Source organism: Ferrovibrio terrae, assembly GCF_007197755.1.
GTDB classification, from domain to species: Bacteria; Pseudomonadota; Alphaproteobacteria; order Ferrovibrionales; family Ferrovibrionaceae; genus Ferrovibrio; species Ferrovibrio terrae.
On sequence record NZ_CP041636.1, the window covers coordinates 511,629 to 625,473 of the forward strand.

Annotated in this window: 108 protein-coding genes and 1 riboswitch (2 of these 109 only partly in view); of the genes, 38 read left to right on the forward strand and 70 right to left on the reverse strand. The window is 63.1% G+C overall.

The window, feature by feature from the left end; genetic code table 11:
• The 5 genes from addB to FNB15_RS02460 all read left to right on the forward strand — a co-directional run.
• Positions 1-2,170 carry the 3' portion of a double-strand break repair protein AddB gene (gene addB / locus FNB15_RS02440; protein WP_144067189.1) on the forward strand. It extends 806 nt beyond the left edge of the window, so the window shows 2,170 of its 2,976 coding nt (coding positions 807-2,976); its start codon lies off the left edge, out of view; the stop codon is at positions 2,168-2,170.
• Complete coding sequence (addA, locus tag FNB15_RS02445; RefSeq protein ID WP_144067190.1) at positions 2,167-5,664, forward strand: double-strand break repair helicase AddA; 3,498 nt, start codon at positions 2,167-2,169, stop codon at positions 5,662-5,664. The genes addB and addA overlap by 4 nt, the downstream gene beginning before the upstream one ends.
• Before the next feature lie 103 nt (positions 5,665-5,767).
• The gene (locus FNB15_RS02450; RefSeq protein WP_185973681.1) at positions 5,768-6,490 is read left to right on the forward strand and encodes a DUF1223 domain-containing protein; all 723 of its coding nucleotides are present in this window, start codon (positions 5,768-5,770) and stop codon (positions 6,488-6,490) included.
• A 126-nt stretch (positions 6,491-6,616) separates the two neighbouring features.
• Positions 6,617-7,054: a GNAT family N-acetyltransferase gene (locus FNB15_RS02455; RefSeq protein WP_185973682.1), complete on the forward strand. Its 438-nt coding sequence runs from the start codon at positions 6,617-6,619 to the stop codon at positions 7,052-7,054.
• 30 nt (positions 7,055-7,084) lie between these two features.
• The gene (locus tag FNB15_RS02460; protein ID WP_144067193.1) at positions 7,085-7,882 is read left to right on the forward strand and encodes an NUDIX hydrolase; all 798 of its coding nucleotides are present in this window, start codon (positions 7,085-7,087) and stop codon (positions 7,880-7,882) included.
• 23 nt (positions 7,883-7,905) lie between these two features.
• On the opposite strand, the gene htpG is transcribed toward FNB15_RS02460, so the two are convergent.
• The 5 genes from htpG to FNB15_RS02485 are packed head-to-tail and all read right to left on the reverse strand — an operon-like array spanning position 7,906 to position 14,376.
• Positions 7,906-9,768: a molecular chaperone HtpG gene (gene htpG, locus FNB15_RS02465; protein WP_144067194.1), complete on the reverse strand. Its 1,863-nt coding sequence runs from the start codon at positions 9,766-9,768 to the stop codon at positions 7,906-7,908.
• Between the two features lie 17 nt (positions 9,769-9,785).
• The gene (locus FNB15_RS02470) at positions 9,786-10,931 is read right to left on the reverse strand and encodes a DUF4340 domain-containing protein (RefSeq protein WP_144067195.1); all 1,146 of its coding nucleotides are present in this window, start codon (positions 10,929-10,931) and stop codon (positions 9,786-9,788) included.
• Positions 10,932-10,955: 24 nt separating this feature from the next.
• Positions 10,956-12,881, reverse strand: coding sequence for a GldG family protein (locus tag FNB15_RS02475; protein WP_144067196.1), 1,926 nt, complete (start codon positions 12,879-12,881; stop codon positions 10,956-10,958).
• A gap of 3 nt (positions 12,882-12,884) precedes the next feature.
• Positions 12,885-13,619: an ABC transporter permease subunit gene (locus tag FNB15_RS02480; protein WP_144067197.1), complete on the reverse strand. Its 735-nt coding sequence runs from the start codon at positions 13,617-13,619 to the stop codon at positions 12,885-12,887.
• Between the two features lie 16 nt (positions 13,620-13,635).
• On the reverse strand, positions 13,636-14,376 hold the full coding sequence (locus tag FNB15_RS02485; RefSeq protein ID WP_144067198.1) for an ABC transporter ATP-binding protein: 741 nt from the start codon (positions 14,374-14,376) through the stop codon (positions 13,636-13,638).
• Positions 14,377-14,514: 138 nt separating this feature from the next.
• Here FNB15_RS02485 and FNB15_RS02490 point away from each other — a divergent pair, with 138 nt between their 5' ends.
• Genes FNB15_RS02490 through FNB15_RS02510 form a run of 5 tightly spaced genes read left to right on the forward strand, consistent with a single transcriptional unit; the run spans position 14,515 to position 18,529 of the window.
• Positions 14,515-14,745 (forward strand): DUF1289 domain-containing protein, encoded by a 231-nt coding sequence (locus tag FNB15_RS02490; protein WP_221932728.1) that lies wholly within the window; start codon positions 14,515-14,517, stop codon positions 14,743-14,745.
• Positions 14,745-15,695, forward strand: coding sequence for an ABC transporter permease (locus FNB15_RS02495; RefSeq protein WP_144067199.1), 951 nt, complete (start codon positions 14,745-14,747; stop codon positions 15,693-15,695). Before FNB15_RS02490 ends, FNB15_RS02495 begins: the two co-directional genes overlap by 1 nt.
• Positions 15,685-16,524: an ABC transporter permease gene (locus FNB15_RS02500; RefSeq protein ID WP_144067200.1), complete on the forward strand. Its 840-nt coding sequence runs from the start codon at positions 15,685-15,687 to the stop codon at positions 16,522-16,524. Before FNB15_RS02495 ends, FNB15_RS02500 begins: the two co-directional genes overlap by 11 nt.
• Complete coding sequence (locus FNB15_RS02505) at positions 16,524-17,531, forward strand: ABC transporter ATP-binding protein (protein WP_144067201.1); 1,008 nt, start codon at positions 16,524-16,526, stop codon at positions 17,529-17,531. The genes FNB15_RS02500 and FNB15_RS02505 overlap by 1 nt, the downstream gene beginning before the upstream one ends.
• On the forward strand, positions 17,528-18,529 hold the full coding sequence (locus tag FNB15_RS02510) for an ABC transporter ATP-binding protein (protein ID WP_144067202.1): 1,002 nt from the start codon (positions 17,528-17,530) through the stop codon (positions 18,527-18,529). The genes FNB15_RS02505 and FNB15_RS02510 overlap by 4 nt, the downstream gene beginning before the upstream one ends.
• Here FNB15_RS02510 and FNB15_RS02515 read toward each other — a convergent pair.
• The 5 genes from FNB15_RS02515 to FNB15_RS02535 all read right to left on the reverse strand — a co-directional run bounded on the left by FNB15_RS02515 (position 18,518) and on the right by FNB15_RS02535 (position 20,849).
• Entirely contained in the window at positions 18,518-18,868 is a 351-nt protein-coding gene (locus FNB15_RS02515) for a hypothetical protein (RefSeq protein ID WP_144067203.1), read from the reverse strand. The two genes, FNB15_RS02510 and FNB15_RS02515, sit on opposite strands and share 12 nt — an antisense overlap.
• Positions 18,865-19,209 carry a hypothetical protein gene (locus FNB15_RS02520; protein WP_144067204.1) on the reverse strand — a complete coding sequence of 115 codons (345 nt, stop codon included), beginning with the start codon at positions 19,207-19,209 and terminating at the stop codon, positions 18,865-18,867. Before FNB15_RS02520 ends, FNB15_RS02515 begins: the two co-directional genes overlap by 4 nt.
• Complete coding sequence (locus FNB15_RS02525) at positions 19,206-19,589, reverse strand: hypothetical protein (protein WP_144067205.1); 384 nt, start codon at positions 19,587-19,589, stop codon at positions 19,206-19,208. The genes FNB15_RS02520 and FNB15_RS02525 overlap by 4 nt, the downstream gene beginning before the upstream one ends.
• Before the next feature lie 124 nt (positions 19,590-19,713).
• A complete protein-coding gene (locus tag FNB15_RS02530; RefSeq protein ID WP_144067206.1) occupies positions 19,714-20,088 on the reverse strand; it encodes a Rap1a/Tai family immunity protein in 375 nt (124 codons plus the stop codon).
• Entirely contained in the window at positions 20,088-20,849 is a 762-nt protein-coding gene (locus FNB15_RS02535; protein WP_144067207.1) for a competence/damage-inducible protein A, read from the reverse strand. Before FNB15_RS02535 ends, FNB15_RS02530 begins: the two co-directional genes overlap by 1 nt.
• Before the next feature lie 26 nt (positions 20,850-20,875).
• Between FNB15_RS02535 and sfsA the strand changes: the two genes are divergently transcribed.
• From sfsA to radC, 3 genes are all read left to right on the forward strand, one after another.
• Positions 20,876-21,601, forward strand: a complete 726-nt coding sequence (gene sfsA / locus FNB15_RS02540) for a DNA/RNA nuclease SfsA (protein WP_342777570.1) — start codon at positions 20,876-20,878, stop codon at positions 21,599-21,601.
• 125 nt (positions 21,602-21,726) lie between these two features.
• The gene (map, locus tag FNB15_RS02545) at positions 21,727-22,467 is read left to right on the forward strand and encodes a type I methionyl aminopeptidase (protein WP_144258599.1); all 741 of its coding nucleotides are present in this window, start codon (positions 21,727-21,729) and stop codon (positions 22,465-22,467) included.
• 21 nt (positions 22,468-22,488) lie between these two features.
• Positions 22,489-23,187, forward strand: coding sequence for a RadC family protein (gene radC, locus FNB15_RS02550; RefSeq protein ID WP_221932729.1), 699 nt, complete (start codon positions 22,489-22,491; stop codon positions 23,185-23,187).
• A gap of 64 nt (positions 23,188-23,251) precedes the next feature.
• On the opposite strand, the gene FNB15_RS02555 is transcribed toward radC, so the two are convergent.
• Complete coding sequence (locus FNB15_RS02555; RefSeq protein ID WP_144067208.1) at positions 23,252-23,995, reverse strand: hypothetical protein; 744 nt, start codon at positions 23,993-23,995, stop codon at positions 23,252-23,254.
• A 131-nt stretch (positions 23,996-24,126) separates the two neighbouring features.
• Complete coding sequence (locus tag FNB15_RS02560; protein ID WP_221932730.1) at positions 24,127-25,674, reverse strand: MFS transporter; 1,548 nt, start codon at positions 25,672-25,674, stop codon at positions 24,127-24,129.
• A 106-nt stretch (positions 25,675-25,780) separates the two neighbouring features.
• Positions 25,781-25,907: riboswitch (TPP riboswitch) on the forward strand.
• Between the two features lie 84 nt (positions 25,908-25,991).
• Here FNB15_RS02560 and thiC point away from each other — a divergent pair.
• The 3 genes from thiC to bluB all read left to right on the forward strand — a co-directional run bounded on the left by thiC (position 25,992) and on the right by bluB (position 29,559).
• Positions 25,992-27,791 (forward strand): phosphomethylpyrimidine synthase ThiC, encoded by a 1,800-nt coding sequence (gene thiC, locus FNB15_RS02565; protein WP_144067209.1) that lies wholly within the window; start codon positions 25,992-25,994, stop codon positions 27,789-27,791.
• A gap of 129 nt (positions 27,792-27,920) precedes the next feature.
• Entirely contained in the window at positions 27,921-28,916 is a 996-nt protein-coding gene (locus FNB15_RS02570) for a TIM44-like domain-containing protein (protein ID WP_144067210.1), read from the forward strand.
• 1 nt (position 28,917) lies between these two features.
• Positions 28,918-29,559: a 5,6-dimethylbenzimidazole synthase gene (bluB, locus tag FNB15_RS02575; RefSeq protein ID WP_144067211.1), complete on the forward strand. Its 642-nt coding sequence runs from the start codon at positions 28,918-28,920 to the stop codon at positions 29,557-29,559.
• A gap of 282 nt (positions 29,560-29,841) precedes the next feature.
• On the opposite strand, the gene FNB15_RS02580 is transcribed toward bluB, so the two are convergent.
• From FNB15_RS02580 to FNB15_RS02785, 42 genes are all read right to left on the reverse strand, one after another.
• Complete coding sequence (locus FNB15_RS02580; protein WP_144067212.1) at positions 29,842-30,243, reverse strand: F0F1 ATP synthase subunit epsilon; 402 nt, start codon at positions 30,241-30,243, stop codon at positions 29,842-29,844.
• A gap of 24 nt (positions 30,244-30,267) precedes the next feature.
• A complete protein-coding gene (gene atpD, locus FNB15_RS02585) occupies positions 30,268-31,692 on the reverse strand; it encodes a F0F1 ATP synthase subunit beta (RefSeq protein ID WP_144067213.1) in 1,425 nt (474 codons plus the stop codon).
• Positions 31,693-31,737: 45 nt separating this feature from the next.
• Positions 31,738-32,625, reverse strand: coding sequence for a F0F1 ATP synthase subunit gamma (locus tag FNB15_RS02590; RefSeq protein WP_144067214.1), 888 nt, complete (start codon positions 32,623-32,625; stop codon positions 31,738-31,740).
• 26 nt (positions 32,626-32,651) lie between these two features.
• Positions 32,652-34,178, reverse strand: coding sequence for a F0F1 ATP synthase subunit alpha (gene atpA, locus FNB15_RS02595; protein ID WP_144067215.1), 1,527 nt, complete (start codon positions 34,176-34,178; stop codon positions 32,652-32,654).
• On the reverse strand, positions 34,178-34,738 hold the full coding sequence (locus FNB15_RS02600) for a F0F1 ATP synthase subunit delta (protein WP_144067216.1): 561 nt from the start codon (positions 34,736-34,738) through the stop codon (positions 34,178-34,180). The genes atpA and FNB15_RS02600 overlap by 1 nt, the downstream gene beginning before the upstream one ends.
• 361 nt (positions 34,739-35,099) lie before the next feature.
• Positions 35,100-35,651, reverse strand: coding sequence for a hypothetical protein (locus FNB15_RS02605; RefSeq protein WP_144067217.1), 552 nt, complete (start codon positions 35,649-35,651; stop codon positions 35,100-35,102).
• A 195-nt stretch (positions 35,652-35,846) separates the two neighbouring features.
• Positions 35,847-37,331 carry a glycerol kinase GlpK gene (glpK, locus tag FNB15_RS02610; RefSeq protein ID WP_144067218.1) on the reverse strand — a complete coding sequence of 495 codons (1,485 nt, stop codon included), beginning with the start codon at positions 37,329-37,331 and terminating at the stop codon, positions 35,847-35,849.
• Positions 37,332-37,341: 10 nt separating this feature from the next.
• Positions 37,342-37,593: a DUF1272 domain-containing protein gene (locus FNB15_RS02615; protein ID WP_144067219.1), complete on the reverse strand. Its 252-nt coding sequence runs from the start codon at positions 37,591-37,593 to the stop codon at positions 37,342-37,344.
• A gap of 2 nt (positions 37,594-37,595) precedes the next feature.
• Positions 37,596-38,264 (reverse strand): bifunctional 4-hydroxy-2-oxoglutarate aldolase/2-dehydro-3-deoxy-phosphogluconate aldolase, encoded by a 669-nt coding sequence (locus FNB15_RS02620; RefSeq protein ID WP_144067220.1) that lies wholly within the window; start codon positions 38,262-38,264, stop codon positions 37,596-37,598.
• Between the two features lie 64 nt (positions 38,265-38,328).
• On the reverse strand, positions 38,329-38,781 hold the full coding sequence (locus FNB15_RS02625; RefSeq protein WP_144067221.1) for a nuclear transport factor 2 family protein: 453 nt from the start codon (positions 38,779-38,781) through the stop codon (positions 38,329-38,331).
• A gap of 75 nt (positions 38,782-38,856) precedes the next feature.
• Entirely contained in the window at positions 38,857-39,702 is an 846-nt protein-coding gene (locus FNB15_RS02630) for a helix-turn-helix domain-containing protein (protein ID WP_144067222.1), read from the reverse strand.
• 64 nt (positions 39,703-39,766) lie between these two features.
• The gene (locus tag FNB15_RS02635; protein ID WP_144067223.1) at positions 39,767-40,228 is read right to left on the reverse strand and encodes a DUF805 domain-containing protein; all 462 of its coding nucleotides are present in this window, start codon (positions 40,226-40,228) and stop codon (positions 39,767-39,769) included.
• Between the two features lie 4 nt (positions 40,229-40,232).
• Positions 40,233-40,847: an urease accessory protein UreG gene (ureG, locus tag FNB15_RS02640; protein ID WP_144067224.1), complete on the reverse strand. Its 615-nt coding sequence runs from the start codon at positions 40,845-40,847 to the stop codon at positions 40,233-40,235.
• Positions 40,844-41,551, reverse strand: a complete 708-nt coding sequence (locus FNB15_RS02645) for an urease accessory protein UreF (RefSeq protein ID WP_246068770.1) — start codon at positions 41,549-41,551, stop codon at positions 40,844-40,846. Before FNB15_RS02645 ends, ureG begins: the two co-directional genes overlap by 4 nt.
• Entirely contained in the window at positions 41,511-42,092 is a 582-nt protein-coding gene (locus FNB15_RS02650) for an urease accessory protein UreE (RefSeq protein WP_144067225.1), read from the reverse strand. Before FNB15_RS02650 ends, FNB15_RS02645 begins: the two co-directional genes overlap by 41 nt.
• A gap of 137 nt (positions 42,093-42,229) precedes the next feature.
• Complete coding sequence (gene ureC, locus FNB15_RS02655) at positions 42,230-43,993, reverse strand: urease subunit alpha (protein ID WP_144067226.1); 1,764 nt, start codon at positions 43,991-43,993, stop codon at positions 42,230-42,232.
• A gap of 14 nt (positions 43,994-44,007) precedes the next feature.
• Positions 44,008-44,313 carry an urease subunit beta gene (locus tag FNB15_RS02660; RefSeq protein ID WP_144067227.1) on the reverse strand — a complete coding sequence of 102 codons (306 nt, stop codon included), beginning with the start codon at positions 44,311-44,313 and terminating at the stop codon, positions 44,008-44,010.
• A gap of 14 nt (positions 44,314-44,327) precedes the next feature.
• On the reverse strand, positions 44,328-44,630 hold the full coding sequence (locus tag FNB15_RS02665; protein WP_144067228.1) for an urease subunit gamma: 303 nt from the start codon (positions 44,628-44,630) through the stop codon (positions 44,328-44,330).
• Between the two features lie 34 nt (positions 44,631-44,664).
• A complete protein-coding gene (urtE, locus tag FNB15_RS02670) occupies positions 44,665-45,360 on the reverse strand; it encodes an urea ABC transporter ATP-binding subunit UrtE (protein WP_144067229.1) in 696 nt (231 codons plus the stop codon).
• 2 nt (positions 45,361-45,362) lie between these two features.
• Positions 45,363-46,190, reverse strand: a complete 828-nt coding sequence (gene urtD / locus FNB15_RS02675; protein ID WP_246068771.1) for an urea ABC transporter ATP-binding protein UrtD — start codon at positions 46,188-46,190, stop codon at positions 45,363-45,365.
• On the reverse strand, positions 46,190-47,356 hold the full coding sequence (urtC, locus tag FNB15_RS02680; protein WP_144067230.1) for an urea ABC transporter permease subunit UrtC: 1,167 nt from the start codon (positions 47,354-47,356) through the stop codon (positions 46,190-46,192). The genes urtD and urtC overlap by 1 nt, the downstream gene beginning before the upstream one ends.
• Complete coding sequence (gene urtB / locus FNB15_RS02685) at positions 47,349-49,280, reverse strand: urea ABC transporter permease subunit UrtB (protein ID WP_246068772.1); 1,932 nt, start codon at positions 49,278-49,280, stop codon at positions 47,349-47,351. The genes urtC and urtB overlap by 8 nt, the downstream gene beginning before the upstream one ends.
• Positions 49,281-49,404: 124 nt before the next feature.
• Positions 49,405-50,658 carry an urea ABC transporter substrate-binding protein gene (gene urtA, locus FNB15_RS02690; protein WP_425460314.1) on the reverse strand — a complete coding sequence of 418 codons (1,254 nt, stop codon included), beginning with the start codon at positions 50,656-50,658 and terminating at the stop codon, positions 49,405-49,407.
• Between the two features lie 344 nt (positions 50,659-51,002).
• Complete coding sequence (locus tag FNB15_RS02695; protein ID WP_144067232.1) at positions 51,003-51,866, reverse strand: urease accessory protein UreD; 864 nt, start codon at positions 51,864-51,866, stop codon at positions 51,003-51,005.
• Positions 51,867-51,948: 82 nt separating this feature from the next.
• Entirely contained in the window at positions 51,949-52,785 is an 837-nt protein-coding gene (locus tag FNB15_RS02700) for a sugar phosphate isomerase/epimerase family protein (RefSeq protein ID WP_144067233.1), read from the reverse strand.
• Positions 52,782-53,945: a dihydrodipicolinate synthase family protein gene (locus FNB15_RS02705; protein ID WP_144067234.1), complete on the reverse strand. Its 1,164-nt coding sequence runs from the start codon at positions 53,943-53,945 to the stop codon at positions 52,782-52,784. The genes FNB15_RS02700 and FNB15_RS02705 overlap by 4 nt, the downstream gene beginning before the upstream one ends.
• A 4-nt stretch (positions 53,946-53,949) precedes the next feature.
• On the reverse strand, positions 53,950-55,104 hold the full coding sequence (locus tag FNB15_RS02710; protein ID WP_185973683.1) for a Gfo/Idh/MocA family protein: 1,155 nt from the start codon (positions 55,102-55,104) through the stop codon (positions 53,950-53,952).
• A gap of 16 nt (positions 55,105-55,120) precedes the next feature.
• Complete coding sequence (locus FNB15_RS02715; protein ID WP_144067235.1) at positions 55,121-56,563, reverse strand: enolase C-terminal domain-like protein; 1,443 nt, start codon at positions 56,561-56,563, stop codon at positions 55,121-55,123.
• Positions 56,560-57,387: a sugar phosphate isomerase/epimerase family protein gene (locus tag FNB15_RS02720; protein WP_144067236.1), complete on the reverse strand. Its 828-nt coding sequence runs from the start codon at positions 57,385-57,387 to the stop codon at positions 56,560-56,562. The genes FNB15_RS02715 and FNB15_RS02720 overlap by 4 nt, the downstream gene beginning before the upstream one ends.
• Positions 57,388-57,464: 77 nt before the next feature.
• Positions 57,465-58,985: a tripartite tricarboxylate transporter permease gene (locus FNB15_RS02725; protein WP_144067237.1), complete on the reverse strand. Its 1,521-nt coding sequence runs from the start codon at positions 58,983-58,985 to the stop codon at positions 57,465-57,467.
• 18 nt (positions 58,986-59,003) lie between these two features.
• Positions 59,004-59,537: a tripartite tricarboxylate transporter TctB family protein gene (locus FNB15_RS02730; RefSeq protein ID WP_144067238.1), complete on the reverse strand. Its 534-nt coding sequence runs from the start codon at positions 59,535-59,537 to the stop codon at positions 59,004-59,006.
• A 72-nt stretch (positions 59,538-59,609) separates the two neighbouring features.
• Positions 59,610-60,629 carry a Bug family tripartite tricarboxylate transporter substrate binding protein gene (locus FNB15_RS02735; protein ID WP_144067239.1) on the reverse strand — a complete coding sequence of 340 codons (1,020 nt, stop codon included), beginning with the start codon at positions 60,627-60,629 and terminating at the stop codon, positions 59,610-59,612.
• Between the two features lie 138 nt (positions 60,630-60,767).
• Entirely contained in the window at positions 60,768-61,433 is a 666-nt protein-coding gene (locus FNB15_RS02740; RefSeq protein WP_144067240.1) for a TetR/AcrR family transcriptional regulator, read from the reverse strand.
• A 66-nt stretch (positions 61,434-61,499) separates the two neighbouring features.
• Complete coding sequence (locus tag FNB15_RS02745; RefSeq protein WP_144067241.1) at positions 61,500-62,270, reverse strand: LamB/YcsF family protein; 771 nt, start codon at positions 62,268-62,270, stop codon at positions 61,500-61,502.
• A gap of 18 nt (positions 62,271-62,288) precedes the next feature.
• Entirely contained in the window at positions 62,289-63,332 is a 1,044-nt protein-coding gene (locus tag FNB15_RS02750) for a 5-oxoprolinase subunit C family protein (protein WP_246068773.1), read from the reverse strand.
• Entirely contained in the window at positions 63,329-64,057 is a 729-nt protein-coding gene (gene pxpB / locus FNB15_RS02755) for a 5-oxoprolinase subunit PxpB (RefSeq protein ID WP_144067242.1), read from the reverse strand. Before pxpB ends, FNB15_RS02750 begins: the two co-directional genes overlap by 4 nt.
• 24 nt (positions 64,058-64,081) lie before the next feature.
• Complete coding sequence (locus FNB15_RS02760) at positions 64,082-64,762, reverse strand: DUF2848 domain-containing protein (protein ID WP_144067243.1); 681 nt, start codon at positions 64,760-64,762, stop codon at positions 64,082-64,084.
• A 36-nt stretch (positions 64,763-64,798) separates the two neighbouring features.
• Positions 64,799-66,082: a TRAP transporter large permease gene (locus FNB15_RS02765; RefSeq protein ID WP_144067244.1), complete on the reverse strand. Its 1,284-nt coding sequence runs from the start codon at positions 66,080-66,082 to the stop codon at positions 64,799-64,801.
• A gap of 4 nt (positions 66,083-66,086) precedes the next feature.
• The gene (locus FNB15_RS02770) at positions 66,087-66,686 is read right to left on the reverse strand and encodes a TRAP transporter small permease subunit (RefSeq protein WP_144067245.1); all 600 of its coding nucleotides are present in this window, start codon (positions 66,684-66,686) and stop codon (positions 66,087-66,089) included.
• Positions 66,687-66,755: 69 nt separating this feature from the next.
• Positions 66,756-67,814, reverse strand: coding sequence for a TRAP transporter substrate-binding protein (locus tag FNB15_RS02775; protein WP_144067246.1), 1,059 nt, complete (start codon positions 67,812-67,814; stop codon positions 66,756-66,758).
• A 28-nt stretch (positions 67,815-67,842) separates the two neighbouring features.
• A complete protein-coding gene (locus FNB15_RS02780) occupies positions 67,843-68,646 on the reverse strand; it encodes a putative hydro-lyase (RefSeq protein ID WP_221932731.1) in 804 nt (267 codons plus the stop codon).
• A gap of 114 nt (positions 68,647-68,760) precedes the next feature.
• Positions 68,761-69,672 carry a LysR family transcriptional regulator gene (locus FNB15_RS02785; protein ID WP_144067247.1) on the reverse strand — a complete coding sequence of 304 codons (912 nt, stop codon included), beginning with the start codon at positions 69,670-69,672 and terminating at the stop codon, positions 68,761-68,763.
• 194 nt (positions 69,673-69,866) lie between these two features.
• Between FNB15_RS02785 and FNB15_RS02790 the strand changes: the two genes are divergently transcribed.
• From FNB15_RS02790 to FNB15_RS02800, 3 genes are read left to right on the forward strand one after another with little or no spacing between them, the layout of a single operon-like run.
• Complete coding sequence (locus tag FNB15_RS02790; protein WP_221932732.1) at positions 69,867-70,754, forward strand: MurR/RpiR family transcriptional regulator; 888 nt, start codon at positions 69,867-69,869, stop codon at positions 70,752-70,754.
• Positions 70,751-72,085 (forward strand): aspartate aminotransferase family protein, encoded by a 1,335-nt coding sequence (locus FNB15_RS02795; RefSeq protein ID WP_144067248.1) that lies wholly within the window; start codon positions 70,751-70,753, stop codon positions 72,083-72,085. Before FNB15_RS02790 ends, FNB15_RS02795 begins: the two co-directional genes overlap by 4 nt.
• Positions 72,085-72,909 carry a beta-keto acid cleavage family enzyme gene (locus FNB15_RS02800; protein WP_144067249.1) on the forward strand — a complete coding sequence of 275 codons (825 nt, stop codon included), beginning with the start codon at positions 72,085-72,087 and terminating at the stop codon, positions 72,907-72,909. The genes FNB15_RS02795 and FNB15_RS02800 overlap by 1 nt, the downstream gene beginning before the upstream one ends.
• Before the next feature lie 10 nt (positions 72,910-72,919).
• Here the strand turns inward: FNB15_RS02800 and FNB15_RS02805 are convergent, their stop codons facing one another.
• Complete coding sequence (locus tag FNB15_RS02805; RefSeq protein ID WP_144067250.1) at positions 72,920-74,179, reverse strand: D-amino acid dehydrogenase; 1,260 nt, start codon at positions 74,177-74,179, stop codon at positions 72,920-72,922.
• Between the two features lie 171 nt (positions 74,180-74,350).
• On the opposite strand from FNB15_RS02805, the gene FNB15_RS02810 reads away from it, so the two are divergent.
• From FNB15_RS02810 to queC, 4 genes are all read left to right on the forward strand, one after another.
• A complete protein-coding gene (locus tag FNB15_RS02810) occupies positions 74,351-75,274 on the forward strand; it encodes a LysR family transcriptional regulator (RefSeq protein WP_185973684.1) in 924 nt (307 codons plus the stop codon).
• 299 nt (positions 75,275-75,573) lie between these two features.
• Positions 75,574-76,551, forward strand: coding sequence for a TAXI family TRAP transporter solute-binding subunit (locus FNB15_RS02815; RefSeq protein ID WP_144067252.1), 978 nt, complete (start codon positions 75,574-75,576; stop codon positions 76,549-76,551).
• A gap of 92 nt (positions 76,552-76,643) precedes the next feature.
• Positions 76,644-79,232, forward strand: coding sequence for a TRAP transporter permease (locus FNB15_RS02820; RefSeq protein ID WP_144067253.1), 2,589 nt, complete (start codon positions 76,644-76,646; stop codon positions 79,230-79,232).
• Complete coding sequence (gene queC, locus FNB15_RS02825) at positions 79,229-79,945, forward strand: 7-cyano-7-deazaguanine synthase QueC (RefSeq protein ID WP_144067254.1); 717 nt, start codon at positions 79,229-79,231, stop codon at positions 79,943-79,945. Before FNB15_RS02820 ends, queC begins: the two co-directional genes overlap by 4 nt.
• 15 nt (positions 79,946-79,960) lie before the next feature.
• Here queC and FNB15_RS02830 read toward each other — a convergent pair whose 3' ends face one another.
• The 3 genes from FNB15_RS02830 to FNB15_RS02840 form a co-directional block, all read right to left on the reverse strand.
• Positions 79,961-80,518 carry a VUT family protein gene (locus FNB15_RS02830; RefSeq protein WP_144067255.1) on the reverse strand — a complete coding sequence of 186 codons (558 nt, stop codon included), beginning with the start codon at positions 80,516-80,518 and terminating at the stop codon, positions 79,961-79,963.
• A gap of 82 nt (positions 80,519-80,600) precedes the next feature.
• Positions 80,601-82,145 carry a gamma-glutamyltransferase family protein gene (locus FNB15_RS02835; protein WP_144067256.1) on the reverse strand — a complete coding sequence of 515 codons (1,545 nt, stop codon included), beginning with the start codon at positions 82,143-82,145 and terminating at the stop codon, positions 80,601-80,603.
• A 21-nt stretch (positions 82,146-82,166) separates the two neighbouring features.
• A complete protein-coding gene (locus tag FNB15_RS02840) occupies positions 82,167-83,633 on the reverse strand; it encodes a M81 family metallopeptidase (RefSeq protein WP_144067257.1) in 1,467 nt (488 codons plus the stop codon).
• Between the two features lie 218 nt (positions 83,634-83,851).
• On the opposite strand from FNB15_RS02840, the gene FNB15_RS02845 reads away from it, so the two are divergent.
• The 7 genes from FNB15_RS02845 to FNB15_RS02875 are packed head-to-tail and all read left to right on the forward strand — an operon-like array spanning position 83,852 to position 92,551.
• A complete protein-coding gene (locus FNB15_RS02845) occupies positions 83,852-85,456 on the forward strand; it encodes an ABC transporter substrate-binding protein (RefSeq protein ID WP_144067258.1) in 1,605 nt (534 codons plus the stop codon).
• 44 nt (positions 85,457-85,500) lie between these two features.
• Complete coding sequence (locus FNB15_RS02850) at positions 85,501-86,442, forward strand: ABC transporter permease (RefSeq protein WP_144067259.1); 942 nt, start codon at positions 85,501-85,503, stop codon at positions 86,440-86,442.
• 1 nt (position 86,443) lies between these two features.
• The gene (locus tag FNB15_RS02855; RefSeq protein ID WP_144067260.1) at positions 86,444-87,286 is read left to right on the forward strand and encodes an ABC transporter permease; all 843 of its coding nucleotides are present in this window, start codon (positions 86,444-86,446) and stop codon (positions 87,284-87,286) included.
• A 4-nt stretch (positions 87,287-87,290) separates the two neighbouring features.
• Positions 87,291-88,898 (forward strand): ABC transporter ATP-binding protein, encoded by a 1,608-nt coding sequence (locus FNB15_RS02860; protein WP_144067261.1) that lies wholly within the window; start codon positions 87,291-87,293, stop codon positions 88,896-88,898.
• Positions 88,899-88,930: 32 nt separating this feature from the next.
• Positions 88,931-90,217, forward strand: coding sequence for a M20 family metallopeptidase (locus tag FNB15_RS02865; protein ID WP_144067262.1), 1,287 nt, complete (start codon positions 88,931-88,933; stop codon positions 90,215-90,217).
• Between the two features lie 32 nt (positions 90,218-90,249).
• Positions 90,250-91,638: an amidase gene (locus tag FNB15_RS02870; protein ID WP_144067263.1), complete on the forward strand. Its 1,389-nt coding sequence runs from the start codon at positions 90,250-90,252 to the stop codon at positions 91,636-91,638.
• A 40-nt stretch (positions 91,639-91,678) separates the two neighbouring features.
• Positions 91,679-92,551 (forward strand): NAD-dependent epimerase/dehydratase family protein, encoded by an 873-nt coding sequence (locus FNB15_RS02875; RefSeq protein WP_144067264.1) that lies wholly within the window; start codon positions 91,679-91,681, stop codon positions 92,549-92,551.
• A gap of 9 nt (positions 92,552-92,560) precedes the next feature.
• Here the strand turns inward: FNB15_RS02875 and FNB15_RS02880 are convergent, their stop codons facing one another.
• The 6 genes from FNB15_RS02880 to FNB15_RS02905 are packed head-to-tail and all read right to left on the reverse strand — an operon-like array spanning position 92,561 to position 97,605.
• Positions 92,561-93,136 (reverse strand): CatB-related O-acetyltransferase, encoded by a 576-nt coding sequence (locus FNB15_RS02880; RefSeq protein WP_221932734.1) that lies wholly within the window; start codon positions 93,134-93,136, stop codon positions 92,561-92,563.
• The gene (locus FNB15_RS02885; RefSeq protein ID WP_144067265.1) at positions 93,133-93,672 is read right to left on the reverse strand and encodes a dTDP-4-dehydrorhamnose 3,5-epimerase family protein; all 540 of its coding nucleotides are present in this window, start codon (positions 93,670-93,672) and stop codon (positions 93,133-93,135) included. The genes FNB15_RS02880 and FNB15_RS02885 overlap by 4 nt, the downstream gene beginning before the upstream one ends.
• Before the next feature lie 2 nt (positions 93,673-93,674).
• On the reverse strand, positions 93,675-94,898 hold the full coding sequence (locus FNB15_RS02890) for a class I SAM-dependent methyltransferase (RefSeq protein ID WP_144067266.1): 1,224 nt from the start codon (positions 94,896-94,898) through the stop codon (positions 93,675-93,677).
• Positions 94,895-95,947, reverse strand: a complete 1,053-nt coding sequence (gene rfbG / locus FNB15_RS02895; RefSeq protein ID WP_144067267.1) for a CDP-glucose 4,6-dehydratase — start codon at positions 95,945-95,947, stop codon at positions 94,895-94,897. The genes FNB15_RS02890 and rfbG overlap by 4 nt, the downstream gene beginning before the upstream one ends.
• 3 nt (positions 95,948-95,950) lie before the next feature.
• Positions 95,951-96,724 (reverse strand): glucose-1-phosphate cytidylyltransferase, encoded by a 774-nt coding sequence (gene rfbF / locus FNB15_RS02900; protein WP_144067268.1) that lies wholly within the window; start codon positions 96,722-96,724, stop codon positions 95,951-95,953.
• Positions 96,721-97,605 (reverse strand): glycosyltransferase family 2 protein, encoded by an 885-nt coding sequence (locus FNB15_RS02905; protein ID WP_144067269.1) that lies wholly within the window; start codon positions 97,603-97,605, stop codon positions 96,721-96,723. The genes rfbF and FNB15_RS02905 overlap by 4 nt, the downstream gene beginning before the upstream one ends.
• 155 nt (positions 97,606-97,760) lie before the next feature.
• On the opposite strand from FNB15_RS02905, the gene hutC reads away from it, so the two are divergent.
• The 4 genes from hutC to FNB15_RS02925 all read left to right on the forward strand — a co-directional run bounded on the left by hutC (position 97,761) and on the right by FNB15_RS02925 (position 102,277).
• Positions 97,761-98,525, forward strand: a complete 765-nt coding sequence (gene hutC / locus FNB15_RS02910) for a histidine utilization transcriptional repressor HutC (RefSeq protein WP_144067270.1) — start codon at positions 97,761-97,763, stop codon at positions 98,523-98,525.
• 12 nt (positions 98,526-98,537) lie between these two features.
• A complete protein-coding gene (hutU, locus tag FNB15_RS02915) occupies positions 98,538-100,211 on the forward strand; it encodes a urocanate hydratase (protein WP_144067271.1) in 1,674 nt (557 codons plus the stop codon).
• Between the two features lie 9 nt (positions 100,212-100,220).
• A complete protein-coding gene (locus tag FNB15_RS02920) occupies positions 100,221-101,732 on the forward strand; it encodes an HAL/PAL/TAL family ammonia-lyase (protein WP_144067272.1) in 1,512 nt (503 codons plus the stop codon).
• Between the two features lie 158 nt (positions 101,733-101,890).
• Entirely contained in the window at positions 101,891-102,277 is a 387-nt protein-coding gene (locus FNB15_RS02925; protein ID WP_144067273.1) for a hypothetical protein, read from the forward strand.
• On the opposite strand, the gene FNB15_RS02930 is transcribed toward FNB15_RS02925, so the two are convergent.
• Positions 102,274-103,437 carry a glycosyltransferase gene (locus FNB15_RS02930; protein ID WP_144067274.1) on the reverse strand — a complete coding sequence of 388 codons (1,164 nt, stop codon included), beginning with the start codon at positions 103,435-103,437 and terminating at the stop codon, positions 102,274-102,276. The genes FNB15_RS02925 and FNB15_RS02930 overlap by 4 nt on opposite strands.
• Before the next feature lie 84 nt (positions 103,438-103,521).
• Complete coding sequence (locus FNB15_RS02935; protein WP_144258610.1) at positions 103,522-105,276, reverse strand: glucan ABC transporter ATP-binding protein/ permease; 1,755 nt, start codon at positions 105,274-105,276, stop codon at positions 103,522-103,524.
• A 92-nt stretch (positions 105,277-105,368) separates the two neighbouring features.
• Here FNB15_RS02935 and FNB15_RS02940 point away from each other — a divergent pair, with 92 nt between their 5' ends.
• The 4 genes from FNB15_RS02940 (at position 105,369) to rimO (ending at position 109,289) form a co-directional block, all read left to right on the forward strand.
• The gene (locus FNB15_RS02940) at positions 105,369-106,679 is read left to right on the forward strand and encodes an amidase (RefSeq protein ID WP_144067275.1); all 1,311 of its coding nucleotides are present in this window, start codon (positions 105,369-105,371) and stop codon (positions 106,677-106,679) included.
• A 66-nt stretch (positions 106,680-106,745) separates the two neighbouring features.
• Positions 106,746-107,405, forward strand: coding sequence for a helix-turn-helix domain-containing protein (locus FNB15_RS02945; protein WP_185973685.1), 660 nt, complete (start codon positions 106,746-106,748; stop codon positions 107,403-107,405).
• A complete protein-coding gene (gene nusG / locus FNB15_RS02950; RefSeq protein WP_144067277.1) occupies positions 107,402-107,902 on the forward strand; it encodes a transcription termination/antitermination protein NusG in 501 nt (166 codons plus the stop codon). Before FNB15_RS02945 ends, nusG begins: the two co-directional genes overlap by 4 nt.
• A 52-nt stretch (positions 107,903-107,954) precedes the next feature.
• Positions 107,955-109,289: a 30S ribosomal protein S12 methylthiotransferase RimO gene (gene rimO / locus FNB15_RS02955; protein WP_144067278.1), complete on the forward strand. Its 1,335-nt coding sequence runs from the start codon at positions 107,955-107,957 to the stop codon at positions 109,287-109,289.
• Between the two features lie 13 nt (positions 109,290-109,302).
• Here the strand turns inward: rimO and asnB are convergent, their stop codons facing one another.
• The 4 genes in view from asnB to FNB15_RS02975 are tightly spaced (at most 27 nt apart) and all read right to left on the reverse strand, a layout consistent with a single transcriptional unit that may run on beyond the window.
• Positions 109,303-111,195, reverse strand: coding sequence for an asparagine synthase (glutamine-hydrolyzing) (gene asnB / locus FNB15_RS02960; protein ID WP_144067279.1), 1,893 nt, complete (start codon positions 111,193-111,195; stop codon positions 109,303-109,305).
• Between the two features lie 14 nt (positions 111,196-111,209).
• On the reverse strand, positions 111,210-112,379 hold the full coding sequence (locus tag FNB15_RS02965) for a glycosyltransferase (protein WP_246068843.1): 1,170 nt from the start codon (positions 112,377-112,379) through the stop codon (positions 111,210-111,212).
• Between the two features lie 9 nt (positions 112,380-112,388).
• Positions 112,389-113,468: a glycosyltransferase family 4 protein gene (locus FNB15_RS02970; RefSeq protein WP_144067281.1), complete on the reverse strand. Its 1,080-nt coding sequence runs from the start codon at positions 113,466-113,468 to the stop codon at positions 112,389-112,391.
• Between the two features lie 27 nt (positions 113,469-113,495).
• On the reverse strand, positions 113,496-113,845 hold the end of the coding sequence (locus FNB15_RS02975) for an O-methyltransferase (protein ID WP_144067282.1). 481 nt of this gene lie beyond the right edge of the window; only the last 350 of its 831 coding nucleotides appear in the window; its start codon lies beyond the right edge, outside the window — the gene reads right to left on this strand; the stop codon is at positions 113,496-113,498.

A 113,845-nucleotide genomic window follows, 5' to 3' on the forward strand; every position in this document is an offset into this window, starting at 1 on the left:
TACGCTGGGTGTAATGCGCGATGACGTCGTCGATTGGCCCCATAGCCTGGCATCGGCTGGTAAATCCGATCAGGGCCGCGCCGGATTGCTGACGGCAGCGCTGCTGCCGCCGGCGGAAAGCCATCGCTGGCGCGACCTGCGCGGCGGGATCGCCGCAGACGCACTGGCCGGCCTGCAGCGCATCGACGCCCCGGGTCCGCGCGAGGAAGCGCTCAGCATCGCACTGGCGATGCGCGAGACACTGGAAACACCGGGACGTACCGCCGCCCTGATCACGCCCGACCGCATGCTGGCGCGGCGCGTCTGTCTGGAACTGGCGCGCTACGGCATCACCGTGGACGATTCCGCTGGCATGCCGCTGATCCAGACCGCGCCTGCGGTGTTCCTGCGCCTGCTGGCCGCCGCAGTGGCCGAGGATTTCGCAGCCGTCCCGCTGCTGGCGCTGCTCAAGCACCCTTTCTGCCGGGTTGGCATGGCGCGTGGCGACCTGCTGCGCTGGACGCGCCGCGTGGAGCGGAAACTGCTGCGCAGAAGCCGGCCGGCTGTTGGCCTCGTGCAGCTGGTTTCTGATCTGGCAAGTAAACCTGACCTGCTGCCGCCACTGGCGCGCCTCGCTGCCATCGCCGAAACGATGCAGAGCGAAGACGGTCAGACCACGACGCTGAAAACCTTACTGCAGGTGCAGGTGATAGCGGCCGAAGCGCTGACGGTGGCGCCCGACCAACCGACGCCGCTGTGGCAGCAGGATGCCGGCGAGGCACTGCATGCTCTCGTGGTTGACTTGCTGGATGCGTCAGACCAGTTCGGCGCGGTGACCCCGGCCGAATGGCCGCGTCTGCTGGATGCACTGCTGGAAGGGCAGGTCGTGCGACCACGCCGACCCTCGCATAGCCGGCTGGCCATCTGGGGCCTGCTGGAAGCGCGTCTGCAGCAGGCCGACCGCATCATCCTCGGTGGCCTGAACGAAGGCACCTGGCCGCCGCAGGCCAAAGAAGACCCGTGGCTCAGCCGTCCGATGCGCGCAGCCCTGGGCCTGAGCAGTCCTGAATTCCGTCTGGGCCAGACCGCGCATGATTTCGTGCAGGCGGCCAGCGGCGGCGATGTGATCCTGACGCGGGCAGCGAAAGTGGATGGCACGCCGACCGTGCCGGCCCGTTGGCTGCTGCGGCTGGAGGCCTTGCTGGACGAGAAGGATGTGCGTTGGCAGGGTAGCCTCGCACCACAGTATCTCGCTTGGGCCGAGCAGCTCGATACGCCGGCACAGAGCCTCAAATTCGATCCCCCGAAACCGGCCCCGCCGGTGACGGCGCGGCCGCGTAGCCTGCCAGTCACAGATATCGAAACCTGGATTCGCGATCCTTACGCGATCTATGCCAAGCGCGTGCTGGGCCTGCGCCGGCTCGATCCGCCCGATCAGCCGCCCGATGCCCGGCTGCGCGGCAATGTGATCCATGCCGTGCTGGAGAAATTCCAGCAACGGCATATGGCGACGCTGCCCGACGATGCCGCGGCACTGAACGAACTGTTCGATCTGGGCCGCATCGAATTCGGCACCTGGCTGGAGCAGCCGGATATCGCCGCTTTGTGGTGGCCGCGGTTTGAGCGCGCGATGCGCTGGTTTCTGGCTTACGAGCGCGAACGGCGCAGCGATGGCTTCCGGCCCGCGCTGCTGGAAACCAAGGGCGCGACAGAACTGGTCGCGCCCGGTGGCGCCTTCACTCTGGAAGCGCGCGCCGACCGTATCGACCGGCATGACGTGGACGGCCGGCTGGCCATTCTGGATTACAAGACCGGAAATCCCCCGACGCCAAAACAGGTCAACAGCGGGCTGGCGCCGCAGCTGGCGCTGGAAGCCGCCATCGCACAGGCCGGCGGTTTCGAAGGCCTGTCGCCGGCAGGGATCGCCGAGCTGGTCTATATCCGGCTGGGCGGGGGCGCCGAACCCGGCGAGGCGAAACGCATCGAAGGAACCAGCCGTACCGAGATTCCGCCGGCCGATGATCTGGCACGCGAGGCACTGGCGCGGCTGAGCGGCTGGGTGGCGTGGTTCGACGACGAGACAAAACCCTACCTGTCGCGGCCGCGTCCGCAATTCGTCGACTATCCGGGCGACTACGATCATCTCGCCCGCGTCGCCGAACGCGCCGAAGGCACGGGAGAAGGCCAGTGAAGCCAGACACCGTGAAGCCTGATCCCGAACTGCTGACGCACACAATGAACCAGCGCAGCGCTGCCGATCCGGCACAGTCGGCCTGGGTCGCTGCCAATGCCGGCTCGGGCAAGACGCGCGTGCTGGTCGACCGCGTCACGCGGCTGCTGCTGATGGGCACGCGGCCGAGCGGCATTCTCTGCCTGACTTTCACCAAGGCGGCAGCGGCTGAAATGCAGCTGCGCCTGACCGACCGACTGGGCAAATGGACCACACTGGCCGATGCCGCGCTGAAGACCGACCTGTTCGAACTGCTCGGCCGGCCGGTGACAGAGTCCGATATGGATTCGGCGCGACGGCTGTTTGCCCGCACACTGGAATCGCCGGGCGGCTTGAGGCTGCAGACCGTGCATGCCTTCTGCGAGGCGCTGCTGAAACGCTTCCCCGTAGAAGCGCAGGTGCAGCCGGGATTTGCCGTCGCCGACGACGGCGTGACGGCCGATCTGTTCGAAACCGCGCGCAAACGCGTGCTGGGCGATGGCCTGTCTGACGCCGGCTTCCGCCCGGTGATCGACTTTTTCGCGGCCCGCGTCGATGACGGCCGCTTCGCCGATCTGCTGAAAGCGCTGCTGGGCCGCCGCCGCGACCTGGCGCTGCTGCTGGACGCGCATGGCAGCGCGGCTGGCGCTATCGGTGCACTCTATGCACAACTTGAACTGCCGCCGGATGCGACGCGTGATCTCAGCATCCGCCTGCATATCGAGACGATGCGGCTGGACGACCTGCGTCGCGCCGCGGCGGCCCTCTGCGATGGTAGCGTCACCGACCAGAAGATCGGCCGGCCGCTAGCCGACTGGCTGGCCGCCGGACTGACTGCCGATGGCTTTGAAGATATCTGGTTCTCCGGCTTCTTCACCAATGAAGGCAAGCCGCGCGCCAAGATGGCAACCAAGACGGCTGAGAAGATTGCACCTGATTGCGCCGAGATTCTGACCGAGGAACAGGGCCGCCTGATCGCGCTGCAGCAGCAGTTGAATGCGCTGACAGTGGCCGAGGCCACCGCCATGCTGCTACGGCTGGGCGAACGACTGCTGACGGCCTATGCAGCACTGAAGACCGCGCATGGCCTGCTGGATTATGACGACCTGATTCTACGAACGCGCGACCTGCTGGTCGAGCCGAGTCAGGTGCCTTGGGTGATGTTCAAGCTGGATCGCGGCATCGACCATATCCTGGTCGACGAAGCGCAGGATACCAGCCCGGACCAGTGGGCTGTTGTGGCAGCACTGGCCGAGGAATTCTTCAGCGGTACCGGCGCGCGCGACGACATTCACCGCCGCACCATTTTCGCGGTCGGCGACGTGAAGCAGTCGATCTACAGTTTCCAGGGTGCGCGACCGCAGGCCTTCCTCGACACCTACAATGATTTCCGGCGCCGGGCCGAGGCTGTCGACCAACGGCTCGCGCAGATTCCGCTGGAGATGTCATTCCGCTCCGCGCCGGCGGTGCTGCAACTCGTCGATACCGTCTTTGCCGACGATGCGGCAAAACCCGGTGTCGTTGGTGACAAACCGCTGCATCACAAGGCCAGCCGCCGCGACGAGGCCGGCCGCATCGAACTCTGGCCGCCGTTCAAGCCCGATCCGAAAGCGCAAAGCGAACCTTGGGAAACACCGCTCGACTATGTTGGCCAGAAGGATCCACGCAAACGCTTGGCTGAAGAGATCGCGGCGCAGATCAAGCGCTGGATGGACAACGAGGAGATGCTGTCCAGCCTGGGCCGCCGCGTACAGCCCGGCGATGTGATGATTCTGGTGCGTCGCCGCAACGTGTTCTTCGAGGCGATGGTGCAGGAACTGAAAGCTGCCGGTGTACCGGTGGCCGGCGCCGACCGCATGAAACTGGCCGAGCAGATTGCAGTGCTGGATCTTCTGGCGCTCGGCGCCTTCTGTCTGCTGCCGGAAGACGACCTGACACTGGCCACCGTGCTGAAAGGCCCACTGTTCAATTTCAGTGAAGAAGACCTGTTCGACCTGTGCTGGAACCGCCAGCAGCCGCGGGTATGGCATGAGTTGCAGCGCCGTGCCGAGGAGCGTCCGCTGTGGCGCGCGGCGAACGAAGAACTGCACAAGTGGCTTTCGCGCGCCGATCTGATCACGCCCTTTGCGCTCTATGCCGAACTGCTCGGCGCCGGCGGTGGGCGGCAACGGCTGGTCGCGCGGCTGGGCCGGCAGGCCAATGAACCGATCGACGAATTCATAGCCGCCGCGCTGTCCTATGAACGCGAGGCCACGCCCAGCTTGCAGGGATTCATTCATTGGATCACTCGGCACGAGATGGTGATCAAGCGCGACCTCGATCAGGGCCGCAACGAAGTGCGCGTGCTGACTGTGCATGGCGCCAAGGGCCTGGAAGCTCCCATCGTGATGCTGCCCGATACCTGCGACCTGCCGCAGGACCAAGGTGGCAGCGGCCTGCTCTGGGGTGAAGCACCCACGCCAGAAGTGCATGTCGCCGGGCCGGCTGCGGCGCGCGCCGTGCCACAGCTCTACTGGCCGATGCGCAAGGACAACGATACGGCCGTCACGGCCGGATTGCGCAGCAAACGCCAGGCCGAGCAGCTGGAAGAATATCGCCGCCTGCTTTACGTGGCGCTGACGCGGGCGCGCGATCGGCTCTATGTCTGCGGCTATCTCGGCGTCCGCAACGCCGACAAAGGCCCGCCGCAGGGCAGCTGGTACGATCTGGTCGCGACCGGTTTCGATCATCTGACGCCGACAACAACCATTGTTTTGCCATGGGGCGACGAGGCCCGACGCTTCGAGACCAACCCCGACAGTCGCAGCGAAGCCGAACCAACAGCGGCTGCTGCGAAACCCATTGCCGCGCCCGGCTGGCTGCAGCAGCCGGCACCGCCCGAACCCGTACCGCCACGCCCTTTAAGTCCTTCGCAGCCGAGCCGCCCCGATCCCGCACCGCTCAGCCCGACCGCACCGGATCGTCTGGCCGGCCTTGTGCGCGGCCGCCTGATTCACCGGATGCTGCAGACATTGCCGGATCTGCCGGACGACGAGCGTGCGCCGGCGGCGGCACGCTTCCTCGCCCATTCGGGGCATGGCCTCGATCCCGCCAGCCAGTCGGCACTGCTGAGGGAAGTGATGGCCCTGCTGGGTGATCCGCAATTTGCCGCGATCTTCCGGCCTGAGGCGCGCACTGAAGCGCCGCTGGCCGGCCGCATCGGCACCAGAACGGTTGTCGGCCAGGTCGATCGCCTGCTGGTGACTGACGAGGCCGTGCTGGTGGTGGATTACAAGACCAACCGGCCGCCGCCGTCATCGGTGAGCGAGGTCGATCCGGCCTATCTGGATCAAATGGCGCTGTATCGTGGTCTGCTGGCCCAGGTTTTCCCCAGCCACCGGATCGAAGCGGCACTGGTCTGGACCCATGTCGCCCGGCTGATGCCACTACCGAATGATCTGCTGGATCAGCGCCTTGCCGCTTTCACCGCAACGTGAGTAGTCGTAGGCTGACGGCATGCCTAGCTTGACCCTCATGATCGATCCAGCCTCATATCTCCGTTTTGTGCTCCGCCGGGCCGGGCATGTCATGTTTCTGGCCATGTCTCTGGCGCTGACCGGCATGGTATCCGCCCATGCGCAACCGCAGACGGCTCCCGCGACACCTGTCGTGCTGGAGCTGTTCACCAGCCAGGGCTGCAACTCCTGTCCGCCAGCCGACGAGTTGATGCAGGACTGGCTCAGGCAGCCGAACATCATTCCGATCTCGCTGCATGTCGATTACTGGGATTATCTCGGCTGGAAAGACACGCTCAGCCGCAAGGGCCACGGCATCCGCCAGCAGGATTACGCGCGCAATTCCGGCAAGCGCGAAGTCTACACACCGCAGGTGGTGGTGAACGGCAAGTTTGTTGCCGTCGGCTCGGACCGCGAAGCCGTCGAGAAGGCGCTAGCAAAAGCCCGACGCATGCCGTCGGTCGCCATCCAGGCCGAGAAGAACAAGACCACCGGCAACTGGCAGATCAAGGTGCCGACCCTGGCAGGCTTCGAGGGCGAAGCGAAACTGGTGCTCTGCCGCTACGACGCGCAGCATGAGGTCGCGATCGAGCGCGGCGAGAATTCCGGCAAGACGCTCAACTATCTGAATGTCGCCCGCAGCTGGGGCGACCTCGGCCGCTGGAAAGGCCAGAGCGCCAGCTATGACGTACCCGACCTGACCGGCACCGACTGGGGCCGTCAGGGGGCCATGGTGATGCTACAGGTCATTGCCAATGATGGTGTCGGCCAGATCCTGGGTGCGGTCGACATCAAAGGTGGCAAATAGCCCGCACCTGTACCCCTCTCCGCACAATCGAGAGCCCATAAAGGTTACACCCCCTGTGGTTGACAGGCCGGCCAGTGCGGCCGATGGTTTCCCCATGATATCCGTTCCATGTTCCGGAATTGCCGCATGCCGGTAGGCAACAGGCCCGCAAACAGAATCGAACACCGCCTGCGCGCGGCCGATCGCAACGACCTGCATCGCCTGCAGGAAATCGCCCGCACCACCCTGCCCGATGCCATGAGCCTCGATCTTGCCGCGCTGCAGCGTGACGAAAACCTGTTTGTGGCGGAGTGGCGTACCGCCATCGATGGCTTCCTCGTGCTGCTGCCGTTGCAGACCAGCCTGCTGATCAGCCGGTTGGCAGTGGCCGAAGACGCGCGCCGTCAGGGCCTGGGCGCCTGGCTGCTCGACTGCGCCACCATGCATGCGCGCGGCCTCGGCCTCGTCGCCATCGAGATCCAGCGGCCGGAGCATGACACCATCGGCATTACCTGGCTGGCCAAACGCGGCTTCGCGCGCCTTCCGCATGGCGGCAACAAGGTCTATCTCACCCGCGACGTCTGACCATAAAAAAACGAAATTGGGGAAACATCGATGAGCGATCCGAAATCCGTCCTGCGTCCCTCCAGCACCGTGCTGATGGTGCGCGACGGCGCGGCCGGGCTGGAAGTCTTCATGGTCAAGCGCAACCACGCGATCGATTTCGCCTCCGGCGCCCTGGTCTTTCCCGGCGGCAAGCTGGCCGATGGCGACAGCGATCCGGTGCTGATGGGCCGTCATGCCCGCCCCGGCGCTTTCGATCCGGCGCTGACCTCGTTTGGCTTCGGTGCGATCCGCGAGGCATTCGAGGAATCCGGCCTGCTATTGGCGCGCGCGAAAGGCGACGGAGCACTGCTGTCAGCCGCGCGGGTCGAGACGCTGGGCCATTGGCGCGAACCGCTCAATCGCGGCGAGAAGACCCTGCGCGACATGGCCGAAACCGAAGGGCTGGATTACGCGCTCGATACGCTGGTGCCTTTCGCACACTGGATCACACCCGACGTCATGCCGAAGCGGTTCGACACCTGGTTCTTCCTGGCACCGGCGCCGGCCGACCAGATCGGCGTGCATGACGGTTCGGAATCGGTGGAATCGGAATGGGTCGGCGCGCAGGCCGCACTCGACGACTGGGAGGCCAAGACCCGCACCATCGTCTTCGCCACGCGCATGCAACTGGTGAAACTGGCACGGTCAAACACCGTGGCCGAGGCGCTGGCCGCCACAAAGCGCGATACTGTCGTCGACGTCATGCCGGTGCTGGACAAGACATCCTTCGCCGAACCGCATCTGCGCATTCCGGCTGAAGCCGGCTATGGCATCACCGAGGTGCCGCTGAGCCGCGTGGGAATGTAAGGCCCAAAAAAAGACAAAGCGCGCTAGATCGCCTTTTCCATCAGCTTGGCCAGCCGCTGGGCGAACTGCAGCGCATCGGCCGGCGGCTCGCCCTCGACCAGGCGTGCCTGGTCGAGCAGAAGATGCGCTGCATCCTCCAGCGCATCGACCGCGCCGGGCTGCTGCGCACGCACCGCCAGCGCCTTGATCAGTGGATGGCCGGGATTGATCTCGAGAATGCGTGTGCTGGCCTTGTCGAGCTGCTTATGCTGGCGCAGCAGGCGCTCCAGATGCATATCCAGATCGCCATCGGCCGCACTCAGGCAGACCGCGCTGTCGGTCAGGCGTTTCGATTCCCGCACATCCTTCACGGCATCGCCCAGAACCTGCTTCAGCGCCGCAATCAGTGTGCCCAGCGTGGCGTCGTCCGGGCGGTCTTCTGATTTTGTCTCATCCGCTGAACCGGCAATGCCGTCGAGGTCAGCGCCAGCCCGGCTGGCCGACTTCAGCGGTTTGCCGGCATGGTCGCGTACCACCGAGAGCCAGAAGTCGTCCACCGGATCGGTCAGCAACAGCACTTCAACGCCCTTGGCGCGGAAGCCTTCCAGTTGCGGACTGTGTTTCAGCTGCTCCAGCTGCTCGCCACTGATCACATAGATAGCGCTCTGGCCGTCCTTCATGGCGGCGATATAATCGTCAAGCGAGACCCAGCCGTCGCGCTGCGAGGAACGGAAACGCGCCAGCTTCAGGATCGCCTCGCGATGCTCGGGGTCCTCGTAGAGGCCCTCCTTCAGCACCGGGCCGAAGGCTTCCCAGAATTTCTCATAGTCGGCGACGTCCCTGGCAGCCTTCTTGTCCAGCTCGGTCAGCACACGCCGGTTGATCGCCTGCTTGATGCGCGCCAGCACCGGATTGTGCTGCAGCATCTCGCGACTGACATTCAGCGGCAGGTCAGCGGAATCAACCACGCCGCGCAGGAAGCGCAGCCAGGGCGGCACCAGCTCGTCGCAGCGATCCGTGATGAAGACGCGGCGGACGTAGAGGCGGAGCGCCGATTTACGCGCCGGATCAAACAGGTCATGCGGCCGCGAGGACGGCACAAACAACAGCAGGCTGTAATCCAGCTTGCCCTCGGCCCTGGTATGCAGTGTCAGCCACGGATCGTCGAAGGCATGCGACACATGATGGTAGAAGCCCTGATACTGTTCCTCTGTGACGTCGGATTTCGGCCGCGCCCATAATGCGCTGGCACTGTTCAGCGTCTCTGACTTGCCATCGCCCTCTTCGAGCACCACCGGCAGGGCGATATGGTCCGAGTAAGTCCGCACGATATGGCTGAGCCGCAGGCTCTCGAGGAATTCCTCCTCGCCCTTGCGCATGTGAAGAATGATCGTGGTGCCCCGGCCGGGCTTTTCCGCTTCGCCGATGGTAAACTGGCCCGACCCGTCCGAGGTCCAGCGCCAGGCCTGGGCTTCGCCGGCCTTGCGCGAAATCACCTCGACCTTTTCGGCCACCATGAAAGCGGAATAGAAACCGACGCCGAACTGGCCGATCAGCGCCATGTCCTTGGCAGCATCGCCGGTCATTTTGGCGGCGAATTCACCCGTGCCCGACCGCGCGATGGTGCCAAGATTGCCGATCAGCTCGTCGCGATCCATGCCGATGCCGTTATCGGCAATCGTCAGCGTGCCGGCGGCCTTGTCGGGTGTCAGGACAACCTTGAGATCGCTGTCGCCGGCCCAGAGATCGGCCTCGGTCTGGGCGGCGAAGCGCAGCTTGTCGCAGGCATCGGAGGCGTTGGAGATCAGCTCGCGAAGGAAGATTTCCTTCTGGCTGTACAATGCGTGTGTGACGATATGCAGCAGCCGGGTGACGTCCGACTGGAATTGCAGGGTCTGGTCAGTCATGACAGCACCTCCAGTCATCAGCCTTTCTTTTCGTCGTCTTTCTTTTCCGGCTCGATCAGGTCTTTCAGCCGGCGGGTCAGATCGCGTGCCGCATAGTCGTTGACCAGATAGGCCCAGCCATCCATGCGTGCCATCGCGTCCTTCACCTGTTTCTCGGCCTCTTCGCGCTTCAGCAGGTCCTTGTTCGCGTCATTCGGCTTGACCAGCGCGGGGTCGTAGCTGGCCGAGATCACGACCCAGAATTTCTTCTCTTCGCCAGCGGGAATCGTACGGACTACGGCCTTCACGCCATCCAGTGTGACGATCTCGGTCACTGTTGCCTTCGAGAAGTCATGCTCGGTCGCCTTGCCGACATCCTCGAAACCGAGATAGGCCAGACCGCCGGCCACGGCATTCACATCGAACGGCGAACCGGCCTTCATGCCCTTCGGCATATTCGGCAGCACGAAATCGACCGGCGTATTGTCGGCCTTCTCCGGACCGCGATTGACCTTGAGCATTTCGCCGTCTGGATGCGTCACAGTGGCATAGGCCACGCGGTTTTTGTCGATCTTGATCAGGTCCTTGACCAGCCACTGCACCGGATCGGCCGGCAGTTCCAGCGTGCCCTGGGCGAGCCAGGCACGCGCCTCGTCGGGCTTGCGCACCTGGATCTGACCAGGCTTGCCGCCGGTGGGATGACTGCGCGTCTTGCCGACGATCACGGCGCCCATCGACTTGGCGTCCTTGTCGACGAGGCGGATCAGGATCGGGCCGGGGTCGCTCTTCGCAGCATCATCGACCGGCTTGTACTGATCAGGCTCCGACACCTGCAGCAGGTTGTAATTCTCCGGCTTGTCGCTGCGCGGCTCGATGGTTTCCAGCGCGGCAACGCCCAGCACGTTCTTGCGCACCAGATCGGCACGCACCGGATAGTCGTGCCGGCTCGGCATGGTCCACTGGTCGGCCGCCGCACCACGCTCAATGCGGAACAGCGACTTCGCCGTGGCGATCTCCAGCGAGGCGACGTCATTCACCTTCGAGGTCAGGCCGGGAAACATCGGCTTCGGCGTGAAATCGGCCTGCGCCGCTTTGTCGCGCGACGTCGCCACCCACCAGCCAGCGCCGCCCAAAACCACAGCGGCAACGACCAGAATTGCCCAGCTCTTGTTACGCATCTTCATGACGACCACTCCGGAAAAGACGCCTCAGCCTTCCAGCGCGCGGCGGATGCGCCGCTGACGCCAGACGATGGCCAGACCGACCGCGACCAGCGCGGCGAGCAGTGGCATCAGGCCTATATTGATGAACTTGACCAGCACCTGCAGGCTTTCGATGTCGCGATTCAGCTCGCGCTGCACGCCGCGCAGTTCTCGCCGGGTCGACAGCAGATCATCGCGGAAGGTAGTCATCGCCGCTTCCTGCTCGGCGCTGAGCAGGGCATTCGACTGGTCCTGCGCTTTGCTCTGCAGATCGGCAAGCTGCTTCTGCGTGGTTTCCAGCTTCTGCTCAAGCTGCTTCTGCCGCGCGAGGAACTGCTGTTCCGCCTGCCGGCGCATGTTGTCGATCACCTCGAACGGGCGCTGCGACCGGCCACGGCTACGCAGACCGATCAGGTCGCCCGAGCCCGACATGTTGTCTATCGCGTTGACCAGCAGGTCGGCATTGGCCGCGATCGGCACATACATGTTCTGGCCCATCATCTGCTGGCTGCGCACCCAGAAGCGGTCGTCCAGCAAATCGGCATCAGCCACCAGCAGCACGTTGATCGGCTTGGCGCTCTCGACCACATGGGCGGCAGGCGCAACAGCCGGCTTGTCGCCGTCCTTCTTCTCGACAGGCGGCGCGCCATTCGGGAAGGCCGACTTGACCGTACCGCTGATGCGGGCCGCCAGCATATAGGTCTCGCCGGTGGGCTTGAACTTCTCGGCCAGCGCCTGCGGATTCGGATCGCCGTCGAGATCCTTGACGTCCATCAGCATCGCCTGGTTCGACGAGGTGATCAGCGGCGTCACGGTGGTCGTCGCACCCTCCAGCTTGCGGATCGAGCCCATCGAGGCGGCGTTGATCTGCGTCAGCTCCGCCGTCACGACATCATCGCGACTGAGTCGCTCGCCGGGGATCGCCAGCCAGGGGACATAATCGACCACGGCAGCCGCGCCACTGCGACCGGTCTGCACGCGCTGGGCCAGCGCCAGATCGGCGACGAATTTGCCCGACGCGACCTCGATACCCCAGGCCTTGAACAATTCGGGCAGCAGCGACGACTGGTCGCCACCCGGCATCGGCCGGCCGGTCATCGGATTCGGCATCGCCGACATGGTTTCCGAATAGGGATCGGCAAAGACGATCAGCCGGCCGCCCTTCAGCACATACTGGTCGATGGCATACTGCGCCTGCGGGCTCAGGTCCTTCGGATGCGCGAGGATCAGCGTCGAAATCTTGTCGTCGATCTCTTCCGGCTTGGCAGCATCCAGCATCTTGACCTGGAAGAACTGCTTGATCTGCTCGAGGATCAGATAGGGCTGCGCCTGGCCGCGCATCGCCGCCATCATGCCGCCCGGGCCGTATTCCAGCGGCAGGGCGCCGAGGATGCCGACGGTCGGCTTGGTCGGGTTGCTCAGGGAATAGACCAGCTTGGTCAGGTCATATTCGAGGAACTGTTCCTTGTCGGCCTGGAAGAAGGTGATGGTCTGCTGCTGGTCGAGTGCATTGGTGCCGACCAGGCCGAAATACAGCTGCCCGCCGGGCAGCTGCGCGCCCTGCAGGCCGGCCTGCACCGCACGATCTTCAGCTTCGGTGAAGGGTTCGGGATCGATCACTTCCAGGCGAATCTTGCCGCCGGCCAGCGAGGCATAGCGCTCGAGCAGTTCGCGCACGCGATTGCCATACTGCTTCAGCTGCGGCGCATTGCCGGCCAGCTTGTCCGAGAAGAAGAAGCGCAGTGTCATCGGCTCCGGGATGGCTTTCAGCACATTGCGCGTACCGTCCGACAGCGTATAGAGCCGGGCTTCCGTGAGATCGATGCGCGCATCACGCAGGCCATTGTTGACCAGGATATTGAAGCCGAAGAACAGGGCGAAAGCGGCGATCAGGCCGGTGCCGGTGAGAAGGGCTTTGCTGCCGGTTTTCATGACTTAGCCAGCCTTCTTGAGGTCGACGATAACCGCGTTGGCATAGAGCCAGACCGCGATGAGCGAGAGGAAGAACACCAGATCGCGCACATCGATCACGCCTTCGGTGATGGCATTGAAATGCGCCAGGAAGCTGAAGGAGGCGATGGTGTCGACGATCAGCGTCGGCGCCCAGCCCTGGAAGAAGCCCAGCACCATCGGCGCACCCGATACGGTGAAGATGAAGCAGACCAGCACGCTGAGCACGAAGGCGATCACCTGGTTCTTGGTGACGGCCGACATGCAGCTGCCGATCGCGAGATATGCGCCCGCCATCAGGAAGCTGCCGATATAGCCAGCGAGGATCACGCCGTTGTCGGGGTTGCCGAGCCAGTTGACCGTGAGCCAGAGCGGGAAAGTCAGCGCCAGCGCGATGCCGGCAAAGGCCCAGGCGGCGAGGAACTTGCCCAGCACGGCGGCCCAGAGCGGAATCGGCAGCGTCAGCAGCAGTTCAATAGTGCCGGCCTTGCGCTCTTCCGCCCACAGCCGCATGGCAATGGCCGGCAGGAAGAACAGGTAAAGCCAGGGATGGAACATGAAGAAAGACTTCAGGTCGGCCTGGCCGCGATCAAAGAACTGGCCGAGATAGAAGGTGAAGATTCCCGCAGTGAACAGGAACACCACGATGAAGACATAGGCGACCGGAGTGGAGAAATAGCCGCTGAATTCGCGGCGGAGAACGGCAAGCATCGGTTTCATGGTCTTCAGATCCTAATCAGGCGGCGCGGGCCTGGGTGATTTCGCGGAAGGCGGCATCGAGCTTGCCGGGACCGGCGAGCACTTCACCGATGCGCCAGCCAGCGCTGCCTTCGGGCTTGCCCTCGGCCAGAATTCGGCCACGGGCGATGATGATGGCGCGGCTGCACACCGCTTCCACTTCCTCAAGGATATGCGTCGAGATGATGATGGCCTTATCACGCGACATGGCCTGGATCAGACCGCGCACTTCATGCTTCTGATTAGGATCGAGGCCGTCGGTCGGCTCGTCCAGCACCAGCACCGGCGGATCGTGCAGGATCGCCTGGGCCAGGCCGACACGGCGCTTGTAGCCCTTGGACAACGTGTCGATCGGCTGGTCCAGCACGTCCTTGATGTTGACCTGGTCGACAACCTTGTCGAGCCGCCACTGTCGGTCCTTGCCGGACAGCTCGCGCACATCGGCGATGAAGTCGAGGAAACCGCGCGCGGTCATGTCGGCATAGGTGGGTGCGCCTTCCGGCAGGTAGCCGATGGCGCGACGGGCAGCCAGAGGCGCAGCCTCGACGTCATGGCCACAGACCGAAATGCTGCCTGACGTGGGGTTCAGAAAACCGCAAAGCATTTTCATGGTGGTGGATTTGCCGGCGCCGTTCGGGCCGAGAAAGCCCAGCACCTCGCCCTTGGCGACGGTGAAACTGATATTATCGACGGCGGTGAATGGTCCGAACTGCTTGACCAGATTCTTTATGTCGATCATCGTTTTAGTTGTCCCTTGCCCCACAGTGGCGACCCCTGCCGCCCGGCGCCCGCTAGATAAGAGTGTCCCACACCATGGTTCAAGTCCCCGGCCAAGATTTGCGATGCTTCGCCGCGCCCGGGATGCCACATTTTGGCCATGATTGACGCCCCATACCCCGCAGCCATGTCCGGCGACGAGTCGCCGCCGTCGCCCTGTAACAAGGTCTGCACGATCGACCGTCGCACCGGCTGGTGTCTCGGCTGCTGGCGCACGGGCGAGGAAATCGGCGCCTGGTCCACCATGAGTGCGCAGGCCAAGCATGCCCTGCTGGCACAGCTGCCGAGCCGGCAGGCCGCCGCGCAACCTGCCATGCGAGGGCGCCGCTGATGGCCGCTTTCCTGCTCAAGCGCCTGGCCACGCTGCTGGCGACCCTGCTGGCAACTTCAGTGATCGTGTTCCTGGTGCTGGAAATCCTGCCCGGCGATCCGGCGCTGCTGGTGCTGGGCATCGACGCCACCGACGAGCAACTCGCCGTCTTCCGCCACGAATATGGGCTGGATAAACCGGTCCTCGACCGTTACCTGTTGTGGATCGGCAATCTGCTGGTGGGTGATTTCGGCATTTCCTATGCCTACAAAACGCCCGTCTGGCCGCTGATCGCCGAACGCCTCGCGCTCACCTATCCGCTGTCGCTCAGCGCCATGCTGCTGACCGTGATCCTAGCGCTCGGCCTTGGCGTCTACGCCGCCGCCCAGCACAACAAGCCGGGCGATCTCGTCATCATGGGCATCAGCCAGCTCGGCATTTCGATCCCGAATTTCTGGTTCGGCCTGCTGCTGATCCTGCTGTTCGCCGTCAATCTCGGCTGGTTCTCCGCCGGAGGCTTTGCCGGCTGGGCGGGCGGCCCCGCCGGCGCGATGAAAAGCCTGATCCTGCCCAGCATCTCTCTCGCCGTCGTGCAGGCCGCGATTCTGGCCCGCATCACGCGCTCCTCGGTGCTGGAAGTGCTGCGCGAGGATTTCGTGCGCACCGCGCGCGCCAAGGGACTGAGCCGCCAGGCCGTATTATGGCGCCATGTGCTGCGTAATGCGCTGATCCCGGTGATCACCGTGATCGGCCTGCAGTTCGGCAACCTGCTGACCGGCACCATTGTCGTTGAGCAGGTCTTTTCCCTGCCCGGCCTGGGCCGTCTGATCTTCCAGGCGATCAGCAATCGCGACATCGAGGTGGTGAAGGCGGCCGTCATCCTGCTCGCCTTCACGGTGGTGGCCGTGAATTTCATCGTCGACGTGCTGTATGCGGTGATCGATCCACGACTGAAGGCGCATGATGTCTAATTTCTTCAAACGCGCCTTCCGTCACCGCAGCTTCATCGTCGGCGCAGCGCTGACCGGCTTTGTTGTCGGCATGGCCTTGCTGTCGCTGATCTGGACGCCCTATTCGCCCACCGCCATCAACATCCGCCGCCGGATGCAGATGCCGTCGGCCGATTACTGGCTCGGCACCGATCCCTTCGGCCGCGACGTGCTGTCGCTGGTCCTGGCCGGAGCGCAGAATTCGCTCACCGTCGGGCTGCTTGCTGTCGGTGGCGGGCTCGTGCTGGGCTGCGCGCTTGGCCTGCTGGCCGCGGCGAGGCGCGGCTGGATTGAAGAGCTGGTAATGCGCTTCGCCGATTTTACCTTCGCCTTCCCCGCCATTCTTTCCGCCATCATGCTGGCCGCCATATTCGGCCCCAGCACAATGAATTCCATCGTCGCCATCGCGATCTTCAACATCCCGGTCTTCGCCCGCGTGGTGCGTGGCTCGGCCAATGCGATCTGGGCGCGCGATTACATCCTGGCCGCGCGCAGCGCCGGCAAGGGTGGTTTCCGCATCACCATTGAACATGTGCTGCCCAACATCCTGGCGGTCATTGTCGTGCAGGCCACCATCCAGTTCGCGCTCGCCATCCTGGCCGAGGCCGCATTGTCCTATCTCGGCCTCGGCACCCAGCCGCCGACGCCGAGCTGGGGCCGCATGCTGAACGAAGCCCAGAGCATGGTCTTCCGCGCGCCGTTCCTGGCCGTGTTCCCCGGCCTTGCTATCGCCGTCGCCGTACTCGGCTTCAACCTGCTGGGCGACGGGCTGCGCGATCTGACCGATCCGCGACTTTCGAGACAACGCTGATGTCGCCCCCGTTGCTCTCAGTCACTGATCTTCGCGTCGCGTTACAGACCGCGCGTGGCCCGGTCGAAGCGGTGCGCGGCATCGGCTTCGAACTTGGCAAGGGCGAGACGCTTGGCATCGTCGGTGAATCCGGCAGCGGCAAATCGCTGACCGCACTGGCCCTGATGGGCCTGCTGCCCGATGGCGCCATCACGACAGGCCAGGTGAATTACGCCGGCCGCAACCTGCTGGCCACAACCGAGGACGAACTCTGCGGCCTGCGCGGCAACCGCCTGGCAATGATCTTCCAGGAGCCGATGACCTCGCTCAATCCGCTGCATCGGGTCGGCGACCAGATTGCCGAGCCGCTGCGGCTGCATCTGGGCCTGCACGGGCCGCAGGCGCGCGAACGCACTGTTGAACTGCTCGATCGTGTCGGCATCCCCAATCCGCGCAACCGGCTCGATGCCTATCCGCACCAGCTGTCGGGCGGGCAGCGGCAGCGCGTGATGATCGCCATGGCGCTGGCCTGCGACCCCGACATCCTGATCGCCGACGAGCCGACCACCGCGCTGGATGTCACCATCCAGGGCCAGATCCTCGACCTGATCCGCCGGCTGGTCGATGAAACCGGCATGGGTCTGGTATTGATCAGCCACGATCTCGGTGTGATTGCCGAAACGGTGGACCGCGTGCTGGTGATGTATGCCGGCCGCGCCGTCGAATCCGGCCCGGTACGCGAAGTCTTTGCCCGTATGGCACATCCTTACGCGCGCGGGCTGTTTTCGGCGATGCCGCGTATCGCGCCAGGACTGGCACATCCGCGGCCGCCGCTGGCAACCATTCCCGGCATTGTGCCCGACCTGCATGACCTGCCGGCGGCCTGCGCCTTCGCCGACCGCTGCAAGCTGGTCGAGCCGCGCTGCCGCACAGAGTTTCCGCCCAATGCGGCCATCGGCCCGACGCATCAGGCCGAATGCTGGCGTACGGATATGACTATTGGCGTCGCCGTGGGGGTTGCGCCATGACCGCCCTGGTCGAGCTGACAGACATTCACAAGACCTACACGCTGAAACGGGCGACGCCGTTCTCAGCCGCGCAGCAGGTATTTGCGGTCAACGGCGTGTCGCTGGTCGTACAGGCCGGCGAAAGCCTTGGCATCGTCGGTGAGTCTGGCTGTGGCAAGTCCACACTGGCACGGCTGGTGATGGCGCTGGAAAAGCCGAGCCAGGGCCGCATGCAGTTTGCCGGCCGCGATCTGAATACCCTGTCGACCGACGAGTTGCGGGCGACGCGGCGCGATTTCCAGATGGTATTCCAGGACCCTTACGGCTCGCTCGATCCGCGTCTGACGGTGGAGCGTATCGTCGCCGAACCGCTGGACGTGCTGGAAAAACTGACGCGCACAGAACGGCGCGAGCGCGTCGCCGAAACACTGGCCACCGTGGGCTTGCGCGCCGGCGACATGGAAAAATATCCGCATGAATTTTCTGGCGGTCAGCGCCAGCGCATCGCCATCGCCCGCGCACTGATCACAAGGCCGAAGCTGATCGTCGCCGACGAAGCCGTGTCGGCGCTCGATGTCTCCGTGCAGGCGCAGGTGCTGAACCTGATGGCCGACCTGCAACAGCGTTACGGCATCACCTACCTGTTCATCAGCCACAATCTGGCAGTGATCGACCATCTGTGCAGTCATGTGGCTGTGATGTATCTCGGCCGTATCGTCGAACAGGGCAGCACGGCGACGATCTTCGCCAAACCGGCGCATCCCTATACCCGCGCGCTGCTGGCAGCCCTGCCGCAGCCAGTGCCGCCACCACCCGGACAGGCGCGGCGCAGCAGCCTGCTGCAGGGCAATCCGCCGAGCCAGACGGCGCTCAAGCCCGGTTGCGCGTTGGCCGACCGCTGCATCTATGCGGATGCACATTGCCGCGAGATCAGCCCTGAACTGCGCAGCCTGCCTGATGGCCGTGCCGTCGCCTGCCACAAGGCCGAAAGTGTTCTGGAAGAGCCGCTAACGAGGTGAGCTGACCACGGCCTGCAGGCGATAACCACGCTCGCGCATGCAGTAATCGGTGAATTCTGCTTCGCGCGGACCACGGTCGAAATAGGACGGGGTGCGCGGTTCACGCCAAGGCGCGCCAAAGCTGTTGAAGCCGGTGCCAGTCCAGGGCGGATAGAGCGGCCGCGTCGATGAGCTTTCATCCAGCGCCTGTTTCCAGGCGATATTGCGACAGTCCTTGTAGTCACCATCGCGCTGCACGGCTCCGGTGTCGCTGCGCACCCATTCGGTCGGCGTCGTCGTGCAGGCGGACAGCAGCAGGAGCAGCGACAGAAGCGGCGCTCGGCTGGCCACGCGTATCATGATGTCACACCCGACTTTTGCGCGATCGGGCGCAGATGGTAGCCACGCTGCTCCATGCAGTAGATCGACAGCTCATACATGCGCGGGCCACGGCGGGTATAGGACGTGGTGACACCGCCACCGTCCTCGCCGCCCGACTCCATGAACTGGGTATCGCGAAACGGCGGATAGATCGGCCGCGTCTTATCGCTTTCATCCAGCGCCTGCCAGCTGGCGATGTCGTGGCAGTCCTTCTCATCCTTCTGGCGCTGCTCGAGCGCCGTGTCTGCACGCGCCCATTCCGTGCTCGGTGCACATGCAGCGAAACCGAGAAGCAGCAGTATTGCGGCGGGGCGGCTCATGAGCCTTGCTCGGGGACCGGCGCCAGATGGTAGCCGCGGGCGCGCAGGCAGAAATTCTGCAGGTCACCCTCGCGCTGCTGGCGCCACATGAAGGAGTCGTGCCGGTAGCCGTACGGCCCCGGATAAGGCCCGAAGCGCGATGGCCAGCTGCCGTATCCGTAATGGCCGGGATATCCATATGGCCCGGCGAAGAAGCTTTCGCGGAAGGCCTGGTCGCGTGCGAGATTGCTGCAGTCGCGGCTGTCGGTCTGGGCTTCGGCCACGGTCACACCGGGCTTCTGCCAGGCCATGGGCGGCCCACAGGCCGCCAGCAAGCCGGCGATGCCCAGCATCAGAATCGAAGGGCGGGTAAGAACCGTAAAGGGTGTGTTTCTGCCCATGTCGGCGCGACCTCCGGGGGACAGTATAACGGAGCAGCCTATCCGCGAGTTGCGGCGGAAATGCGGCCATGCCTCACCTTTTCGTGCGCCGGGAAGCAGCCGGTCACTCCTGGCAGGGCCAAATTTATTCCTGGCAGGGGAAGGCATCCGTCATGGCTAGCCGGACAGCCTGGATCGCCTCCTGCCCCATCTGGTCGGCGTTTTCCTTCGCCCATTCGACAAACTGCTGGCGCAGCAGCACGGCCGGCGCCTCGCGCGGCGCGCAGAACCAGGTGAGTTCCTTCTCCGCCACGGCCATCTCATACATCGCCACCGAGGCCTGCAGGTAGCGCAGGCAGCCGGCCAGACGCGGACTGCCTTCGGCGCCCTCGCACAGCGCCAGCAGGTCACGGGCGAAGAATTTCGGCGGCGGCGCCAGGCTCCCCCCGGGATTTTGCTGTGCGGAAACAGTAGGGGCCAGCAGGCCGGCAACCAGGCCGGCAAGGACGAACAGGCGCATCAGACGATCTCGTTCTCGAAAGGCTCGCCGCCCATGCGGCGGAAGATGGCATACATCGCGTCGGCTGCGGCATCCAGCAGGATGCGATCCGTGGAGCGCATCACGATGGCGGTCGAGGCCCGGCCGCCACGGAAGGCCGGATAGGAGCCCATATCGACATCGGGATACTGCTTCTGCAGCGCGCCCAGATCCTCCGCGACCGCGCCTTCGGGCACCAGCGCCAGCACGGTGCGCGACAACAGCTTGTCGCCGCCGGTCAGGGTCGGTGCCACGCTCGCCACCATGGCCTCGAAAATCTTCGGCACACCAGCCATCACCATGACATTGCCGATGCGGAAGCCCGGCGCCGCCGACACCGGATTGTCGATCAGCGTGGCGGTGTCAGGAATCCGCGCCATGCGCAGGCGAGCCGCATTCAGCATGCCGGCTTCGTAATGTGCCTCCAGCCGGCGGCGCGCCTCCGGGTGAATGTCGATCGACACGCCAAAGGCCTTGGCTATGCAGTCGGCGGTGATGTCGTCATGCGTCGGGCCGATACCGCCCGAGGTGAAGACATAGTCGTACCGCGCGCGCAGATCGTTCACTGCCGCGACGACGGTCTCTTCGATATCGGGTACCACGCGCGCTTCGCGCAGGCGGATGCCGAACTCGGTCAGCTTGCCGGCCAGGTGGTACATGTTGGCGTCACGGGTGCGGCCCGAGAGAATCTCGTTGCCGATCACCAGCATGGCGGCAGTGACGATTTTAGGCGCGTCTGTCATGCGACAGGAAATAGCATGCGCTGGACGTGCAGACCAGCCGCCGTTATAGCCGTGACATGCAGTTTCACGAGCCCCTGACGCCGGCCACCCTGGTCCGCCGCTACAAGCGGTTCCTCGCCGACATGCAGTTCGATGACGGCCGCATCGAGACCGTGCACTGCCCCAATCCCGGCGTGATGCTGGGCCTGACCGAACCGGGCAGGCGGGCCTGGCTCAAGCGCGGCAAAGGCAAGCTGAACTGGGGCTGGGTGATTGCCGAGGCGGAAAACGGCAGCCTGGTCGGGGTCGATACCGGGCTGGCCAACAGGCTGGCCGCCGAGGCGCTCGCGCAGGGCGTGATGCCGGAACTCAGCGGCTACAGCCTGCATCGCCCGGAGGTGAAATACGGCACCAGCAGCCGCGTGGACTTCCTACTGACCGCAGAGGGCAAGGCCCCCTGTTATCTCGAGATCAAGAATGTGCATCTGAGCCGACAGCCGCCGCTGGCGGAATTTCCCGACTGTGTCACCGAGCGCGGCGCCAAGCATCTGCGCGAACTCTCCGCGATGGTGGCTGCCGGTCACAGGGCGGCGATGCTGTATGTGGTGCAGCGCGCCGATTGCAGCCATTTCAGCATTGCCGCCGACTGCGACCCGGGCTATGCCGCCGGCTTCATCGAGGCTAGGAATGTCGGGGTAGAGGCATTATGTTACGCCTGCAGCGTAACGGAGGCCGGTATCGCGATTGCCCGCCGACTCCCGATTGACCCGTAACGCTTTGAGTTAACAGGAAAATCAAGCCCGTGAACCAGACTCAGGCCCGCATTCTCGAGACCGAAGACGACGATGACATCCAGTCCGGCGCCGTCCGCCTGCACCGGCCAGAGGATTTCGCCAGCATGCGTGCGGCCGGCAAGCTGGCGGCCGAGACCCTGGATTTCATCACGCCCTACGTTCAGCCCGGCGTCACCACCGGCAAGCTGGACGAGCTGTGCCACACCTACATCGTCGAGCACAGCGCCGTGCCGGCGCCGCTCGGCTACCGCGGCTTCCCGAAATCGATCTGCACGTCTGTGAACCACGTGGTCTGCCATGGCATCCCGGGCGACAAAGTTCTGGAAGACGGCGACACCCTCAATATCGACGTCACCGTGATCCTGGACGGCTGGCACGGCGATACCAGCCGCATGTTCTATGTCGGCGATGTCGGCGTGAAAGCCCGCAGACTCAGCGACATCACCTATGAAGCGATGATGCGCGGCATCGAAGTGGTGAAGCCCGGCGCAACGACGGGCGATATCGGCCATGCGATCCAGAGCTTCGTCGAGAAGGAACGCTTCTCGGTGGTGCGTGACTTCTGCGGCCATGGCTTGGGCCGGATTTTCCACGAGCCGCCGAATATTCTGCATTACGGCGAGCCGGGTACCGGCGTGCCGCTGCAGACCGGCATGTTCTTCACCATTGAGCCAATGGTGAATGCCGGCAAATGGCAGGTGAAGCTGCTGTCGGATGGCTGGACCGCGGTGACCAAGGACCGTTCGCTCTCGGCACAGTTCGAACATTCGATCGGCGTCACCGAGACCGGCTACGAGATTTTCACGCTGTCGCCCAAGGGCTGGCACAAGCCGCCATACGCATAGACCGCCAGAGACAGGGACTGATTGGCAGAAGCGGGCGACACCGAAAAACCCCACTTCCACGGCCATCGCGCAAGATTGCGGGCCCGCTTCCTCGATAGCGCCGGTGCCGGCATACCGGATTATGAAATCCTCGAACTGATCCTGTTTGGCGTGTTCCGCAATGGCGACACCAAGCCGCTGGCCAAGGCGCTGGTAAGCGAATTCGGCTCACTGGCCGCCGTGCTGGCGGCGCCGGTCGAACGCCTAGGCAAAGTGCCCGGCTGCGGCGACGCGGCGATCGCCGCGCTGAAAGTGACACGCGAAGCCGGGCTGCGCATGCTGCAGGCCGAGGCGAAGGCGCGGCCGGCGCTGTCGAACTGGCAGGCCCTGCTGGATTACTGCCGCGCCGTGCTGCAGCACGAACAGATCGAGCAGTTTCGCATTCTCTTCCTGGACAGGAAGAACCAGGTGATCGCTGACGAGCAGCAGCAGCGCGGGACGGTGGACCACACGCCGGTCTATCCGCGCGAAGTGGTGAAACGCGCGCTGGAGCTGAATGCCGCAGCGCTGATCCTGGTGCACAACCATCCCTCAGGCGATCCGACGCCGTCACGCGGCGATATCGAGATGACGCGCGAGGTGGCAAAAGCCGCGGCCACCATGGGCATTGCCGTGCATGACCACCTGATCATCGGCCGCAACGGCCATACCAGCTTCCGCGAGAAGGGGCTGATCGGATGAACTTGCGCGGCATTCAGGCAACTATTGGTCAATCGCGCATAAACGCAAATGACACCTCATCGCTTCAAGTTAGATTTGATTTTGATCGCAGTTTAGTCCGTGTTTTTTTCCTTCGTACTCCACGATGAGCCGTCTTAGCGATTACAGCCTTAGTATCTCCTGGAAGCATAGGCATAGGGCGAGGGTCGTGAAATTTGGCCGATGTAATTTTGAAGCTGGTAATGGTTCCAATTGAATATGCGCAGAGTCGATGCCGGAAGTTTTCCAAACTGATGCTGGCATAAATACCGCTGGGACTCTTAGGCTCTTGGTGAAAATCTATGCTCACACCGAAAACATGATCCCGATTGATAAAGTAGTAGTGCGGCCCGCTAGTGTGGGGGAGTTGGTACATGAAGAGGCAATTTTCTGCTTCAGATGGCGCAGGTAAAGGCGTCGGTTCCTCCGCTACATATCGCGCCCCCAGTATTTCATATTGAACCGGATAATATGATTTCGGCTTTGGGAAACCCTTCATTGAGTGAATACGGGCAATAACATTGTCCCCGATATAGTACGTCCCGCCAGGTGGGACTCGCACTTCAAATGAATGCGGAAATAAATTGGAGCGATTGAACCGCAGGTTCGTTACGGGATATGGGTCCGAGCATTTTACAATCAAATTCGCAACAATAGCTCTCGATGTATTCAGGTTGCGAATGCCTACTTGGCGATGGTTAGTTTGAACTGGTTCATCAGGAACATGGAAAACAAGAACTGCGTCGTCGAAAGCCGCTAGTTCACGAGATTTCGCAATCTTCTTTTTCATCTATCCCCCAAGCCGTTTGGATGCCTAACCTCGCCAATGTATTGCTTGAGTCTAGTAACTTTCTACCTATAATATTACGCAGTTCCAATGCATGTGCTTTTAATATATAAACATACAATCTAATTCCGCCTTTAATGCGACGCACCGCCGGTCGGCACACGGCGCAGCATCACGGCCGCCATCACCGCGCCCAGGGCCGCGATCACCGCACAGGCCAGCACGCTCAGGAAAAAGCCTTGCGAAAACGCCAGCCGCGCAGCCTCCAGCAACGCGGCACCTGATGCGGCCGGGAGATCGGCTGCCACCGTCACTGCACCACCCAGCGTGCTGCGGGCGGCGTGTTCCGCAGCGGGTGAAAGCCCGGGCGGCAGAACCTGGCCGATCGTGCTGCGATAGGCGGCCGCAGCCAGGCTGCCGAGCACGGCGATGCCGAGCGCGCCGCCGAATTCGGCACTGGTTTCCGACATCGCCGCTGCGGCACCCGCACGTTCCGGCGGCGCGGTGCTGACCACCAGATCGGTCGTCAGCGTGAAGACCGGCGAAAGCCCGAGGCAGAAGACGATCGAGCCGGCCATCAGGAAGATGAAACCCTGCGGCCCGCCGGCGCGTGCGATCATCACATAGCCCACAGCCGCCAGCGCCAGGCCGAGCGCCAGAACGGTGCCCGGACGCAGGCGGCGGATCACCATCGGCGCCAGCATCGAGCCGATGATGAAGGTGACACCCATTGGCGCCATCCACAGGCCGGCCTCCAGCGCGCCCATGCCCAGCACGAGCTGGAAATACTGCGCCAGGAACAGGAACATGCCAAAGGCGATGAACACGCCGATGATGTTGATCGCGAGCGCCGTGCTGAACGAGGCCGAGCGGAACAGCGTCATGTCGATCATGGGATCAGCCAGCCGCAGTTGCCGCCGCACGAAAATCGCGCCCATCACGACACCGAACAGGATCAGCGAGCCCGACGGCCAGTTCAGGCCGTATTCGGCCAGCCGCTTGATGCCGTAGATCACCGGCAGCACGGCAACCAGCGACAGCACCGCGCTGAGGATATCGAGCCGGCCGGCTTTCGGATCCTTGTATTCGGGCAGCAGGATCGGGCCCAGCACCAGCAGCAGCGCCATCACCGGCAGGGCGACGAGGAAGACGGAGCCCCACCAGAAATATTCGAGCAGCGCACCGCCGATGACGGGCCCGATGGCACCGCCGGCCGAGAAGCTGGCAACCCAGATACCGATGGCGACCGTGCGCTGCTGTGGATTATGGAACATGTTGCGGATCAGCGACAGCGTCGACGGCGCCAGCGTGGCCGCAGCAATCCCGAGCAGCGCACGCGCCAGGATCAGCATGTCCGCCGTGGTGACGAAGGCCGCGAAGACCGATGTGATGCCGAAAGCCACGGCGCCGATCAGCAGCACGCGACGGCGACCGATACGGTCGCCCAGCGTGCCCATGGTGATCAGCGAGCCGGCAACCATGAAGCCATAGATATCGACGATCCAGAGCAGCTGGATGCTGCTCGGCTGCAGATCGGCGCTGAGCTGCGGCACAGCCAGGTTCAGCACCGTCAGGTCCATCGAATACAGCAGGCAGGGCAAGGCCAGCACAGCCAGGCCGACCCATTCGCGCCGGCCAGCCTTTACGGCAGGCGAATCCATCGTTTGTTCAAGCGTCGACATGGGGAGACTTTCTTATCTTTGGCGAGATGCGTCTTGTGAAAACGTAACCTGCGGCGATGACAGCCAGCGGCAGCAGTTGACCCTGCCCTCTGCCTGCGCCACCATCGGCGTTACCGAGGGGGGCGCCGTCAGGGCGCTGAGATTCGGCCGGCAGAGTTTCATTTCTGCAACGCCGTGACCCTAAGAACCTGATCCGGGTCATGCCGGCGGAGGGAACGGTCGTTCAGTCGCCCAGAGTCTCAGGACTCGCTGCGCCTGTATTCCGCGAACATCCACCACATCCCGGATTTCCTGTCGTTGCACGAAAAGGAAATCCCATGGACAAAATTACCGACGCCCCAAACTTCAAGATCACAACGGGCCCCCTGCCTGCCTCGCGCAAGGTCTATCAGCCCGGCCGATTGCACCCTGACATTCGCGTGCCGCATCGCGAGATCGCCACGCACGCATCCGCCAACGAGCCGCCGCTGCCGGTCTACGATACCTCCGGGCCCTACACCGATCCGGAGTCCGAGATCGATATCAACCGCGGCCTGCCGCGCTGGCGCACGCCTCTGATCGAGACGCGCGGCGATGTCGAGGCCTATGACGGACGGCTGGTGAAGCCGGAGGACAATGGCGGTGCCAACACTGTTCCGGCCTTCCCGCAGCATCCACGTCCGCTGCGCGCCAAAGGCGGTGTCGCCGTCACGCAATACGAATATGCCCGGCGCGGGTTGATCACGCCGGAAATGGAATATGTGGCGATCCGCGAGAACGAAGCGCGCAAGGAACTCGCCAAACGCGACGGCGAGGATTTTGGCGCCGAGATTCCCGATTTCGTGACGCCGGAATTCGTGCGCGACGAGATCGCGCGCGGCCGCGCCATCATCCCCTGCAACATCAACCATCCGGAACTGGAGCCGATGATCATCGGCCGCAACTTCCTGGTGAAGGTGAATGCCAATATCGGCAACTCAGCCGTCACATCTTCCGTGGCCGAGGAAGTCGACAAGATGGTCTGGGCGATCCGCTGGGGCGCCGATACGGTGATGGATCTTTCCACCGGCCGCAACATCCACAACATCCGCGACTGGATCATCCGCAATTCCCCCGTGCCCATCGGCACGGTGCCGATCTACCAGGCGCTGGAGAAGGTGAACGGCAAAGCCGAGGACCTGACCTGGGAGGTTTATCGCGACACGCTGATCGAGCAGGCCGAACAGGGCGTGGATTACTTCACCATCCACGCCGGCGTGCGGCTGGCCTATATTCCGCTTACCGCCAATCGCGTCACCGGCATTGTCTCGCGCGGCGGTTCGATCCTGGCGAAATGGTGCCTGGCGCATCATCGTGAGAATTTCCTCTACACGCATTTCGAGGACATCTGCGACATCATGCGCACCTATGACATCAGCTTCTCGCTGGGCGACGGGCTGCGACCGGGCTCGACAGCGGATGCCAACGACGCCGCGCAGTTCGCCGAACTGGAAACGCTGGGCGAGCTGACCAAAATCGCCTGGGCCAAGGGCGTGCAGGTGATGATCGAGGGACCGGGCCATGTCGCCATGCACAAGATCAAGGCCAACATGCTCAAGCAGCTGCGCACCTGTGGCGAGGCGCCGTTCTATACCTTAGGCCCACTCACCACCGATATCGCGCCGGGCTACGACCACATCACCAGCGGCATCGGCGCTGCGATGATCGGCTGGTATGGCTGCGCCATGCTCTGCTACGTCACGCCGAAGGAGCATCTTGGCCTGCCGGATCGCAATGATGTGAAGACCGGCGTGATCACCTACCGCATCGCCGCCCATGCCGCCGATCTGGCCAAGGGCCATCCCGGCGCGGCGCGGCGCGACGATGCCTTGAGCCGGGCGCGCTTCGAATTCCGCTGGGAGGACCAGTTCAATCTCGGCCTCGATCCGGAGACGGCGGCACAGTTCCACGACCAGACCCTGCCGAAGGAAGCGCACAAGACCGCGCATTTCTGCTCGATGTGCGGACCCAAATTCTGCTCGATGAAAATCAGCCAGGAGGTGCGCGACGCCGCCCGGATGCAGAATGATGTCGCCAGCCAGGGCATGACCGAGATGGCGGAGCGGTTCCGGCAGCAGGGTGGTGAAATCTATCGGTAATACTGCCCAAAATACTGCACTGCAAAAGTGGCAGCCGGTGCTTGTGAATCCGGCTGCCACTGCTTACATCATATAAACTTCGTATAAAAATCCGTGCACGCGCCGGATAGCTAAAGGGGCAGGCAAACCATGATCCGCAAACCGACCTCCATCCTTGTCGCCATTCTGGCCGCCGGCCTTGTCCTGCTGCCCGCTCTGGTCGAGGCCAAGGCCGGTCGCGGCGGCAGCATCGGCAGCCGCGGCACTCGCACCTATGACGCCGCACCCGCCACGCCGACCGCGCCGTCTGCTGCGCCCGTTCAGCGCAGCGTGACGCCGCCGGCGACCACCCAGCCGCAGGCTGCGCCCAGCACGGCGCCACGCCCGGCCACGGCTGGCGCACCTGCCGCTGCGGCCCAGCCCGGCTTCTTCAACCGCCCCTTCATGCCGGCCCTGATGGGCGGCCTGATCGGCATGGGCATCGGCGGCCTGCTGTTTGGCGGCGGCCTGTTCGGCGAAGGCGGCCTCGGCGCCATGGGCTTCGGCGGCATCGTCGGCCTGCTGCTGCAGCTGGCGCTGGTCTTCTTCATCGTCCGTCTCGCCATGAACTTCTTCCGCAACCGTCAGCAGCAGCCGGCCATGGCCGGCGGCCCGCAGTCGTATGATCGCACGCCGGTGACTGATATCCCGTCGCAGACCCAGGCCCGTACTGGCGCGATGCTCGGTGGTGGTGCCGCCGTTGCGGCCCTGCAGATCAGCGACATGGATTTCGAAGCCTTCCAGCAGTCGCTGACTGACATCCAGACCGCCTGGTCGAACGGCGACCTTGAAGCGCTGCGCAGCCATGTCACGCCCGAGATGCTGGGCTATTTCGGCCGCGAACTGTCGCTGCTGGCCAGTCAGGGCCTGACCAACCGCGTGGCCGAGGTCAATCTCGAACAGGGCGACCTGGCCGAGTCCTGGTCCGAGGACGGTATTGATTATGCGACCGTCGCGATGCGCTGGAGCGCGCTGGATTACACCACCGATGCCAGCGGCAAGGTCGTGGACGGCAGCAAGACCGAGCGTAGCGAAAGCGTGGAGACCTGGACCTTCCTGCGTGCCAACAATGGCCGCTGGATCCTGAGCGCCATCCAGCAAGTCTAAGTTGACGCCGCCGGTCTTCGATGAGGCGTTTCGCGCCAGGCTGACCGAGCTGATGGTGTGGCGGCGCGACGTGCGCCGCTTCATCCCCCATAAACCTGTATCGCCCGACCTGGTCGCCGGACTGCTGGAAACCGCAGCCCTGGCGCCCAGTGTCGGCAACAGCCAGCCCTGGCGCTTCGTGCTGGTGGAAGACGCGGATCGTCGCGCAAAAGTCATCGCCAATTTCGAGCGCGCCAACAAAGATGCGCTCTCCGACTACAGTGGCGAAAAGGCCAGGCTTTATGCCGGGCTGAAACTCGCCGGCCTGAAAGAGGCGCCGGTGCATCTCGCCGTCTTCGCCGACGAAGGCACCGGCCAGGGCCACGGCCTCGGCCGCCGCACCATGCCCGAGATGCTGGATTATTCGGCTGTCATGGCGGTCTACGGTTTCTGGCTGGCCGCGCGCGCCGTGGGCCTGGGCGCGGGCTGGGTCTCGATCTTCGAGCCGGAAACACTGACCCGCGACCTTGAAGTTCCCGAAGACTGGAAGCTGGTGGCCTATCTCTGTGTCGGCTGGCCCGAAGAGGAACAGGCGACGCCTGAGCTCGAACGCGCCGGCTGGGAACACCGCCGCAGCGTGGACCAGCAGATCATCAAGCGGTGAAGCAGCCTCACGCACTCAATCCAAATGGGATCCCGACTCTCGCGGAGCCTGTCCTCGGGCTGCGCATGGCGCAGACCCGTGGGCTCGGACGGGATGACGAGATGTTTCTGCGAAAGCGCCCATTCCAGAGCCGTCACCCCGGGCTTGACCCGGGGTCCCATTTCTCACGCGGACATATTCACGATGACCAACAGCAGAACGAGAACATAAATGGTACATTAAAACCAAAAATCAAGGCCCGGTTTTGAGGCGGGCCTTGATCGAAACTCTGTGACGCCGCCCTTACGCCGCCGCCTCGAGCATGGCGGTGTACTTTTCGACCTGCGCATTGGCCTTGGCCTTGGCGTGGTCGTCCTTGGCGTCTTCGAAGTCTTCGCGGGCATCCTTCAGCGCCGCCTCGACCTTCGCACGATCCAGCTTCGACACCGGCGTGGCCTCTTCGGCCAGCACGGTCAGCTTGTCGTTCGCCACTTCGGCGAAGCCGCCGGCCACGAAAATCCGCTCGGTGACGACGCCGTTGACGGTCACTTCGATCACGCCGTTACGGATGGTGGAGATCAGTGGGCTGTGACCCGGCAGCACGCCGAAGTCACCGGCCTCACCGGGCACCACCACCATTTCGGCATCGACCGCGAGAAGCAGCTTCTCGGGCGATACCAGTTCGAACCTGACGCTCTCCGCCATGGTCTACTCCTTTGCGCGAAGGGCTCAGGCCGCTTCGGCGGCCAGCTTCTTCGCCTTGGCAATCGCCTCGTCGATGGTGCCGACCATGTAGAAGGCCGACTCCGGCAGATGGTCGTGCTTGCCGTCCACGATTTCCCTGAAGCCGCGGATGGTCTCGGCCAGCGGAACCTGCACGCCCGGCGAACCGGTGAAGACCTGGGCCACGTCGAAGGGCTGCGACAGGAAGCGCTGGATCTTGCGGGCGCGGGCCACGGTCAGCTTGTCTTCTTCCGACAGCTCGTCCATGCCCAGGATCGCGATGATGTCCTGCAGCGACTTGTAGCTCTGCAGGATCGACTGCACGCGGCGGGCGATCTCGTAATGCTCGTCGCCGACGATGCGCGGATCGAGAATGCGCGAGGTCGAGTCGAGCGGATCCACGGCCGGGTAGATGCCCAGCTCGGCGATCTGACGCGACAGCACGGTGGTGGCGTCCAAGTGGGCGAACGAGGTGGCCGGCGCCGGATCGGTCAAATCGTCGGCAGGCACGTAAATCGCCTGCACCGAGGTGATCGAGCCCTTATGGGTCGAGGTGATGCGCTCCTGCAGCATGCCCATGTCAGTGGCCAGCGTCGGCTGATAACCCACCGCCGAAGGGATACGGCCGAGCAGCGCCGACATTTCCGAACCCGCCTGGGTGAAGCGGAAGATGTTGTCGACGAAGAACAGCACGTCCTGGCCTTCCTGGTCGCGGAAGTATTCCGCCAGCGTCAGGCCGGTCAACGCGACGCGGGCGCGGGCGCCCGGCGGCTCGTTCATCTGGCCGTACACCAAGGCGACCTTCGAGCCCGGGCCGTCGGTCTTGATAACGCCCGACTCCATCATTTCGTGATAGAGATCGTTGCCTTCGCGGGTACGCTCGCCGACGCCGGCGAACACCGAGTAGCCGCCGTGGGTCTTCGCGATGTTGTTGATCAGCTCCATGATGAGCACGGTCTTGCCCACGCCGGCGCCGCCGAACAGGCCGATCTTGCCGCCCTTCGAGTAGGGCGCGAGCAGGTCGACGACCTTGATGCCGGTGACCAGCACCTTCTGTTCGGTCGACTGGTCAACGTATTCCGGAGCCGGCGCATGGATCGGGGCAGCGCTCTTGGCGTTGATCGGGCCGCGCTCGTCGATCGGCTGGCCGATCACGTTGATGATGCGGCCGAGCGTCTCCTGGCCGACCGGAACCGAGATCGGGCTGCCGGTGTCAGTGACTTCCATGCCGCGAACCAGACCGTCGGTCGAGTCCATCGCGATGGTGCGGACGGTGTTTTCACCCAGATGCTGCGCCACTTCGAGCACCAGATGGTTGCCCTGGTTGGTGCAATGCAGGGCGTTCAGGATCGCCGGCAGGTGTTCGGTGAACTGCACGTCGACGACCGCGCCGATGACCTGGGTAATGCGACCCGTCTTGTTCGTAGCCATGATGCTGCTCCGCTCTCTTTGTCCTGTATCGTCCAGCGCGCGGTCTTAGACCGCCTCGGCGCCAGAGATGATTTCGATAAGTTCTTTGGTGATCTGGGCCTGACGCGACCGGTTGTAGACGGTCGTGAGTTTCTTGATCATCTCACCGGCATTGCGCGTCGCATTGTCCATCGCGGACATGCGGGCGCCCTGTTCGGAAGCCGCATTCTCCAGCAGCGCGCGATAGACCTGCATCGACAGGTTCCGCGGCAGCAGCTGGTCGAGAATGGTCTCTTCGTCGGGCTCGAATTCGTAGATCGCGCCTTTCAGGTCCGGGCCGGCATTGGCGGCATCGCCGGCAATCATGGCCGGGATGAGCTGCTGCGCGGTCGGAATCTGGCTGATCACCGACTTGAAGTCGTTGTAGAAGATGTGCGCGACATCGAATTCGCCGGCCTCGAACATCGCCAGCACGCGGTCGGCGATGTCCTGCGCGTCCGTGAAACCGATTCTCTTCGACTTCGCCAGATCAACCGTATCGGCGATCTTCGACGCATGGTCGCGACGCAGCTGGTCGCGGCCCTTCTTGCCGACGCAGAGGATCTTGACCGTCTTACCCTGACCGGTCAGTTCCTCGATCTTGCGGCGCGCCAGCTTGACGATCGACGAGTTGAACGCACCGCACAGGCCGCGTTCGGCAGTGGCGACGATCAGGAGATGAACCTGATCCTTGCCGGTGCCGATCATCAGCTTGGGCGCGGTGTCGGAACCCGTCTGGGCGGCCGACAGCGAAGCCATGATGCTGGCCATACGCTCAGCGTAAGGACGCGCGGCTTCGGCGGCCTCCTGGGCGCGGCGCAGCTTGCTGGCTGCCACCATCTTCATCGCCTTCGTGATCTTCTGGGTCGATTTGACCGAGTTGATCCGAACGCGCAGTGACTTGAGGCTAGGCATGAAGCTCTACCCTTTGGTTCAGGCGATCAGGCGAAAGTCTTGACGAGATCTTCGAGCACAGCCTTCAGCTTGGCTTCCAGATCCGGCGTCAGGGCCTGGGCCTCGCGGATGCCCGACAGGATATCCGCATGCTTGGACTTGATAGCGCTCAGCAGGGCCTGCTCGAAACGGCCGACATTGCTGACCGGCAGCTTGTCGAGATAGCCCTTCACACCCGCATAGATCGAGACGACCTGCTCTTCGACCGGCAGCGGCTGGTACTGCGGCTGCTTCAGCAGCTCGGTCAGGCGCGCGCCGCGATTCAGCAGGCGCTGGGTCGCCGGATCGAGATCCGAACCGAACTGGGCGAAGGCGGCCATTTCGCGATACTGCGCGAGTTCCAGCTTGATCGAGCCGGCAACCTGCTTCATCGCCTTGATCTGCGCGGCCGAACCGACGCGGGACACCGAGAGGCCGACGTTGATGGCCGGACGGATGCCCTTATAGAACAGTTCGGTTTCCAGGAAGATCTGGCCGTCGGTGATCGAGATGACGTTGGTCGGAATGTAGGCCGACACGTCGCCCGCCTGGGTCTCGATGACCGGCAGCGCGGTGAGCGAACCGGCGCCATTCTTGTCCGACATCTTGGCGGCGCGCTCGAGCAGGCGCGAGTGGATGTAGAACACGTCGCCCGGATAGGCTTCGCGGCCCGGCGGGCGGCGCAGCAGCAGCGACATCTGGCGGTAGGCGACGGCCTGCTTGGACAGATCGTCATACACGATCACGGCATGCATGCCGTTGTCGCGGAAGAACTCGCCCATGGCGCAGCCGGTGTAGGGCGCCAGGAACTGCAGCGGGGCCGGCTCGGACGCGGTGGCGGCCACCACGATCGAGTATTCCATGGCGCCGGCTTCTTCCAGGGTCTTCACGACCTGGGCAACCGTCGAACGCTTCTGGCCGATAGCGACATAGATGCAGAAGAGCTTCTTCTTGTCGTCGCCGGTGTTGGTGGCCTTCTGGTTCAGGATGGCGTCGATCGCGACAGCGGTCTTGCCGGTCTGGCGATCGCCGATGATCAGTTCGCGCTGGCCACGGCCGACGGGCACGAGGGCGTCGAGCGCCTTCAGGCCGGTCTGCATCGGCTCATGCACCGACTTGCGCGGGATGATGCCCGGCGCCTTCACTTCCACGCGGGCGCGCTTGACGTCCTTGAGCGGGCCCTTGCCGTCGATCGGGTTGCCCAGCGCGTCGACGACGCGGCCCAGCAGACCCATGCCGACCGGAACGTCCACGATGGCGCCGGTGCGCTTGACGGTGTCGCCTTCCTTGATGCCGCGATCTTCGCCGAAGATCACGACGCCGACATTGTCGGTTTCCAGGTTGAGGGCCATGCCCTTCACGCCGCCGGGGAATTCGACCATCTCGCCGGCCTGGACCTTGTCGAGGCCATGGACGCGGGCGATGCCGTCACCGATGGAGAGAACCTGACCGACTTCCGAAACCTCGGCTTCGGCGCCGAAATTCTTGATCTGGCTCTTCAGGATTTCAGAAATCTCTGCGGCGCGGATATCCATCACGCAACACCTTTCATGGCGGTCTTCAGATTATTGAGCTTGGTGAGGACCGACGCATCGATCATGCGCGATCCGAATTTGACGATCAGGCCGCCGATCAGCGAGGGATCGACCTTGGCGTTGATCACGACATTGCCGGCGGAAGCCGACGACAACGAAGACTTGATCTGGGCGAGCTGCGCGTCGTTCAGCGCCACGGCCGAGACGACGTCCGCGATGGCTTCGCCGCGATGATGGCTGAGCAGCTTCCTGAAGCCGGCAATCACTTCAGCCAGCACGAAGAGGCGGCGGTTGGCGGCGGCCACACCGAGGAAACGGCGGACCAGATCGCTCATGCCGGCCTTGTCGGCGACGGCGGCGATCGCCTTGGCCTGGTCTTCGCGGCTGAACACCGGCGAGCGGACCAGACGGACAAGATCGGCCGATCCGGCCAGCATGGCCGAAAGCTGATCGAGATCCTTTGCGACGGCATCGAGCTGACCGGCGTCACGCGCCAGATCGAACAGCGCGGTCGCATAACGGCCGGCAATGCCGGTAACGAGCGAGGTTTCCTGAGCCACGAAAGCCCCTTCTTCTTCATGGACCGGAACATCGGGACGGGACTCGCCGCATCTGTTTGCGGCCAGCCTCCCGACGCTCCACTTAAGACGTTGGCAGACTTAAGGAATTTTCGGGGAAGCTATAGCTTTTTAACGGCCCCCCCGGCGCGAAAGCCGCGTTTAGTTAGCATACGGGTATTAGCGGCGCAACGGGCAGCGCCGCACTGCGGACCAGCCCTTTTGTCGCAGTGCATCCAGACGGCGCCGCAGGGTGCTCCGGCGCGCTTTTCCGCCGCGTTGTGCAACCTGATGTGTCCGGTTTCATCCCGTTTGACGGCCAGTTCCGTCCCGTTCGATCCCGTTGCGGCCTGTTTCGTCCTGTTTAAGCCTGTTCCGTCCCGTTTTGTCCCGTTTGAGCCAGCCTCTGCCGCGGCTTGGGACGTGCCGGGGTGCGAACGGCCTCGGCCCATTGTTCGCCCAGCGTGGCGCGGAATTCGCGGTTCAGATTGAGTTTTTCGCCCAGCCACTGCAGCAGGCGCGGATCGAGGGTGTGGGCCTGGCGCTGCAGCTGGCGCGTGGTGTCCTCGCCCAGCGCCGCGAACCGCAGCCGGGCCGACAGTTTCATCCGCTCGACCTCGCGGTCGATCCGGTGCCGGAATTTGGCCGAACGACGCAGATTGCGCAGGATACGCTCCGGCTCGCAGCCGAGTGTGGTCGCGGTCGCTTCAACCGTGGCGCCACCGGCGATCAGCTGCGCCGCCCGGCCCCAGTTCACTTTCTTCCAGTGCCGGCGGTTTCCCGTCGCGGCTTGTTGAGGCACGGGCTGGGCCGGCGGCTGCCAGCCGATGGCCTTGTTGAAAGCATCCCGAGCCGCAATCAGTTCGGCATCGGCGGGATTATTCTCATCGAGCAATGGTTTATGGCGGTTTTCCATGATCCTGCCTCTGTGGCGACGTGGATTTGCTGGTCCAGTTTAGCAGAAAAATTAGAACAATTATAGTATAATGTGATTTAAAACCTATACTCACAAATGTCCCCGCAGCTGTCATCGTCACCCCGGGCTTGACCCGGGGTCGCATTTTCCTGGCGGTGAAAAAATGGGATGCCGCTCAAGGCGGCATGACGTGGCTCAGCGCGTCAGCACGCGCTGCACGGCCTTCTGCCAGCCGGCATAAAGCTGGGCGCGCGCGGCCGCATTCATGCGCGGCTCGAAGCGGCGCTCGCAATGCCAGCCATAGGCCACGGCGTCCAGGCCGGCATAGACGCCGGTGGCAAGCCCGGCGAGATAGGCGGCGCCGAGCGCCGTGGTTTCGATCACGCGCGGACGTTCGACCGCGACATCCAGCATGTCGGCCAGGAACTGGCAGAGCCAGTCATTCGCCACCATGCCGCCATCGACGCGGATCGCCGCCGGCGCCGGCGCGCCATCGGCCTTCATCGCCGCGGTGAGATCGCGCGTCTGGTAGCCGACCGATTCCAGCGTGGCGCGGGCAATGTGAGCGCGACCCGCATCGAGCGTGAGGCCGAGGATGGCGGCGCGCGCATCGGAATCCCAGTAGGGCGCCCCCAGGCCGACGAAGGCCGGCACCATATAGACGCCATGGTTTTCCGGCACTTGCGCCGCCAGCGTGGCGGTTTCGGCCGCGCCCTCGACGATCTTCAATCCGTCGCGCAGCCATTTGACAGCCGCGCCCGCGACGAAGATCGAGCCTTCCAGCGCGTAGGTGGTCTTGCCATTGAGCCTGTAGGCAACAGTCGTGAGCAGGCGGTTGTTCGACAGCACCGGCTTGTCGCCGATATTGACCAGCGCGAAACAGCCGGTGCCATAGGTGGATTTCACCATGCCGGGCTGGAAACAGGCTTGTCCGAAGGTAGCGGCCTGCTGGTCGCCGGCGATGCCAGTGACCGGTACGGCATGGCCGAGGATGTCAGCAGAGGCCACGCCGAATTCGCCGCTGCAATCCAGCACACGCGGCAGCATGGCCGCCGGGACGTTGAAGATTTTCAGCAGCACCTCGTCCCAGCTTTGCGCGCCGATATCGAACAGCATGGTGCGCGAGGCATTGGTGGCATCGGTGGCATGCACCTTACCGCCGGTGAGGCGGAACAGCAGATAAGAGTCGATGGTGCCGAAGCAGAGGTCGCCCTTCTCGGCCCGGGCGCGTGCACCCGGCACGTTGTCGAGCAGCCAGGCAATCTTGGTGGCGGAGAAATAGCTGTCGATCAGCAGGCCGGTTTTCTGCTGCACGATATGACTGAGGCCATCGGCGACTTTCTGCCGGCAGAGTGCGGCCGTGCGGCGATCCTGCCAGACGATGGCGCGATGGATCGGGCGGCCGGTATCGCGTTCCCAGACCACGGTGGTTTCGCGCTGGTTGGTAATGCCGATGCCGGCGATGTCGCTGCCGCGCAAAGAGGCCTTGGCGACCGCCTCGCGCATCAGGCTCTGCACATCGCGCCAGATTTCCTCGGCATCATGCTCCACCCAGCCATCGGCCGGATAATGCTGGGTCAGTTCCTTCTGCGCGGTGGCGACCGGCAGGCCCGCGGCATCGAAGACGATGGCGCGGCTCGACGTGGTGCCCTGGTCGATGGCGAGGATGTATTTCGGCATGGCGTGTGACTTATTCCGCCGCAGAAGCGCAGCCTTCGGCCTTGAACACGCGCTTGGTGCTGGCCGGGAATTTCACCAGCTTCGACGCCGGGCGGATCGGACGCGCCACCAGATTGCCGGTGCAGTTCGGGCAGATGCCCTTCAGCACAGTGCCGGCGCAGTCGGCGCAGAAGGTGCATTCAAAGGTGCAGATGCGCGCCAGCTCTGACTCGGGCGGCAGGTCGCGGTTGCAGCATTCACAGTTAGGACGCAGGTCCAGCATGGTTATTGGCCTTTCGCTATCTGCACGGCTTTTTTCGCGATCGCGGTGATGCCTGCCCAGTCGCCCGTCTGCACCATCTGCTTCGGCGCGAGCCAGGAGCCGCCGGCGGCAAACACATTGGGCAAAGATGTGTAGCTGCGGAGGTTGGCTTCGGTGACGCCGCCGGTGGGGCAGAATTTCATTTCGGGGAACGGGCCGCCGAAACCTTTCAGCGCGGCAATGCCACCCGAGGATTCCGCCGGGAAGAACTTGGCGCGCAGGAAGCCCTGCTCCATGGCGCGCATGATTTCAGAGGCGGTGGCGATCGCCGGCAGATACGGCAGGCCGGTGTCTTTCGCGGTGAAATAGAGTGCTTCGGTCGCACCGGGCGAGATGACGAATTTGGCGCCGGCCATCTGGGCGGCGGCGAACTGCGCCGGATTGAGCACCGTGCCGGCGCCGACGATGGCCTCGGGTACTTCGGCGGCGATGCGCCGGATAGCGTCGAGCGCTGCGGCGGAGCGCAGGGTGATTTCCAGTACCGGAATACCGCCGGCGACCAGCGCCCTGGCCAGCGGCACCGCCTGGGCGGCGTCTTCCACCACCAGCACCGGAATGACCGGGCTGCGGGTCAGGATGGCGTCCAGCGTTGCAGTCCGCTCGGTCAGCTTGTCGATGGCCTTGTCCGGCATGATTCCTCCCGTGTTTGAGGGAAGGATACGCGCGGGAGGAGGCCGGCTTCAAGCCGCCCGGCTGTCAGACCTGCTCCTTCAGCTTGCCGCGGTGATAGCGCCGTACGACCGTGTCGTCCGGCGGAAACTGCTCGGGCTGCAGCGCGGTCAGCTGCGCCTGGATGCACAGCCACTTGTCGTCTTCAAGAATGTAGGTATCGGTGTAGAAGGTCATGCCCGACCTGGCGATGTCGCCGTTGCGCCGCGTGTAGCAGGTGGCGGCGCTGACCAGGGCGACGCTGTCGAAAATCTCGATCCGCTCGTCGCGATAGTCCCAGTAGGTGATCACCTCGGGATCGAACCCGGTCGCCCAGTAGGCAAGATAGTCGGCGCGATACATGCGACTGCCATCGGGCATGATGCAGAGAAAGCGCGGATGGATGATGGCCGAATGCGACACCACGTCGTTGGTGACGAAATTATGGATGAACGTGGCATTCAGCCGGCGCAGTGCGACCAGTTTGGTATCCTGCAGCATGAGACATCTCCCCTTCTCCGGTGCCGATATCCCTGTATCGGCGATAGGAGGGAAGCGGCGCAATTACATGCGGCGTCAATCCAGCAGGGAAAATTCCGGCTCGGCGGCCAGCTTGCGCGCCAGCTGCGCCGTCGCCGCGTCGGCCGGAAAGAAGCCCTCGATCTTGATCTGCTGCAGCGTGACATCGCGCGGCATCGCGAAGGTCGTCAGGGTGACGAAGAAACTGAGATCGTGTTTGCCGATGCGCAGTTGCATCGGCACCACCGGGCTGTCCATGCCGGAACTGCTGAAAGCCTCCGGCATATCGGGATAGCGCAGCAGGTCCTCGCGCAGATGTGCAGCGGCATGGCTCAGCCCCTGCGTCGCCTCGCGATGCAGCACCTGCAGATAGGCAGCGGTGAAATCCTGCCAGTTCGGCATGAAGCGCCGCATGCCGCCGGGATGACACATCACATGCATCACATTCTGCGACAGCTCCTCCGGCACGGTGTAGAACGGCCGCAGCGCGCCGAGGATGCGGGTGGCAGCCGTGTTGCGGTGGCGCAGGTTCCAGGCCTCGTCGACCACCAGAGCCGGGAACGGTTCCTGCTGCGCCAGCATGAAGTCCAGCGCCTGCTGCACCGAGGAAAGCTCCGGCGCATCGAGCCGCGCTTCGGTGAACAGTGGCGCGAAACCCGCGGCCATGAGAAGCGCATTCTGCGCCGCCAGCGGGATATCCAGCACCTGCGCGAGCAGCACGACCATCTCGCGGCTCGGCTGCGAGCGGCCTTTTTCGAGGAAGCACAGATGCCGCGTGGAAATGCCGGCCTCGGTGGCCAGACCAAGCTGGCTCATGCGGCGTTCGCCGCGCCACTGTCGCAACAGATCAGGGAAGGCGGCACGGTCGGTGCGCGCCGGGGAAACCACCAGCATCTCGTTCATGCCGGGCAGCCTAGACCCGGCAGGTAAAGCCGACAATTACCTTTGAGGTCAATCGACCGGAGACTTACGGCTTCCAGACCGTCGGCTCGACTATCACTGATTGATCTCGGGAATCAGGGCCATACCGGTTTGGCCCGCGTGTACCCGGTATAAAAAGCAGAGCAAAGGTAAACAGCCACCCCAGGATGACCCACAATACCAACCAATTGCCGGTAATGCCCCAGCTCGTCTCCGCCGCTATCGAGATCGCGCCATCAAGCGCCAGCCATCCGAGTACAACCCAGCCCGGATAACTGAAGTCGTGGCAGCGCTGCACCATCGCCCCGATAGACAGCAGAAAAGCAATAAACGCGACGATATTGAACAGCCAGACAACGGGACCGAATAGCCAATTATGTTTTAAAAGCGCCGCCACGATCCCTATTGGGATGAGAACTAACAGTACGCCGACATAGAATCGTAAAAACGATATTCGGGAGCGCCGTTGCGATAACCACCCCTTCAGATCATCCCATGCCGTCGACATCGTCCTATTCCTGCAGACCGCCGCTTTTCAGGATGAAGTCGGCGATCTCGGCGACGCCTTTTTCCGCCTTCAGATTGGCGAAGATGAAGGGGCGAACCCCGCGCATTTTCTTTGAATCGCGGTCCATCACTTCGAGCGAGGCGCCGACCAGCGGCGCGAGATCGATCTTGTTGATCACCAGCAGGTCCGAGCGCGTGATGCCGGGGCCGCCCTTGCGCGGAATCTTGTCGCCGGCCGAGACGTCGATCACATAGATGGTGATGTCGGCCAGTTCGGGCGAGAAGGTGGCGGCCAGATTGTCGCCGCCACTTTCGACGAAGATCACGTCAAGGCCGGGGAATTTCTTCTGCATATCCGCCACGGCGGCGAGATTGATCGAGGCGTCTTCGCGGATCGCCGTATGCGGGCAGCCGCCGGTCTCGACGCCGGCGATGCGTTCCGGCGCCAGCGCATTGGCGCGGGTGAGGAATTCGGCGTCTTCCTTGGTGTAGATGTCGTTGGTGACGACAGCGATGTTCCAGTCGTCGCGCAGATGACGGCAGAGCCGTTCGACCAGCGCGGTCTTGCCGGAGCCGACCGGGCCACCGATGCCAACGCGAAGGGGATTGGAAGAACTCATGAGCGGAACAGCCTCGTATACTGGGTTTCGTGCATCATAGAGGTGAGATCGACCATCGGCGAGGCCGTGCCGCAGTCTTCCAGCGCACAGGCCAGCGCGCAGGGCACGATGCTCCCGACCACCGGCATCAGATTGCTGAGCGTGCGCTGGCCATCGGTCTGTCCGAGCGGGATCAGGCGCACGGCGGCCGAGACGAGGTTGGCGGCAAAGGCATGCAGATAGGCCGCCAGCACGGTTTCGACGCCGAGTTTATGCGCGCCGGCCGCGACGCCGACGGCGACGCAGAGCGGCACGGGTTTGTCGTCGCGTAAAGCGGCGAAGGCATCGAGTGTGGAAGACTGGCCCCAGGCGGCGCGGGTGACGGAGAGATACGAGCCGCCCTGCTGCGTGCTTTCCAGCGCCATTTCGGTGGTGCCGCGCCAGGCCGCTGCCAGATCGGCCAGTTCATCGAGCCGCGCCATATCGTCGCCGGCGGCATAGGCTTCCTTCAGCAGCACTGCATCGACCCAGCCTGCGCCATGGCGCAGGATATGCGCAATCCATTGGGTGAGCGTGGTGACATTGGTAACCCGGCCGGTCTCGACCGCATATTCGACGCCGTGGCTGTAGGAAAAAGCGCCGATCGGATAGCTCGGCGAGAACCAGGCCAGCAGGCGATACAGCTCAGTGCTTGTGGTCATGGTCGTGGTAGTGATCGTGCTCATGGCCGGGGTCATCGGCATGAGGATACACATGGCTATGGCCGCCATGACTATGTTCCTGCTTGCCGTAGCGCGAGCCGAGACCATAGGGATGCGAGGGATCGTGGTTGTGCTGGCCGTAGGCGCCGCCTTCGGGATCGAAGGGCGCGTCCACCGCCTTCACCTCGGCGCCGAGACCCTTCAGCATGTCGACGATCACATGATCGTCGCGGATGAGAATGCAATCCGCGTGAATTTCAGCGGGAAGGTGCCGGTTGCCGAGATGCCAGGCCAGCCGCGCCAGCAGCTGGGCCGAGGCGGCGCGCACTTCGATCAATGGCTCGGGCGCGGCCTGCACCTCGATATAGCCGCCGCTCTCGAGCTTCAGCCCGTCGCCGTGTCGCAGCACAGTCGCCTCGGAAAGATCGAGCAGGAAAGTGCTGCCGTCATCGGCGGTGAGCCGGATGCGGCGGCGATGCCGGTCGTGATGCGCCAGCGTGACGGTGGCGCGGCGTTCAGGCGCGGGCCAGTGGCCGGCGGGCGTAACGGAGATTGCCTTCAACATCTCCAACTCCAATTGTCATGGCCGGGCTTGACCCGGCCATCCACGACTTTCTTTCCATGCGTAACTGTAAGCATCATTCAGAGTCCCATCGCGTGGATGGCCGGGTCAAGCCCGGCCATGACACGTTTGTTTTTCGGCTAGAACAGGAAATACCGCTGCGCCATCGGCAGCACCTTGGCCGGTTCACAGGTCAGCAGCTGGCCATCGGCGCGCACAACATAGGTTTCCGGATCGACCTCGATCTTCGGCATGTAGGCGTTATGCACCATGTCGCGCTTGGTCACGGTGCGGCAGCCCTTCACCGCGACCAGCGGCCGCTGCAAGCCATATTTCTGCGCGATGCCGCTGTCGATGCCGGCCTGGCTGGCGAACAGCAGGCTCGATTGCAGCCCGTTGCGGCCGAAGGCGGCGAACATCGGGCGGTAATGCACCGGCTGCGGCGTCGGGATCGAGGCATTGGGATCGCCCATCGGCGCCGCCGCGATGCTGCCGCCCTTGAGGATCATATCCGGCTTCACGCCGAAAAAGGCCGGCGACCAGATCACCAGATCGGCGAATTTGCCGACCTCGACCGAACCGATCTCATGCGCCACGCCATGGCTGAGCGCCGGATTGATGGTGTATTTGGCGATGTAGCGCCTGGCGCGGACATTGTCGTTGTCGCCCTTTTCCTCGGGCAGGCGGCCGCGCTGCTTCTTCATCTTGTCGGCGGTCTGCCAGGTGCGGATGATCACCTCGCCGACGCGGCCCATCGCCTGGCTGTCGGATGACATCATCGAAAACGCGCCGAGATCGTGCAGGATATCTTCGGCCGCAATCGTCTCGCGGCGGATGCGGCTGTCGGCAAACGCCACATCTTCCGGGATGCGCGCATCGAGATGGTGGCAGACCATCAGCATGTCGAGATGCTCGTCCACGGTGTTCACCGTGTAGGGCATCGTGGGATTGGTGGAACTGGGCAACACATTGGCCAGCCCCGCCACCTTGATGATGTCCGGCGCATGGCCGCCGCCGGCGCCTTCGGTGTGGAAGGCATGGATGGTGCGGTGCTTGAACGCCGCAATCGTGTCTTCGACGAAGCCGCTTTCGTTCAGCGTGTCGGTGTGGATTGCGACCTGGATGTCATGCGCATCGGCCACATTCAGGCAGTTGTCGATCGCGGCCGGCGTGGTGCCCCAGTCCTCGTGCAGCTTGAGGCCGCAGACGCCGGCGGCAACCTGCTCGACCAGGCCCTCAGGCCTGGCGGCATTGCCCTTGCCGAGGAAGCCGATGTTCATCGGGAAGGCTTCGGCTGCCTGCATCATGCGCATGATGTGGAACGGGCCGGGCGTACAGGTGGTCGCAGACGTGCCGGCCGCCGGACCGGTGCCGCCACCCATCATGGTGGTGACGCCGGAACACAGCGCTTCCTCGATCTGCTGCGGGCAGATGAAATGGATATGCGCGTCGAAGCCGCCGGCGGTGATGATCTTGCCTTCGCCCGCAATCGCCTCGGTGCCGGGGCCGATAATGATGTCGATGCCGGACTGGATGTCGGGGTTGCCGGCCTTGCCGATGGCGTGGATGCGGCCGTTCTTCAGGCCGATATCGGCCTTCACGATACCCCAGTGATCGAGGATCAGCGCATTGGTGATCACGGTGTCGACCGCGCCGGCGGCATTGGTCACCTGGCTCTGGCCCATGCCGTCGCGGATCACCTTGCCGCCGCCGAATTTCACTTCCTCGCCATAGAGCGGCGTGTTGGCGGAATACCCGCCTTCGCCGGCTTTTGCTGTGGGCGGCATCGAGGTGAAATCCTTCTCGACCTCGATGATGATGTCGGTATCGGCCAGCCGCACCTTGTCGCCCACGGTGGGGCCGTACATGCCGGCATAGGCTTTGCGGGGAATGCGGTTCGCCATCGTCTACATCCCCTTCAGAGCTTGCCCATGATGTCGGCGCGGAAGCCGTAGACTTCACGCTTGCCGGCAAACGACACCAGATTGACGCTGCGCGTCTGGCCCGGCTCGAAGCGCACGGCGGTGCCGGCCGGAATATCCAGCCGCATGCCTCGGGCTTTGTCCCTGTCGAATTTCAGCGCCGGATTGGTTTCGAAGAAATGATAGTGGCTGCCGACCTGGATCGGCCGGTCGCCGCTATTGGCGATCTCCAGCGTCACCGTCGGGCGGCCGGCATTCAGTTCGACCTCGCCATCGGGGGTAATGATTTCACCGGGGATCATATGCGCGGCTCCCTCTAGCGGATCGGATTATGTACGGTCACCAGCTTGGTGCCGTCCGGGAAGGTGGCCTCGACCTGAATCTCGTGGATCATCTCGGCGATGCCGTCCATCACCTGCGCCCGGGTGATCACGGTCGCGCCGGCCTGCATCAGGTCGGCCACAGAGCGCCCGTCGCGCGCGCCCTCGACGACGAAATCGGTGATCAGCGCGATGGCTTCCGGGTGGTTCAGCTTGACGCCGCGTTCCAGCCGGCGGCGCGCCACGGTGGCCGCCATGGCGACCAGAAGCTTGTCTTTTTCTCGGGGCGTCAGATTCATGCCGCTCCCCTCCCCCGGTTAAGCGTCGATGATATCAGACGGTAAGATAGCGGCGGACGTCGTCGGCATCCAGTCGGGAGGCATCACCTTCGACCACCACCTCGCCGCGCTGCAGCAGGATGAACTGGTCGGCGAGCGCCCGGGCGAAGTCGAAATACTGCTCGACCAGCACGATGGCCATGGTGCCGCGGTTGGCCAGGTCGCGGATCACCCGGCCGATATCCTTGATGATGGAGGGCTGGATGCCCTCGGTCGGCTCGTCCAGCAGCAGCAGCCGGGGCCGCGTGACCAGGGCCCGCGCAATCGCCAGCTGCTGCTGCTGTCCCCCCGAGAGGTCGCCGCCGCGCCGGTTGCGCATTTCGTGCAGCACCGGGAACAGGGCAAAAATTTCGTCCTCGATCTTGCGCTCGCCCCTGGGGAGCGGCGCCAGGCCGGTTTCGAGGTTTTCATAGACGGTCAGGCGCGGGAAAATCTCGCGGCCCTGCGGCACCATGGCGATGCCGCGCTTCGCCCGCTCATGCGGCTTCAGCGCCGTGATGTCCTGGCCTTCCCACATGATCGAACCGGACCGCACCGTCTGCAGGCCGACCAGCGCGCGCATCAGCGAGGTCTTGCCCACGCCGTTGCGGCCCAGGATACAGGTGATCTTGCCGATCTCGGCCGAAACGGCGACATCGCGGAGCGCATGGCTGGCACCGTAATAGAGATTGAGATTCGCAGCCTGCAACATCTTCAGCGCCCCAGATAGACTTCGATGACGCGTGGATCATTCTGCACGTGATCCACCGTGCCTTCCGACAGCACGCTGCCTTCATGCAGCACGGTGACCTTGGCGCCGAGATCGCGCACGAATTCCATATCGTGCTCCACGACGACCAGCGTGCGTTCGCCCTTGAGCGTCAGGATCAGTTCGGCGGTCTGCTTGGTCTCAGCATCGGTCATGCCGGCGACCGGCTCGTCCAGCAATATAAGTTGAGTGTCCTGCACCAGGAGCATGCCGATCTCGAGCCACTGCTTCTGGCCATGGCTGAGCGAGCCGGCAATATCCTCGACCTTGGTTTCCAGGCCGACAGTATCGAGCGCCCAGGCAATGCGGTCGAGCGCCTCGGAATTCAGCCGGCCGAGCAGGGTTTTCCAGGCGCCGCGCGCCGACTTCAGCGCCAGCTCGAAATTCTCGAACACCGTGAGATTCTCGAACACGGTGGGCTTCTGGAATTTGCGGCCGATGCCGAGATTGGCAATCGCCACTTCATCCAGCCTGGTCAGGTCGATGCGGCCGGCGAACAGCACCTCGCCGGCATCCGGCTTGGTCTTGCCGGTGATGATATCCATCATCGTGGTCTTGCCGGCGCCGTTCGGCCCGATGATGGTGCGCAACTCGCCCGGCGCCACCATGAGCGCGAGATTGTTGATCGCCCTGAAGCCGTCGAAAGAGACAGAGACACCATCGAGATAGAGTTGCGTATCCGAGACGCGGACCCTGTCGACCACGTCGGGCGAAAGGCCGGCGGTGGCGGGCTGCAGCAGCGGCGACGGCAATGGCATGGCGGGGCGTTTCATTATTCAGCCCCCTTCTCGGCCGCGGCCTTGTCATCCAGCGCATATGCCTTTTTCTGGTCGCGCCAGGCTTTCCACTGGCCGACCATCCCGACGATGCCCTTGGGGAACAGCAGTGTCGACGCAATGAACAGGCCGCCGAGCACGAAGAGCCAGAGTTCGGGCGCCGCACCGGTGAGCCAGGTTTTCACCAGGTTGATCACCACACCGCCAAGGATGGCGCCATAGAGCGTGCCGCGACCGCCGACCGCCACCCAGATGGCGATCTCGATGGAATTGGCCGGCGAGAATTCGCCGGGATTGATGATGCCGACCTGCGGCACATAGAGCGCACCGGCGATACCCGCGAGCAGCGCCGACAGCACGAAGGCGAACAGCTTGGCGGCGGTCGGCGAATAGCCGAGGAAGCGCGTGCGGCTTTCGGCGTCCCTCACGGCCAGCAGCACGCGGCCGAGCTTGGACTGCGTGACGAAGCGGCAGAGCAGGAAGCACAGGCCGAGCACGATCACCGATACGACATAGAGCCCGATGCGTGTGCTCGGCGCCTGGATCGGGAAACCGAGGATGTCCTTGAAATCGGTCAGACCGTTGTTGCCGCCGAAGCCCATGTCATTGCGGAAAAAGGCCAGCAGCAAAGCGAAAGTCATCGCCTGGGTGACGATGGAGATATAGACGCCGGTGACGCGGCTGCGGAAGGCGAACCAGCCGAGCACCAGCGCCAGGATGCCCGGCGCCAGCAGCACCATCAGCATGGCGAAGGGGAAGCTGTCGAAACCCTGCCAGTACCAGGGCAGTTCCTTCCAGTTCAGGAAGACCATGAAATCGGGAAGCACGGGATGGCCGTAGACGCCGCGCGTGCCGATCTGGCGCATCAGGTACATGCCCATGGCATAGCCGCCGAGCGCGAAGAAGGCGCCATGGCCGAGGCTCAGGATACCGGCATAACCCCAGACCAGATCGAGGCTGAGCGCCAGGATGGCGTAGCAGGCATATTTGCCCAGCAGCGGGATCAGGTAATCCGACAGATGCAGCATGCTGCCGCGACCGGGCAGGATGTTGAGCAGCGGCACCAGCACGATCAGCACGAAGCCGATGGCGAGGAATGCGGCCCAGCCCCTGCGATCCAGCAGCGGGCGCGGCTTGGCGAGAGTCTCCAACTGGTTACGCATCGGCGGAGCGCCCCTTGGCCGCGAACAGCCCGCGCGGGCGTTTCTGGATGAACAGGATGATGCAGACCAGCACCACCACCTTGCCGAGCACAGCGCCGGCCACCGGTTCAAGGATCTTGTTGACGACGCCGAGCGTGAGCGCACCGACCAGCGTGCCCATCAGGCTGCCGACGCCGCCGAAGACGACGACGAGGAAGCTGTCGACGATGTAGATGGTACCCAGATTGGGTGAGACATTGCCGATCTGGCTGAGCGCCACGCCAGCCATGCCGGCGATGCCGGAGCCCAGCGCGAAGGTCATGGCATCGACGCGCGCGGTGGGAATGCCCATCACGGCGGCCATCTGGCGGTTCTGCGTCACGGCGCGCATATGCAGGCCAAACGCCGTGCGCTTGAGGATCAGCGCGATCAGGCCCAGCACCAGGAAGCAGAAGATGATGATGTAGACGCGGTTCCAGGTGACGGCCAGGCCGCCGGCGACTTCGATGGCGCCGGTCATCCAGGAGGGATTGGCGACTTCCTTGTTGGTGGCGCCGAAGATGCTGCGCACCGCCTGCTGCAGGCAGAGGCTGACGCCCCAGGTGGCCAGCATGGTTTCCAGCGGCCGGCCGTAAAGGAAGCGGATCACGCCGCGTTCGATGGCGACGCCAACAGCCGCCGCGATCAGGAAGGCGACCGGCAGCGCCACGATCAGATAGGCGCCGATCCAGCCGGGCGGCAGCAGGGCACGGAAGATTTCCTGCGTCAGATAGGCCGAATAGGCGCCGAGCATGATCATCTCGCCATGCGCCATGTTGATCACGCCCATCACGCCAAAGGTGATGGCGAGGCCGACGGCCGCAAGCAGCAGCACCGACCCGAGCGAGATGCCCTGGATGAAATTCTCGACATAGGAATAGAGCGTGATCTTGGTCTGCATCCGGTCGAAGGCTTTCACCAGCGCCGCCTTCACATCGGCATCCTGCTCTTGATTCAGGCGGGCCTGCAGCAGGGCGCGCACGCGCAGATCGGATGCCGTGCCCAGCACCGCGATAGAGTCGAGGCGTTTCACCTTGTCGGGATGCGCAATCTCGGCGGCCGCCAGGCTGAGTGCCATCACGCGTTTCACGCCATCCACCGATTCACGACCATAGGCCTCCCGCAGCAGCGCGACGGTTTCGGGGGTGGCATTTTCCAGCAGTGCATTGGCGGCCATGCTGCGCGCGGCCTGATCGGAACTGCTCAAGCCCAGACGGCCGACCGCCTCACGCAGCACATTGCGCAGGTTGTTGTTGACGAACAGCGGCTCCAGCGTGCCCGCCGACACCGCCCCAAGCGAACTGCCGTCCAGCGGCGAGGTCAGCGCGATCTCGTTGCCGCTCGGCGCGCCGATCACCATCAGGCCGTCCGACTTGCGCAGCAGCAGCCGGCCATCGGCCAGCGCGCGGAAGACAGGAATGGCGCGCACATCGCCCAATGCGGTCAGCGCGTCGATGGCCTTGCCCTTGTCGGCGAAACTGTCGCTCTTCAGGCCAGCCAGCGCGGTGGCGAAATCGACCGGTTCACTGCTGGCGGCGGGACCGGCGCCGGCCAGCAAGGCCTTGGCTTCCTCGGGCACCGCAATGGCCTGCAGATCTTCCGGTTTCGCCATATCCTCGATATCGCCGGTGGCAGCGTTGGTCACGACGATCATCTCGCCGTCCTTCTCGCCGATCACCACGGCGTTGTCGGAAAGCCGCAGATAGAGATTGCCCGCGGCCAGAGCGGCAAGCGCGGCTTTTGCCTTGTCGTCGCTGCTCTGTGTCAGCGCCTGAATGGCCGGTTTGGGATCACTGTCGGTCAGGCCGGACAGCGTGGCGGTCAGGTCCTGCGCACCGGCGGGGCGCACGCTGGCGACCAGCGCCAGCATCAGGACGACCAGCAGAAGGGGCAGATAGCGTTGCATGGGTTCGATGACCGCTGCGATTTTTATAACGAGGACGGAATGGATTTTTTGTTGGGCGACCCAAACCCCTTCCTGCGCAGCATTGCCGCGAAGGAAGGGGTCGGATGCCATTTACGTTACGCGCTTAGTTGACGAGGGCCGCGTATTTCGGCTTCTCGCAGTTGCCGCAGACCCAGGGGAAGGTCCAGTCGGCGGTCAGCTTGGCGCTTTCCGGGATGAACTTCGACCAGGCGTCGGCCTTCACCGGACCCTTGGTCTGCCAGACGGTGTTGAACTGGCCGTCGGGGCGGATTTCACCGATCAGCACCGGCTTGGACAGGTGGTGATTGGTATTCATCACCGAGGTGAAGCCCGAGGGAGCCTTCACCTTCTGGCCATACATCGCCTGACGCACGGCATCCACGTTGGTGGTGCCGGCCTGCGCAACCGCCTGGGCCCACATCTTGAAGCCGATATAGGTGGCTTCCATCGGGTCGTTGGTGACGCGCTTGTCGTTCTTGATGAAGGTCTTCCACTGCTTGATGAAGGCATCGTTGGTCGGGTTCTTCACCGACTGGAAGTAGTTCCAGGCAGCCAGATGGCCGACCAGATCCTTGGTGTCGATGCCGGCGAGTTCCTCTTCGCCGACCGAGAAGGCCACGACCGGAATATCGGAGGCCTTGATGCCCGCGTTGGACAGTTCCTTGTAGAACGGCACGTTGGCGTCGCCGTTGATGGTCGAGACCACGGCGGTCTTCTTGCCCGCCGAGCCGAACTTCTTGATGTCGGCCACGATGGTCTGCCAGTCGGAATGACCGAACGGCGTGTAGTTGATCATGATGTCTTCCTGCTTCACGCCCTTGGCTTTCAGGAAGGATTCCAGGATCTTGTTGGTGGTGCGCGGATAGACGTAGTCAGTGCCGGCCAGGACCCAGCGCTTCACTTCGCCGCCTTCCTTGCTCATCAGGTATTCCACCGCCGGGATCGCCTGCTGGTTCGGCGCCGCACCGGTGTAGAACACGTTCTTCGAGCTTTCCTCGCCCTCATACTGGACGGGGTAGAACAGCATGCTGTTGAGTTCCTCGAACACCGGCAGCACCGACTTGCGGCTCACCGAGGTCCAGCAGCCGAACACCACCGAGACCTTTTCCTTCGAGATCAGTTCGCGCGCCTTTTCGGCAAACAGCGGCCAGTTGGAGGCCGGGTCGACCACGACCGCCTCGACCTTCTTGCCGAGCAGACCGCCCTTCTTGTTGATGTCATCGACCATCATCAGGACGGTGTCCTTCAGGGTCGTCTCCGAGATCGCCATGGTGCCGGACAGCGAATGCAGGACGCCAACCTTGATCGTGTCCTGCGCCATAACCGGCGCACTGCCGACGGCGACTGCGCCCAGCATGGCGCCTGCCGCGGCCATCGTCCGCATAAACTTGGTCATTGAGACTTCCTCTCCTGCTTGGGCCGAGCCCCCCAGGCCGGCCTGACAGGAAAGGAATGGCAAGGAGCGTGCCAAGCGGACCATGCCGTGGCGGTATGGTCCGATAGCCCGCATAATTCGCTGATTCCGCGCCGCAATATGACAGGCCCGCGAGTTATCCACCGGGGCGATTCAAACTTTGGTCGATACGCAATCGGGGCGGGTCAATGCGCTTTAATTGGGCATAGACCTTTCAAAAAAAAGGCAGCGGTTAAAATATAGGCAGAACCCCGCGCCGGCGAATGAGTCAGATGACTCAAATTGAGTCAGAACTTCCAGAGCCTCGGCATCGCCGGCCGCAGGTCGAGTCCGGGCCTCAGGGCCGACCACAGGCGGGCAAACTGCCGGCGCAATCGGGCGGCATCGGCATCGAGCAGCCGGACCAGCAGCAGGCTATCGATCACCGTCGCGCCCCATTCGCAGCCGGGTTCGCGACCGGGAAGTTCGCGCAGGCAGTCGCGCGCGCCAGCCGCATCCGGGCCCTGATAGAGGATCACCGCCTGTGCCGCCGCACCGGCAAAGCCGGCGGGATGATCGAGCAGAGCCGTCGTGTCGTCCTTCAGGCGGGTGGCATCGGTCCAGATCAGGCGGCCGTCGCGGCGCACCTGCCAGCGGTCGAACAGGCTGCCAGAGGCAAAGCGCTCGCCGCGCGCGGTGCGACCGAACACCGTGATGTCGCCAGCCAGCAGACGGCTGTCGGCCTTGAGCGACACGGCAATGCGGCGATCCAGCCGCGCGCCATCGAACAGGATCATCTCCTGCGGCAGCCATTCCAGCGCCGCATCGGCCGCGACATCGAGAGTCAGATCAATCTGTGCCGCGCTGTCATCGGGAGAACGGTAGATTTTCTCGGCGGCCTGCGGCGTACAGAGTGCGGTAGCATGGGCATCGACAGTGACAGAGAGATTCAACCGGTCGCCACCGGTCAGGCCGCCGGCCGTGGTGATCAGCACGGCTGTGATCGGCTCGCCCGGATCGGGCGACGGCAGCAGGGCACGACAAGGATCGGACTGATAGAGATCGGCCAGGCGCGTGCCACCATCGTCCTGCCCGCCATTCCGTTCAGCGGTGAAACGCAGGGTGAGCGCGCCATTGGCGCGCTGCAGGCGCGGTGCCGGTGCCGCTGTCACCCGATGCTCCTCTGTCCGATACGAAACGGGGCCCCATCATGGATGGAGCCCCGCAGGTAAAGCAAGTGACGGTCAGGACCGCTTAGACCACCGTGGCGTGGCGCTCGATGCAGGTCTTCAGCACCGCATCGGCGTCCTTCTTCCACCAGTTGCCGGTCGACATGATCTCGACCTCACAGAAACCGTCATAGCCGACGCCTTCGACCATGGCGCGGATCGACGGGATGTCAATCACGCCATCGCCCATCATCCCTCGATCCAGCAGCAGGTCGGTGGTCGGCACCAGCCAGTCGCAGACATGGAAAGCCAGCACGCGCTTGTTCGCCCGCCTGATCTGCGCCGCCAGGGTCGGGTCCCACCAGACATGATAGACGTCGACGGCGACGCCGAGATGGCGGTCGTTCGGCCCGGAACCGAGCGCATCGCAGATATCGAGCGCCTGCGCCACCGTGTTCACGCAGGCGCGGTCGGCGGCATACATCGGATGCAGCGGTTCGATCGCCAGCGGCACATTGGCCGCGCGGGCATGTTCCAGCACAGCCGCGATGCCATCCTGCACTTGGCTCCGGGCCCCGGCGAGATCGCGGGAACCAGAAGGCATGCCGCCAACCACCAGCACCAGGCACTGCGCGTTCAGGGCAGCGGCATCATCAATCGCGCGCTTGTTGTCCTCGATCGCCGCCTGCCGCCCGGCCGCATCTGCGGCGGGGAACATGCCGCCGCGGCAGAGACCGGTGACGGTCAGGCCGACCTCACGGATATGTTTCGCGGCTTTCGCGGTCGTGTACTCCGCCAGCTTGTCGCGCCAGGGCGAAATGCCGGTAATGCCATGGCGCGCGCAGCCTTCGATACACTGCTGCAGCGACCACTGTTCCTTCACAGTCGCCGTATTGAGCGACAGAGGACCCGGTTTCGTCATGCGGCAATCCCTTGCGTCGCCATCACTGCCTTCATGCGGCTGGCGGCGCGGTCCGGATCGCTGAGCAGCCCGGCCGCATCGGCCAGACGAAACAGCTCGGCCAGATGCTGGGCCGAGCGCGTGCTCTGCTGGCCGCCGACCATCACGAAGTGATCCTGATGGCCGTTGAGATAGGCCATGAAGACAACGCCGGTCTTGTAGAATCGCGTCGGCGCCTTGAAGATATGCCGCGACAGCGGCACCGTCGGCGCCAGCAACTCATGGAAGGTCTTTTCATCGCCGCGTGTCAGCGCGCCGATTGCGGACGAAGCCGCCGGCGCGATGGCATCGAAAATGCCGAGTAGCGCATCGGAGTAACCTTCCGCATCGCCGGCAATCAGTTCGGCATAGTTGAAGTCGTCGCCGGTATACATGCGCACGCCCTTCGGGAGCTTGCGGCGCATGAGGATTTCCTTGTCCTTGTCCAGGAGCGAAATCTTGATGCCGTCAACCTTGGCGGCATTGGCCTTGATCACATCGAGGCAGGTGTCCATCGCCTTGAGATGGTCGCCATTGCCCCAGTAGCCGGTCAGCGCGGGATCGAACATCTCGCCCAGCCAGTGCAGGATTACCGGCTGCTTCACCTGGGAGAGAATCCGGCTGTAGACCTTCGCATAATCATCCGGCGATTTGGCCGCAGCGGTGAGCGCGCGGCTCGCCATCAGGATGATGCGACCGCCGAGCTTCTCGATGGCGCCGCACTGCTCCTCATAGGCCGCGATCACCTTGTCGATGGTGACGTCTGGCCCCGGCGCCAGATGATCGGTGCCGGCACCCGAAGCCACCGTCGCGCCCGGCACGTCCTTCGCCGCATCGAGCGAACGGCGCACCAGTTCCAGTGCATCCTTCCAGTCCAGCCCCATGCCGCGCTGGGCGGTGTCCATGGCTTCCGCCACACCGAAACCGAGCGACCAGAGATGCTGGCGGAACGCGATCGTGCGGTCCCAGTCGATCGCCGGCGTCAGCCATGGATCATGTTCGGCAAGAGTGTCCGCCACCACATGCGCCGCCGCGTAAGCCACACGGCTGAACGGTGGCTTCGCGGCCGGGAAGGCCTTGGGCTGCTTCAGCGTATAGGGTGCCAGCTTGCCGGCGCCGGCAGGCAGGTTGAGCGTCGTCATGTTTTTACGCCTTCAATTCCGGCAGGTCGATCCAGCGGCGTTCCTTCCAGCTCTTCAGGCCGGCTTCGGCGAGCTGCACGCCCTTGGCGCCTTCCAGCAGCGTCCATTTGAACGGTTCGTTGTCGACCAGATGGCGGATATACATTTCCCACTGGGCGCGGAAGCCATTGGTGTAGATCTGGTTGTCGGGGACTTCCTGCCAGGTGTCGAAGAAGTCGATGGTCTGCGGCACATCGGGATTCCATACCGGCTTCGGCGTGTTGACGCGAGCCTGGGTGCGGCAGCTGGTGAGACCGGCGACCGCCGAACCCAGCGTGCCGTCGACATGGAAGGTGACGAGGTCGTCGCGGCGCACGCGAGTGGTCCAGGATGAATTGATCTGCGCGATCACGCCGCTCTTGAGCTGGAAGGTGGCATAGGCCGCATCATCGGCATCGGCCTTGTAGGGCTTGCCGTTCTCGTCCCAGCGCTTCTTGATATGCGTCGCGCCGAGGCAGGACACGCTCTCGACTTCACCGAACAGGTTGTCGAGCACGTAGCGCCAGTGGCAGAGCATGTCGAGGATGATGCCGCCGCCATCCTTGTAGCGGTAGTTCCAGCTGGGGCGCTGCGCCTGCTGCCAGTCGCCTTCAAAGACCCAGTAGCCGAACTCGCCGCGTACCGACAGGATCTCGCCGAAGAAGCCGCTGTCAATCAGCATCTTGATCTTCTGCAGGCCGGGCAGGAACAGCTTGTCCTGCACCACGCCGTGCTTGACCTTGTATTTCTTCGCCGCCTTCACCAGGTCCATGGCGACGCTGAGCTTCTCGGCGGTCGGCTTTTCGCAGTAGATGTCCTTGCCGGCGGCCATCGCCTTTTTCAGCAGGCCGGCGCGCGCCTGCGTGGTGGCGGCATCGAAGAACAGCGTGTCGTCCTTGTTCTTCAGCGCGGCATCCAGATCGTCGGTATAGCGGTCAATGCCATGCGCCTTGGCCAGACGGGCCACCTTGTCGAGGTTGCGACCGACCAGGATCGGATCGGGCATCACGCGGCGGCCATTCTTCAGTACCACGCCGCCATCCTTGCGGATCGCGCAGATCGAACGGATCAGATGCTGGTTCATGCCCATGCGCCCGGTGACGCCGTTCATGATGATGCCGAGACGGATATCCTTGCTCATGGTGTCTTGTCCTTCTTCAAGAATTCAAAGTCATGGGGGCGAGATTGCCCCAATCTGGTTCGGCGTCCGACCCGAAGGCCGTGGCGTCCATGGTGCTGCGCAGATCGAGAGTGCCGTTGCGGATGCTGAGCCGCACGCGGCCGCTTTTTGGATCGCGGTGATAGAGATCGGGATGGGCCGCGAGGAACGCATCCTGCTCAGCCTGCGGTGCCGTGCCGAAACCATCCACATAATGATGGCCGTTGCGTTCGACATCGCCGAGGCCAAGGGCTGCCACGAGGGCAAGGTCCTGCTGCAGGGCGAGGCCGGCCTGGCAGGTGAGGTCCTCGCCAGTAATGAAATAATGCGAGCTATTACTTTCCTGGCCCCAATGGGCGCAGCGCGCCGCATTCAGGATGGCGCGGTAGACGCCCTTGCAGGTCTTGGACGAGATGCCGCCATAGCCCAGTTCGCGCGCCTTGGGGAAAACGTCGTAATCGGCATCGGATTCATCGACGATCAGCGGAATTTCGGCGGCGAGTTTTGCCACCGGCTGGGCCAACGCGGCGGCGCGCTTGATCGGCTGTTCGATGTAGATGATCGAGGAGATCAGCCGCCGCAGCATGCGATCGTCCTTCATGGCCGCCCAGAGCGCGGCAATGCCGTTGACGTCGTCATACTGTTCGTTGCCGTCCAGGCTGGCACGATAGGGCTCGCTCGATTGGTCGAGCACGGCGGCGATGCCCTGCAGGCGGGCCAGATCGCTCTCTACATTGCCGCCGACCTTCAGCTTGAACCAGCGGTGACCATACTGCGCCACCGCGCCTTCCAGACTTTCCGGCAGGCCGTCATTCAGCCGCGGCGCAGCCACATCGCTTTCACGCAGCGGATCGATCAGGCCGACAGTATGTCGCGCGGCGATAAAGCGACCGGTCTTCAGCGAGCCAAGCCAGCCATCGAGATCGAAACCGGCCAGATCCGGCGTGAGGGCCGCGGCGTCGATGCCGAACTGGTTCCTGCCCAGCAAAGCCACGAAGGGCACGCCGCGCAGACGGCAAAGCGCATCGATCACTGCACGATCCAGCAGCGCGGCGCCGTAGGACACCACCAACGCATTCAAGTCCTCGCCTGCGCCATGCCGCACCAGGGCAGCGTGATGCGCGGCGGAATGGCCGAAGGCGGTACGCGGCGTGGGATCGGCGGCGTAAGCATTCACCGCATTCAGCAGGCTGCGGCGCAGCTGATCGAAATTCTGCTCGTTGGAGAGCGCCGGATTCTTGTCGAACCATTTTGGCGCCATCAGTTCGGCAGCCGAGCCCCATGCGCTGCGGCCATCGGGCAAGCTAATACGCAACCGGGCATAAGCCTGCGGGGCCGCCGTCAGCGTCACCACGCCGAAACGGAACGGCAGGCGCAGCGTGACCGGCCGCTCAAACAGCTGGATTTCGCCGATGGTGAAACCGGGCGCTTCGGTTTTCATGCCGCCGCTCCCAGCAGGTTGCGTAAGTATCGGATCGAATGCGCGGCGACGCCCGGGCCGTTGGGCTCATAGATGAAAGGCTCGACGCCGATATCGCCGGCGTAGTCATGCTGCTTCAGCGCGGCGATGATCGGCACGAAATCCATATCGCCCTGGCCGGGGCCCTTGCGATTGGGATCGTTGACCTGGATATGCGAGATCAGACCGCTCGGCATCCAGCGTGCGATCAGCTCGGCGACGCTTTCCTCTTCGGCCAGGCCGGCGGCGCTGCAGTCGATCATGGTACGGAAGCTGTTGCTGCCGATGCCCTCGACCACGCCGATGGCTTCGGCCACCGTGTTGATGAAATTGGTTTCGCGGCGCGACAGCGGCTCGACGCAATAGATCACACCGGCCTTCTCGGCCGCACGCGCTGCATAGCGGAAGGCCTCCAGCGCATAGCCCTTGGCGGCATGGATGTCGCGCTCGGGCAGCTGGCGCTGCGCCGGCGAACCATGCACCAGATACCTGCCGCCCAGATCGGCGCAGAGCTCGCACAGGCCCTGCATCATGTCGCGGGTACGGCGGCGCACCGCCGGATCGGTATCGGTGATCGACATGCCCTTGGGCGTGACCAGCAGCCAGTGCAGGCCGGTGACCGCGAGTCCGGTTTCTTCTACAGCGCGGCGAATGACCTTGCGCTCGGCTGCCGTCAGGCTGAGTGGGTCTTCGCTCAACGTGAACGGCGCGATTTCCAGCCCGTCATAGCCAAGTTCCGCCGCCAGCGTGCATTGTGCAGCGAACGGCAGACCGGCAAGAACCTCATTGCAGAGCGAGATGCGCATCGTTAGCTAGTCCGTAAAGTAACTAGTCAGTTACTTATAGTGTGAAACAGCGGGTATCGTCAATTCCCGACTGTGGCTCAGGCGCGCCGGAACGGACGCAGCAGCAGCGCGGTCCCCTGCCCCAGGACGCGCCGGGCGACCGGGACATTCATCAGGATGGTGAACAAAACAAGCAGGAAGATGACGAAGGCAATCGGGCGGCCGAAGAAGGGCGTCAGGTCGCCATCCGACAGGCTGAGGCCGCGGCGCAGGCTCTTGTCGAGCAGGTCGCCCAGCACGATGCCAAGCACCAGCGGCGCCATCGGGTAGTTCAGGCCACGCATTACCAGGCCGACAATGCCGAAGACCAGCATGACCAGAATATCGAAGGGTCGCGCGGCGATCGCGTAGGAGCCGACCGTGCAGAGCACGAAGATCACCGGCATCACCAGGGCGCGCGGCACCAGCAGGATCTTGACCAGCAACTTGGTCAGGGTCAGGCCGTAGATCAGGATACCGATCGAGGCGAACAGCATCATGGCAACGACGTCGTAAACGAAGGTCGGATTTTCCACCATGATCATCGGACCCGGACGCACGCCATGGATCAGCATGGCGGCGAGCAGCACGGCGGCAGGCGCCGAGCCCGGCACGGCCAGCGTCAGCACCGGAATGACGGCACCCGGCACGCAGGCATTGTCGCCGGTTTCGGCGGCCATCAGGCCTTCGACCGACCCCTTGCCGAACTTTTCCTTTTCCTTGCTGGCGCGGCGCGCGGCGGCATAGGAGCTCCAGGCCGCGACATCCTCGCCCACACCCGGCACGATGCCGATGAAGGTGCCGATCAGGCCCGAGCGGATAATGGTGCGCCAGTACTGCACCACGTCTTTGATCTTTGGGACAACCGTGTCGTAGGTGTTGATGATGAATTTCTGCGGCTTGTCCTTCATCACGTTCAGCACTTCGGCGAATCCGAAGACGCCGACCAGCGCCGGGATCAGCGCAATACCGCCCGAAAGATCATGCACGCCGAAGGTGAAGCGGTCGTAGGCATACATGCCTTCCTGGCCGATGGCGGCAATGAAAAGCCCGATGAAGCCGGCGATCCAGCCTTTCAGCGGATCGGTGCCGGTGAGGTTGCCCGAAATCACCACACCGAAGACGGCGAGCCAGAAGAATTCATAGGCACCGAATTTCAGCGCCATTTCACCCAGGATCGGCGTGAACAGCGCCAGGAAGAACATGCCGATCCAGGTGCCGAGGATCGAGCCGGAGGTGGCGATGCCCATGGCGCGGCCGGCCAGACCCTGCTTGGCCAGTGCATGACCATCGAGGCAGGAGGCGGCCGATGCCGGCGTGCCCGGAATGTTAAGCAGGATGGCGCTACGGCTGCCGCCATAGATCGAACCGACATAGGTGCAGATCAGGATCAGTAGGGCCTGGTCGGACGGCAGCTTGAGCGTGAGCGTGGTCATCAGCGCCACGCCCATGGTGGCGGTGAGGCCGGGCAACGCGCCGATGATCAGACCGATCAGAGAGGCGCAGAGCGCGTAAAAAATGGTTTCCGGGCTGGCGAAATTCCAGATCGAATGGGCAAAGCCGAACAGACCGTCAAACATGGATGCGATGCCTTCTACTTACGGCAGCCGGACAAGGAACAGTTCTTCAAAGACATACTGGATCGCCCAGCCAGCGAGCACACCATGCACCACGGCCACGGCGATGCCGCGCGGCACCTGCCCGGCGGCGCGGCGCTCGGCATACTGGAAGACGATCACGAAGGCGCTGACATAGATGGCCGTGACCAGCCAGAAAGGCATGGAGCTGGAGACAATCACCAGCGCATAGACCAGCGACAGGCCGAGGCTGAAGATCAGGCGCCAGTGATCGCGCAGCACCAGCCGGACCGGGGCGCGGCCCTGCAATGCGCCGGCGCGCACCGCGCGCAGCATCAGGATGCCGCCCATCAGTGCAATCGCAAAACCCAGCAGGCCCGGTACAAGGCCGGGCGCGGTGTAGATGCTGGCCTGGAAGCGCTCAAGGCGGTCCATCCGCAAACTGATCACGACAATGGCAAAACCCAGTACAATCCAGACCACGGCGGACCAGAAGTCGGCGCGCGGCGGAACCGCCGGTTCGGCAGCGGTGGATTGAACGGGATTCTGATCCATTGCGATAACTCCTGAAAAGCAAATCGGCCGCCCGGCTTTTGCCAAGCCAGGCGGCCGTTCTGTTTACGCGTCTTACGGCTTCGGAATGCCGATGGTTTCCGGATTGATCTTGGCCTTGCCGCCTTCCTGCAGGATCCAGGCAGCGCCCTGGATCGCCGGGAAGGACGCCTTCTTGGCATCATCGCCAAAGCGCGGATCGAACAGGGCGCCCTTATCGGCCGAATACTTCTGCAGGGCTGCCGACTTCTTGATCTTCTCTTCCCAGATCTTGTTCAGCGTGGCGGTCACTTCCGCCGGCACGCCCTTGGGAACGAAAATGCCGAAATAGTTGATCTCGGTGCGGAAGCTCGGCAGCGTCTTGGTGATCGGCTCGATCGGCGGCACGCCATCGACCACCAGCGGCTTGTCGGCCAGCACGGCCAGCGCACGCAGGCGCTTACCGCGGATCATCTCGATCTGCTCGACGCCCAACTGGCTGGTCACTTCGGTTTCGCCGGCCACCGTGGCGATCACCGCCGGATTGCCGCCATCGTACGAGACGTGCTTGTAGGTGGCGCCCGCGGCGCGCGACAGCGCTTCCGAACCGTAGTGGCCCGAGGAATTCACGCCGGCGGTGGCGAACGAGACCTGACCCGGCTTGGCCTTCATGGCGGCCAGCAGGTCGGCAACGCTTTTGTACGGCGTGTTCGGATTGACGCTGATCACCGCCTGATTCGCAACGGCGAGATAGAAATCCCAATCCTTCGAGGTGGTGTCGAGCAGGCCGGACACGGCATAGGAACCAATATCCTTGGCAGCGCCCGAAGCCCAGGTGTAGCCGTCCTTCTGGCCTTCCAGCACGCTCTTGGTGCCGATCGAACCCGAGGCGCCGGGCTGGTTCACGACCACGATCTTCTGGCCGAGTTCTTTTTCCAGTTCCGCGGCCGTAACGCGGATCACCTGGTCGGTGGAGCCGCCGGCAGCCCAGGGCACGATGATGGTGATCGGCTTGGTCGGCTTCCAGTTCTGCGCATCGGCCGGCTGGGCGACGAGGCCCAGGGTGCCCAGCGCGAATGCGGCCACAGCGATACGAATAGCAAGCTTGCCTTGCATGGCGGTCTCCTCCGTTTATGGATCGTCACGATCCTAGTTATCCGCCCAGCATTTCCGATGCCGGGCGGACTTGTCAACGGGGAAGTAACCGTTCAGTTACGAAATTCGACCAAGGCCGAAAGAATGGGCATGCACGGATTACGGCCGCAGGAAGCCCAGCACCACTTCCATCGAATGGTCGAGGCGGATTTTCTGCTGTTTCGCCGACAGCAGGTTGCGGCCGAAGATGGTCGACAGCGTATGGATGTTGGAAAAATAGAAGAATCCAAGTGCCGCAATCGTCGTGTAAAGCTCGACCGGGTCCACGTTTTTACGGAACACGCCTTCCTTCTGACCGCGCTGCAGCAAATCGGTGATCACCACCAGCAGCGGGGTGTAAAGCTCGCGAATCTTCTTGGAATCCTTCAGATAACTGGCCTTGTGCAAATTCTCGGCATTCAGCAGCGCGATGAACTCCGGATTGCGGGAACAGAATTTGAAATTGAATTCCATCAGGTAGCGCATGCCCTCTTCCGGCTTCATACGCGCCACGTCGATGGCATGCTCCTCTTCGCGCATCCGCGTATAGGCGTTTTCCAGCACGGTGAGCCACAGGCCCTCCTTGTTGCCGAAATACTCGTAGATCATGCGCTTGTTGGAGCCCGACCGTGCGGCGATCTCGTCGACCCGCGCCCCGGCCAGACCCTTGGCGGCGAATTCCACCAGCGCCGCATCGAGAATGTTGCGCCGCGTCACGTCCGGCTGGCGCGGTTTGGCCCCAGCAGATTTGGCCTTTACAGGCTTGGCGGATTTCGACTTGGTCATTCAGGCACTCTCCCCGTGGCCCAGTCTTGCCGGGCAGAGGGGGTGACCGTCAAGCGGCGAAGGCTTTTAAGCCAGCATCTCCGGCAGGGTCACCAACTTGACGCCGGCCTGTTCCAGCCCGGCGCGGATATGGCGGGCCATCGAGACGGCGCCGGCGCTGTCGCCATGCACGCAGATCGAGTCGACATTGCAGGGAATCCGCTTGCCGCTGACCGAGACGATGGCGCGTTCCTGCACCATGCGCAGCACGTTGCGCAGCGCTTCGTCGTTGTCATGCACCATGGCATGCGGCTGGCCGCGCGGCACCAGATTTCCGTCATCGTCGTAATTGCGATCGGCGAAGACCTCCTGCGCCACCGGCAGGTTCATTTTTGCCGCAGCCGTCACCATGGCCGAGCCGGCCGGCGCGAGGAAAATCAGGTCCTTCGAGACACCGGCAATGCCGCGCGCCAGCGCCATCGCAAGGTCCATGTCGGTGGCGGCCTTGTTGTTGATCGCGCCATGCGGCTTCACATGCGTGACCTTGCCACCCTTCGTCGTCGCCACGCCCATCAGCGCGCCGATCTGATAGGCCATCAGCGCCTCGACTTCCCGGTTGCTCATGGTCATCGGCCGACGACCGAAACCCTGCAGATCGGGATAGGACGGATGCGCACCGATCGAGACACCGTTCTTCACGGCTTCGGCCACGGTGGCCTGCATCACGCTCCAGTCGCCGGCATGGAAACCGCAGGCGACATTGGCGGTGCCTACCACGGCCAGCATCGCCGCATCGTCACCCATGGTCCAGGCGCCGTAGCTTTCGCCGAGATCGCTGTTCAGGTTGGTTTTGGTCATCGCCAGTCTCCACCCAAATTAATATCCACTGGGCGCGTCTACTGCGCCGCTGATCAGGTTCTGCGTATATAGCGCGTTCAGGTCGAGCATGACATCGGGCAAAGCCGTGCGGATGCCCTTGATCAGACGCCGCACCATCTTTTCCTGCTCACGACGGGCGGCCTCGGCGGCGGCCACCTCGAGGGCGGCAAACTGCAGCGTATCGCCCGGCTTCATGCGGCCGACACGGGCGAGATCGGCGGAGATCACGGTGGCGATCTTGGTATAGCCGCCGGTGGTCTGGCGGTCGGCCATCAGGATGATCGGCTTGCCGTTGCCCGGCACCTGGATCGAGCCGGTAACGACGCCTTCCGACGCAATGTCGGCGCCGCGCGTATGCTCGACGCTGTCGCCATCCAGCCGGATGCCCATGCGGTCGGCTTCCTTGGTCACCGTGTAGGTGGCCGAGAGAAACGTGTCGATGCCCTTGGCGGTGAAGCGGTCTTCCTGCGGTCCGAGCACGACGCGGACCGGGCCGCTGCCATAGTCGATATCATCGGCCAGTTCGCGTTCTTCGCCCTCTGCGGCGACCGTATTGAGCGGCAGCTTGTCGCCGGCCTTCAGCGCGCGTCCTTCGAAGCCGCCGAGGCCGGAGCGCATATATGTTGAGAGACTCCCCATGAAAGGCTGGATGGCAAAACCGCCAGCCACGGCGAGATAGGCCACGCCGCCCTCTTCTACCGCGCCGACGGTGAGTTTGTCGCCGCGCCTGAGCAGCAGCGAGCGCCAAGGCTTCACGCTACGCGCCTCACCACCGGCCGGCTGCACAGTGAGTTTCGCCTTACCGCCGAGCGCGACACGCACGCCGTCGACGGCTGCCACCAAGGTCGGGCCGAGATAGCCGATTTCCAGCGCGCCGGTGTTTTCAGGATTGCCCACCACCGCATTGGCGATGCGCAGAGCCATCGCATCCGTCGCACCGGCCACCGGCATGCCGAGCGCCTGCGACCCGAGCCGACCGAGATCCTGGACCGAGGTCATCAGACCCGGCGCGATGACGTCAAGGAAGCCCGCGTCGCTCACGGTTTCACCCTGAGCGACGCAGAATCGAACGATCCATCCTCGACCTGGCGCAGCATCGCGGCATAGTCATCGGTGGAGACGGCGAAATAAGTCACTTCGTCGCCGGCTGCCAGCAGGATCGGTTCGTCGCGCACCGCATCGAACAGTTTCAGCGGTGTGCGGCCGAGCAGATGCCAGCCGCCCGGGCTTTCCCAGGGATAGATCGTCGTCATCGATTCCGCGATCGCAACCGAGCCCTGCGGCACCTTGGTGCGCGGCGAAGACCGGCGCGGCAGATGCAGGGCCGCCTCCAGTCCGCCCATATAGGCCAGGCCGGGCATGAAGCCGAGCATGTAGACGAAATAGCGGCCGCCGGTATGGATCTCGATCACCTTCTGCGGCGTGACCTTGCAGCGTTCGGCAACCTCGGCGAGGTCCGGTGCGAATTCATCGGCGTAGCAGACCGGCAGGCGCCAGAGCCGGCCGGCGCGCTGCTGCGGCTTCAGGCCACCCAGCAGGCCGCGCACATGTGATTCCAGATCGGCGCGGCTGGTGACGAGCGGATCGTATTGCACCAGCAGGGCGCGGAAGGACGGAATGGTTTCGACCAGACCGGCCGGGCGCGTATCGGTCAGCGCGGCATGCAGCGCCATCACCATGGCATTGATACCACGGTCGATGCCTTCGCCGAATTCGACGCTGAAGCCGGTATCGCCGAAGGACCGTATCTGGGGATAGGCGCTCATGCCCGAGTCATAAGACGGAGTGGCTCACGCCACAACAGGAAGCGCCTCGATATCATAGGCGTGGCCGAGCTTACGCTGCAGCACCGGGTCCTCCAGCTCCATCTCGAAGCGCGTACCGGGGCGGATGCCGCCGATGGCGCCAATGGTACCGCCGAACATCAGACTGCCGGGAGGGAGTGTGGCGGTGTTGCTGTAACGCTGCATCAGGTCGGCCGGGCTGCGGAGCCCTGAGACCGCGCCTTCCTGATACAGGGTGCGCTTGCCATCGATGGTGGCCCAGGCGCGCAGGATCAGGCTGTCCCAGTGCGGCGCGACTTCGTCATAGCGCCACAGACCGGTGCCGACCACCTTGGAGCAAAGCTGCTTGGAGAGGGCAACGCCAGCGGCTTCGGCCTTGCGGTCGGTATGATCCGAGCCGACCGCGACCCAGAGCCCGTCGGCGAGCGACAGCACCACAGGTTCCACTTCACCCGAGGTATCCGGGCCGAGCACCTGCAGATGCGTGGTCTGGCTCAGCTGGCCGGTGCCGATGCGATAGAACAGCGGCACGGTGGACGGCCGAGGCACGCCGATAGCGGCCAGTTCCTCGATATGATGCTCGATGGCATGCGCATCGCGGCCGGCCCAGCCGGCAACAATAAGATTGTCGATCTGCACGGCGACGCGGTCGCGCTTGTCCTGCCAGAGGCGATCAAAAGTCAGCATGGGGCGAATCCTGTAGGTTAACCGAAGGCCAATATTTTAACCGAAAGTTTGGGGCAGCCAGAGCGCGATGCCCGGGAAGACAGTCAGCAGCAGGATCAGCAGGACCATGATGCCGACGAAGGGCACCGAGCCTGCAATCACGTCATTCAGCGTGCCGTGGGTGCGCAGCGACTGCACGACGAAGAGGTTGAGGCCGACCGGCGGCGTGATTAACGCCATCTCGATCAGGATGATGATGATGATGCCGAACCAGATCGGGTCGAAGCCTAAACCGAACATCACCGGCGCCACGATGGGGATCGTGGTGATCATCATCGACAGCGTTTCCATAAAACAACCGAGGACGAGGTAGAAGACAACAAGCGCGATCAGCATCTCGAATTTCGACAGGCCGAGACCGGCGATAAAGTCGGTCAGCATCGTGGTCAGCCCAATGGCTGAAATGATGAAGTTGAGGAAATAGGCCGCGACGATGATCATCATCACCATCGCCGTGGTCCGCATGGTGTTTTCCATCACCTCTTTCAGCATGGCGATGGACAGCCGCCGGTAGAAGGCGGCCAGCCCGAGCGCCGCCACCACGCCGAGCGAGGCGGCTTCGGTGGGCGTGGCCAGACCGGCATAGATCGAGCCGACCACGACGAGGAAGATGCCGAGCGGCGGCAACAGATCGATCAGGCTGGCGAAGCGTTCGCCCCAGCTGAAGTTTTCGGTTCGGCCACCCAGCGACGGCTTGACCATGCAGCAGATGGCGACGAAGAGCATGAACAGCAGCGCCAGGCCAAGGCCGGGAATAATACCGGCGAGATACAGCTTCGGAATCGAAGTATCGGTCAGCACCGCATAGATAATGATATTGATCGACGGCGGGATCAGGATGCCGAGCGTGCCGCCGGCAGCCAGCGTACCGAGAAACAGGCGTTCGTTATAGCCGTGCTTCTTCACCAGCGGCAGCGCCACAGTGCCGACGGTGGCTGCCGTGGCGACCGACGAGCCGGAGGTGGCGGCGAAAATGGCGCAGGCGCCGATATTGGAATGCATCAGGCCGCCGGGAATCCAGGCCAGCCACTTCACCATCGCGGCATACATACGCTCGGCCACGCCGGCGCGCAGCAGTATCTCGCCGAGCAGGATGAACATCGGGATCGAGACCAGCAGGAAGTCTTTTGAGGACGACCATGCCACCTCGCCCAGCGCCAGGCTGAGCGGCATCTTGGAATAAATTTTGTCGAGCAGCAGGCCAAGCGTGCCGAGCGCGCCGGCAACCGGAATGGCCGCCGCCAGAAGGGCGAGCAAGAGGACGAGCGTTGTGCCAAGCATCGGATCAGTCCTGCGGCTTGAGTGTGGCGGTATGTGCGGCTTCGCTGGCGGCGTCTTCCTCGATGGTGCGCGCGCCGGCCAGGCTGCGCACCTTGGCGAGATCGCCGCCGAGTAGCGCGAACAGGCTGCGCAGCAGCAGCGGCAGGATGGTGAAAAGGAAGAAGACCAGGCCGATCAGCCAGAGCGACTGCGGAATCCACAGCGGCGTCGCCAGCGGCGTGGTAGCGCGGGCCTGGAAGGCCAGCGAAGTGTCGAGCACATCCCAGGCCTGCCAGGTGAGCAGCGCGAGGAAACCGCCAAAGGTGATCAGGGCGACGATATCGAGAATGGCGCAGATCGCCTGCGGCAGGTGGATATAGAGTGCGTCCACACGCACATTGGCGCGGCGCAGCAGCGTGAACGCCAGCGCCCAGGTGGTGCCGATGGCGAAGGCATAGCCGGACAGTTCGTCGGCACCGCCGAGTGACACGAGAAACAGCTTGCGCAGCAGCACGTCGACGGACACCAGAACGGCGGAAACAAGGATCATCGCGCCACCGGCCCAGATGGCATAGTGGGAAATGCGGTCGGCAAAGCCGAGCCAGCGATCGAGCAGCGCGGTCATGATGTCCCCCGAGGTCAGAGAAAGGCAGGCGGGGCCGCGTCAGCGCGGCCCCGCCCTCGTTCCGGGCGCTTAGTTCGCCTTGGCGGTGATGCCGACGATCTTGCCGATGCTGTCGTTCCAGGCCGGAACGCAGTCGCCGGTGCAGCGGGCAGCCCATTTCGGCACAACGGTTTCAGCCATCGCCTTTTTCAGCAGCGCCTTATCGGCGTCAGTGACCGGTACGACGGTCATCTTGGCCTTGCTGCCGAGCTTGCAGTTGTCCTTGCCGGCGTTGCAGTCGTAACCCTGCTGGGTTTCTTCCGCGGCGGCCTTCCAGATGCGGTCTTCCAGGCCCTTGATCTCGGACTGCAGGAAGCTCTTCACCTTCGGGTCGAGGCGATCCCAGGTCTTCACGTTCACGCCATGCATGACATGGCTCCAGCCCAGCGGCAGGGCATAGATATGCGTCGCCACTTCATACCATTTGGCCGAATTGCCCGACAGCGTGCCGGTGATGGCGCAATCGACCACCTTGTTCTGCAACGCCGGCACCACTTCGTTGAAGGCCAGTGTCACGCCGGTGCCGCCGAAGGCCTCGACGAATTCGGCCAGCGTGCGGTTACCGGTGCGCACCTTCTTGCCCTTCAGATCGGCCAGGCCCTTGATGTCACCGTTGCAGAACAGCACCTGGGCCGAATAGGGCCAGATGCCGAGCACCTGCACGCCGAAACGCTCGCGGTAAAACTTGTCATAGACCGGCTTGTAGGCATCGGACACCTTGCGGGCCATCTCGACATCCGGCGACAGGCCGGCGAGATCGACGGCTTCGTTGCGCGCGTCATCGGCGGCGACATAACCCAGCACGGTGGAGCCGAAGTCGATCACGCCCAGACGCATCAGGCGGAAGATTTCCGCACCCTTCAGGCCCATTTCGTTGAACGGCGTGATTTCCGCGGTGACGGCGCCCTTGGACTTCTCGCTGATTTCCTTGGTCCAGAACGGCTGCTCGTATTCCTTGTACTGGGTCAGATTGCCCCAGGCGCCGACCACTTTCAGCGGCGTCTTCGGCAGGTCCTGCGCCAGAGCCATACCGCTCAGCCCCATCGCAACGGCGCCGGCAAGCGCCAGCGTCTTGATCATGGATTTCATCTCTTCCCTCCGGTTGTGAATTGCAGATTTACAGGATCGCCAGGCGACTGTTCTTCAGATCGGTCACCAGCATGTGGCCCGGCGCATGGGTGATGCAGAAATCCGGTTTCACGGTGGCGATCACCGACTGGGGCGTGACGCCACAGGCCCAGAAGACCGGCAGTTCGTCGGCCTTCACCTCGACCGGGTCGCCGTAGTCGGGCTTCGCGATATCCTTGATGCCCAGCAGCTCGGGCTTGCCCAGATGCACCGGCGCGCCATGCACGGCCGGGAAACGCGAGGTGATCTGCACCGCGCGGATCGCGTCGGCGGGTTTGAGCGGGCGCATGGAAACCACCAGCGGGCCATGGAAGGGCCCGGCCGGCACGGTGTCGATGTTGGTGCGATACATGGGCACATTGGTGCCGGCACTGATGTGGCGCAGGTCGATGCCATCCTCGACCAGCGCTTCTTCAAATGAAAACGAGCAGCCGATCAGGAACGCTACTAGGTCGTCGCGCCACACGGCCTTCAGGTCGGGCACTTCCTCGACCAGCTTGCCGTCGCGCCAGACGCGATAGAGCGGCAGGTCGGTACGGATATCGAGGTCCTCGGCCAGCGCCGGGATCCGCGGATCGCCCGGCTCAGAGGCACCGATCAGCGGGCAGGGTTTGGGATTGAACTGGCAGAAGCGGAAGAAGTCGTCCGCCAGCGCCTTGGGCAGGATGGCCAAGTTGCCCTGCACGAAACCCGGGGCAATACCGGCGGTCTGGCCGCGATGTTCGCCGCTGCGAATGGCCAGCCGGGCCTCGCGGCCGCTGCCATAAATCTTACCCGACGCCATTGCGTTCATTCCGTCCTCCACTCTGCGGGTATCGCATCATGACGGATGGATGACTGTCCAATCGCGAGTTCGCATGGTGACCCATAAGAATTTCTTATGGGTCAAAAATCATACGACCGGAGATTACTTCTGCCTCTTTTCGCGCCGACGTGCTTCCGCCTGCGCCATCTCGCGCGCAATCTCGGTCACCGCTTCGGCCAGATAGCTGTCGGGTTTGACCGGATAGCAGGCATGGAAATTCAGATCGGGCAGATTCTGTTCCGCCTTCACCACACGCAGGCGCTTTTCCGTCAGTTCGCGCCGGATGATCAGCGGCGGAATCGCCGAGATACCGATGCCATCCAGTGTCATGCGGACGATGGTGGAGAGTGATGCATTGCCATACATCCGCAGTGCTGGCATGTCGTGACGCGTCATCATCTCGCGGATCGCGATATAGGGCCTGGTGTTGCGCGGATAGGTGATGATCGGCCAGCGTGCCAGAGTTGAGAGCGGCACCGGCTCGGCGCCCAGATCAAGCGACGGGCTGGCGACCCAGGCCAGTGGATAGCTGGATAAAGCCACATTTTTCATACGTGGTTCGCTGATCGGACCCAGCACGAAAGCGATATCGAGCTGATGCGCCAGCAGGCGTTCGCGCAGCAGTGGCGAAACATCAACTTCGATTTCCAGTGTCAGCGCCGGATAGACCGTGTGCATGCGCTCGATCAGTTTCGACAGCCAGGTATGCACAATGGTTTCGGCCACGCCGAGGCGCACGATGCCACGCATCGCCTTCTTCTCGCGCGCTGCATGCAGCAGGTCGGCATGCAATTGCAGCATGCGTTCGGCATAGGGCAGCAATTCATTGCCCTTCGAGGTGAGCGCGATACCGCGCGGCTCGCGATCGAAGAGTTTCACGCCGAGTTCGGACTCGAGCTGCGCGATACGCTGCGACACGGCCGGCTGCGTGGTGTTGAGCTTGTCGGCGGCGGCGCGGAAGCCGCCGAGATGGGCGACCCAGACGAAAGTTTCGAGATTGCGCAGATCGGCCATTGCTCGCAGCCCAGGGTTTTGCTGTCGGACTATAAGCCGGGCTTATGGGCCCTCGGCAAGGGCCGCGGCGCTGCTCCGGACTTGCCTATGAAACATTCGTATCATTATAAAATATAATAGCATCAATTGTTGCAAACCATCCCGGCCTGCGGTTCAATTACGCCATGCCGGAACTGATATCCGCCGATCCTTCTTTGAGCGACCGTATCGCCCAGGCCTTTCCCAGCCTGCCGCCGCAACTGCAGGCGGCCGCCCGTTTCGTGCTGGAGCATCCGGACGATGTGGCTCTGCTGTCGATGCGCGAGCAGGCGCGCCGCGCCGGCGTACCGCCGGTGACGATGACACGACTGGCGCGGCAACTGGGCTTCGCCGATTACGCTGCCTTCCGCGACCTGCAGGCCACGGCATTGCGTCGACCCAGCCATACGGCTGAATTCAGCCACCGCGCCGGCCGACTGCAGCAGCGCAAGGCGCAGAGCGGCGATGGCGCGCTGGCGACACAGATTGGCTGGGCTACCGCCGAGCATATCGCCGGTAGCCATGACGAAGCGGGCACTGCCGCGCTGATCGCAGCCGCGACGCTCATCGAAACGGCCCGCAAAGTGTATTTCCTGGGCCTGCGCTCCTGCCATGCCGTCGCCTTCCACGCACAATATGTGCATGGCCTGTTTCGCGACAATGGCGTGCTGCTGGATGGCGCCGGTGACACCGGTTTCGACGCGCTGCGCCACGCCGGTCCGGGCGACGTGCTGGTGGTGATCAGTGTCGAGCCCTATACCACGGCGGCAGTCGAGCGTACGGCTTATGCCGCCAGGCTCGGCATGGAGGTGGTAGCCATCACCGACAGCCGCGTGTCGCCGGTGGCAGCCCTTGCCCAGGCCAGCATTCTGGTACCGACCGACACGCCCTCATTCTTCCATGCCATCACGCCGGCCTTTGCCGCCGCCGAAACGCTGATCGCGCTGGTGGCTGCGCGTAGCGGCGAGCAGGCACTGAACGCCATCCGCAATGCCGAGCACCAGCTCGACGCCTTTTCCACCTACTGGTCCCGTCGCCCGCAGCGCAGAAAGCCGAAAGCATGACAAGCCGCATCCTGCATCGCTCGATCACCCACAGCTATCCGGTCGCCGTCGGCGGCGAAGGCATCCGCATCATCGATTCCAACGGGAAGCAGTATATCGACGCCTCGGGCGGTGCTGCGGTGAGCTGTCTCGGCCACGGCCATCCCGACATCACACGCGCCATGCATGAGCAGGCCGACAAGCTGGCGTTTGCCCATACCAGCTTCTTCACCACCGAGCCGGCGGAACGTCTCGCCGACGAGCTGATCGCCCATGCGCCCAAGGGCATCAGCCATGTCTACTACGTCTCTGGCGGGTCTGAAGCCATCGAAGCCGCACTGAAGATGGCGCGGCAGTATCATGTCGAGCGCGGCGAGCCGCAGCGCAAGCATTTCATCGCCCGCCGCCAGAGCTATCACGGCAACACGGTGGGTGCATTGTCGGTCGGCGGCAATGCCTGGCGCCGCCAGCAATTCGCCCCGATGCTGATCGAGGCGCATCATATCGCGCCCTGCTTCGAATACCGCGACCGCCGCCCCGACGAGACGCCAGAAGCCTATGGCACGCGCACCGCCGACGAGCTGGAAGCCAAGATCCTCGAACTCGGCAAGGACAGTGTGATCGCTTTCGTCGCCGAACCGGTGGTGGGCGCGACGCTGGGCGCGGTGACGGCCGCGCCGGGCTATTTCAAACGCATCCGCGAAATCTGCGACAAATACGGCGTGCTGCTGATCCTTGATGAGGTGATGTGCGGCATGGGCCGCACCGGCACGCTGCATGCCGTCGAGCAGGAAGGCATTTCGCCCGATATCATGACCATCGCCAAGGGCCTGGGCGGCGGCTACCAGCCGATCGGCGCCATCCTGCTGGGCCAGCATATTTTCGACTCCTTCAAGAACGGCTCCGGCTTCTTCCAGCATGGCCATACCTATCTTGGCCATCCCATGGCCTGTGCCGCAGCGCTCGCCGTGCAGGAGGTGATCAAGCGCGACAAGCTGCTCGACAACGTGCAGGCGATGGGCGCGCATCTGATGGACCGCCTGCAGGATCGCTTCGGCAATCATCGCCATGTCGGCGACATCCGTGGCCGCGGCCTGTTCCAGGCCATCGAACTGGTGCAGGATCGCGCCAGCAAGGCCACCTTCGATCCGGCCAAAAAACTGAATGCCCGCATCAAGCAGGAAGCCATGGCTCTCGGCCTGATGTGCTATCCGATGGGCGGCACCATCGACGGCAAGCATGGCGACCATGTGCTGCTCGCCCCGCCTTTCATCTGCACCAAATCAGATATCGACCTGATCGTGGAAAAGCTCGGCGAGGCCGTCGATATTTCGCTGAAGAGTGTTGCCTGATGACGCCTGCCATCATCGCCGTCGCCCCGAATGGTGCCCGCAAACTGAAGCCCGACCATCCGGCGGTGCCGCTGAGCGCTGATGAACTCGGCCTCTGCGCCGCGCAGTGCCTGGAGGCCGGCGCCACAATGATCCACCTGCATGTGCGCGAGCCCGGCAGCGGCAAACATTCGCTGGATGCCGATCTCTATCGCGCCGCCATCAGGGCGGTGCGGCGCGAGGCCGGCGATGACCTGATCATCCAAGCCACGTCAGAAGCCGCTGGCGTGTATGACCGCCACCAGCAGATGGCGGCGATGCGCGCCCTGATGCCGGAAGCCTGCAGTCTCGCCGTGCGAGAGATCCTGCCCGATGAGGCGGCAGACAAGGAAGGCAGCGCTTTCCTGACCGAACTCTACAAGGCCGGCGTGATGATGCAGTACATCCTCTACGCCGATACGGATGTGCAGCGGTTTCACGAACTGAAAGCGCGCGGCATCATTCCGGGCGACAAGCATTTCGTGCTGTTCGTGCTCGGCCGCTATACGGCAGGGCAGAAGTCCGAACCGGTCGACCTGCTGCCTTTCCTGCACGACTGGAGCAATACGGATGGCGATTTCGCCGTCTGTGCTTTCGGCGCGAAGGAGTCGGCCTGCGCCTTGACTGCGCTCGGCCTCAACGGCCATGCGCGATTGGGTTTCGAGAACAACATGCTGCTGAGCGACGGCAGCACCGCGCCCGACAATGCGGCCCTGATCCGCCAGACCGTGCAGGCGGCCGGCGTGATGGGTCGCAGCATCGCCGACGTGAAGACGGCGCGGGCGTATCTGGCGGCGCTGCGCTAAGCAGCGCGTTTCAGGCAGCACTCAGCGCGAAATCCGCTTCCGGCACCGGCGACGGCCGGCCGGCAAGTGCCGCCGCGATCACTTCGGCAGACCCGAACGCCAGCGTGAAGCCGAGCGCGCCATGGCCGACATTGAGCAGCAGGTTGTCGATTCCGCTGGCATTGAGGATCGGCAGGCCCTTGGGCGTGGCCGGACGCAAACCCGTCCAGGGCTCCATCTGCTGCCAGGTCGAAGCCTGCGGAAACGTTTCGCGCGCCTGCGCTACGAGCTGGCCCAGCCGGCGCGGATCGATGCTGTCATCGTTGCCGACGATATCGGCCATGCCGGCAACGCGCAGCTTTTCGCCCAGCCGCGCATAGACCACCTTGTAGTCCGTGTCAGTGATCGAGACGCGCGGCGCGGCATCGTCATTGGCGATTGGCAGCGACAGGCTGTAGCCCTTGATCGGATAGATCGGCAGATCGAGGCCGGCCGTGAGTCCGAGCCGCCGACTGGCGACGCCGGCCGCCAGCACATAGGCATCGGCCTCCAGCACCTCGCCAGCGGCGGTTTCCACACCGAGCAGACGCCGGCCGCTGCGCAGCAGGCGCCGCACCTTGGCGCCATAGACGAATTTCACACCGCCGTTGCCGCCTGACAGCAGGCTTTCGATGCCCTGACAAAGGCGGTACGGATCAGCAGCTTCCTCATCGGCCGTATATACGCCGCCGACTATGCGATGTGCGATGCCGTTCAGCGCCGGCTCCAGCCGCAGGCAGGCGTCGCGGTCCAGCACCTCCTGCACGCTGCCGCGCCGGCTCTGATACTCCACCTGTGCCCGCGCGGCCTCAAGGCTGGCCGCACTGCCCTGCACCACCAGCTTGCCCGCCTTGCTCCAGGCGAAATCGAGGCTGCGGATATCCTCTGCGCCATGCAGCACGGCGCGGCTCAGATAGGCCAGGCGCAGCAGCCTGTCAGTAGTGGCGAAGGCCTGTTCGCGCGTGCAGGCCGCCATGAATTTCAGCAGCCAGCGATACTGGAACAGATCGAAGGTGGGGCGGAAGCGCATCGGCGTGTTGCGCCCGAACAGGTATTTCGGCAGATCAAACCAGACGCCGGGACTGGCCAGCGGCGCCACATAGGAATAGCTCAACTGCGCGCCATTGGCGTGGCTGGCACCCTGCGCAGTGGTGGATGCGCGATCGACGATGGTGACGCTGTGGCCGTCGCGCGCGAGACGCCAGGCGGTCGTCATGCCCACCACGCCAGATCCGATCACCACGATATTCATGCGACGCTCCGCATCACTCAACGAATTGGTGCACCGCGAGACAAATGGCCTCGCAGCGGCCAGATCAAACTAGGTGGCCACGACCCGCACTGCCACTGCCGATCCGGCGGTTGCCCATTACATTGCGTTATGCCATGTCTTGCTCAAGTCGCCCTCCTGGCCGGACCCGCCATGCAACTGCGCCACCTTGAAGTCTTTCACGCCATCATGCTCACCGGCACGATCACGGCGGCGGCAAAACTGCTCAACATCTCGCAGCCGGCGGCAACGCGCCTGCTGCTGCGCGCGGAAGACCAGCTCGGCTACAAGCTGTTTGACCGCGTGCGCGGCCGCCTGCTGCCGACGCGCGAGGGTCAGGTGCTGCATGCCGAGAGCGAGCGCATCATCAGCGGACTGGACAACCTGCGCAAACTCTCGCGCAACCTGGGCGCCGCTACCAGCGGACATCTGCGCATCGCTGCCGCACCGGCTTTGTGCGTCGACCTGATCCCGCTGGCGATCACACGCTTCCGGCAGAAACATGCCGATGTCAGTTTCGAGGTCGAAAGCCGGCAATATGCTGATCTGCTTCGCGTGGTGCTGAATCACGAGGTCGATCTCGGCGTCGGCTTCGACATCCAGTCTCATCCCGGCCTCGACATCCAGACGCTGGCACCCGCGCAATTCTACGGCATCTTCCCGAAATCGATGGGAACGCAACTGCCGGCAGCGGTGAAAATCGAATGGTTCCGCAAACATCCCTTTATCGGCCTGCGCAGCGACGATCCGCTCGGTGCCGCCTTCAGCGCCGCGGTGAAACTCTCGGGGGTCGACCTGCAGCCGATCGTCGAGGTCAAGACCAACCAGATCGCCCTGGCGCTGGTCTCGCGCGGCGCGGGCGTGGCGATCGTGGACCAGTATACCGCCGCATCGCTCAACCCGGACCTGGTCGTGGCCCGTCCGCTGTCGCCGCGAATCGATTTCACCGTGCAGACCCTGCGCGCAAAACACCAGCCCGCATCGGTTTTAGCGCGGAAATTCAGCGCTACTCTGGCACTGACCGAGAAAACCATCTCCGGCGTGCTGGGCCCGACGGACAAGACCTATCGGGCTTGACGAAGCGCGCCTAAATTGCCTCCATACCATCAGGTTATGGACATGGCACCGATACGCATGGCAGAAATGCCGTGCGGTTCAGCTATCACAGGGTTAAGGAACTGGCCGGCAGTCGCATCGGGGGGCGGCACCGGCATGGTTGGCGGAGACACTTCGGAGACCGATCCGAAGACAGCCGGCCCGGATCCTTGTCTGTCCCGATACCGCTGGCCCGGGTTTTCACAATCCCTGGACAGCATCTTGAAGTAACGCCTGGCCTGGCCAATCACGGCGGCGGCCATCACGGAGGAGAAGTAATCATGCTGTTTGGAACCAAGCACCTCGCGATCGGTGCTTTCGGCGCGGCCGTTCTGGCTGCCCTGCCCGGCGCCAGCATGGCGCAGCAGAAGTTCGTCACCATCGGCACCGGCGGCGTGACCGGCGTGTACTACGCGGCCGGCGGCGCGATCTGCCGCCTGCTGAACAAGGACCGCAAGGCCCATGGCATCCGTTGCTCGGTCGAATCGACCGGCGGTTCGGGCTACAATATCAACACGATCAAGGCCGGCGAGCTGGATTTCGGCGCCGCCCAGTCTGACGTGCATTATCAGGCCTTCAAGGGCGTTGGCCCGTTCAAGGATGCCGGCGAGTTCAAGGATCTGCGCTCGGTCTTCTCGATCCATCCGGAGCCGTTCACGGTGCTGGCCCGCAAGGAAGCCAACATCACCAAGTTTGAAGACTTCAAGGGTAAGCGTTTCAACGTCGGTAATCCGGGTTCGGGTACCCGCGGCTCGATGGAGCAGCTGCTTGCCACGATGGGCTGGAAGCTGACCGACTTCTCGCTCGCCTCCGAGCTGAAGGCTGACGAACACGGCCCCGCGCTGTGCGACAACAAGATCGACGGCTTCTTCTACGGCGTCGGCCACCCCTCGGCCAACATCCAGGACCCGACCACCACCTGCGGCGCCAAGCTGGTTTCGCTGACCGGCCCGGCCGTCGACAAGCTGGTGGCCGAGAATTCCTACTTCGCCAAGGCCACGATCCCGGCCGGCCTGTACAACAACAACCCGCAGGCGACGCAGACCTATGGCGTGCTCGCCACCATCGTCAGCTCGACCAAGGTTGACACTGAAACGGTCTATCAGCTGGTGAAGGCGGTTTACGAGAACTTCGACGAATTCAAGAAGCTGCACCCGGCTTTCGCCAACCTGGACCAGAAGGCGATGATCAAGGACGGCAACTCGGCCCCGCTGCATGACGGCGCCGTGAAGTACTACAAGGAAAAGGGCCTGATGTAAGGCCTCCGCAGCGATGCGCAGCCGGCCCGTTTTCAGGAACGGGCCGGCTTTTTTTTAAGTAGAAGACCTTTCGAATTTTCCGGGGGACTGCAATGACTACCACCGCAAACCGGCCCGCCACCGAGCAGGAACTGCAGGAACTCGTCAAGGAAGCCGATCTCGGCGGCCGCGATCCGCAGGGTCTGGTCGCGAAGATCATCCTGATCGTCGCCGTCGCCTGGTCGGTCTTCCAGGTCTGGTACGCCTCGCCGCTGCCCTTCGTGTTCGGCGTCTTCATCCTGAACGACACCGAAGCCCGCGCGATCCATCTCGGTTTCTCGGTCTTCCTGGCTTTTACCTGCTATCCGGCGTTCAAACGCTCGCCACGCCGCTACATTCCAATTGCCGATTGGGTATTTGCCATCGCCGGCGCATTCGCCGCGTCCTACCTCTTCCTGTTCTATCGCGATCTGGCGCTGCGGCCGGGCCAGCCGACCTGGTATGACCTGGTCGCCTCGGGCGTAGGCCTGCTGCTGCTGCTGGAGGCTACGCGCCGCTCGCTCGGCCCGCCGATGGTGATCGTGGCCGCGGTTTTCATCACCTTCACCTTCGCCGGCCCCTGGATGCCGGATGTGATCCAGCACAAGGGCGCCTCGCTCACCAAGTTCCTGCAGCATCAGTGGCTGACCACTGAAGGCGTGTTCGGTGTCGCGCTTGGCGTCTCCGCCGGCTTCGTCTTCCTCTTCGTGCTGTTCGGCTCGCTGCTGGAAAAGGCCGGCGGCGGCAACTGGATGATGCAGATTTCCGTCGCCCTGCTCGGCCATCTGCGTGGCGGTCCCGCCAAGGTGGCCGTGGTCTCTTCGGCGCTGAACGGCGTTGTCTCGGGCTCATCGGTCTCCAACGTCGTCTCGGGCGGCATCTTCACCATCCCGATGATGAAGCGGACCGGCCTGTCCGGCGTTAAGGCCGGTGCCATCGAAACCGCCTCCTCGGTCAACGGCCAGATCATGCCGCCAGTGATGGGGGCAGCCGCCTTCCTGATGACCGAATATGTCGGCCTGCCCTATTCCGACATCGTCAAACACGCCTTCCTGCCAGCGGTGATTTCCTACATCGCGCTGTTCTACATCGTCGATATCGAAGCGCAGATCATCAACGCCAAGCCGCTGGAACGTGCCATAAAGCGCCCGCGCGGCGAATTCTGGCTGCGCCAGTTGCTCGGCTGGAGCGGCACGGTCGCCTTCATCTGCGGCCTGTACTATGTCGTACTCGGCATCCAGGCCGTGTTCGGCGTCGCCGCGCCCTGGCTGCTCGCCATCGGCGGCATCGGCCTGTATCTGGTCTCGCTGTGGTATGCTGCCAGGTTCCCGGATCTGGAACTCGACGATGCCAGCAACCCAGACCTCAAGATTCCCGAAGCCTGGGCGGTGGCACGCACCGGCCTGCATTTCACCCTGCCGATCATCGTGCTGCTGTGGTGCCTGATGGTGGAAGAAATGTCGCCCGGCCTGTCGGCTTTCTGGGCGACCGCCTCGGTGATGGCGATCGTGGTGACGCAGCGGCCGATCATCGCCTTCTTCCGTGGCAGCCGTGAATTCTCGGCGACCGTGAAGCAGGGCCTGCTCGACCTGGTTGACGGCCTCAACCTCGGCGCCCGCAACATGATCGGCATCGGCATCGCCACCGCCACTGCCGGCATCATCGTCGGCACCGTGACGCTGACCGGCATGGGCCTGATGATGACCGACTTTGTCGAATTCCTGTCGGGCGGCAATGTCATGATCATGCTGTTCCTGACTGCCTTCATCTGCCTGATTCTGGGCATGGGCATCCCGACCACGGCGAACTACATCCTGGTCGCCACCCTGATGGCCCCGGTGATCGTCGAACTGGGCGCACAGGCCGGCCTCGCCATCCCGCTGATCGCCGTGCATATGTTCGTGTTCTATTTCGGCATCATGGCCGACGTGACACCGCCGGTGGGCCTGGCCTCCTTCGCGGCCGCCGCGATTTCGGGCGAGGATCCGATCAAGACCGGCCTGCAGGGCACAATCTATTCGATGCGCACAGCCGTGCTGCCCTTCGTGTTCATCTTCAATCCGCAGCTGCTGCTCATCGACATTGACCACGCGGCCGAGGCGGTCCTGGTAATTGGCATTTCAACCATCGCCATCCTGCTGTTTGCCGCCGGCACCATGGGCTGGTTCCTGACCCGCAGCAAACTCTGGGAATCCGCCCTGCTGCTGCTGATCTGCTTCGCCATGTTCCGGCCGGGCTTCTTCATGGACAAGCTCTATGAGCCCTATGTGCAGGCCCCTGCCGCACAGATCTACGACATCGCCGGCCGCCTGCCGGATGACGGCCGCATCCTGCTGGTCGTGGCCGGCACCACGCTGGAAGGCGAGGATGTGACCAAGACGATCAGCCTGCCGGTAGGCCTGCCCGGCGACGGCCGCAAGCGGCTGGCTGATGCCGGCCTGACGCTGGTGCCGATGGGCGACAAGATGCAGATCGGCGCGATCAAGTTCGGCTCGGGCGCCAAGCGGGTCGGCCTGGAAGGCGGCTTCACCGTCGAGCATGTACTGCTGCCTGCCGATCGGCCGAGCAAGCACCTAGTCTACATCCCCGCCTTTATCCTGCTGGCGGGAATTGTGATGCTGCAACTGCGCCGCCGCAAGACGGCGAAGCTGGCGGTGGCATGAGCCTGACCGTCGTTCTCTGCTCGGGTGGCATTGATTCCGCCACCCTCGCCTACAAAGTAGCGGTCGAGCGTAAGCTCGACCGCCTCATTTCTTTCGACTACGGCCAGCGGCATCGCCGCGAGATCGAACATGCCGCGCGCATCGCCGCTGCGCTCGGCGCGCGCCATGATGTGGTCGACATCACCGCGCTAGGCAAGTTCCTCACGTCTTCGTCGCTGATTTCAGGCGGCGATGCGATACCGGATGGGCATTACGCGCAGGACAACATGAAGTCCACCGTGGTGCCGAACCGCAATGCTATCATGCTGAGTATCGCTTTTGGCATCGCGGCCGGTGCAAAGGCGGACGCAGTCGGCATTGCCGTGCATAGCGGCGATCATTTCATCTATCCCGATTGCCGTCCCGCCTTCATCGATGCCTTCCGCACCATGCAGCAGCGCGCACTGGAGGATCTGTGGGAGGTCGAACTGTATTCGCCCTTCACCACGACCGACAAGGCCGGCATCGTCGCCGAAGGCGCGCGGCTTGGCGTGCCCTTCCACCTGACCTGGAGCTGCTACAAGGGTGGTGAGATGCATTGCGGCCGCTGCGGCACCTGCGTGGAACGCCGCGAGGCATTCCACCTCTCCGGCGTGCCCGATCCGACGCAATACGAGGACGCGGATTACTGGCTGCAGGCCATCGCGGAGATGAAAAAGACAAAAGGCGGCTGAGAGGCCGCCTTTTCTTTACGCAGTCGCGATACCTTGCCGCTGGTCACGGTCACGCAGCAGCCGAATCACCGGGATGCTGAACAGCACCATCCAGGCCTTGCCGATGATCTGGCCGGCCAGATAGTCGAGGCTACCGAAAGCCAGATAGAGGAAAGCGACCGAGTCGACGCAGAGACCCACCAGACTGGAGAGGATCACGGCGCGGATCAGGCCGCGCTTCTGCAGCGGCGTATAGACGGCAAAATCAGCCAGTTCCGACAGCAGGAAAGCAACCGTGGAGGCGACCACCAGCGCCGGCGGTGCGACAAAGCCGGAGAGCGCCGCACCGGCCAGGATCGCGGCCAGCGCCCGGCCCTTGCCAAGCCGACGCTGCACCAGGTCGCGCAGCACCAGCGCCAGCCCGATCATCAGCACGCCGCTCGGCGCAGTAATGCCGAACGGAGCAACCGGAATCAGGCAGGGCCCCTGCGGTATGCAGACCGTGCCGACATTGCCAATCAGCCAATTCGCAGCCGGCACGCAGGCGATGAAGCCGGCGAGATAGGCAAATCCTTCGAGGCGCAGTCGGTCCATAGCAGGCTCCTTCGGCCGGGGGATATACGGCGCGAACGGATTTCAGGCAACCCTGTCGAATTTACCTATTCAGAACATATGCTTACGCCGCCGCCACGCTGGCCCAGGGCTGCGCGATCTCGACCATGCCGCTGCAATTGCCTTCTGCATCGAACATCACGGCGCTGGGGCAGGCATAGTTCAGCGGCAGGGGATCGCGGCGTTTTGGCACCGCGCCGGGGAAGCGCGCTCTGATCGCTGCCTGCACATCGGCGTCGTGCATCGGGTCGTACCAGGGCTGGCCCATGATGCTGGCGTCGATGCGCGGCTGATGGAAGGCCGCCTCCAGTGGCAGCTTGTAGTCGATCAGGAAAGACAGGATCTGCATGACGGCCGGCATGATGCGGCGGCCGCCCGACGCGCCAGTCGCCAGCCAGGGGCGGTCACCATCCAGCACCAGTGTCGGCAGCATGTTGCACAGCGGCCGCTTGCCGGCGCCGATCGAGTTCGGCTGGCCTGGCCGGGTGTCGAACCACATGATGCCGTTGTTCATGGTGATGCCGCTGCCCGGCAGCATCGTGCAACTGCCAAAGGCGGCCAGCAACGTCTGCGTCACCGCCACCATGTTGCCGTCGCCATCGACGACGCAGAAATGGCTGGTGCAGCTCTTGCCGTTGTCGGTGTCGCCCATGCCAGCCAGCCGCTTCTCGTAAGCCGCGGTCAGGCCTTCGATATAGGCGATGTAGCTTTGCGCCGAGAGCGTCTTGTCGATCTTGGGACCGGCGACGTTGAAGGCATCGCGCAGCGATGGACCCGCTGTCAGATTTGGCGGCAGCAGCAGTGTCTTGCCGTGATAATCGTAGCGCAGCGGCTCGACCAGTTGCGCTTTGTAGGTCTTGAGATCATCGGCAGAAATCTTCGAACCGCCCTTGGCAAGATCGGCCACGATACCCTTGGCCAGTTCGCCCTCATAATAATCGCGACCGCCGGCCTTGGCGATCTGCCGCAGGGTTGCCAGCAGCGCATCGTTCTTCAGATATCCGCCGGCTTCTGCTGTGGGCGGATATCCATCGGCCAGGAACACGGCTTTCGCGGCGAGCGATTTCGCCAGATGGCGCGCGGCATTGGTCACCTGCAGGCTGAGGAACCAGTCGACCTCCATGCCGCGCTCGGCCAGACCGATGGCGGGCGCCAGCAACTCGGCCCAGCTGCGCGTGCCAAAGGTTTCATGCGCCAGCCGCACGCCGTCGACCACGCCAGGCACGGCCATCGAGGAGTAACCATAGATGTTGCGATCTTCCACCACGGTCGGCCAGCCGAACATGCTGTCGTCCACGCCACCCTGCAGCGGATAATCGGCCGGATCGAGTTTCGATGCGCTGACGGCGCTGAAATTGATCACATGCGCCTTTTTCTTCTTCGCATCCCAGATCTGCATATAGCCGATGCCGCCGATACCGCTCATCCACGGCTCCAGCACGCCGAGCGCAAACGAGGTCGCGACGGCAGCGTCGATGGCATTTCCGCCATTGCGCAGCACTTCAGCGCCGATATCGGCGGCCTTCTGGTTCTGGGCGGCCACGACGCCGCGGCGGCTGCTGGCAGCGGATTTGCGGAACTGAAGAGTACGATTCAGATTGGAGGACATGGACGAGCTCTTGTTTGAAGATTATTCGGCGGCGAAAGGATCGGCGACGCGCGGCCAGTAGGGCCCGCGCACCTTCTGGAACGGAATATCGGCAAAGTCGGAGCGCATCGCACCAGGTGCCTGCACATGCAGGATCTCGCCCGCAATCGGCGCGAAGCCGGCATGAAAATGCTGTGTCGATTTCACCACAATAATCGCCTTCGACTTCACATCGATACCGAACTGCTCGAAGGCACCGGGATGGAAAGTCTGCGTGCGGGTTGAGATCAGTACAAGATCGATTCCGCCCTCGACCTGCAGCCAGACGGCGTCCCCGATGGGCACATCGCCGCTGAGCGCCGGCTGCATGGCATCGGTCAGCATGCGCTTCACCGTGACCTTCAGGTCGAGCGGATCCCCCGAGGTCATGCCGCATTTTCCACCCAGACGCAGGTCGAGAGTCGCGCCCTCGCCGGCATCGCAGCAGAAGCGCACTGCCATCGGATCCCAGTACAGGCCGCTGGCAACATTCTGGATGCCGCGCTCGAGAATGCGGCGCAGGATGAAAGTCGCATCGCCGGGAGCACCGCCGCCAGGATTGTCGGTGACATCGGCCAGCACCACCGGGTGCCTGGCCGCAGCAGACGTAGCGCGGTCGAGCGCCGCATCGATGCTAAGATTCTGTGTGGCCGTCTGCTCGCGCATGCCCCAGATCTTTTTTCCGAAACGTTCCGCTACAGCGGAAGCCCTGGCGACATCGCCATCGGCAATGACAATCACCTTTGCAGTCGCGTCAGGCACGTCCTGCATGGGGAAGCCGTGGGCAAAGGAGACGGACAGAATACCATCCTTGCCTTCCTGCGCCTGCATCTCCTTGACAAAACCGGTCATCGGCTCGACCGGCGTACGCCAGAGATTGATCATGCGGGTATCGAACACTGCCATCACAGGCTTCGCCGCGCCCTGCTGCTTGGCCAGCAGGATATCGTAGAGTTCCTGCGCGCGTTCCTTGCTGTCGGTATGCGGGTATTCCTTGAAGGTGATCAGCGCATCGGCACTGGTCAGCATCTTTTCCGTGATCGAGCAATGCAGGTCGAGTTCGGCGCCAACGGCGGCCTGCGGGCCGACGACGGCGCGAATTTTCTCCAGCAGATCGCCTTCGCAATCGTCGTAGCCATCCGCCACCATGGCTCCGTGCAGGCTGAGCAGCACGATATCCACCGGCATGGCCGCTTTCAGGTCGGTGAGGATTTCGTCACGGAAGCCTTCATAGACCTTGCGCACCGTCACACCGGCCGGCTGGGCGAAGGCCGACAGGCTTTCGGCGACCTCGGCCTGCTGGGCTTCCGCCGCCCGCCGCCAGACGTGCAACGGGGCCGAGAAAAGGTTCTCAGGACGTCGGGTTGCATCGCCGCGATACAGCATCCACTCCCGGAAGCCGGCTTCCGCCGTCGGCAGCGGTGAGAAGGTATTGGTTTCCGTTCCCAAGCACGCAATGAACACTTTCATCGAACCATTTCCCCGTTGCTAAGGTTCAGACCAGCGGCGAACCATCGACATGGACCAATGTCCTCCGGTTATGCGGCTGACGCTCTGGCAGCAGGCATGCTGCACAGCGAAACGGCAGGGACGCAACTGCCCGGCAGAAGGGCAAACTTTTCTTGACCGAGGCCCATCGACCATGATCAGCTTTCATTAGCGATCAAACAATGACAAGGGGGAGTGCTATGCGTTCGCGTCGATTCCACATGCTCGTTTCCGCCATTGGCCTGAGCATCGGCCTGGGGCTTCTGGCTGGTGCTGCCACAGATGCCGTCGCCCAGGACAGCAAGAAGACCCTGCGCTTTATTCCGCATTCGGGCTTGCGCGTCACCGATCCGATTCTGACCACTGCCTTCATGTCGCGCAACCATGGCTACATGATCTACGACACGCTGTTCAGCGTGGACGACAAGATGGTCGTCAAGCCGCAGATGGTGGAGAAGTACGAGGTCAGCGGCGACAAGCTGACCTACACCTTCACCCTGCGTGACGGCTTGAAATTCCACGACGGCGCGCCCGTCACCTCGACCGACGTCATTGCCTCGCTCGCACGCTGGGGCAAGAACGACACGATGGGCCAGAAGCTGTTCACCTATACCAAGGAATGGAAGGAAGTTGACGCCAAGACCTTCCAGCTCGTGCTGAAGGAGCCCTACGGTCTGGTGCTCGATTCGCTCGGCAAGCCGAGCTCGAACGTGCCCTTCATCATGCCCAAGCGCATGGCTGACACGCCGGCCACCACCAACGTGCCGGAAGAAATTGGCTCCGGCCCGTTCCGCTTCGTCAAGGGCGAATTCCAGCCCGGCGTGAAAGTGGTCTACGAGAAGAACCCTGACTACAAGCCGCGCAGCGAACCGGCCAGCAACACCAGCGGTGGCAAGGTGGCAAAGGTCGATCGCGTCGAATGGCTGACCATTGCCGACCCGCAAACTGCGATGAATGCCCTGATCAAGGGAGAGGTCGACATCTGGGAGCAGCCGGCCTTCGACCTGCTGCCGGAGCTGAAGAAGAACAAGGAAATCGATATCCGCAACCTGCAGCCGTTCGGCATGAATTACATGCTGCGCATGAACTGGCTACAACCGCCGCTGGATAACGTGAAGGTGCGACAGGCCATTCTGCATGCCGTCCAGCAGGAAGACTATCTGGCCGCCCAGGTTGGCGACCCGGAATACTATAAGGTCTGCGGCGCGCTGTTTGGCTGCTCGTCGCCACTGGCGACCGATGCAGGCGCAGTGGGCGTGAAGAAGGCCGATGTCGCCAAGGCCAAGAAGATGCTGGCCGACAGTGGCTACAAGGGCGAGAAGATCGTCATCATGGCGCCGACCGACCTGAACAGCATCAACCAGCTGCCGCTGGTGAGCGCGCCGCTGCTGCGCGCCATTGGCGTCAATGTGGAAGTACAATCGATGGACTGGCAGACGCTGGTTGGTCGCCGCGCCAAGATGGATCCGATCGACCAGGGCGGCTGGCACATCTTCCACACCGCCTGGGGTACGGCCGACATGATGAACCCGATCGCCAATGCCGGCACCAAGGGCCTGGGCAAGGTGGGCGGTTTCTTCGGCTGGACCGAGGATCCGACCATCGAGAAGCTGCGCGACGACTATGCCCGCGAGCCCGACGCCACCAAGCAGAAGGCGATTGCAGAGGCCGTGCAGAAGCGGGTCTACGAGATGGTGCACTACATTCCGCTCGGCGAGTATTTCCAGCCGTCGGCGATTCGCAAGAACGTGGTCGGCAATCTGCCCAGCGCCGCCTACGTGCTGTGGAATATCGAAAAGAAGTGATGCGGGAGCGAGACGGTGGCATGATTGTTGCGTAATCTTCACCCATGCTGCGTCTCGTCCTTTCACGTCTGCTGGCCGCCATCCCCGTCATGGGGGTGGTGGCCATTTTCGTTTTCCTGCTGCTGCGCCTGAGCCCGGGCGACCCGGCTGCCATCCTGGCCGGTGACACCGCCACGGCAGAGACCATCGCCGCCATTCGCGCCGATCTCGGCCTCGACCGCCCCATCCCCGAGCAGTTCGTTACGTGGATCGGCCAGTTGCTGCAGGGCGACCTCGGCAAGTCGGTGCTGTCCAAGCAGCCGGTCTCCATGATGATCGGCCAGCGCGTCGAGCCGACCATGTCACTGGCGCTGACCACGCTGATCTTTGCCATCGTCGTAGCCGTGCCAATGGGCATTCTGGCTGCCTGGAAACACGGCAGCTGGTTCGATCGCGGTATCATGGCTCTCTCGGTGGCCGGCTTCTCGATCCCGGTTTTCGTGCTGGGTTACATCATGGTCTATATCTTCTCGATGAAACTGGACCTGTTCCCGGCCCAAGGGTTCGCCTCGATCCGCGAGGGCCTGCCAGCCTTCCTGGAGCGTATTGCGCTGCCTACTGTCACTCTCAGTTTCATCTATATCGCGCTGTTTGCCCGCATCACCCGCACGGCGATGCTGGAAGTGCTGAACGAAGACTATATCCGCACCGCCCATGCCAAGGGCCTGAAGGAGCGCGTGGTGCTGGTCAGACATGCGCTGCGCAACGCCGCCATCCCGATCGTGTCGGTAATCGGCATCGGCTTCGCGCTGCTGATCGGCGGCGTGGTGATCACCGAAACGGTGTTCAATATTCCCGGTATCGGCCGCCTGGTGGTGGATGCCGTGCTCGGCCGCGACTATCCAATCATCCAGGGCGTGATCCTGGTGTTTTCCGGCGTTTACGTGCTGATCAACCTGGCGATCGATGTCGCCTACGTCATGCTCGACCCCAGGATTCGTTACTGATATGCGGCAAGCCCTCCAGCATGCGGCTTTCCGCAATCCATCTGTATTGATTGGCGGCGGCATCCTTCTGCTGCTGCTGGTTGTCGCCCTGATCGCGCCCTGGCTGACCGATCACGATCCCGGTTCCATCGCGCCGCGTTTCCGCCTGCGCGGACCCTCCGATCAGTTCCTGATGGGCACCGACATGCTGGGCCGCGACGTCTGGACGCGCGTGGTGCATGGCGCTCGCATTTCCCTGCTGGTCAGCGCCGTGGTGGCGAGCATTTCCATCTCGATCGGCCTGGTGATCGGCCTGATGGCCGGTTATATCCGCTGGCTTGACGGACCAATAATGCGCTGCATGGACGGCGTCATGGCCATTCCCGGCATTTTGCTGGCCATTGCACTGGTGAGTCTGAGCGGCGCCTCGCTGGTGACCGTGATTGTCGCCATCGTGATCCCCGAAATCCCCCGCGTCGCGCGCCTGGTGCGCGGCGTGGTGCTGTCGATCCGCGAAGAACCCTACGTCGAAGCCGCCGTGGGCCTGGGCACACCGACAGTCAAGATCCTGATCCAGCACATCCTGCCCAACACGCTCGCGCCGCTGATCGTGCAGGGCACCTACATCTGTGCCTCCGCTGTTCTGGTCGAAGCCATCCTGAGTTTCTTAGGCGCCGGCCTGCCACCTGAGATTCCCACCTGGGGCAACATCATCGCCGAAGGCCGCGCCGTGTTTCAGCGCGCCCCATGGATCATTCTGTTCCCCGGCGGCTTCCTGGCCGTCACAATTCTCGCTGTCAACATCCTCGGCGACGGCCTGCGCGACACGCTCGATCCGCGCATGAAGAAGCGGCTGGGAGCATAAAGAGATGACCGCCCCCGTTCTCAGCGTGAAAGACCTGTCGGTCGCCTTGCCCAGGGGCGGCGACCGCAGCCTCGCCGTCCAGAAGGTCAGCTTCGATGTCATGCCGGGCGAGATCGTCTGCCTGGTCGGGGAGTCCGGCTCGGGTAAGTCGGTTACCGCCAGCACCGTGATGGGGCTGGGCAGCCTGCCGATCGTCAGCGGCGACGTCCGTCTTGAGGGCGAGGACTTGCGCAAGGCCTCTAAGGCCCGCCTGCGCGACCTGCGCGGCAGCCGCATGTCGATGATTTTCCAGGAGCCGATGACGGCGCTCAATCCGGTGCACCGCGTTGGCGAACAGGTGATCGAGTTGCTGAAGGCGCACAACTGGAAGGGTAAGGGCGTCAGCGCCGAAGAGCGGGTGCAGCAGTTGTTCGCTGACGTGCATCTGCCGGATCCGGAACGGCTGATGCATGCCTATCCGCACCAGCTTTCGGGTGGCCAGCGCCAGCGCGTGATGATCGCCATGGCGCTGGCGCTGGAACCCGCGCTGCTGATTGCCGACGAGCCGACCACTGCACTCGACGTGACGACACAGGCACAAATCCTGTCGCTGCTGCGCGAGTTGCAGCAGACGCATGGCACCGGCGTGCTGTTCATCACACATGATTTCGGCGTTGTGGCCGATATCGCCGACCGCGTGGTGGTGATGCGCTACGGCGAGGTGGTGGAAAGCGGCAAGACCGAGGACGTGCTATACCGTCCGCAGCATGACTATACCAAAATGCTGATCAATGCCGTGCCGCGCCTGAAGCCGCGCCAGGCAACACCGATTACCACCGAGCCGGTACTGAAGGCACAGGACCTCAGCAAACTGTATGTCACCCGCAGCCTGTTCAAGGGCGTGCGCGAAGTGCGCGCGGTGGATGGCATCGAACTGAAGCTCTATAAGGGCCAGACCCTCGGCATCGTCGGCGAATCCGGTTCGGGCAAATCCACGGCGGCGCGCTGCGTCGCGCGACTGATCGACCCCACCGGCGGCAAGGTGCTGCTTGACGATACCGACATCGCACATCTGAATGTGCGGCAACTACACCCCTTCCGTCGCCGCATCCAGGTGGTGTTCCAGGATCCGTATCGCTCGCTCAATCCACGCCGCACCGTGGCGCAGTCGATCATCGAAGGCCCGCTGAATTACGGCACGCCGCGCTCCGAAGCGATGGAGCGCGCGCGCAATCTGCTCAAGATCGTCGGCATCGATGCGAATGCACTCGACCGCTATCCGCATCAGTTCTCAGGCGGCCAGCGCCAGCGCCTGGCGATTGCGCGCGCACTCGCCATGGAGCCGGAAATCCTGGTTGCCGACGAAGCCGTGTCGGCGCTCGATGTCTCAGTGCAGGCTCAGGTGCTCGACCTGCTGGAAAATATCCGCGACCAGTTCGGCATCGCCATCCTGTTCATCACCCACGATCTGCGCGTGGCGGCTCGCTTGTGCGACCGCATCGCCGTGATGCAGCGTGGCAAGATCGTGGAGTTCGCCGAAACGGCGCAGCTTTTTGCAGCGCCGCAGCACGAATATACCCAGCAGCTTTTTGCGGCGCTTCCCGGCCGACACTGGCTCGAGGCCGCCAGCTAGGCCATTCATTCGCCATTTGCTTTGAGGGTGCGATGTCAGCGCTTGATCAGGTCGATGTGACGGATATCAAGCGTGCGGTCGATAGCCTGCGCGGCGAGGCGACCGCCCTGCTGTCCGACCTGGTGCGCTGCCCGTCCCTGCTGGGCGAGGAAAAAAGTGCGCAGGATCTGGTTCGCGGCGTATTCGAAGGCATGCAACTGCAAGTCGACGAATTCGCCATCGACGACACAAAACTGAAACAGCATCCGGGTTATTCGCCTTCCATCGTCTCCTACGAAGGCCGGCACAATATCGTCGGTCTCCACAAGCCACGCCATGGTACGCGGGGGAAATCCCTGATCTTCAACGGCCATATCGACGTCGTGCCGGTTGGCGCCGAAAGGCTGTGGACAAAACCGCCATTCGAACCATGGACTGATGGCGACAAACTCTATGGCCGTGGTGCCGGCGACATGAAGGCCGGTATCGTCGCCTATATCGTCGCCATGAAGGCGCTGAAGAACATGGGCCTGGAGCCGGCCGCCGACGTGATCCTGCAGTCGGTGGTGGAAGAGGAATGCACCGGCAATGGCGCGCTGGCCTGTCTGGTGCAGGGCTATCGCGCCGATGCCGCCATCATCCCCGAACCGCTCAACTGCATCATGCACGCCCAGATGGGTGTGATGTGGCTAGCGTTGGAAGTGGCCGGAAAACCTGTACATGCTTCCGTCGCTCACACTGGCGTGGCGGCTATCGATTTTGCGCTCTACATGTTTGGCGAGTTGAAGAACCTTGAGCAGAAATGGAATGCGCCGGAGCATCGGCATACGGAGTATCGCGGGCACGAGCATCCGGTGAATTTCAATCTCGGCAAGATCCAGGGCGGTGAATGGGCCTCCTCGGTGCCGACAGCCTGCCGCGCCGATCTCCGCCTCGGCTTTTATCCCGGCGTCGCGCCAGCCGAGGTGCGCGAAACCGTCGAGCAGATCTTCGCCGAGGCACATCGCAAGCATCCACAAAGCAATAGCATCGAATACAAGGTGATCTACGAGGGCTTCCAGGCCGAAGGCTTCGTGCTCGACATCAACTCGCCGATGGTGACAACACTGGCCGACTGTCACCGGAGTGTCGCGGGAAGCGAAGTGACCTTCAATGCCTTCACCGGCACCACCGATGCCCGTTTCTTCAATCTTTATGGCAATATTCCTGCCACCTGCTATGGGCCGACGGCCGCCAATATCCACGGCATCGACGAATGGGTCTCCATCGACAGCATGATGGAAGTCGCCAGCGTGCTTGCCACTTTCACTGCAAGCTGGTGCGGCACCAATCGCATCTGATAACAATAAAACCCGTCCGCCACGAGGATAGCATGACCGACCTGCATGACCTGAGCGCTCACGAACTCTGGATGGGATACCGCACTGGTGCGATTTCGCCGGTCGAAGCGACCAAGGCGGCGCTGAAGCGCATCGCGGCCTGGGAGCCCAAGATCAATGCCATGTACATCGTCGATGCTGAAGGCGCGCTGGCACAGGCCAGGGCCTCCGAGCAGCGCTGGCGCAGGGGTCAGCAACTCAGCCCGCTGGACGGCGTGCCGATCACGCTGAAGGAGAATATCGCCAGCAAGGGCGTGCCGACACCGATTGGCACGGCGGCGGCCATACTGACGCCGAGCACGACGGATGCACCGCCGGCGGCGCGGGTGCGCGAGGCCGGCTGCGTTTTCCTCGGCAAGACCACGATGCCTGATTTCGGCATGCTGGCCTCGGGCGTGTCCAGCCTGCATGGCACGACGCGCAATCCCTGGAACCTGAAGCGCAACACCGCAGGTTCGTCCTCTGGCGCCGGCGCTGCCGTCGCCGCCGGCTATGGCCCGCTGGCGCTTGGCACCGATATCGGCGGCTCGGTCCGCCTGCCGGCAGCTTACAATGGCATCTTCGCGCTGAAACCCAGCCTGGGCCGCATCCCGATCAATCCGCCCTATCTCGGCCGCGTTACCGGGCCGATGACACGCACGGTGATGGACAGCGCCATGCTGATGAACCATCTGACCCTGCCGGATGGCCGCGATTACATGTCACTGCCGTTTGACGAGCGCGATTATCCCAAGCTGCTGGATGGCGAGGTGAAGGGTCTGAAGATCGGCCTGCTGCTGGACGCCGGCCTTGGCCTGCCGGTGCAGCCGGCTGTGCGCAAGGCGGTGGAACAGGCGGCGAAACTGTTTGAATCGGCCGGCGCGCGCGTCGAACTGGTTAAACCTTTCATGACCCAGGCGATGGCCGACGGTCTGAATACTTTCTTCCAGGCCCGCGCCTATAGCGATTTCGCAGCCATGCCGACGGAACGCCAAACCAAGGTACTGCCCTATATCGCCACCTGGTGCGGCATGGCCGCCAACTATACCGCCGTCGAGGCGATGCGCGCGCTGGGCCAGGTCTTTGCCCTGCGCGAAGCGACGGTGGCCGCCACCCTGCCGTTTGACTATGTGATCAGTCCGACCTCCCCGATCACCGCCTACGACGCCGAGGAAGCCGCGCCCGGCAACGATCCGCAATTCAAGTCGGAGCACATCCGCTTCACCGCACCCTTCAATCAGTCAGAGCAGCCGGCCGCCTCGATCTGTGCCGGCTATGACGAGGACGGCCTGCCGATTGGTCTGCAGATCGTCGGCCAGCGCTTCGACGATGCCGGCGTGCTGCGCCTGTCGCATATCTACGAACAAATGCGGCCGGCCCTGCGCGCGTGGCCAGAACCCTAAACAGCTTTCCCCGCTCACGGAAAACCGCTAAGCATCCGCCATGACTTCTGTGGTATCCGGCGGCACCGGTTTTATTGGCCGGCATCTGGTGCGGCAGCTTGCCGAGATGGGCGAGGCCGTGCATGTGCTGGCACGCCCGGAGTCACAGGCTGCCGACCTGCCGCGGAATGTGACGCTCCATCGCATTGTCGATCCGCAGGAACTCGGCGCCCTGCTGCAGGAATTGCAGCCGGAAACCTGTTTTCACCTCGCCACACATTATGTGCATGCCGCGGCCGCGGCCGAAATACCGGCGCTGATCGCAGCCAATCTCGGCTTCGCGGCCCAATTTGCCGATGCAGCAGCACGAAGCGGCTGCAAGGCTTTCGTCAACACCGGCACGGCCTCGCAACTCAATACTCGCGGTGCCTATATGCCGGCCTCGCTTTATGCCGCCAGCAAGCAGGCCTTCGAGGATCTGTTGGTTTATTTCGACCGCCGCGCCGGCCTGCCCTGTACCAGCGTGCTGCTGTATGACACCTACGGTCCTGGCGATACACGTAACAAGCTGCTGGCGCAGTTGATCCATGCTGCGAAAACCGGCACGCCGATCGATCTCAGCCCCGGCGAGCAGGAAATCGACCTGCTGCATATCGACGATGCGGTGGCCGGCCTGGCAGCGGCAGCCCGCGCCCTGCATGGCGGCGCCACGCATCCGGCGCATTACACGCTGTCGTCACGCCAGCCGATGACCATCCGCACGCTCACCGACCTGATCCGGGCGAATGGAGGCGATCGGCTGCAGACCAACTGGGGCACGCGGCCGTATCGCGATGGCGAGGTGATGCAGACCTGGAAGGGCGGCACACCACCGCCGGACTGGGCAGCGCGGCGCAAGCTAGAGGACTTCCTGCGCGAAAGCCTGACGTCCTAGCCCCAGAGACTAGGCCCGCGCCTTGGCGATGAAGGCCTCTATCGGGTCGTAAAAATCGGCTTCAAAGGCACGGATTTTTTCCTCTGGCCAGTCCCACCAGCGAATGTCCAGCAGGGCCGCCGCGATCTCCGGCGCAAAACGATGCTTGATCAGGCGCGCCGGATTGCCGGCCACAATGCCATAAGCCGGCACATCGCGCGCGACAACGGCGCCGGCTGCGATAATTGCCCCGTCGCCAACCGTGACACCGGACAGCACCATGGCGCGCGCGCCGATCCAGACGTCGTTGCCGATCCGCACCGGGCCCTTGGTGATGGCATCTGCATTACCGGCTTGGGGATGCAGCAGCTTGGTGCGGAACGGATAAGTGGACACCAGTCCGGTCGGATGATCGGCCCGGCCGAAGATCATCACCTCGGGCCCGACCGAACAGAAAGCGCCGACTGAAATCGGCGCCGAAGCATTCGGCTGCACGAAGTTGCGCTTTGACAAGCCATAGGTATGACGGCCAACGCTGACATGCGCCGGCCAGCCTTCTGGTTTGCGTAAGCCCAGTTTTTCCCGCAGTCGACGCCAGCCGCTCATGATGAGGCTCCCGTATAGTCCGGCCACGCAGTATCGCGCTGATTGATCACCACAGGCGCAAAAGGCCAAGCGATTCCAAGCGCCGGATCGTTCCAGCGCAAGCCGCCGGTGCAGCCGGGCTGCTCGCCCTCGCTCAGTTCATAGAGAACATCCGCTTCGTCGGTCAACGTCAGGAAACCATGCGCGAAACCATGCGGGACGAACAATGCCCGGTTATTGTCGGCACTGAGCTCGACAGAGAACCAGTGTCCGCGCGTTGCCGATGCCGGACGGATATCGACGACGACATCGAAGATCGCGCCACGTAGGCAGCGCACCAGCTTGGCCTGCCGCACCGGTGCCTTCTGGAAATGCAGGCCACGCAGAGTGCCGCGCTTCAGATTGTGGCTGAGCCCACCCTGGCGTGGGGTGAAGTCGATGCGGGCGACAGCAAAGGCTTCCGTATCATGCAGGCGATGAAAATAGCCACGCTCGTCGCGGCTGGGCGTGGTGTCGACCGTAAAAAGTCCATCGAACCCGGTCGCCGCGATCTGCATGGTCAGAAAATCTGCATCTGCGGGATGGCAATCACAAAATGTCCGTTCCAGTCACGGATTTTCGACTGTTCCGCTGCGATCTCGTTCTTCAGATTCCATGGCAGGATCAGCAGATAATCCGGCCGGTCCTCGACGATCGCCTCGGGTGCGCGGATCGGAATCTGCGAGCCCGGCAGCAGGTGTCTCTGCTTGTGCGGATTCTTGTCGTAGGCCGCCACAATATCCTGCGCCATGATGCCGCAGTAATTCAGCAGCGTGTTGCCCTTGGCGGCCGCGCCATAGGCGCAGACCTTTCTGCCATCGGTTTTGGCGGCCACCAGGAAGCCGCGCAGTTCATCCCGCACGGTGGCCACGCGCGGTGCGAAGTCATCATAGGCAGCCAGCGTATCGAGGCCGGCCGCCGCTTCCTTCTTGCGCAACTTGGCCAGCCCCACGGTATCGACGTGGTCCGCACCGCGATGGCAAACATAGAGTCGCAGTGAGCCGCCATGCGTCGACAGCTCCTCGACATCAAAGACGCGCAAGCCATGTGCAGCGAATATCTTCTCAGCGGCCAGCAGCGACAGATAAGAATAATGCTCGTGGTAAATCGTATCGAACTGAACCTGCTCGATCAGGTTCAGCAGATGCGGAAATTCGACCGTCAGCACGCCCTGCGGTTTCAGCAAAACGGCAAAGCCGGAGATGAATTGATTCAGCTCTGGCACATGCGCCATCACGTTGTTGGCGGTCATCAGATCGGCCGCCTTGCCGGCAGCGTGCAATCGCTCGGCAGTTTCGCGATTGAAGAAGGCGACTTCGGAGGGAATACCTTTCTCCAGGGCCGCGGCCGCGACATTGGCGGCCGGCTCGACGCCCAGAACACCGATCCCGGCTGCCTTGAAATGCTGCAGCAGATAGCCATCGTTGCTGGCGACCTCGACCACCAGCGACTGTGCATCAAGCCCGAAACGCTGCGTCATCGATTCTGCATAACGGCGGGCATGCTCGACCCAGCTGGTGGCGTAGGACGAGAAATAGGCATAGTCGGAAAAGATCGCTTCCGCCGGCACGTCATGATCCACCTGCACCAGCAGACAATTCTCGCAGACCCGGGCATGCAGCGGATAGCGCGGCTCGGGTTGGCCGGCCTTCTCCATCGAAACATAGGAATTGGCCAATGGCTGCAGGCCCAGATCGACAAAGCTGCGCGTCAGCGGCTTATGGCAAAAGCGGCACTTACTCATAGTCCATCCTCGAAAGCGGCGATCTGGCGGTCGGTCAGCACTGCGGCCTCCGCTCCGGACATCCAGTCACGATACCATGCCACGGTGGCGGCCAGCGCCCCCTGCGTGGTGAAACGGGGCTGCCAGCTTAAGGACTGCTGCGCCAACCGCGCATCCAGCGCCAGCACGCCCTTCTCGCCGATTTCCTGCTGCGGCTCGTGTCGCCAGGCCGGCGCCCCGAAGGCACGGGTCAGATCAGTGGCAATGGTGCCGACGGTAATGCGCTGGTCTTCCAGCGGGCCGAAATTCAGTCTTTCAGACAGGCCGGTTTTTCCGGCATGCAGGGCCTCGGCATAGCGCAAATAGCCATGCACGGGATCCAGTACATGCTGCCACGGCCGGGTCGCTTCAGGCCGGCGCAGCACCACGCTGTCCTGCCTCTGTGCGGCGCGCACGATATCGGGGATCAGCCGGTCGGCCGACCAGTCGCCGCCACCGATCACATTGCCGGCGCGCGCGGTGCCAACCTTGTGCCGACCGGCGAAGAAGCTTTTCACCCAGCTGTGCACGGCAATCTCGGTGGCAGCCTTGGAGGCCGAGTAGGGATCGTCACCGCCGAGCGGTGCGCTTTCGGGAAACGCCGCGCCGCTTTCGTTATTGGCGTAGACCTTGTCGGTGGTGACGATCACGGCGGTCAGCGGCCGCGCATGATGACGCATCGCCTCCAGCAGGTGGATCGTGCCGAGCACATTGCTGGTCCAGTTGCCGACCGGATCGCGGTAGCTGGCCGGCACCAGCGCCTGCGCCGCGAAATGCAGCACGATCTCGGGCTGCGCCGCCGCCATCGCCGCGCTCACGGCATTCGCATCGCGCAGATCGGCCAGCATTTCGCCGGCCAGCGGGGTTTTCAGCAGGGCATGCAGGCTGGGCTCGGTCTCGGGCGGCAGGGCAAAGCCGTAAACCTGCGCGCCCAGCCGATGCAGCCAGCGTGCCGCCCAGGCGCCCTTGAAGCCGGTATGGCCGGTCAGCAGAACGCGGCGATGGCGCCAGAAATCCCGCAACACGACCATGCTTCAGCCCCAGACCTTCCAGGGCGCCTTGCCACCGGTCCACAGCGATTCCAGCACCAGGCGCTCGCGCACCGTATCCATCGGCTGCCAGAAGCCGTCATGCCGGAAGGCCTGCAGCTGGCCTTCACTGGCGAGCTTCTCCAGCGGCGCGCGCTCCCAGACGGTCTTGTCGTCGGTGACATAGTCCAGCACCTTGCGCGACAGCACGAAGAAACCGCCATTGATCAGGCCGCCATCGCCGCGCGGCTTCTCGCGGAAGCCGGTCACGCTGTCACCATCCATGGTCAGCGCGCCGAAACGACCCGGCGGCGTCACCGCGGCCATGGTGGCCAGCTTGCCGTGCTGGCGATGGAAGGCCAGCGAGGCAGTAATGTCGATATCGGACACGCCGTCGCCATAGGTCATGCAGAAGGTGTCGTCGTCCTGCAGCCAGCGCGCCACGCGCTTCAGCCGGCCGCCGGTCTCGGTCGCTTCGCCGGTTTCCACCAGCGTCACCTTCCAGGGCTCGGGCGCGCCACTCAGGTATTCCAGTTTGTTCTGCGCCAGATCGATGGTGACATCGGCGGCATGCAGCACGTAATTGGCGAAATATTCCTTGATCACATAGCCCTTGTAGCCGAGGCAGATGATGAAATCGGTGATGCCATGGGCGGCATAGATTTTCATGATATGCCACAGGATCGGCCGGCCGCCGATTTCGACCATCGGCTTGGGCCGCAGCACGCTTTCCTCGGTGATGCGGGTGCCGTAGCCGCCCGCCAGGATGACAGCCTTCATCGCGATTTCATCCCCATCAGATAAGCCAGCGTGCCGCAGAACCGGCCGGCGTCGCGCAGGCCCTTATTGCGAAAATCGGTCAGCAGGTACAACGGCGACTTCAGGCCGAATTTCAGCAGAGCCGGCAGGGCAATGCGCCACATGGCCGCCCGGCCTTTATACTTCTGCTCGATATACAGCCGCGACCACGCCATATGCCAGAATTTTTCCCAGTGCTTGTCCCAGCTGCGCTTGATCGAGCCGCCGCCGACATGATCAGTCACCGCATCGGCCACGCGGATCAGCTGCCAGCCGGCGCGGCGCAGCCGGATGCAGAAATCGTCGTCTTCGTAATAGAGGAAGATCGCCGGATCGAAGCCCTGCACCGCATCCAGCGCGGCGCGGCGCACCAGCATGGCGGCGCCGGAGACATAGCCGGCGCTGATATCGCCTTCCGGCTCGGGGTCGACGCGCCTGGGCGACATCTCGGCGCGACGGAACATGTCGACGTCATGCGACACTTCCCAGTCGCCGGCGGGTGTGCGCAACGCCGGCGCCAGCACGCCGGCCTGCGGATAGCGTTCGGCGGCAGCCAGCAGGCGGGCGAGGCAATCGGGGCGCAGCTTGGCATCGGGATTGACCAGCAGCACGAAGTCGCTGTCCGTGGCCTGAGCCAGCCCCTGGTTGGCGGCATTGCCGAAACCGCGTCCGGTCTCGTTGGTGATCAGGGTCGGTAGCGGAGTATGCGAGCGGATCATGTCGCGCGTGGCATCCCGGCTGGCGTTGTCGGTCACCACCAGTGGGCAGCCCGGCGGCAGATGGGCCAAAAATTCGCCGATGACGTGCTCGCCGTAATGGGTCACGGTCACGACGGTGATCGTTGGCGTCGCCGCAGGGGCCATCGACGGGTTCACTGGCTGCACATTCCGGCTGGAGTTTCAGGGGTTTTACACAGATTCGGCAGCCCAGGCGAGGCCTTGCTCGGCTGGACTTGTATATACAATTGAACCTATACTGGCCGGGCCAGGAAGACAGGGCCATACAGCAGGGAAAACCGATGCCCGGGCCAGCCGCCGTTTCGCAGAACGGACCGACGCCGCGCTATCGCCGCGTCAAGGAATTCATCGTCAGGCATATCGAGGCCGGCGACTGGCGTGCCGGCGACCAGGTGCCGTCGGAAAGCGTCCTAGTTAAGCAGCTCAAGGTCAGTCGCATGACGGTGAACCGGGCGCTGCGCGAGCTGACCCACGAGGGTCTGGTCGTGCGTGTGCAGGGCACCGGCACATTCGTGGCCGAAAAACGCCCTATCTTCAATCTGGTAGAACTGCGCAATATTGCCGAGGAAATCGCCGAACGCGGCCAGCGTCATACCGCGCGTGTCGAATTGCTGCAGGCCGAGCGTGCCACCGTCGACCTGGCCCGCGAGCTCGGTCTCAATCCCCAGGCCGGAATCTATCATTCCGTGCTGGTGCATATGGCCGACGGCATCCCGCTGCAGGTGGAAGACCGTTTCGTCAATCCGGCCATGGCCCCGGGCTATCTGGACGCCGATTTCACCACGCAGACCCCGAATGAGTTTTTGATGAGGTCAGCGCCTGCCACCGAGGTGGAACACATCGTCGAGGCGGCGATGGCAGATGCGCGCATCCGCAAGCTGCTGAAAATCGCTGCCAGCGAGCCCTGCCTGCGGCTACGGCGGCGCACCTGGGCCGGCAGCCAGATCGTGTCGGCAGCCGTGCTCTGGTATCCCGGCCACGCCCACCGTTTCACCACCCGCTTCTCCTATCGCGCCGACGGCACGTCGAAGCGCAGCTATCTCTGAACGAGGCTTACCATGTCAGATAATCGTCGCGACAATACCCGCGTCATCCGTAGTCCTCATGGCAGTGACATGCATACCGGTAACTGGCAGATCGAAGCGGCCTACCGGATGCTGCGCAACAACCTCGACCCTGATGTGGCCGAGAAGCCGGAAGAGCTGGTGGTCTATGGCGGCATCGGCCGCGCGGCGCGCAACTGGCAGGCCTTCGACCAGATCCAGAAGACGCTGACGACGTTGAAGCCGGACGAAACACTGCTGGTGCAGTCGGGCAAACCGGTTGGCGTGTTCCGCACCCATGAAGATGCGCCACGCGTGCTGATCGCCAATTCGAATCTGGTGCCGGAATGGGCGACCTGGGATCATTTTCATGAGCTCGACCGCAAGGGCCTGATGATGTACGGCCAGATGACGGCCGGCTCCTGGATCTATATCGGCAGCCAGGGCATTGTACAGGGCACCTACGAAACCTTCGTCGAGATGGGCCGCCAGCATTACGGCGGAAACCTGCAGGGCCGCTGGATCCTCACTGCCGGACTTGGAGGCATGGGCGGCGCGCAAGCGCTCGCCGCCACCATGGCCGGCGCCTCGATGCTCGCCATCGAATGCCAGGCGTCGCGTATCGAGATGCGTTTGCGTACGGGCTATCTCGACCAGCGCGCCGACACGCTCGACCAGGCAATGGCGATGCTGGACGAGGCGAAAAAGGCTGGTAAGGCGATCTCCATAGGCCTGCTGGGTAACGCTGCCGAGATCCTGCCCGAGATGGTGACGCGCGGCATCCGGCCCGATGCCGTCACCGACCAGACCAGCGCGCATGACCCGCTGAACGGCTATCTGCCGGCCGGCTGGACACTGGAGAAATGGGAAAAGGCGCGAGAGATCGATCCGCAGGGCGTGATTAAAGCGGCGAAGCAGTCGATGGCCGCCCATGTGCGCGCCATGCTGGCTTTCCAGAAGCTGGGGATTCCGACCTTCGACTACGGCAATAACATCCGCCAGATGGCCAAGGAAGTCGGCGTCGCTGAAGCGTTTGATTTCCCCGGCTTCGTGCCGGCCTATATCCGGCCGCTCTTCTGCCGGGGTGTTGGCCCGTTCCGCTGGGTCGCGCTGTCGGGTGATCCCGAAGACATCTACAAGACCGATGCCAAGGTGAAGGAGCTGATCCCCGACGATCCGCATCTGCATACCTGGCTCGACATGGCGCGGGAGCGCATCAAGTTTCAGGGCCTGCCCGCACGGATCTGCTGGGTCGGGCTCGGCCAGCGCCATCGCCTCGGCCTCGCCTTCAACGAGATGGTGGCGAAGGGTGAACTCAAGGCACCTGTCGTTATCGGCCGCGATCATCTCGATTCCGGTTCGGTCGCCAGCCCCAACCGCGAGACAGAAGCCATGAAAGACGGCTCGGATGCCGTCTCCGACTGGCCGCTGCTGAATGCACTGCTGAACACCGCGTCAGGCGCCACCTGGGTATCTCTGCATCATGGCGGCGGCGTCGGCATGGGCTTTTCGCAGCATGCCGGCGTGGTGATTGTCGCCGACGGCACGCCGGCCGCAGCAAAGCGGCTGGAACGCGTGCTGTGGAACGATCCTGGTACTGGCGTGATGCGCCATGCCGATGCGGGTTATGACATCGCGGTACAATGCGCCCGGGAACAGGGCCTGAACCTTCCCTTCCTCGACAAGTAAGGACGCCTTATGACTGCGCTGCTGCTGGACGGATCATCCCTCACCCTCGATGCCGTCGCGGCGGTGGCGCGGCAGGGCCGCAAGACCGAACTTTCGGCCAAGGGCCGGCAGCAGGTGGCCGACTGCCATGCCCTGCTGCAGAAGATGATCGCCGACGGCACACCGATCTACGGCGTGACCACCGGGTTCGGCGCGCTGGACGGCCGCCCGGTGCCGAAAGAATCCAATCGCGCGCAGCAGCATAATCTGCTGAAAAGTCATGCCGCTGGCATCGGTGCGCCGATGGCCGACGACGAAACCCGCGCCATGATGCTGATCCGCGCCAATGTGCTGGCGACAGGCCTGACTGGCGTCAGCCCCGCCGCGCTGGATGCGCTGCTGGCGATGCTGAATGGCGGCTTGGTGCCGCATGTGCCACGCCGCGGTTCGGTCGGTGCCTGCGGTGATCTCGCACCGCTGGCCCATATGGTACTGCCAATGATCGGCTTCGGCCGCGCAAAGTTGCCGGGCAAGGACTGGCAGGCGGGTGCAGTTGCTTTCGCTGCCCTTGGCATTGCTCAGCCAGCCGTGGATGGCCGCGATGGCATCGCGCTGATCAATGGTACCGAACAGACCACCGGCATCGGCGTGCTGGCAGCTTATGACGCGCGCCGGCTGGTGCGGCTGGCCGAGGCGGTGTCTGCCATGAGCCTGGAAGTGCTGGGCGGCGTATCGGATGCCTTTGACGAGCGCGTCGCCCTGGCCAAGCCACATCCAGGACAGATCGCCACCTCGGAAGCGTTGCGCCACTACACCGCTGGCAGCAAGGCTGTGCTGCCGCCGCGGCCGAGCCGGCTGCGCGATGGCCTGTCCCTGCGCTGCATCCCCCAGGTGCTGGGTGCCACCCGCGATGCCGTCGAGCATACCGAACGCACGCTGGCGATCGAGATCAACGCAACGAACGACAACCCGATCTTTGGCCTTGCCGACGGTTTCGTGACCTCGAATTCCGGCAATTTCCACGGCCAACGCGCCGGCGAAGTGCTTGATATGCTGGCAACCTCCGTTTCATCTCTGGCGATTATCAGCGAGCGCCGCGCGGCGCGTCTTGTCGATGAGAAGAATTCTGGCGGGCTGCCTGCCTTCCTGATCCATTCACAGGCGCGACAGGGCGAGAATTCCGGCTTCATGATCGCGCAGTACACGGCTGCCTCGCTGGTGGCCGAGTTGCGCATGCGTTCGGTGCCGGCGACGATCCAGTCGGTGCCGACCTGCGCCAATACCGAAGACCATGTACCGATGTCGCCGCTGGCCGCCGAGCGCGCCGCATTCGCCGTCGATACCGCCGCCACCATCGTCGCCATCGAGGCGCTGCTCGCCGCCCAGGCCTATGATCTGCGTGGCCTGACGCCGGCTCCTGCCCTCCGCCCGCTTTACGAGGCGATCCGTACCCATGTGCCCGCGATGGTCGAGGACCGCGAAATGGGCAATGATATTATCGCGGTCCGTGCGGCGCTGACCGAGGTCATCCTGCCAGCATAAAGGGCGGGCAACAGTCGGAGATCACTGCCGATTTATCCCAATGGCGAAATAACGGGCAGTTTCGCATGCCACGCAGTGCGGTTCTCGATTCTTAACATGCAGAATCGCGGTTTTGCGCTATGCTGCAGCCGTCTGACGGGGGAATTAATACTATTGCCATGCCGACTCCACTGCGCCGCATCGACCGCCGGTTGCTGATCAGCAGCATCGGCGCGGCCATCGTCATATTCACCCTGGCTGGCGTGGGCTATGCGCTGCGACCCGCTGCGCGCCACGCCGAAGCCGCTTTCTACACGCCGGGCGTCACGCCGAAGCGCGAAGACTGCGTGATTGCCAAGATGAAGACCTACAACAAGCTCGACAAACAGATGCTGCAGAATATCGCTTTCGAATGCGAACTGACCGTGCAGAGCATCGAGGGGCACGAGAAATTGCGCCAAGCCTGGGAAGAACGGCAGGCAGTGCGCGAGGCGGGGCCCAAACCGGCGACGCCGGAAGCTACAGTACCGGCAGAAACCGACCGCATGCGCCGCGTGTGGCGCTAGCCGCGCCAATCAATTCCGTGGTCGCGCAGAATCTGCGAATATAGTCGGACATAATTGTCGACACAGGCTTCCAAGGAGAAATGCTGATAAACACGCTGTCGCGCTGCCGCGCCCAGCTGGCGGCGCAGTTCCGGATTTTCGGCGAGCCGCAGGATCGCTTCTGCGAGGCTGGCAGAATCACGAGGTGGCACTACCAAACCGGTCTCGTTGTGCAGCACTGCCTCGGGATTACCGCCGACATTGGTGACAATTGAAGGCAGCCCGGTGGCCATATATTCGATGATGGCGTTTGAAAATCCCTCTTCGTGAGAGGTCAGCAACGCGACATCTGCCGCCGCAAGCAGTGACGACACATCCTTTACCGAACCGAGCCAGTGAACGCGCTGTGTCAGACCCAACTCTTCCACACTGTCCTGCAGTGCAGCACCAATGCCGTCATCCCGACCGGCACATAAGAGTATCCAGTTCTGCGGCAGTTGGTCTTTTATTCGGGCAAACGCCCGCAGCAGGTCCCTGTGTCCCTTGTAAGGAATCAGATTGGCGACGATTACAAAAACCAGGGCTGAGTTGCTGAGGCCAAGACGATCGCGAGCGGTCCTTTCCGACATCTGCGTGCCGAAGACGGGCAAATCCACGCCATTATAGAGAAGATGCAGCTTCGAGTCGGGAACTCCTTCACCCGACAATTGCCGCACCACACTTCGTGAATTCCCGATCACCGCGCTCATGCGGCGATGCCATTGCCGCTCAATAAAATTCGTTCCAAAAATCTGAGCTTGATATCTATTCTGGCTGCGCCGGCTCATTAACCGAATGCGGCAGCGTGAAAGTACCGATGCCGGTGTGCCAAGGATGTAAGCTGCGGGAAGAAAAAAATGGACAATATCAGGCCGAGTCCGGATCAAGTGTGCGAGCAGAATGATCGACCGAAACAAAAGGCCGCCCACTCGAAGGAAAAGATGTTTTGAGGGTCCAGTGTCGACACCAAGCACCCTGACACCTCGACGCTCCATCTCATTTGCCAGTTCACCACGATGATGCAGGCAGAAGACTTCGACGTCAAAACCCCGGCCGAGCAATCGAGGCAGGACCTGCAGCAAATGCCATTCCGCTCCACCGCGATCCAAGGCTTCAATCACTATCGTAAGTCGGCGGGGCATTTCGTCAGTCTCATCAAGAACTGTTGATTGTTGCCGGCTTCAGACGGCCCACAGCTAGGTTATGGATAGGTGCGCCCCAGGCAACTAATGCACATTCTGAAATTGTGTCCGCACCAGTCCGCTGAACAATCCGTTTACAGCGACTAGCTCGTCAAAACTACCGCGTTCGATGACCCGCCCGTCCTGTAGTACCAGAATCAGGTCGGCCTGGCGCACTGTAGCAAGCCTATGCGCGATAATGAAAGTAGTCCGGCCTTCCATTAATGTATCGAGCGCCTTTTGTATGCGCGCCTCGGTGGCCGCGTCCAGCGCCGAGGTCGCCTCATCCAGGATCAGAATCGGCGGGTTCTTCAGCAGGGCACGGGCAATCGCCAGGCGCTGGCGCTCGCCGCCGCTTAGATTGACCCCACGTTCCCCGACGATGGTCGCATAACCATCGCTCTGACGCAGGATGAAGTCATGCGCTTCAGCCAGACGCGCCGCCCGCTCCACCTCGGCATCAGTGGCCTCAGGACGCCCGATACGAATGTTGTCGGCGACCGAGCGATGGAAAACGGCGCTGTCCTGGAACACCACGCCGATGTTGCGGCGCAGGCTTTCCAGCGTGAAGTCGCGAATGTCTGTGCCATCGATCAGTACCCGGCCGGATTGCGGATCCCAGAGCCGGCTGAGCAGTGCCATGGTCGACGTCTTGCCAGATCCGGTCGGGCCAACCAGGGCAACGGTCTTGCCAGCCTCCACGTCGAAGCTTACATCGGTCACAGCGGGGCGACGGTCATCGTAAGACAGCGTGACATGCTCGAACGCCACAGCGCCCCTTACGGTACTGACCGAGCGGGCATCCGGGCGGTCGCGCACCGCCGCCTCGGTCTCCAGAACCTGGAAGAATTCGCCGAGTGAATGCATCTGGAAGAACATACGACTGATGAATCCCATTGCGGCTTCCAGCCGGCTGATCAGCAGTGTGGCAAAGCCCATGAAGCTGACGATCTCGCCCACACTGGTCTGGCCATGCAGGTGAAGCCAACTGCCCAGCATGAAGATGCTGATGATCGTGATGGTGGAAGCCATGCGGCTCAGCACCGTCATGAGCGCCCAGAGGTTGAGAACGGGAAATTGCGCCTTGAGCAGGCGTTCCATCACCATGGCAAGTTCGCGTGCCTCGAGCGCCAGTCGCACGAAACTTTGCACCAGAACGACATTGCCAAGCGCGTCGCCAGCACGTGCCGCGAGTTCGGAGTGGTAAGCCTCGACCTTACCCTGAGCCTTCTCTGTCCGGCTGATAACGATGGCGCTAACCAGCGCAAAAACAACAATCAGCCCGATCAGCAGCAAGCCAAGCCGCCAGTTCAGATACAGCGACAGCGGCAACAGCGCGAGCACGGCAACGAAAGTGGAAAGATGTTCACGGAAGAAAGACAGCCACATGCCGAACAGATTGTCGGTGCCGGCCAGCATAATCTTGAGCAATGTGCCGGAATGGGTGGCGGAGTGGAACGCGGCCGGCAGGCTCAGCACATGCTCGAAATACAACGCCATCGCCGCGAGCCGGCGACGATGTGCCAGCCGGTCGGCATGCAGCGCCACCAGGATACCGGCCAAGATACCGGCCAAACCGGCACCGCACCACAGGCTCAGTAGCTCAAGCGTGCGCGACCAGTTTTCATCCGGCGTGCCGGCGCCCGGATTCGACAGCACGTCGATGATGCGACCAAACAGGATTGGTTCAATGAATCCCACCCCGGCAAGACCGATATTGGCCAGGGCCAGAATGATCGAGAGGCGTTTCTCCGGCTTCAGAAGTGCCAGAACGCGCACATAAATGGCAACGAAGCTCATACTCTTACTATGCTCTGCACCACGGGATCGCGCCAGCACTTGTCAGTGTGAAGAAAAGCGCGATAGTCGGAACTTCTTTCGTGGAGAATCGGATGAACCGCCCTGCCATCAATCGCTCCAGCCGCGACCGTCTGGAAGCCTGTCTGGCCCGGATTGACGATCCGGCGGGCGAAGGCAGCCGCGCCTTCACCAAACTATATGCCGAACAGGCGCGCGCTGCTGCCGATGCCGCCGACCGCCGGGCACAGCTGGGCCAGAGCCTCGGCGCGCTGGATGGACGCATCGTATCCATCAAGGATCTGTTCGATATTCCCGGCGAGGTCACCACAGCGGGATCGAAGTTGCGCCGCGATGCCGCACCGGCCGCCAGCGAAGCCCCGGCGATTGCCAGGCTGCGTGCTGCCGGTGGCGTCATCATCGGCAAGGCCAACATGACTGAATTCGCTTTCTCAGGCGTCGGGATCAATCCGCATTACGGCACACCTGGCAACCCGGCCGACCCTACCCGCATCCCCGGCGGCTCCAGCTCTGGCGGCGCGGTCTCGGTGGCCAATGGTATGGCCGAGATCACCATCGGCTCCGATACCGGCGGCTCGACCCGCATTCCGGCCGCGCTCTGCGGTATCGTCGGACTGAAGCCGAGCCAGTATCGCGTACCGACCATGGGCGCCTTCCCGCTGTCCTATGCGCTCGACAGCATCGGCCCGATGGCCAGCAGCGTGAGCGATTGTGCCCTGGCTGATGCCGTGATGGCCGGCGACACCATCGCCCCGCTGACGCCAGCGCCACTGGCTGGATTGCGCCTCGGCATCCCGCAAGGGCTGTTGCTGGAAAGCATGGAGCCCACCGTGGCCACAGCTTTTGATGCCGCAGTGAAGACATTGACCGGCCATGGCGCGCGTGTGACCGACCACCCCCTCGCTCTGCTAGCCGACATGCTGGCCGTGAATGCCAGGGGCGGCTTCGCCGCCACCGAGGCTTTTTTCATCCATCGCGAGGCGATGGATCTGCGTCCGGGTGATTTCGATCCCTTGGTGCGCGGCCGCATCGAACGCGGTCGCGCCATACCGACCGCCGATTACATTTTTATGCAGCGCCGCCGTGCCGAGCTGATTGCCGCCATGGACGAGGATTTGGCTGATCTGGATGCCCTGATCCTGCCGACCGCGCCCATTGTGGCCCCGAAGATCGCCGACCTCGCCACGGACGAGGCCGCCTTCACCTCCGCCAACGCCCTGCTGCTGCGGAATACTTCGGTCGGGAATTTTTTCGATCTTTGCGCGATTTCCCTGCCGCTACCGGTTTCGGGCCTGCCGGTAGGCCTGATGCTGGTCGCCAGGAACGGGCAGGACCGGCGCCTGCTACGTCTGGCCTTGGCTGTGGAAAATTCATTAAGATATTGATATTATTATATAATATAGATCAGAATTAATTTGACCGCGTAATACAGCTCCTCTATCGTTCAATTCGTGAACGATAAGCTGGACAAATCTGCCGAGCCGCCTCGAGACGCCGCCACACTGGTCGCCCTGCTGGCTGCCGTGAGCGATTCCGATCAGCATACCCAGCGCAGCCTCGCCGGCCGGCTGGATGTGGCCCTGGGTCTCGCCAATGCCCTGCTGAAGCGCTGCGTCTCCAAAGGCTTGATCAAGATCCAGTCTGCGCCAGCCCGGCGCTATGCCTATTACCTGACGCCCAAGGGCTTTGCGGAAAAGAGCCGCCTGGTGGCGGAGTACCTGGAATCCTCATTGAATTTCTTCCGCCACGCGCGCGGCCAGTATGAAGAGCTGTTCGTGGAGTTGGCCGGGCGCGGCATCTCACGTATCGCGATTGCCGGTAGCGGCGAACTGGCAGAGATCGCCATGCTCTCGGCTTCAGCTACCGGCATTTCCGTTCAAGCTGTCATCGCACCAGGCCGGAATATCTCACATTTCCACGGTCATGCTGTTGTAGCCGATCTGGCAGCTGCACTGGCGCAAGGAGCCGAAGCCGTGGTGGTAGCCGATAGCAATGCCCCACAGACCATCTTCGATCGGCTTTGTGCCGCCATGCCAACTGACCGCGTGCTGGCGCCACGGCTGCTGCATGTGACACTGCCTGCCGTGACGCGCAAGGAGATTGCGGCATGATGCTCTCATGGCATGCCGTCTATACACAGCCTGGCAAGGAAATCCTCGCCGCCCAGCAACTGCGCAACCAAGGCTTTGAAGTCTATCTTCCGCAGTATCAGAAACTGCGGCGCCATGCCGGACGCACAGATATCGTCGCCACCGCGCTGTTTCCGCGCTACCTCTTTGTCGGCGTGGCCATGGAGCGACAGCGCTGGCGTTCGGTGAATGGCACCCGCGGCGTGGTAGGGCTGGTGATGTTCGGCGAGCACCCAATACCGGTGCCGCATCCCGTTATTGAGGAAATCCGCAGCCGGGAAGACGAAACCGGCTATATCCGCCTGAATGGCCCGACTTTCGAGCGCGGCCAGGCCTTGCGGATCGTGGAGGGGCCAATGTCCGACACGCAGGCAATTTTCGAGGAGCAAGTGGATGGGAACCGTGCCATCCTACTGGTGTCCCTGCTGGGCCGCATGGTCCGCACCAGAATGCCGCTGCGACAGGTTGAAGCGGCCTGAGGCCGCCTCTTCCAACTAGCCAGCGCCCTGATTCAGGCTTATAAGCCGCGCCATGAGCAGACCCGCCCCCGCCGCCACCCCACCCAAAGTGGGCATCGTCAGCCTTGGATGTCCCAAGGCCCTGGTCGATTCCGAGCGCATCATCACCAAGCTGCGCTCTGAGGGCTATGCGATTTCGGGCTCCTATGACGCCGCCGACGTGGTGCTGGTCAATACCTGCGGCTTTCTCGACAGCGCCAAGCAGGAATCGCTGGAAGCAATCGGCGAGGCGATGCGCGAGAACGGTCGCGTCATCGTTACCGGTTGCATGGGCGTCGAAGCTGACAAAATTCGCGGCATGTTCCCGGATGTACTGTCGGTGAGCGGGCCACAGCAATACGAAACCGTGGTCAACGCCGTGCACGAGGCAGTGCCGCCATTGCACGATCCCTTCCTCGACCTGGTGCCGCCGCAAGGAATCAAGCTGACACCGCGGCACTACGCGTACTTAAAGATTTCCGAAGGCTGCAACCACAGCTGCAGCTTCTGCATCATCCCGTCCATGCGCGGCAAGCTGAAAAGCCGACAGGCCAATGACGTGCTGTTCGAGGCCGAGCGGCTGGTGAAAGCCGGTGTCAAGGAATTGCTGGTGATCTCGCAGGACACCTCGGCCTATGGCGTCGATATCAAGCACGCCGAGAGCCAGTGGCGCGAGCGCAAGGTGAAGGCACGTCTGACCGAACTGGCCGATGCCATGGGTAGCCTGGGCGCCTGGATCCGCCTGCATTACGTCTATCCCTATCCGCACGTGGATGAGATCATTCCGCTGATGTCGGAGGGCAAGATTCTTCCCTATCTCGATATCCCCTTCCAGCATGCCGAGCCGCGCGTGCTGAAGTCCATGCGCCGCCCCGGCAACCAGGAAAAGGTATTGCAGCGAATCCGCAGCTGGCGCGACATCTGCCCCGACCTCGCCATCCGTTCGACCTTCATTGTTGGCTTCCCCGGCGAGACCGATGCCGATTTCGAGTTCCTGCTGCAGTGGCTCGAGGAAGCCCAGCTCGATCGTGTCGGCTGCTTCAAATACGAAAATGTCGAAGGCGCGCGTGCCAATGACCTGCCAGACCAGGTGCCAGACGAGGTCAAGCAGGAACGCTGGGAACGCTTCATGGCAGCTCAGCAGAAGATCAGTGCAAAGCGGCTGAAGCGCTTTGTCGGCCGAACGCTAGATATCCTCGTGGACGAGGTTAAGCGCACGACGGCAGTGGGACGTAGCTACGCCGATGCACCAGAGATCGACGGTATCGTGAAGCTGAAGAATGCCGGCGCCGTCCAGGTCGGCAGTATTGTGAAGGCGAAGATCGACAAGTCGAGCCAGTATGATCTGACGGCCACGGTCGTTGACTAAGTCGGCCGGCGGTTCAGCACCACCGCCTGAGCCAAGCCTGCAGCATCAATACCGTCCATAGCCGGTAGCCCCAGTTTCCTCGCCCGGCCTTGTGCTCACGCCATGCAGCGGAAACCGGGGCAGCGGCGAAAAGACCGTGTCGCAGCGAGTCTTCCGTCAGAAGGTCGTCCGCCCAGGTCCGCAGCGGGCCCCGCAGCCAATCGCCCAGCGGAATGCCGAAGCCCATCTTCGGCCGCTCGATCAAGTTAGCCGGCACATATCGCTGAAGGATTCTGCGCAGGACAACCTTGCCCTGCCTTCCATTCATCAGCATGGCCCCACCCAGCGACCATCCGGCCTCAACGACACGATGATCGAGTAGTGGAACGCGCGCCTCCAGCGCGACAGCCATGCTGGCGCGATCTAGCTTGACGAGGATGTCATCGGGGAGATAGCCGCGCATGTCGAGATAGCGCATACGGGAGATATCATCCCATCGCGCATCGAAATGGTCGTTTGTCTCCCGACTAAAACGCGAATGTGTCGGCGCCCATTGCTGCAGCCAGCGCTGATAGGCAGCCTCGAAACTAGATTCACCGTAAAATTCCAGTGCCTTCGACATCCGGGTCCGCAGATACTGCGGGTTGTCTGAAACTCCAGCCAAGGCGACATTCGGCAGCCTGTGAAGCATTTTCCCCGCCGCAGCAGCGACAAATCCGCGAAGCGGAGCAGGAATATGCGAGAAGCGACGATATTGAGCCGCAACCTGCGGGTATCGCGTATATCCCGCGAAGACCTCGTCGCCGCCATCACCCGACAAGGCAACTGTCACGCTTTGTCGAGCCAGTCGGGAAACCAGCAAGGTCGGTATCTGGGAGGAATCAGCGAATGGTTCGTCGAAGATCGATGCCAAATCGGGCACGGTTGCCAATGCATCGGCTGACGTGACGATCATTTCCGTATGGTCAGTGCCAAGATGCCTAGCAACTGCTTTGGCGTAGCCGGCTTCGTTATATGACTCTTCCTGAAAGCCAATCGAGAAGGTCTTCACTGGCCGGCCGGATTGTGCCTGCATCAAAGCCGTGACGATGGAAGAATCGACGCCACCGGATAGCAGACTGCCAAGGGGGACATCCGCAATCATGCGGCGCCCTACGGCATCATAGAGCAGTTCATGCAAGGTAGCCTCGACTTCGGCTTCCGGCATTTGCTGCCGCTTTGAGAGGCCCAATTGCGCGACCTGCCGGAGATCCCAGAAGCAAGACTCCCGCTGGCCTGCCTCATCCACCTGAATGATATGGCCCGGCAGAAGCTTCCGAACCCCCTTGAAGATCGACAGCGGCGCAGGGACATATGAAAGCTGCAAGTAACTATCGACGGCCTGCTGGTCGATATCCGCCGCACCAAGCCCGAACAGGCCCGTCATGGCCTTGAGTTCGGAGGCAAAAGCAAAAATACCGCCGCGGCTGCCGTAATACAGCGGTTTGATACCTAACCGGTCACGACCCATATAGAGCCGCCGGTTGTTACGGTCCCACAACGCGAAGGCAAACATGCCGATGAAGCGCTGTACGGCGTTCTCCACGCCCCAGGCTGCACAGGCTTCCAGCAGCACCTCGGTATCCGAGTGGCCACGCCAGGCGATCCCCGGTAAATCCCGCGCAACTTCGCGGCTGTTGTAGATTTCACCGTTATACGCAATCACCCAGCGCCCGCAGGCACTGATCATCGGTTGCGCACCCGCGGCAGAAAGGTCGACGACGGCAAGCCGCGTATGCGCGAGCACGAGGCCGGCAGGCACATCCACCCACCATGCCATCGCGTCCGGACCGCGATGGGCGAGGCTGGCCGTCAGACTGCGACCAATCCCGTCCAGATGATCCGGGCTTGCTTCCCGGAAACCGACCATGCCTGCAACGCCACACATTCCAGCCAGTCTCCTTACGCGTTGCCCAAGGGTCGGCTCGACAGAATGTTCTGGTACATGCCGTCATAATCCTCCACACAGCGCCGGAGCGAAAAATGCCGCTCCACCCGCTGCCGTCCAGCCGCGCCCATCATTCGCCTTGCCTCGGGATCCTCGATCAGTCGACGGATCGCGATGCCAAGTTGTGCCGGCGATTTCGCCGGCACAACAAGGCCGGTTTCCTGATTCAGCACGGCTTCGGCATTGCCGCCGACATCGGTGACCACCATGGGGAGGCCGAAAGCCATGGATTCCAGAATTGCGTTGGAAAACCCCTCTTCATGTGAGGGCAGAATTCCGATATCGGCCGCCGCCAGATACCGGCCGACGTCGGCCTGTCCACCTACCATATGAACTTTATCCGCTATGCCGAGGCGATCTGCCGTCGCCGCGAGCGCAGGCATGATGCCGCTCGCGTCGCGCCCCAGCACGATCAGGCGCCAGGGCTGGTTGAGTGGTAGCTGGGCGCAGGCCTCGAAAAGATCGGCGTGGCCTTTGTACGGGAACAGGTTGGCGACGACGATCATGACAATCTCGCCCTCCGACACATCTAAAGCAACTCGCGCCGCCTCCCGAATCTGCGTTGACAGCTCCGGCAGGGCAACGCCGTTGTAGATCAGCTGCGTGCGATCGGTAGGCGCATGTTCTTCCTCGATCAACTGCCGGATGACCGCGTTCGAATTCCCTGACAACGCCTTCATTCTACCGTGCAGAAACAGTTCAAGCCGGTTCACCCATGCCGGGCGATGCTTCATGTAGTAATTGAGGCTTCGGCGGCTCATCACGAGATTTCGCCTGCCAAGCAAGAGCGCAACCGTTCCGCCATGCAGGTAACTCGACGGCAGAAAGAAGTGAACGATGTCCGGCCTCTCCTTCAGGAGGCAGACGGTGAATTGAAATGTGCTCACCAGCATCCGGACAAGCCGGGATGCGAGACCGGGGTTTTCCACCTCCATCTCGTACCAGGGCGCAAAAACCTTGACGTGTCTGGGCATCTCCTCGAAAGCAGCACCGCGCATCCGGAACAGGAAAACTGCAATGTCGTAATGCTCCGGATTCAACATCGGAGCAACTCTGAGACAGTGCAGTTCCGCGCCTCCCCGTCCAAGACTACTGATCACGAAAAGAATCTTCCGGCGCTTCATGGTCACAACTCAGCCATTCCTGAAAACACGAATCCAGCGCGCGGCGATGTCGGCGACATTGAATGCATCGACTGCGCGGGCAGCAATGGCCTGGAAATGGCGTCTTGTTTCTTCAGAGGCCATTGCAGCGGCAAGCTGCTGACGGAGATCGGCCACATCATCCATCTTCGCCAGAAATCCGTAGGTACCTTCGGCCAGTAATTCGGCCATCGCACCTGGAGCATCTGAGGCTATCACGCAGCACCCATTCGCCAGCGCCTCGGCCAAGGCATTCGGAAAGCCTTCATATCTGGCAGGATGGCAGTAAATCTCGGCGGATCTGAGATGGCTTTCACTATCCGCCACCAGCCCCATCAAAGTGATCCTGTCCGCCATGCCAGCGGCCCTGATCTGCTCATCAAGAACAACACGCGCACTACCCTCGCCAAGAATTTCCACCTGCCAGTCAGGATACTGCGGCGCCAGCGGGGCAAAGGCCTCGATCAGAAGATCGAAACCTTTCTGATGCTCGAGCCGTCCCATGGCAACTATCACGCGACGGCGCGGGCTTTCAGATTCTCGAGTGTCCGGAGCAACCGCCTGGCGCACCGGGTTCGGAATCACAGCCACTTCAGCCTGCAGGTGCTGCCGACACCACGCGGCGATAGCTTCTGTCTGCACGACCAACGCTTTCGCTCGGGGATATACCAGCCGACGCAACAACGCATGCACGGTGCTGATAGCATGAAAGCCGGGGTGAACCCGTTCGCTGACCACGACCGGAAAACGAAATCCCGTCGTGGCAACGATGCCGGTGACGTTGGCCTCGGTGAGGAAACACACCAAAACATCTGGCTCAATACCACCAAGCCGTTTGCGGATTGCTAGAATCCGGCCCATGCTCCGCAGCAGGAAACCGGCCGATTCCAGCGGCGATGCCACCTTGTGCCAGTGAATGCCGGGTGCAAGCTCGTAAGCCGGATTGCCTTTTTCAGCATAGGTGATCAGGTGAATGTCGTGCCCCTGCCTGCACCACTCGCTGCACAGTATAGTGGCGACGCGCTCTGCGCCGCCTGGACTCAGGGTCGGGATGACGAAAGCAATTTTCATGACGAAGAGGGCTGCCCGGTTTCGCGATCAGCCCGGTAGAAGTTCGAAGACCGTATTGTTCTGGCCCGCATCGGGTGTTGCGCGCCACATCCGCTGGAAATTGCCCGCGAGGAACATGCTGTTCGGCTGCCGGCCATCGACCAGGATCGTGCAGCCCGGCTTCAGACGGGCCTCCATTTTGAGCGGATCGGTGACAATCGCGGGCAAAGACCTCCCATTGGTGGCGCGATAGCCCTGCGCATCGTCCGGCGCCGGTCCGTCGAGATAGATGAAATCCGGTACCATATTTTCCAGCTCGGGATAGGCGAGCGTCAGCACACCCATCCGCAGCGGCCTCGGATCGCCGGGATACCAGACAAACTGTCGCCGGCGCGGCC

What these genes read in the sequence shown, in the direction of transcription:
- FNB15_RS02450 (WP_185973681.1), top strand. Translation starts at nt 5,768, where the DNA reads ATGTCTCTGGCGCTGACCGGCATGGTATCCGCCCATGCGCAACCGCAG.
- FNB15_RS02455 (WP_185973682.1), top strand. Translation starts at nt 6,617, where the DNA reads ATGCCGGTAGGCAACAGGCCCGCAAACAGAATCGAACACCGCCTGCGC.
- FNB15_RS02460 (WP_144067193.1), top strand. Translation starts at nt 7,085, where the DNA reads ATGAGCGATCCGAAATCCGTCCTGCGTCCCTCCAGCACCGTGCTGATG.
- htpG (WP_144067194.1), bottom strand. Translation starts at nt 9,768, where the DNA reads ATGACTGACCAGACCCTGCAATTCCAGTCGGACGTCACCCGGCTGCTG.
- FNB15_RS02470 (WP_144067195.1), bottom strand. Translation starts at nt 10,931, where the DNA reads ATGAAGATGCGTAACAAGAGCTGGGCAATTCTGGTCGTTGCCGCTGTG.
- FNB15_RS02475 (WP_144067196.1), bottom strand. Translation starts at nt 12,881, where the DNA reads ATGAAAACCGGCAGCAAAGCCCTTCTCACCGGCACCGGCCTGATCGCC.
- FNB15_RS02480 (WP_144067197.1), bottom strand. Translation starts at nt 13,619, where the DNA reads ATGAAACCGATGCTTGCCGTTCTCCGCCGCGAATTCAGCGGCTATTTC.
- FNB15_RS02485 (WP_144067198.1), bottom strand. Translation starts at nt 14,376, where the DNA reads ATGATCGACATAAAGAATCTGGTCAAGCAGTTCGGACCATTCACCGCC.
- FNB15_RS02490 (WP_221932728.1), top strand. Translation starts at nt 14,515, where the DNA reads ATGATTGACGCCCCATACCCCGCAGCCATGTCCGGCGACGAGTCGCCG.
- FNB15_RS02495 (WP_144067199.1), top strand. Translation starts at nt 14,745, where the DNA reads ATGGCCGCTTTCCTGCTCAAGCGCCTGGCCACGCTGCTGGCGACCCTG.
- FNB15_RS02500 (WP_144067200.1), top strand. Translation starts at nt 15,685, where the DNA reads ATGATGTCTAATTTCTTCAAACGCGCCTTCCGTCACCGCAGCTTCATC.
- FNB15_RS02505 (WP_144067201.1), top strand. Translation starts at nt 16,524, where the DNA reads ATGTCGCCCCCGTTGCTCTCAGTCACTGATCTTCGCGTCGCGTTACAG.
- FNB15_RS02510 (WP_144067202.1), top strand. Translation starts at nt 17,528, where the DNA reads ATGACCGCCCTGGTCGAGCTGACAGACATTCACAAGACCTACACGCTG.
- FNB15_RS02515 (WP_144067203.1), bottom strand. Translation starts at nt 18,868, where the DNA reads ATGATACGCGTGGCCAGCCGAGCGCCGCTTCTGTCGCTGCTCCTGCTG.
- FNB15_RS02520 (WP_144067204.1), bottom strand. Translation starts at nt 19,209, where the DNA reads ATGAGCCGCCCCGCCGCAATACTGCTGCTTCTCGGTTTCGCTGCATGT.
- FNB15_RS02525 (WP_144067205.1), bottom strand. Translation starts at nt 19,589, where the DNA reads ATGGGCAGAAACACACCCTTTACGGTTCTTACCCGCCCTTCGATTCTG.
- FNB15_RS02530 (WP_144067206.1), bottom strand. Translation starts at nt 20,088, where the DNA reads ATGCGCCTGTTCGTCCTTGCCGGCCTGGTTGCCGGCCTGCTGGCCCCT.
- FNB15_RS02535 (WP_144067207.1), bottom strand. Translation starts at nt 20,849, where the DNA reads ATGACAGACGCGCCTAAAATCGTCACTGCCGCCATGCTGGTGATCGGC.
- map (WP_144258599.1), top strand. Translation starts at nt 21,727, where the DNA reads ATGCGTGCGGCCGGCAAGCTGGCGGCCGAGACCCTGGATTTCATCACG.
- FNB15_RS02555 (WP_144067208.1), bottom strand. Translation starts at nt 23,995, where the DNA reads ATGAAAAAGAAGATTGCGAAATCTCGTGAACTAGCGGCTTTCGACGAC.
- FNB15_RS02560 (WP_221932730.1), bottom strand. Translation starts at nt 25,674, where the DNA reads ATGTCGACGCTTGAACAAACGATGGATTCGCCTGCCGTAAAGGCTGGC.
- thiC (WP_144067209.1), top strand. Translation starts at nt 25,992, where the DNA reads ATGGACAAAATTACCGACGCCCCAAACTTCAAGATCACAACGGGCCCC.
- FNB15_RS02570 (WP_144067210.1), top strand. Translation starts at nt 27,921, where the DNA reads ATGATCCGCAAACCGACCTCCATCCTTGTCGCCATTCTGGCCGCCGGC.
- FNB15_RS02580 (WP_144067212.1), bottom strand. Translation starts at nt 30,243, where the DNA reads ATGGCGGAGAGCGTCAGGTTCGAACTGGTATCGCCCGAGAAGCTGCTT.
- atpD (WP_144067213.1), bottom strand. Translation starts at nt 31,692, where the DNA reads ATGGCTACGAACAAGACGGGTCGCATTACCCAGGTCATCGGCGCGGTC.
- FNB15_RS02590 (WP_144067214.1), bottom strand. Translation starts at nt 32,625, where the DNA reads ATGCCTAGCCTCAAGTCACTGCGCGTTCGGATCAACTCGGTCAAATCG.
- atpA (WP_144067215.1), bottom strand. Translation starts at nt 34,178, where the DNA reads ATGGATATCCGCGCCGCAGAGATTTCTGAAATCCTGAAGAGCCAGATC.
- FNB15_RS02605 (WP_144067217.1), bottom strand. Translation starts at nt 35,651, where the DNA reads ATGGAAAACCGCCATAAACCATTGCTCGATGAGAATAATCCCGCCGAT.
- glpK (WP_144067218.1), bottom strand. Translation starts at nt 37,331, where the DNA reads ATGCCGAAATACATCCTCGCCATCGACCAGGGCACCACGTCGAGCCGC.
- FNB15_RS02615 (WP_144067219.1), bottom strand. Translation starts at nt 37,593, where the DNA reads ATGCTGGACCTGCGTCCTAACTGTGAATGCTGCAACCGCGACCTGCCG.
- FNB15_RS02620 (WP_144067220.1), bottom strand. Translation starts at nt 38,264, where the DNA reads ATGCCGGACAAGGCCATCGACAAGCTGACCGAGCGGACTGCAACGCTG.
- FNB15_RS02625 (WP_144067221.1), bottom strand. Translation starts at nt 38,781, where the DNA reads ATGCTGCAGGATACCAAACTGGTCGCACTGCGCCGGCTGAATGCCACG.
- FNB15_RS02630 (WP_144067222.1), bottom strand. Translation starts at nt 39,702, where the DNA reads ATGAACGAGATGCTGGTGGTTTCCCCGGCGCGCACCGACCGTGCCGCC.
- FNB15_RS02635 (WP_144067223.1), bottom strand. Translation starts at nt 40,228, where the DNA reads ATGTCGACGGCATGGGATGATCTGAAGGGGTGGTTATCGCAACGGCGC.
- ureG (WP_144067224.1), bottom strand. Translation starts at nt 40,847, where the DNA reads ATGAGTTCTTCCAATCCCCTTCGCGTTGGCATCGGTGGCCCGGTCGGC.
- FNB15_RS02645 (WP_246068770.1), bottom strand. Translation starts at nt 41,551, where the DNA reads ATGAGCACGATCACTACCACGACCATGACCACAAGCACTGAGCTGTAT.
- FNB15_RS02650 (WP_144067225.1), bottom strand. Translation starts at nt 42,092, where the DNA reads ATGTTGAAGGCAATCTCCGTTACGCCCGCCGGCCACTGGCCCGCGCCT.
- ureC (WP_144067226.1), bottom strand. Translation starts at nt 43,993, where the DNA reads ATGGCGAACCGCATTCCCCGCAAAGCCTATGCCGGCATGTACGGCCCC.
- FNB15_RS02660 (WP_144067227.1), bottom strand. Translation starts at nt 44,313, where the DNA reads ATGATCCCCGGTGAAATCATTACCCCCGATGGCGAGGTCGAACTGAAT.
- FNB15_RS02665 (WP_144067228.1), bottom strand. Translation starts at nt 44,630, where the DNA reads ATGAATCTGACGCCCCGAGAAAAAGACAAGCTTCTGGTCGCCATGGCG.
- urtE (WP_144067229.1), bottom strand. Translation starts at nt 45,360, where the DNA reads ATGTTGCAGGCTGCGAATCTCAATCTCTATTACGGTGCCAGCCATGCG.
- urtD (WP_246068771.1), bottom strand. Translation starts at nt 46,190, where the DNA reads ATGAAACGCCCCGCCATGCCATTGCCGTCGCCGCTGCTGCAGCCCGCC.
- urtC (WP_144067230.1), bottom strand. Translation starts at nt 47,356, where the DNA reads ATGCGTAACCAGTTGGAGACTCTCGCCAAGCCGCGCCCGCTGCTGGAT.
- urtB (WP_246068772.1), bottom strand. Translation starts at nt 49,280, where the DNA reads ATGCAACGCTATCTGCCCCTTCTGCTGGTCGTCCTGATGCTGGCGCTG.
- urtA (WP_425460314.1), bottom strand. Translation starts at nt 50,658, where the DNA reads ATGCTGGGCGCAGTCGCCGTCGGCAGTGCGCCGGTTATGGCGCAGGAC.
- FNB15_RS02700 (WP_144067233.1), bottom strand. Translation starts at nt 52,785, where the DNA reads ATGACGAAACCGGGTCCTCTGTCGCTCAATACGGCGACTGTGAAGGAA.
- FNB15_RS02705 (WP_144067234.1), bottom strand. Translation starts at nt 53,945, where the DNA reads ATGACGACGCTCAACCTGCCTGCCGGCGCCGGCAAGCTGGCACCCTAT.
- FNB15_RS02710 (WP_185973683.1), bottom strand. Translation starts at nt 55,104, where the DNA reads ATGAGCAAGGATATCCGTCTCGGCATCATCATGAACGGCGTCACCGGG.
- FNB15_RS02715 (WP_144067235.1), bottom strand. Translation starts at nt 56,563, where the DNA reads ATGAAAACCGAAGCGCCCGGTTTCACCATCGGCGAAATCCAGCTGTTT.
- FNB15_RS02720 (WP_144067236.1), bottom strand. Translation starts at nt 57,387, where the DNA reads ATGCGCATCTCGCTCTGCAATGAGGTTCTTGCCGGTCTGCCGTTCGCT.
- FNB15_RS02725 (WP_144067237.1), bottom strand. Translation starts at nt 58,985, where the DNA reads ATGTTTGACGGTCTGTTCGGCTTTGCCCATTCGATCTGGAATTTCGCC.
- FNB15_RS02730 (WP_144067238.1), bottom strand. Translation starts at nt 59,537, where the DNA reads ATGGATCAGAATCCCGTTCAATCCACCGCTGCCGAACCGGCGGTTCCG.
- FNB15_RS02735 (WP_144067239.1), bottom strand. Translation starts at nt 60,629, where the DNA reads ATGCAAGGCAAGCTTGCTATTCGTATCGCTGTGGCCGCATTCGCGCTG.
- FNB15_RS02740 (WP_144067240.1), bottom strand. Translation starts at nt 61,433, where the DNA reads ATGACCAAGTCGAAATCCGCCAAGCCTGTAAAGGCCAAATCTGCTGGG.
- FNB15_RS02745 (WP_144067241.1), bottom strand. Translation starts at nt 62,270, where the DNA reads ATGACCAAAACCAACCTGAACAGCGATCTCGGCGAAAGCTACGGCGCC.
- pxpB (WP_144067242.1), bottom strand. Translation starts at nt 64,057, where the DNA reads ATGAGCGCCTATCCCCAGATACGGTCCTTCGGCGATACCGGCTTCAGC.
- FNB15_RS02760 (WP_144067243.1), bottom strand. Translation starts at nt 64,762, where the DNA reads ATGCTGACTTTTGATCGCCTCTGGCAGGACAAGCGCGACCGCGTCGCC.
- FNB15_RS02765 (WP_144067244.1), bottom strand. Translation starts at nt 66,082, where the DNA reads ATGCTTGGCACAACGCTCGTCCTCTTGCTCGCCCTTCTGGCGGCGGCC.
- FNB15_RS02770 (WP_144067245.1), bottom strand. Translation starts at nt 66,686, where the DNA reads ATGACCGCGCTGCTCGATCGCTGGCTCGGCTTTGCCGACCGCATTTCC.
- FNB15_RS02775 (WP_144067246.1), bottom strand. Translation starts at nt 67,814, where the DNA reads ATGAAATCCATGATCAAGACGCTGGCGCTTGCCGGCGCCGTTGCGATG.
- FNB15_RS02780 (WP_221932731.1), bottom strand. Translation starts at nt 68,646, where the DNA reads ATGAACGCAATGGCGTCGGGTAAGATTTATGGCAGCGGCCGCGAGGCC.
- FNB15_RS02785 (WP_144067247.1), bottom strand. Translation starts at nt 69,672, where the DNA reads ATGGCCGATCTGCGCAATCTCGAAACTTTCGTCTGGGTCGCCCATCTC.
- FNB15_RS02795 (WP_144067248.1), top strand. Translation starts at nt 70,751, where the DNA reads ATGACAAGCCGCATCCTGCATCGCTCGATCACCCACAGCTATCCGGTC.
- FNB15_RS02800 (WP_144067249.1), top strand. Translation starts at nt 72,085, where the DNA reads ATGACGCCTGCCATCATCGCCGTCGCCCCGAATGGTGCCCGCAAACTG.
- FNB15_RS02805 (WP_144067250.1), bottom strand. Translation starts at nt 74,179, where the DNA reads ATGAATATCGTGGTGATCGGATCTGGCGTGGTGGGCATGACGACCGCC.
- FNB15_RS02810 (WP_185973684.1), top strand. Translation starts at nt 74,351, where the DNA reads ATGCAACTGCGCCACCTTGAAGTCTTTCACGCCATCATGCTCACCGGC.
- FNB15_RS02815 (WP_144067252.1), top strand. Translation starts at nt 75,574, where the DNA reads ATGCTGTTTGGAACCAAGCACCTCGCGATCGGTGCTTTCGGCGCGGCC.
- FNB15_RS02820 (WP_144067253.1), top strand. Translation starts at nt 76,644, where the DNA reads ATGACTACCACCGCAAACCGGCCCGCCACCGAGCAGGAACTGCAGGAA.
- queC (WP_144067254.1), top strand. Translation starts at nt 79,229, where the DNA reads ATGAGCCTGACCGTCGTTCTCTGCTCGGGTGGCATTGATTCCGCCACC.
- FNB15_RS02830 (WP_144067255.1), bottom strand. Translation starts at nt 80,518, where the DNA reads ATGGACCGACTGCGCCTCGAAGGATTTGCCTATCTCGCCGGCTTCATC.
- FNB15_RS02835 (WP_144067256.1), bottom strand. Translation starts at nt 82,145, where the DNA reads ATGTCCTCCAATCTGAATCGTACTCTTCAGTTCCGCAAATCCGCTGCC.
- FNB15_RS02840 (WP_144067257.1), bottom strand. Translation starts at nt 83,633, where the DNA reads ATGAAAGTGTTCATTGCGTGCTTGGGAACGGAAACCAATACCTTCTCA.
- FNB15_RS02845 (WP_144067258.1), top strand. Translation starts at nt 83,852, where the DNA reads ATGCGTTCGCGTCGATTCCACATGCTCGTTTCCGCCATTGGCCTGAGC.
- FNB15_RS02850 (WP_144067259.1), top strand. Translation starts at nt 85,501, where the DNA reads ATGCTGCGTCTCGTCCTTTCACGTCTGCTGGCCGCCATCCCCGTCATG.
- FNB15_RS02855 (WP_144067260.1), top strand. Translation starts at nt 86,444, where the DNA reads ATGCGGCAAGCCCTCCAGCATGCGGCTTTCCGCAATCCATCTGTATTG.
- FNB15_RS02860 (WP_144067261.1), top strand. Translation starts at nt 87,291, where the DNA reads ATGACCGCCCCCGTTCTCAGCGTGAAAGACCTGTCGGTCGCCTTGCCC.
- FNB15_RS02865 (WP_144067262.1), top strand. Translation starts at nt 88,931, where the DNA reads ATGTCAGCGCTTGATCAGGTCGATGTGACGGATATCAAGCGTGCGGTC.
- FNB15_RS02870 (WP_144067263.1), top strand. Translation starts at nt 90,250, where the DNA reads ATGACCGACCTGCATGACCTGAGCGCTCACGAACTCTGGATGGGATAC.
- FNB15_RS02875 (WP_144067264.1), top strand. Translation starts at nt 91,679, where the DNA reads ATGACTTCTGTGGTATCCGGCGGCACCGGTTTTATTGGCCGGCATCTG.
- FNB15_RS02880 (WP_221932734.1), bottom strand. Translation starts at nt 93,136, where the DNA reads ATGAGCGGCTGGCGTCGACTGCGGGAAAAACTGGGCTTACGCAAACCA.
- FNB15_RS02885 (WP_144067265.1), bottom strand. Translation starts at nt 93,672, where the DNA reads ATGCAGATCGCGGCGACCGGGTTCGATGGACTTTTTACGGTCGACACC.
- FNB15_RS02890 (WP_144067266.1), bottom strand. Translation starts at nt 94,898, where the DNA reads ATGAGTAAGTGCCGCTTTTGCCATAAGCCGCTGACGCGCAGCTTTGTC.
- rfbG (WP_144067267.1), bottom strand. Translation starts at nt 95,947, where the DNA reads ATGGTCGTGTTGCGGGATTTCTGGCGCCATCGCCGCGTTCTGCTGACC.
- rfbF (WP_144067268.1), bottom strand. Translation starts at nt 96,724, where the DNA reads ATGAAGGCTGTCATCCTGGCGGGCGGCTACGGCACCCGCATCACCGAG.
- FNB15_RS02905 (WP_144067269.1), bottom strand. Translation starts at nt 97,605, where the DNA reads ATGGCCCCTGCGGCGACGCCAACGATCACCGTCGTGACCGTGACCCAT.
- hutC (WP_144067270.1), top strand. Translation starts at nt 97,761, where the DNA reads ATGCCCGGGCCAGCCGCCGTTTCGCAGAACGGACCGACGCCGCGCTAT.
- hutU (WP_144067271.1), top strand. Translation starts at nt 98,538, where the DNA reads ATGTCAGATAATCGTCGCGACAATACCCGCGTCATCCGTAGTCCTCAT.
- FNB15_RS02920 (WP_144067272.1), top strand. Translation starts at nt 100,221, where the DNA reads ATGACTGCGCTGCTGCTGGACGGATCATCCCTCACCCTCGATGCCGTC.
- FNB15_RS02925 (WP_144067273.1), top strand. Translation starts at nt 101,891, where the DNA reads ATGCCGACTCCACTGCGCCGCATCGACCGCCGGTTGCTGATCAGCAGC.
- FNB15_RS02930 (WP_144067274.1), bottom strand. Translation starts at nt 103,437, where the DNA reads ATGCCCCGCCGACTTACGATAGTGATTGAAGCCTTGGATCGCGGTGGA.
- FNB15_RS02935 (WP_144258610.1), bottom strand. Translation starts at nt 105,276, where the DNA reads ATGAGCTTCGTTGCCATTTATGTGCGCGTTCTGGCACTTCTGAAGCCG.
- FNB15_RS02940 (WP_144067275.1), top strand. Translation starts at nt 105,369, where the DNA reads ATGAACCGCCCTGCCATCAATCGCTCCAGCCGCGACCGTCTGGAAGCC.
- nusG (WP_144067277.1), top strand. Translation starts at nt 107,402, where the DNA reads ATGATGCTCTCATGGCATGCCGTCTATACACAGCCTGGCAAGGAAATC.
- rimO (WP_144067278.1), top strand. Translation starts at nt 107,955, where the DNA reads ATGAGCAGACCCGCCCCCGCCGCCACCCCACCCAAAGTGGGCATCGTC.
- asnB (WP_144067279.1), bottom strand. Translation starts at nt 111,195, where the DNA reads ATGTGTGGCGTTGCAGGCATGGTCGGTTTCCGGGAAGCAAGCCCGGAT.
- FNB15_RS02965 (WP_246068843.1), bottom strand. Translation starts at nt 112,379, where the DNA reads ATGAAGCGCCGGAAGATTCTTTTCGTGATCAGTAGTCTTGGACGGGGA.
- FNB15_RS02970 (WP_144067281.1), bottom strand. Translation starts at nt 113,468, where the DNA reads ATGAAAATTGCTTTCGTCATCCCGACCCTGAGTCCAGGCGGCGCAGAG.